This window comes from Micromonospora sp. NPDC051196, assembly GCF_040682415.1.
Lineage (GTDB): Bacteria > Actinomycetota > Actinomycetes > Mycobacteriales > Micromonosporaceae > Micromonospora.
Genome location: NZ_JBFBAY010000010.1, coordinates 196,195 through 281,474 on the forward strand (window position 1 = coordinate 196,195; position 85,280 = coordinate 281,474).

The 85,280-nt window shown below is 71.2% G+C and carries 79 protein-coding genes and 2 pseudogenes; 25 read left to right on the top strand and 56 right to left on the bottom strand.

Going from position 1 to position 85,280, the window contains the following annotated elements:
- Positions 1 to 232: 232 nt before the first annotated feature.
- Genes AB0M35_RS20335 through AB0M35_RS20345 form a run of 3 tightly spaced genes read right to left on the bottom strand, consistent with a single transcriptional unit; the run spans position 233 to position 3,044 of the window.
- Positions 233 to 895 carry a hypothetical protein gene (locus AB0M35_RS20335; protein WP_363747106.1) on the bottom strand — a complete coding sequence of 221 codons (663 nt, stop codon included), beginning with the start codon at positions 893 to 895 and terminating at the stop codon, positions 233 to 235.
- A 5-nt stretch (positions 896 to 900) separates the two neighbouring features.
- Positions 901 to 1,428, bottom strand: coding sequence for a phage tail protein (locus AB0M35_RS20340; protein ID WP_363747107.1), 528 nt, complete (start codon positions 1,426 to 1,428; stop codon positions 901 to 903).
- Positions 1,429 to 1,436: 8 nt separating this feature from the next.
- Positions 1,437 to 3,044: a phage tail sheath C-terminal domain-containing protein gene (locus tag AB0M35_RS20345; protein ID WP_363747108.1), complete on the bottom strand. Its 1,608-nt coding sequence runs from the start codon at positions 3,042 to 3,044 to the stop codon at positions 1,437 to 1,439.
- A gap of 325 nt (positions 3,045 to 3,369) precedes the next feature.
- Here AB0M35_RS20345 and AB0M35_RS20350 point away from each other — a divergent pair, with 325 nt between their 5' ends.
- Positions 3,370 to 6,000, top strand: coding sequence for a DUF4157 domain-containing protein (locus AB0M35_RS20350; RefSeq protein WP_363747109.1), 2,631 nt, complete (start codon positions 3,370 to 3,372; stop codon positions 5,998 to 6,000).
- Positions 6,001 to 6,099: 99 nt separating this feature from the next.
- Here AB0M35_RS20350 and AB0M35_RS20355 read toward each other — a convergent pair whose 3' ends face one another.
- Complete coding sequence (locus tag AB0M35_RS20355; RefSeq protein WP_363747110.1) at positions 6,100 to 7,002, bottom strand: SDR family oxidoreductase; 903 nt, start codon at positions 7,000 to 7,002, stop codon at positions 6,100 to 6,102.
- A gap of 141 nt (positions 7,003 to 7,143) precedes the next feature.
- Entirely contained in the window at positions 7,144 to 8,289 is a 1,146-nt protein-coding gene (locus tag AB0M35_RS20360; protein WP_363747111.1) for a geranylgeranyl reductase family protein, read from the bottom strand.
- Positions 8,290 to 8,427: 138 nt separating this feature from the next.
- Here AB0M35_RS20360 and AB0M35_RS20365 point away from each other — a divergent pair, with 138 nt between their 5' ends.
- Positions 8,428 to 8,664, top strand: coding sequence for a hypothetical protein (locus AB0M35_RS20365; RefSeq protein ID WP_363747112.1), 237 nt, complete (start codon positions 8,428 to 8,430; stop codon positions 8,662 to 8,664).
- Positions 8,665 to 8,728: 64 nt separating this feature from the next.
- Entirely contained in the window at positions 8,729 to 10,150 is a 1,422-nt protein-coding gene (locus tag AB0M35_RS20370; protein ID WP_363747113.1) for an MFS transporter, read from the top strand.
- Positions 10,151 to 10,237: 87 nt separating this feature from the next.
- On the opposite strand, the gene AB0M35_RS20375 is transcribed toward AB0M35_RS20370, so the two are convergent.
- From AB0M35_RS20375 to AB0M35_RS20425, 11 genes are all read right to left on the bottom strand, one after another.
- Positions 10,238 to 10,936: a hypothetical protein gene (locus AB0M35_RS20375; RefSeq protein WP_363747114.1), complete on the bottom strand. Its 699-nt coding sequence runs from the start codon at positions 10,934 to 10,936 to the stop codon at positions 10,238 to 10,240.
- Positions 10,937 to 11,182: 246 nt separating this feature from the next.
- Positions 11,183 to 12,226 (bottom strand): DUF3626 domain-containing protein, encoded by a 1,044-nt coding sequence (locus AB0M35_RS20380; RefSeq protein ID WP_363747193.1) that lies wholly within the window; start codon positions 12,224 to 12,226, stop codon positions 11,183 to 11,185.
- Positions 12,227 to 12,412: 186 nt separating this feature from the next.
- The gene (locus AB0M35_RS20385; protein WP_363747115.1) at positions 12,413 to 13,042 is read right to left on the bottom strand and encodes an MBL fold metallo-hydrolase; all 630 of its coding nucleotides are present in this window, start codon (positions 13,040 to 13,042) and stop codon (positions 12,413 to 12,415) included.
- Positions 13,042 to 14,127: an S-(hydroxymethyl)mycothiol dehydrogenase gene (locus tag AB0M35_RS20390; protein ID WP_363747116.1), complete on the bottom strand. Its 1,086-nt coding sequence runs from the start codon at positions 14,125 to 14,127 to the stop codon at positions 13,042 to 13,044. Before AB0M35_RS20390 ends, AB0M35_RS20385 begins: the two co-directional genes overlap by 1 nt.
- On the bottom strand, positions 14,124 to 15,530 hold the full coding sequence (locus tag AB0M35_RS20395) for an MFS transporter (protein ID WP_363747117.1): 1,407 nt from the start codon (positions 15,528 to 15,530) through the stop codon (positions 14,124 to 14,126). Before AB0M35_RS20395 ends, AB0M35_RS20390 begins: the two co-directional genes overlap by 4 nt.
- A complete protein-coding gene (locus AB0M35_RS20400) occupies positions 15,527 to 16,189 on the bottom strand; it encodes a GntR family transcriptional regulator (protein ID WP_363747118.1) in 663 nt (220 codons plus the stop codon). The genes AB0M35_RS20395 and AB0M35_RS20400 overlap by 4 nt, the downstream gene beginning before the upstream one ends.
- Before the next feature lie 63 nt (positions 16,190 to 16,252).
- Positions 16,253 to 17,131 (bottom strand): alpha/beta fold hydrolase, encoded by an 879-nt coding sequence (locus tag AB0M35_RS20405; RefSeq protein WP_363747119.1) that lies wholly within the window; start codon positions 17,129 to 17,131, stop codon positions 16,253 to 16,255.
- A 6-nt stretch (positions 17,132 to 17,137) separates the two neighbouring features.
- Positions 17,138 to 18,001, bottom strand: coding sequence for an SDR family oxidoreductase (locus AB0M35_RS20410; RefSeq protein WP_363747120.1), 864 nt, complete (start codon positions 17,999 to 18,001; stop codon positions 17,138 to 17,140).
- Positions 17,994 to 19,478: an NAD(P)/FAD-dependent oxidoreductase gene (locus AB0M35_RS20415; RefSeq protein WP_363747121.1), complete on the bottom strand. Its 1,485-nt coding sequence runs from the start codon at positions 19,476 to 19,478 to the stop codon at positions 17,994 to 17,996. The genes AB0M35_RS20410 and AB0M35_RS20415 overlap by 8 nt, the downstream gene beginning before the upstream one ends.
- 100 nt (positions 19,479 to 19,578) lie before the next feature.
- Positions 19,579 to 20,445: a 4,5-DOPA dioxygenase extradiol gene (ygiD, locus tag AB0M35_RS20420; RefSeq protein ID WP_363747122.1), complete on the bottom strand. Its 867-nt coding sequence runs from the start codon at positions 20,443 to 20,445 to the stop codon at positions 19,579 to 19,581.
- Positions 20,446 to 20,607: 162 nt separating this feature from the next.
- Positions 20,608 to 21,189, bottom strand: coding sequence for a MarR family transcriptional regulator (locus AB0M35_RS20425; protein WP_363747123.1), 582 nt, complete (start codon positions 21,187 to 21,189; stop codon positions 20,608 to 20,610).
- A 110-nt stretch (positions 21,190 to 21,299) separates the two neighbouring features.
- On the opposite strand from AB0M35_RS20425, the gene AB0M35_RS20430 reads away from it, so the two are divergent.
- Both AB0M35_RS20430 and AB0M35_RS20435 read left to right on the top strand, forming a co-directional pair.
- Positions 21,300 to 22,193 carry an LLM class flavin-dependent oxidoreductase gene (locus tag AB0M35_RS20430; RefSeq protein WP_363747124.1) on the top strand — a complete coding sequence of 298 codons (894 nt, stop codon included), beginning with the start codon at positions 21,300 to 21,302 and terminating at the stop codon, positions 22,191 to 22,193.
- Positions 22,194 to 22,256: 63 nt separating this feature from the next.
- Positions 22,257 to 22,679, top strand: a complete 423-nt coding sequence (locus AB0M35_RS20435; RefSeq protein WP_363747125.1) for an archease — start codon at positions 22,257 to 22,259, stop codon at positions 22,677 to 22,679.
- 16 nt (positions 22,680 to 22,695) lie between these two features.
- Here AB0M35_RS20435 and AB0M35_RS20440 read toward each other — a convergent pair whose 3' ends face one another.
- Positions 22,696 to 24,114 (bottom strand): RtcB family protein, encoded by a 1,419-nt coding sequence (locus AB0M35_RS20440; protein ID WP_363747126.1) that lies wholly within the window; start codon positions 24,112 to 24,114, stop codon positions 22,696 to 22,698.
- A 214-nt stretch (positions 24,115 to 24,328) separates the two neighbouring features.
- Here AB0M35_RS20440 and AB0M35_RS20445 point away from each other — a divergent pair, with 214 nt between their 5' ends.
- Complete coding sequence (locus tag AB0M35_RS20445) at positions 24,329 to 25,315, top strand: pentapeptide repeat-containing protein (protein ID WP_363747127.1); 987 nt, start codon at positions 24,329 to 24,331, stop codon at positions 25,313 to 25,315.
- A gap of 138 nt (positions 25,316 to 25,453) precedes the next feature.
- On the opposite strand, the gene rnhA is transcribed toward AB0M35_RS20445, so the two are convergent.
- The 3 genes from rnhA to AB0M35_RS20460 all read right to left on the bottom strand — a co-directional run bounded on the left by rnhA (position 25,454) and on the right by AB0M35_RS20460 (position 28,062).
- Positions 25,454 to 25,921: a ribonuclease HI gene (gene rnhA, locus AB0M35_RS20450; RefSeq protein ID WP_363747128.1), complete on the bottom strand. Its 468-nt coding sequence runs from the start codon at positions 25,919 to 25,921 to the stop codon at positions 25,454 to 25,456.
- Between the two features lie 46 nt (positions 25,922 to 25,967).
- Entirely contained in the window at positions 25,968 to 27,284 is a 1,317-nt protein-coding gene (locus AB0M35_RS20455) for a lycopene cyclase family protein (protein WP_363747129.1), read from the bottom strand.
- A 190-nt stretch (positions 27,285 to 27,474) separates the two neighbouring features.
- Positions 27,475 to 28,062 carry a hypothetical protein gene (locus AB0M35_RS20460; RefSeq protein ID WP_363747130.1) on the bottom strand — a complete coding sequence of 196 codons (588 nt, stop codon included), beginning with the start codon at positions 28,060 to 28,062 and terminating at the stop codon, positions 27,475 to 27,477.
- Positions 28,063 to 28,868: 806 nt separating this feature from the next.
- Here AB0M35_RS20460 and AB0M35_RS20465 point away from each other — a divergent pair.
- The 4 genes from AB0M35_RS20465 (at position 28,869) to AB0M35_RS20480 (ending at position 31,175) form a co-directional block, all read left to right on the top strand.
- The gene (locus AB0M35_RS20465) at positions 28,869 to 29,357 is read left to right on the top strand and encodes a hypothetical protein (protein WP_363747131.1); all 489 of its coding nucleotides are present in this window, start codon (positions 28,869 to 28,871) and stop codon (positions 29,355 to 29,357) included.
- A gap of 62 nt (positions 29,358 to 29,419) precedes the next feature.
- On the top strand, positions 29,420 to 30,034 hold the full coding sequence (locus AB0M35_RS20470) for a class F sortase (RefSeq protein ID WP_363747132.1): 615 nt from the start codon (positions 29,420 to 29,422) through the stop codon (positions 30,032 to 30,034).
- An 82-nt stretch (positions 30,035 to 30,116) separates the two neighbouring features.
- Positions 30,117 to 30,656 (top strand): histone, encoded by a 540-nt coding sequence (locus AB0M35_RS20475; protein ID WP_363747133.1) that lies wholly within the window; start codon positions 30,117 to 30,119, stop codon positions 30,654 to 30,656.
- A gap of 99 nt (positions 30,657 to 30,755) precedes the next feature.
- Positions 30,756 to 31,175, top strand: coding sequence for a YchJ family protein (locus AB0M35_RS20480; RefSeq protein ID WP_363747134.1), 420 nt, complete (start codon positions 30,756 to 30,758; stop codon positions 31,173 to 31,175).
- Here AB0M35_RS20480 and AB0M35_RS20485 read toward each other — a convergent pair.
- From AB0M35_RS20485 to AB0M35_RS20500, 4 genes and pseudogenes are all read right to left on the bottom strand, one after another.
- The gene (locus tag AB0M35_RS20485; RefSeq protein WP_363747135.1) at positions 31,151 to 32,386 is read right to left on the bottom strand and encodes an MFS transporter; all 1,236 of its coding nucleotides are present in this window, start codon (positions 32,384 to 32,386) and stop codon (positions 31,151 to 31,153) included. The genes AB0M35_RS20480 and AB0M35_RS20485 overlap by 25 nt on opposite strands.
- Positions 32,387 to 32,884: 498 nt before the next feature.
- Positions 32,885 to 33,616 (bottom strand): annotated as a pseudogene (locus tag AB0M35_RS20490) (hypothetical protein); the annotation flags it as partial.
- A gap of 84 nt (positions 33,617 to 33,700) precedes the next feature.
- Positions 33,701 to 34,672: a hypothetical protein gene (locus AB0M35_RS20495; protein WP_363747136.1), complete on the bottom strand. Its 972-nt coding sequence runs from the start codon at positions 34,670 to 34,672 to the stop codon at positions 33,701 to 33,703.
- A gap of 48 nt (positions 34,673 to 34,720) precedes the next feature.
- Positions 34,721 to 36,409 (bottom strand): protein kinase, encoded by a 1,689-nt coding sequence (locus AB0M35_RS20500; RefSeq protein WP_363747137.1) that lies wholly within the window; start codon positions 36,407 to 36,409, stop codon positions 34,721 to 34,723.
- A gap of 293 nt (positions 36,410 to 36,702) precedes the next feature.
- Between AB0M35_RS20500 and AB0M35_RS20505 the strand changes: the two genes are divergently transcribed.
- From AB0M35_RS20505 to dinB, 3 genes and pseudogenes are all read left to right on the top strand, one after another.
- Complete coding sequence (locus AB0M35_RS20505) at positions 36,703 to 38,277, top strand: FMN-binding glutamate synthase family protein (RefSeq protein ID WP_363747138.1); 1,575 nt, start codon at positions 36,703 to 36,705, stop codon at positions 38,275 to 38,277.
- Between the two features lie 16 nt (positions 38,278 to 38,293).
- A pseudogene (locus tag AB0M35_RS20510) lies at positions 38,294 to 38,431 on the top strand (phosphatase); the annotation flags it as partial.
- A 23-nt stretch (positions 38,432 to 38,454) separates the two neighbouring features.
- A complete protein-coding gene (dinB, locus tag AB0M35_RS20515; RefSeq protein ID WP_363747139.1) occupies positions 38,455 to 39,642 on the top strand; it encodes a DNA polymerase IV in 1,188 nt (395 codons plus the stop codon).
- Positions 39,643 to 39,997: 355 nt separating this feature from the next.
- Here dinB and AB0M35_RS20520 read toward each other — a convergent pair whose 3' ends face one another.
- From AB0M35_RS20520 to AB0M35_RS20575, 12 genes are all read right to left on the bottom strand, one after another.
- On the bottom strand, positions 39,998 to 40,663 hold the full coding sequence (locus AB0M35_RS20520; RefSeq protein ID WP_363747140.1) for a hypothetical protein: 666 nt from the start codon (positions 40,661 to 40,663) through the stop codon (positions 39,998 to 40,000).
- Positions 40,664 to 40,837: 174 nt separating this feature from the next.
- A complete protein-coding gene (locus AB0M35_RS20525; protein WP_363747141.1) occupies positions 40,838 to 41,731 on the bottom strand; it encodes a hypothetical protein in 894 nt (297 codons plus the stop codon).
- Positions 41,732 to 41,975: 244 nt separating this feature from the next.
- The gene (locus AB0M35_RS20530) at positions 41,976 to 43,820 is read right to left on the bottom strand and encodes an AMP-dependent synthetase/ligase (protein ID WP_363747142.1); all 1,845 of its coding nucleotides are present in this window, start codon (positions 43,818 to 43,820) and stop codon (positions 41,976 to 41,978) included.
- A 217-nt stretch (positions 43,821 to 44,037) separates the two neighbouring features.
- A complete protein-coding gene (locus AB0M35_RS20535; RefSeq protein ID WP_363747143.1) occupies positions 44,038 to 45,261 on the bottom strand; it encodes a hypothetical protein in 1,224 nt (407 codons plus the stop codon).
- Positions 45,258 to 46,307 (bottom strand): thiopeptide-type bacteriocin biosynthesis protein, encoded by a 1,050-nt coding sequence (locus AB0M35_RS20540; RefSeq protein ID WP_363747144.1) that lies wholly within the window; start codon positions 46,305 to 46,307, stop codon positions 45,258 to 45,260. The genes AB0M35_RS20535 and AB0M35_RS20540 overlap by 4 nt, the downstream gene beginning before the upstream one ends.
- Entirely contained in the window at positions 46,300 to 49,107 is a 2,808-nt protein-coding gene (locus AB0M35_RS20545; protein ID WP_363747145.1) for a lantibiotic dehydratase, read from the bottom strand. Before AB0M35_RS20545 ends, AB0M35_RS20540 begins: the two co-directional genes overlap by 8 nt.
- A 26-nt stretch (positions 49,108 to 49,133) precedes the next feature.
- A complete protein-coding gene (locus AB0M35_RS20550; protein WP_363747146.1) occupies positions 49,134 to 50,765 on the bottom strand; it encodes a SagB family peptide dehydrogenase in 1,632 nt (543 codons plus the stop codon).
- Positions 50,766 to 50,775: 10 nt separating this feature from the next.
- Positions 50,776 to 52,734, bottom strand: coding sequence for a TOMM precursor leader peptide-binding protein (locus AB0M35_RS20555; RefSeq protein ID WP_363747147.1), 1,959 nt, complete (start codon positions 52,732 to 52,734; stop codon positions 50,776 to 50,778).
- A gap of 89 nt (positions 52,735 to 52,823) precedes the next feature.
- Positions 52,824 to 53,009, bottom strand: coding sequence for a thiazolylpeptide-type bacteriocin (locus tag AB0M35_RS20560; RefSeq protein WP_046564718.1), 186 nt, complete (start codon positions 53,007 to 53,009; stop codon positions 52,824 to 52,826).
- A gap of 74 nt (positions 53,010 to 53,083) precedes the next feature.
- On the bottom strand, positions 53,084 to 53,302 hold the full coding sequence (locus tag AB0M35_RS20565) for a thiazolylpeptide-type bacteriocin (protein WP_081476133.1): 219 nt from the start codon (positions 53,300 to 53,302) through the stop codon (positions 53,084 to 53,086).
- 179 nt (positions 53,303 to 53,481) lie between these two features.
- On the bottom strand, positions 53,482 to 53,664 hold the full coding sequence (locus AB0M35_RS20570; protein ID WP_363747148.1) for a hypothetical protein: 183 nt from the start codon (positions 53,662 to 53,664) through the stop codon (positions 53,482 to 53,484).
- Between the two features lie 55 nt (positions 53,665 to 53,719).
- Positions 53,720 to 55,873 (bottom strand): TOMM precursor leader peptide-binding protein, encoded by a 2,154-nt coding sequence (locus tag AB0M35_RS20575; protein ID WP_363747149.1) that lies wholly within the window; start codon positions 55,871 to 55,873, stop codon positions 53,720 to 53,722.
- A gap of 439 nt (positions 55,874 to 56,312) precedes the next feature.
- Between AB0M35_RS20575 and AB0M35_RS20580 the strand changes: the two genes are divergently transcribed.
- From AB0M35_RS20580 to AB0M35_RS20590, 3 genes are read left to right on the top strand one after another with little or no spacing between them, the layout of a single operon-like run.
- Positions 56,313 to 57,269, top strand: a complete 957-nt coding sequence (locus AB0M35_RS20580) for an ABC transporter ATP-binding protein (protein ID WP_363747194.1) — start codon at positions 56,313 to 56,315, stop codon at positions 57,267 to 57,269.
- A complete protein-coding gene (locus AB0M35_RS20585) occupies positions 57,266 to 58,108 on the top strand; it encodes an ABC transporter permease (RefSeq protein ID WP_363747150.1) in 843 nt (280 codons plus the stop codon). The genes AB0M35_RS20580 and AB0M35_RS20585 overlap by 4 nt, the downstream gene beginning before the upstream one ends.
- 22 nt (positions 58,109 to 58,130) lie before the next feature.
- Positions 58,131 to 58,352: a hypothetical protein gene (locus AB0M35_RS20590; RefSeq protein WP_363747151.1), complete on the top strand. Its 222-nt coding sequence runs from the start codon at positions 58,131 to 58,133 to the stop codon at positions 58,350 to 58,352.
- A 36-nt stretch (positions 58,353 to 58,388) separates the two neighbouring features.
- Here the strand turns inward: AB0M35_RS20590 and AB0M35_RS20595 are convergent, their stop codons facing one another.
- The 8 genes from AB0M35_RS20595 to AB0M35_RS20630 all read right to left on the bottom strand — a co-directional run bounded on the left by AB0M35_RS20595 (position 58,389) and on the right by AB0M35_RS20630 (position 66,102).
- Positions 58,389 to 59,027 carry a gluconokinase gene (locus tag AB0M35_RS20595; RefSeq protein ID WP_363747152.1) on the bottom strand — a complete coding sequence of 213 codons (639 nt, stop codon included), beginning with the start codon at positions 59,025 to 59,027 and terminating at the stop codon, positions 58,389 to 58,391.
- Complete coding sequence (manD, locus tag AB0M35_RS20600; RefSeq protein ID WP_203221015.1) at positions 59,017 to 60,246, bottom strand: D-mannonate dehydratase ManD; 1,230 nt, start codon at positions 60,244 to 60,246, stop codon at positions 59,017 to 59,019. The genes AB0M35_RS20595 and manD overlap by 11 nt, the downstream gene beginning before the upstream one ends.
- 23 nt (positions 60,247 to 60,269) lie before the next feature.
- Entirely contained in the window at positions 60,270 to 61,229 is a 960-nt protein-coding gene (locus AB0M35_RS20605) for a sugar kinase (RefSeq protein WP_363747153.1), read from the bottom strand.
- Complete coding sequence (locus AB0M35_RS20610; protein WP_363747154.1) at positions 61,226 to 61,864, bottom strand: bifunctional 4-hydroxy-2-oxoglutarate aldolase/2-dehydro-3-deoxy-phosphogluconate aldolase; 639 nt, start codon at positions 61,862 to 61,864, stop codon at positions 61,226 to 61,228. Before AB0M35_RS20610 ends, AB0M35_RS20605 begins: the two co-directional genes overlap by 4 nt.
- A gap of 2 nt (positions 61,865 to 61,866) precedes the next feature.
- A complete protein-coding gene (dgoD, locus tag AB0M35_RS20615) occupies positions 61,867 to 63,015 on the bottom strand; it encodes a galactonate dehydratase (protein ID WP_363747155.1) in 1,149 nt (382 codons plus the stop codon).
- Positions 63,016 to 63,019: 4 nt separating this feature from the next.
- Positions 63,020 to 63,835: a carbohydrate ABC transporter permease gene (locus AB0M35_RS20620; RefSeq protein WP_363747156.1), complete on the bottom strand. Its 816-nt coding sequence runs from the start codon at positions 63,833 to 63,835 to the stop codon at positions 63,020 to 63,022.
- Positions 63,832 to 64,782 (bottom strand): sugar ABC transporter permease, encoded by a 951-nt coding sequence (locus tag AB0M35_RS20625; RefSeq protein ID WP_363747157.1) that lies wholly within the window; start codon positions 64,780 to 64,782, stop codon positions 63,832 to 63,834. The genes AB0M35_RS20620 and AB0M35_RS20625 overlap by 4 nt, the downstream gene beginning before the upstream one ends.
- A gap of 69 nt (positions 64,783 to 64,851) precedes the next feature.
- A complete protein-coding gene (locus AB0M35_RS20630; RefSeq protein WP_363747158.1) occupies positions 64,852 to 66,102 on the bottom strand; it encodes a sugar ABC transporter substrate-binding protein in 1,251 nt (416 codons plus the stop codon).
- Between the two features lie 176 nt (positions 66,103 to 66,278).
- Between AB0M35_RS20630 and AB0M35_RS20635 the strand changes: the two genes are divergently transcribed.
- On the top strand, positions 66,279 to 67,046 hold the full coding sequence (locus AB0M35_RS20635; protein WP_363747159.1) for a FadR/GntR family transcriptional regulator: 768 nt from the start codon (positions 66,279 to 66,281) through the stop codon (positions 67,044 to 67,046).
- Positions 67,047 to 67,057: 11 nt separating this feature from the next.
- On the opposite strand, the gene AB0M35_RS20640 is transcribed toward AB0M35_RS20635, so the two are convergent.
- Together AB0M35_RS20640 and AB0M35_RS20645 are read right to left on the bottom strand one after the other, a co-directional pair.
- Entirely contained in the window at positions 67,058 to 67,405 is a 348-nt protein-coding gene (locus AB0M35_RS20640; protein WP_363747160.1) for a hypothetical protein, read from the bottom strand.
- Positions 67,406 to 67,416: 11 nt separating this feature from the next.
- Entirely contained in the window at positions 67,417 to 67,992 is a 576-nt protein-coding gene (locus AB0M35_RS20645; protein ID WP_363747161.1) for a DNA starvation/stationary phase protection protein, read from the bottom strand.
- Between the two features lie 143 nt (positions 67,993 to 68,135).
- Here AB0M35_RS20645 and AB0M35_RS20650 point away from each other — a divergent pair, with 143 nt between their 5' ends.
- On the top strand, positions 68,136 to 68,777 hold the full coding sequence (locus AB0M35_RS20650; RefSeq protein ID WP_363747162.1) for a hypothetical protein: 642 nt from the start codon (positions 68,136 to 68,138) through the stop codon (positions 68,775 to 68,777).
- Between the two features lie 73 nt (positions 68,778 to 68,850).
- Positions 68,851 to 69,477 carry a DUF6518 family protein gene (locus AB0M35_RS20655; RefSeq protein ID WP_363747163.1) on the top strand — a complete coding sequence of 209 codons (627 nt, stop codon included), beginning with the start codon at positions 68,851 to 68,853 and terminating at the stop codon, positions 69,475 to 69,477.
- A 3-nt stretch (positions 69,478 to 69,480) separates the two neighbouring features.
- Here the strand turns inward: AB0M35_RS20655 and sigJ are convergent, their stop codons facing one another.
- Positions 69,481 to 70,365, bottom strand: a complete 885-nt coding sequence (gene sigJ, locus AB0M35_RS20660; protein ID WP_363747164.1) for an RNA polymerase sigma factor SigJ — start codon at positions 70,363 to 70,365, stop codon at positions 69,481 to 69,483.
- Positions 70,366 to 70,542: 177 nt separating this feature from the next.
- On the opposite strand from sigJ, the gene AB0M35_RS20665 reads away from it, so the two are divergent.
- On the top strand, positions 70,543 to 71,313 hold the full coding sequence (locus AB0M35_RS20665) for an NAD(P)H-binding protein (RefSeq protein ID WP_363747165.1): 771 nt from the start codon (positions 70,543 to 70,545) through the stop codon (positions 71,311 to 71,313).
- Positions 71,314 to 71,380: 67 nt separating this feature from the next.
- On the opposite strand, the gene AB0M35_RS20670 is transcribed toward AB0M35_RS20665, so the two are convergent.
- Positions 71,381 to 72,085 carry a CBS domain-containing protein gene (locus AB0M35_RS20670; protein WP_363747166.1) on the bottom strand — a complete coding sequence of 235 codons (705 nt, stop codon included), beginning with the start codon at positions 72,083 to 72,085 and terminating at the stop codon, positions 71,381 to 71,383.
- A gap of 266 nt (positions 72,086 to 72,351) precedes the next feature.
- On the opposite strand from AB0M35_RS20670, the gene AB0M35_RS20675 reads away from it, so the two are divergent.
- Genes AB0M35_RS20675 through AB0M35_RS20695 form a run of 5 tightly spaced genes read left to right on the top strand, consistent with a single transcriptional unit; the run spans position 72,352 to position 74,674 of the window.
- A complete protein-coding gene (locus AB0M35_RS20675) occupies positions 72,352 to 72,804 on the top strand; it encodes a YbaB/EbfC family DNA-binding protein (protein ID WP_363747167.1) in 453 nt (150 codons plus the stop codon).
- Between the two features lie 24 nt (positions 72,805 to 72,828).
- Positions 72,829 to 73,149: a type VII secretion target gene (locus AB0M35_RS20680; protein ID WP_363747168.1), complete on the top strand. Its 321-nt coding sequence runs from the start codon at positions 72,829 to 72,831 to the stop codon at positions 73,147 to 73,149.
- Complete coding sequence (locus AB0M35_RS20685) at positions 73,146 to 73,781, top strand: WXG100 family type VII secretion target (RefSeq protein ID WP_363747169.1); 636 nt, start codon at positions 73,146 to 73,148, stop codon at positions 73,779 to 73,781. The genes AB0M35_RS20680 and AB0M35_RS20685 overlap by 4 nt, the downstream gene beginning before the upstream one ends.
- Positions 73,782 to 73,835: 54 nt before the next feature.
- Positions 73,836 to 74,339: a hypothetical protein gene (locus tag AB0M35_RS20690; protein ID WP_363747170.1), complete on the top strand. Its 504-nt coding sequence runs from the start codon at positions 73,836 to 73,838 to the stop codon at positions 74,337 to 74,339.
- A gap of 29 nt (positions 74,340 to 74,368) precedes the next feature.
- Positions 74,369 to 74,674 carry a hypothetical protein gene (locus tag AB0M35_RS20695; protein WP_363747171.1) on the top strand — a complete coding sequence of 102 codons (306 nt, stop codon included), beginning with the start codon at positions 74,369 to 74,371 and terminating at the stop codon, positions 74,672 to 74,674.
- Positions 74,675 to 74,687: 13 nt separating this feature from the next.
- Here AB0M35_RS20695 and AB0M35_RS20700 read toward each other — a convergent pair whose 3' ends face one another.
- The 8 genes from AB0M35_RS20700 to AB0M35_RS20735 form a co-directional block, all read right to left on the bottom strand.
- A complete protein-coding gene (locus tag AB0M35_RS20700) occupies positions 74,688 to 75,899 on the bottom strand; it encodes a TIGR02679 family protein (RefSeq protein ID WP_363747172.1) in 1,212 nt (403 codons plus the stop codon).
- A complete protein-coding gene (locus tag AB0M35_RS20705) occupies positions 75,896 to 79,936 on the bottom strand; it encodes a TIGR02680 family protein (RefSeq protein ID WP_363747173.1) in 4,041 nt (1,346 codons plus the stop codon). Before AB0M35_RS20705 ends, AB0M35_RS20700 begins: the two co-directional genes overlap by 4 nt.
- Complete coding sequence (locus tag AB0M35_RS20710; RefSeq protein WP_363747174.1) at positions 79,933 to 81,156, bottom strand: TIGR02678 family protein; 1,224 nt, start codon at positions 81,154 to 81,156, stop codon at positions 79,933 to 79,935. Before AB0M35_RS20710 ends, AB0M35_RS20705 begins: the two co-directional genes overlap by 4 nt.
- Positions 81,153 to 82,799, bottom strand: a complete 1,647-nt coding sequence (locus AB0M35_RS20715; RefSeq protein WP_363747175.1) for a TIGR02677 family protein — start codon at positions 82,797 to 82,799, stop codon at positions 81,153 to 81,155. The genes AB0M35_RS20710 and AB0M35_RS20715 overlap by 4 nt, the downstream gene beginning before the upstream one ends.
- 40 nt (positions 82,800 to 82,839) lie before the next feature.
- Positions 82,840 to 83,175, bottom strand: coding sequence for a hypothetical protein (locus AB0M35_RS20720; protein ID WP_363747176.1), 336 nt, complete (start codon positions 83,173 to 83,175; stop codon positions 82,840 to 82,842).
- A complete protein-coding gene (locus AB0M35_RS20725) occupies positions 83,148 to 83,393 on the bottom strand; it encodes a hypothetical protein (RefSeq protein ID WP_363747177.1) in 246 nt (81 codons plus the stop codon). The genes AB0M35_RS20720 and AB0M35_RS20725 overlap by 28 nt, the downstream gene beginning before the upstream one ends.
- Positions 83,394 to 83,451: 58 nt before the next feature.
- Entirely contained in the window at positions 83,452 to 84,114 is a 663-nt protein-coding gene (locus tag AB0M35_RS20730) for a hypothetical protein (RefSeq protein ID WP_363747178.1), read from the bottom strand.
- 28 nt (positions 84,115 to 84,142) lie between these two features.
- Positions 84,143 to 85,280: hypothetical protein (locus AB0M35_RS20735; protein WP_363747179.1), on the bottom strand; the 1,138-nt coding region annotated here is incomplete at its 5' end.

The following is an 85,280-nucleotide window of genomic DNA, read 5'->3' on the forward strand; positions in this document are numbered from 1 at the left end:
GGCGCAACCCGGCGGGGCGGGCCGGGGGGTTAAGGGGGGGGGGGGGGGGGGGGCGCCCGGCCGCGCCGGGGGGGGGGCCGACGCCGGGCCGAGGCGCGCCACGATCGTCTGCTCGTGGGCGTCGGCGTTCTCCTGCGGATCGGCCGGCGCGGTGTCGCTTGCGAACAGCGCCTGCACGCGCGGGGTGATCGCGCCGGGCACGCTGCCCGCTGCGGTGAGCCTGGTGAACAGATCAGCCACCGCGCACCAGCTCCAGGTAGGAATCACGGCGCTGCTGGGACAGGGCGAAGATCTGCTGCTCAGACCAGCCGTACGCGCGGGCCAGCTCGTCGACCTCACGCAGCAGCCGCTGAGCGTGGGCGCGCAGTTGCGCCCAGACGAACTCGGCGGCGGCCAGCGCGGCCTCCCACGCGCAGGCACACTGGGGGCAGACCAGCTCGAAGGTGATGTCGGCGTACGGGTCCGCCGCAGCGATACGCGCGGCCAACTCGGCGCGCAGCGACGGCGGGCAGGACGGCGCGCACCGCTGCAGCAGCAGCGTCGCCCCGTCCGGGGCACCGACACACGCCGCCAGGTCGTCGTCGTGCGGCAGCCGCCAGTCGACACTCACCTCGCCGGAGACCAACGGCTCGACAGGCGCCGCCGGCGGCATGGCGGAGGTGAGTTCGACGACGGGAACGCTGAGCTCCACGTCGGTCGCGCAGCGGGGACAGCGGGCGAGCCCGTCCAACCGGACGCCGAAGTGCTCGACGTAGACCGCCAGCAGGGCCGCTTCCCGCCGGCCCACCGATGGTTGCGGCGGCTGACCGAAGGCGCGCAGGAGCGCCGCGGGCCTGGCCGCAGCCGGCACGGACCGCACGCTCTCCCACGCGGCGACGACCGCTGCGGGGACCATCACCGTCAACCGACAGGCTCGGTGAAGCTCGGCTCGGCCGGCTCGCCGACCTCGTAATCACGCTCCCAGCCCTCGTGCTCCAGCCGGAGGGTCTGGATGGCCACAGCGTTGGCGTTGGCGTCCAGATCCGGCAGCGCCTGGTACTCCGACACCCACGCCCGGAACACCTTGTACGCCAGCACCAACTGGCCGGCCTCGTTGTAGACCTCGATGATGAGGTCCTTACGGAAGTTCTTCAGCGAGGTCTCCGAGCCCAGGCCGGAGCCGTAGTTCCAGACGCGGTTGGCCCACCGCTCGAACTCCGTGTCATGCGTGACGCCGCGCTCCAGCGTGATCGCCTCGTACTTGGTGCGGCCGGGCGACTTGCGGGAGGTCGACGGGTCGCCGCCCTCGCGGTGCTCGACCACCTCCGTGGTGCGCTTGAGCGCGCCGACCTTGCTGACCCCGGCCACGTAACGGCCGTCCCAGCGGACCCGGAACTTGAAATTCTTGTACGGGTCGAATCGCTGCGGGTTCACCGTAAACCTGGCCATCGTTCCTCCTACGCAGCTACCTGGCCGGCCAATTGCTGAAGCTTGATGACGACGAACTCGGCGGGCTTCAGCGGCGCGAAGCCGACGACGATGTTGACGATCCCGCTGTTGACATCGCTCTGCGTCGTGGTCTCCCGATCGCACTTGACCAGGTACGCCTCCCTGGGCGTCTGCCCCTGGAACGCGCCCCGCCGGAACAGGTCGTGCATGAACGCGCCGACGTTGAGCCGGATCTGCGCCCAGAGCGGCTCGTCGTTGGGCTCGAACACGACCCACTGCGTACCCCGGTAGAGGCTTTCCTCGATGAACAGCGCCGTCCGGCGGACCGGCAGGTACTTCCACTCCGAGGCGAGCCGATCGTTACCCTGCATGGTGCGTGCGCCCCAGACCACCTGACCGGCGGCGGGCAGCGTCCGCAGGCAGTTCACCCCCAGCGGGTTGAGCTGGCCGTTCTCGGCGTCGGTCAACGGCACCTCGAACGCGGGCACACCGACCAGCGCGGCGTCCAGGCCGGCCGGAGCCTTCCACACACCGCGCTGGGCGTCGGTGCGGGCGATCGCGCCGGCCACCGCGCCGCACGGGGCGAACGACTCCAACTGGTTGTCCCGCAGGGGGTTGGGCTGCTTCAGGCGCGGAAAGAAGACTGCGGCGTTCTTCGAGTTCGTGCCGACACTGCCGGTGAGGTCGCCGGCACCGGTGACGGCGTCGTCCTTCTTCGTCCAGACCGGATCCACGATGAGCATCGCCCGGCGCTGCTGACAGTACTCGGCGGCGGCGCTGATCACGCCGGACTCCACCGCACCGGCCACCCCGCCGTCGGGGTCCAGCTCGTACGGCGGCACGCACAGCAGGTTGAACAGGTCCGCGTGGTCCAGCGCCCGGATCCCGCGTTTGCCCGCCATCGTGTACTCGGCGAGCTTGGGGATCGCACCGTCGTGCGGCACCTCGTCGGCGGCGGCGACCTTGGTGTTGGTCGCGATCGCGTTGTCCTGCCAGGTGTCCTCGCCGGGCTTGGGCGCGGGATGACCGTCGGGCCGCTCGGTGGCCGCGTCGACCGAGGCACCCTTGACCAGTGCGGACTCGTTCTTCAGCACCAGGTCCACGCGACGCGGGCTGTCCAACGCGACCGAGACGTTGCGGAACTCCTCCACGAGCCCGGTCAGGCCGTCGCGGACGTACAGGTTGAACAGCTTGGTGTCGGTGGTGTCCCGGGTGTCCCAGTCCACCCGGGCCCGCAACCGGTTGCCCCACCGGCCGGGGTGACGCGCGGTCAACGCGTACTCCGTACCGCCGCCGCCCGCCGGGGCGAGCTTGACCACGGCGTGCGTGGCGTCCGTGCCCTTCTGCTTGAACAGCCGCACGATGATCGCCTGCGAACCTCCGTTGAGGAAGAAGTCACGCACCGCGTAGGTCATCGGACTGAGCACCCACAGCCCGCCGAAGATCCGCTCGAAGTCGGCGAAGCTGTTCACGACCACCGGCCCGTCCTCGTCGGTCGGGCCCCGCAGGGCGCGCCCGACGAACGCGGTGACGGAGGTGGCGACGCCGGTGATCGTGCGTACGCCGCTGGCAACCTCTTCGACGTACACGCCCGGATAGCTCAATGAGACCGGCATGACGACCTCCCTGAGGGGCGGCTGGATGAGTTCGAGTTACGCCTCGTGATGCATTCGGTTCTCACCCGCTCGGTACGGGACACATCCTCGGGCGGCAGGCCGTAGCGTAGACAGCCGGATACAGAGAAATACACCACATCGAAAGTCGGCTACCCGACCGAACGGCCCGGCCGCCGGTGTTCCCCGACCCGCTGCCCGCTACGGCCGGCAGGCCCAGCTCAGCGCGCGTCGCGTCGAGCCCGTCGGGAAGTGGACACTCACCGCCGGCACCGGCCGCCGGTAGTGTCTCGGACACGTCGAGGTGTTTCCGGAGAGGCGGGTTGACGTGCGCGAATCGGCCGCAGCCAACCCCCGGCAGAACGCGGCGGCGACCTCGCCGGTCGTCACCCCGCCCGCCGGTGCGACGGTTCCGTCACACGAGCACGAGCACGAGGACGCCACCGCCTTCGACTTGGCGCGCGTGCTCACTGCCCGCACCCCGCGCCCGCCGTTCGCCTTCGGCCTGAACCACGGCGTCCCCACCGGCCGGACCGTCGCGAGCACCACCGATGCTCTGGAGCACGAGGGGCATGCGGTGGCCGACCGGATCGCGGGCACACGCCCGGCCATGCCGGGCGGTCACGAGCCGGCGCTGCCGGACGCCGACACGAGCGGGCTCGGCACCGGCCGACCGCTGGACGCCCCGACCCGGCGACGGTTCGAGCACGAACTCGGCGCGGACCTCAGCTCGGTACGTATCCACACCGACGCCGCCGCGGCGCGCTCGGCGCACCGGATGGGCGCCGCCGCGTACGCGGTGGACAACCATGTCGTGTTCGGCGACGACGGTTTCGCGCCGTCCACGGAGCGGGGCACCTGGCTACTCGCGCACGAGCTGACCCACGTGGTGCAGCATGCGGTTCACGACCAGCACGACATCGTGCACCGCGCGCCCGAGGACGTGCCGATGCTCGAACAGCAGCTGTTCGACGGGGTCGCGGCCGGCAGCGGCGAGGGCTACCTCAGCGCCGCCCGAGCCCTGAACCGGTTCGCCGACTACGACATCGCCCGGCTGTTGTCGGACAACCCCGGCAAGGGCCGCAAGGCACTCACGCTGAGCCAGATCGCCGCGATCCACCTGGCCGCGCGCGACGCTCCCGGCCTCGGACCGAACTCCAACGCGGCGACCTTCACCAGGCCCGCGTACCTGGACCGGAACATCAGGAACCTGATGGAGAAGGACGACTGGCAGGGCGTCGCCGAGTACCTCAACGGGTTCAACGAGGCCGACATCATGACTCGGTTGCGCAAGATGACGATCGAGAAGATCGACAAGGTTAGGCTCGGCGCGCTGGACAACAAGGCGGTCGGCAAGGACAGCGCGGTCTTCAAAGTCGCCGAGCAGGCACGCCGGGTGGCCAGTCAGGCCCTGGTGGACCAGGCGGCCGGTCCCGGCGCGAAGAGCGTGACCGTCACCCTCGGCGGCGGGAGCACCGGTGTGCCGGTCGCCGACCAGCAGCCGCTGGACCCTGGAACCGACGGCAAGGCCGACCCGCAGTACATAGACAACAGCATCGTCAATGTCAGCTACGACGTCCTCACCGGCCTGTTCCAGGTGCAGTATCAGGACGGCGATTACCTCGACCTGGACTTCGACAGAGTGCTGAAGGGGGCGAAAGCGAAGTCCGGCATGATCGGCGTCTACTTCAAACACAAGAAGAACGGGCGCGTCTACCCCGCCACCTTCAACAGCAAGGACCTGCCGAACATCAGCGCGTGCGCACTGGCGATCGAGGCGAAGATCCCCGAGGCGCAGGCCAGAGCCATCGGCGCGATGATCGAAGTAGCCGTGTCGGCGGCCGGCGTCGCCGGTGCGGTGATCCGGTTCGGCCAGTCGATCACGCGCCCGCTGGCGAAAACGGCCAAGCCTTCGTCCACGACCGACCAGAAGGCCCCGCCCAGCCAGGCCGGCAGACCCGGCACGACCACGGGTTCCGGCGGCTCGGGCGGGAGCGGTTCGGGCGGTGCCCAGAAATCGCCGCAGGGCATGAGCGCATCCGGCTCCGGCAAGGCCGGCACCCCCGCCCCGAAAGCGGGCAGCAGATCCGGCAGCGGCCAGTTGCAGGAGGTGACCCAGGGCGGCGGCAGGGCCGGCGGCCCCGTGCAGGACCTACCCAGCGAGATCGCGTGGCCCAGGATCTCCGGGGAGACACCGCTGACAGGCGCTGGTTTCGTGCTGCGCACGGCGTACGGGGCGGCCAAGGTCTCCGGACGGGCGCTCGGCCAGGGCGCCCTGGTGAAAGCGGCACCGGGCGCACGGGTCCTGGGCGCCACGAAGACCGTCGCCTCGGGTCCCCTGGAGGTGGCCGGCACCTCCATCGCCAAGGCCGTCCTGGTGACCGGCGGCAAATTCGTGCCGCAGGCGGCCGCCAACGCCGGACGCACGGTGCTGTACGCGCTGGTCCTGCGGGACAACACCTACCTGGTGGTGGAACCGGCCGAAGCCCCGGGCGCCGACAGCACTCCCGCGCAGGCTCCCGGCCAGAGCAGTGGGACGGCCAGCGCTCCCGGCCGCGACACGGCTCCGATGACAGACCCGGTCGACAAGACGCCCGCCCAGGCACCTGGGCAGCTCGTCGACGACCCGGCCGAGTGCAAGAAGCTGATCGGGGCCAAGGTCACCCACGACCATCACATCTTCCCGCAGAAGTTCCGGCAGCGGTTCAAGGAGATCGACATCGACATAGACGACTGGACGGTGACGATGGGGTGGCAGGACCACGTGGGCAAGGACGGCCTGCACGCCGGCTTCGGCTGGAACGACGAGTGGGAAGTGTTCTTCGACGACATGCCCGACGTCGGCACGATGACCCCCGAGCAGGCACGCGGCTGGAAGCTACGGGCCCAGAACTTCGGCTACCGCCTGATGATCGAAGCCGGCATCGACCGCCGCAAGCTCCACCCGTACCGCAAGTAGCGGTCGGCGCCGCTGCTGCCGAGCACGTGCAGGGTGCCACGCGTTAACAAGGGGCCCCTCCTCTACTGCAGGCGTTAACAAGGGGGCCCTCCTTACCGCTCACTTGGTGAAGCGGCCGCCGGTGACGCCGAGCACCTCGCCGGTGATGAAGCTCGACTCCTGCGAGGCGAAGAAGACGTACGCGGGCGCCAGTTCGGCGGGCTGACCCGGCCGACCGACCGGAGTGTCCGTACCGAACTGCTCGACCTTCTTCTTCGGCATGGTCGCCGGGATCAGCGGGGTCCAGATCGGGCCCGGTGCGACCGCGTTCACCCGGACGCCCTTGTCGACAAGGTCGGCGGCGAGTGCCTTGGTGAAGTTCGCGATGCCCGCCTTGGTGGTGGCGTAGTCGATCAGTTGCGGCGACGGGTCGAACGCCTGGATCGACGACGTGTTGATGATCGCCGAGCCTTCGTCCAGGTGCGGTAGCGCCGCCTTGCACAGCCAGAACATCGCGTACAGGTTGGTCTTGAGCACCCGGTCGAACTGTTCGGTGCTGATCCCGGCGATGCCCTTGTCCTGCGCCATCTGATAGGCGGCATTGTTCACCAGGATGTCGATGCCGCCCAGGTCGGACAGCGCGCGGTCGATCAACGCCTGGCAGGTGCCCTCGTCGGTGATGTCGCCGCGTACCGCGACGCCCTTGCGCCCGGCGGCCTCGATTAGCCGTACGGTGTCCTGCGCGTCGGCGTCCTCCTCCTCGCCCAGGTAGGAGATCAGCACGTCGGCGCCCTCCCGCGCGAAGGCGATCGCCACCGCCCGACCGATGCCGGAGTCACCGCCGGTGATCACTGCCTTCTTGCCGTCGAGTTTGCCGGTGCCCTGGTACGTCTGCTCGCCGTGGTCGGGCTTCGGGTTCATCTCCCCCGTACGCCCCGGCGGCGTCTGCTGCTGGGCCGGCTGGCCCGACTGCTGGCCGTACTGCTCGGTGGGGTCCTGCTGGGTGTGCTGGTCCTGGCTCACGGGGGTCTCCTCGCGTGGGTCGATCGGATCGGGTCCCGAATGGCCCTACCCCCGTCTGGTGCGTGAAAACAGCGATTTGTTCCGGGTCACCACCGCTAAAGCATCCTAGGATCCTGGGTGACAACTGCGAACGACGATAGCTCAGGGCTGCCGGGCGCGGGGGTTCGGCAGTCGGGCGGCCAGGGCAAGGGCGGTGCGTACGGGCAGCCCTTCGACCAGTTGCCCGAAGTCGGACCGGCCCCGGCAGAACCGGGTGAACGCCCGCCAGCCGGGCGGCGTGGCCACCGCCGCGTGGAAGAACTCCGGCCATCGGGAGAAGACGTCGAGCAGCCGGTATCCGGCCCGTATGGAGGGCACGAGCCGCTGCTCGACCGCCCGTTCGTAGCCGGTCAGATCCGCGTCGGCGACCGCCTCCCCGGCCAGTTCGCCGGAACGCAGCGCGTAGCTGATTCCCTCCCGGGTCCAGGGTTCCAGCAGGCCGGCGGCGTCCCCGGCGACCAGGACCCGGCCCCGGCGCAGCGGTGAATCCTCGGCGCGGCAGCGGGTCAGGTGCCCCGTGTCGTGCACCGGTGCTGTCCCGGCCAGGCCGAGACGGTCGACGAAGCAGCGCAGATACTCCCGGGTCCGATCCCCCTCGCCCCGGCCGGCGATCACCCCGACAGTCAGCCGGTCCCCTTTGGGGAACACCCAGGCGTACGAGCCGGGCAGCGGGCCCCAGTCCAGCAGCATCCGGTGCCGCCACTGGGCCTGCTGGTGCGGCGGCACCGGCAACTCCAGTTCCAGCCCCAGATCCACCTGCCGGTAACGCACCCCGACATAGCGCGCGCTGACACCCGACGAGCCGTCCGCGCCGACGACCGTACGCGCGAGGAACGTGGTGTCGTCGGCCAACCGCAGGCGTACGCCGTCGGGGGTCTGGTCCAGGGCACGGACCGTGGCCCGCTCGCGGACCTCGGCTCCGGCGGCCACTGCGGCGGCGCGCAGCCGGTCGTCGAACTCCTCCCGGCGCACCATGCTCACCAGGCGCCCGGGCCGGTGCCGCCGGGTGAGCGGGCGGCGCCCGTCCAGTGTGAAGGTGACCTGGTCGACCGCGTCGTGCACGGGTACCTCGATCCGGCTGGCGACGGCCGCCAACGAGGTGCCGGTCAACCCGCCACCGCAGGTCTTGTAGCGCGGGTGCGCGGCCCGCTCCACCACCAGCGTGCGAACGCCGCGCCGGGCGGCGGCATAGGCGGCTGACAGTCCGGCGGGGCCACCGCCGATCACTGCGAGTTCCCAGACGGTCACCGGTGCAGCGTAGGTCAATGCGGACCACCGTGCGGGGACGCGAACCACGCGCCGGAGCTGGGGCATCTTCGGCGCCGCAGGGGGTAACCGCGCGGCGCAGACCGCCTGCCGCAGGCGGGTTGGCGTGAGGAGGACATCATGCAGCAGGTGCAGCTGTCGGACGTCGAGGCTCGGGTTTACGACGCGGTGGCGGCCCTGGAGGCGCGCGGACAGGTCCCGTACCCGGACATGATCGCCCAGGAGTGCGGCCTGACTGAGGAGCAGTTGCAGAGCCCTCTGCACCTGCTCACCGAGAAGAATCTGCTGCACCGGGAGGACTCGCCGATGGCCGGATTGGACTTCGGTCCCCGGTTCTGCGCGCAGCAACTCACGTGACGGTCGCCGCCGGACGGCACGTTCCCCGGGTAGACGGGACGACGCTCGTTCGACGGGAAACCCGATGAGGTCGGCGGACCCCGAGTCGTACGACGGGCGTCGGCGTTGGCAGGCCCTCGGCGTCGGGCTCGTCGCGGCGTTCATGACGCTGCTGGACATCAGCATCGTCAACGTGGCCCTGCCATCGCTGGACCGGGCGTTGAACGCCAGCCCGGCCGACCTGCAATGGGTGCTGTCCGGGTACGCGTTGACCTTCGGTCTGGTGCTGGTGCCGGCGGGTCGCTTCGGTGACGCGCACGGGCGGCGCAACACCTTCGTGTTCGGCGTCGCGCTGTTCACAGTGACCAGCACGATGGCCGGCCTGGCCCAGTCCCCCACCTGGCTGGTCGCCGCCCGGCTGCTTCAGGGCGCCGCCGCCGGTCTGGTGAACCCACAGGTGACCGGGATGATCCAGCAGCTCTTCCAGGGTCCCGAACGGGCCCGACCGTTCGGCCTGCTGGGCGCCACCATCGGCATCTCCACCGCGATCGGTCCACTGCTCGGCGGCATCTTGATCGCCGCCGGCGGGCCGGAGCACGGCTGGCGGTGGGTCTTCTTCGTCAACGTGCCCGTCGGGGTCATCGCGGTGATCCTCGGTTGGCGGCTGATCCCGCACCGGCCGGTGGGCCAGACCGTCCGCCGCCGGGCAGACCCGGTCGGCGTACTGCTGCTGGGCGTCGGCGTGACGCTGGTGCTGCTGCCGCTGGTGCAGCGGGAGCAGTGGCACGGCCCGGTCAAGTGGCTGCTGCTGCCCGCCGGCCTGATCACGCTGGTCGGTTTCACGCTCTGGGAGCGGCGGTACGCCCGCCAGGGCCCCCCGCTGTTCGACGTGGGCCTGTTCCGCGTCCAGTCGTACGCCCTCGGCGCGCTGATCGCTCTGACCTACTTCGGCGGTTTCACCGCGATCTTCTTCACCTTCACCCTGTACCTGCAGACCGGGCTCGGCTACAGCGCACTCGTCGCGGGTCTGGCCATCACCCCGTTCGCGCTCGGCTCGGCCGTCGCATCGGCGGTCGGTGGGCGGATCGTCAACCGGTTCGGCCGGCCACTGGTCGCCACCGGGCTGCTCGCCGTGGTGGTCGGTCTCGGTCTGGTGGCGCTGGCCATCGAGGTGGCGCCGCACCCCCCGGTGCCCTGGGTGACCGCCGCTCCCCTGCTGCTCGCCGGGATCGGCAGCGGCCTGGTGATCGCCCCGAACCAGACGTTGACCCTGTCCGAGGTGCCGGTGCCGCAGGCGGGCAGCGGTGCGGGGATGCTACAGACCGGCCAGCGCATCGGATCGGCGGCCGGTATCGCCGCCGTCGGCGCGGTCTTCTTCTCGATCGTGGGCAGCGGTGACGACTGGTCGAAGGCGTTCGAGCGGTCACTGATGGTCTCTGCCGGGATCATCGTGCTGGCTCTGCTGACCGCTCTCGTCGACATCGTCCGTCATCGTCGGCACGCCTGAGGGCCCAGCCCGGGCCGATCCGCGGTGCGGGAGACGCGGATCGGCCGGCCCCGCGAGAGGGCCGGCCGATCCGTCAGGTGGGAACACTCACCAGAGCTGGGAGACGACGTCCGCCGCCTGCTCCTCCCACTGCGCGTAGTGGAACGGGTAGGCCGAAACCTGCACCGTCTGCGCCGCGGCGGTCAACGGCATGTCACGCCAGCCGTTGACGTTCTTCAGCGCCTGGAAGAAGGCGTTCGAGGAGTACTCCGGATCGGTGATCTGCGATTCGGTGCCCCAGCCGCTGGACGGCCGCTGCTGGAACAGCCCCTGCGAGTCGTGGTCGTTGTAGGCGCCCAGGTGACCGAGGTTGTACAGCTTCGACTCCTGCAACGCGGTGGCGATGCCGATCACCGCGCCCCGCTCGCCGACGCCGGTCTCCTTGGCCACCTCGATGATGGTCTTGGCGTTCTGCCGCTGGGCGTCGTCCAGCGGGACACGCGACTGCGCGCCCTGTACGCCGTGCGGGATCAACTCGCCACGGGTCGGCTTACCGGAGGCCGGCTTGTCGGTGTGTCCGCCGGTGGTCAGCGCGGATTCGACCGTGGTGCCGGTGGTTTCCCGGCCGGTGGCCTTGTCGATCGCCGCCACGGCGCCCTCGTGCGGGCCGGTGGTGATCGGTGCGGCGACTGCCGTCGGGCCGAATGCCAGCCCGGCGAGGGCGGTTACGCCCACCACGCTCAGCGTGGTCCGGTGGTTCGGGTTCGTCGCGATGGCCGGGAGCCATCGAGTGAAGTCGAACTTCACGATGGTTGCCCTTTCGATCGTTACGAGCCGCTCGGGGTTGAGCCGCTCTCGGGGGACTGCGATGGCCGGCGCGAGGTTTGGCTGCCGGCGTCTTTGGGGACACAACCCGGCTGACCTATCGGGCATTTCCGGAAATGGGGTGAACGCGGAGGGTGAGACCCTGCTCACGCCTCGGGTCGGGTGGGCGGTCCGAACCCGGCACGAACCGGATACCGGTCAAGAGCGGGCGACGATCCGGACGCTCGGTCAGTCGGCAGGCGCGCCGAAGTGCACCAGCACGTGCCAGAGCTGCTTGAGGTGTTGCAGCGTGTCACTGATCGGGCCCCGGTCGGCCCAGCGGGCCGGGTGGGTGACCACCGAGGCGGCGGCCCGACCGATCAGGGCGGCGGTGAGCGGTTCACCGGGTCGGGCGAACTCGGCGTGCACCCGGGCGGCCAGCGGTGGCATGGCTGGCCCTCGGAAATCGGCGTCGACCTGATCCACGGGCAGGGTGAAGCCGGCGTGCCACCGCAGCCGGAAACCGTGGCGGCGGGCAGCCACGACGAGGGCCGCACCGACAGCGGTGCCCCGGAACGAGGGATCGGCGACCAGCTCCAGCACGTCCCGCCCGAGGTTAACCGCGCCGTGCACCTGCGCCTCGATGTAGTCGTCCAGAGCCCGGCCGGCGGCCCGGGGTGTCGCGGCGACCTCCTCGCGGCTACGGAGCAGCTGCGCGGTGAAGTCGACCAGATCCATGCCGGGGCGGCCCAGGCAGGCGCCGGTGTGCACGGTCGCCGTGAGCAGCGCGACCAACACCGGTTCCAACACGTCGACGGTGCCGAGGTCACGTGGACCCAGATGGCTGTCGCCGAAGCAGAACGTGGTGCGGTGCAGCACCTCGGGCCGCAACCGCAGATGGCAGGAGCCGAAGCGCGGAGCTGCGCCGTCCGGATGGTCGAGCAGGTTCAGGCCGCCGTACTTGGGCCGGTCCCTCGGGGACACCCCCGGCTGTTGGTACGCGCCACCGAACAACTGCTGCTCCCACCGGTCCCGGTCACCGCCCGGGTACGCCGTCAACCCGCCGTTGGAGATCCCCGTCTCGAACTGACTGCGGTAGACGCCCTCGGTGGCGAGCGCCTGCGCTACCGATCGACCGTCGGCGAGCAGCCGGTCGGGATGGAAGTTGAGGGTGACCCGACCCTCGCGGCCGAGCGCCGCGACAAGCTGCTCCGGGTCGTCGCGTACGCCGGTGCCGGCGAGCAGCCGTCCGATGATGGCCAACGCGTCGGGCCGGTCACGCAACGCCCACATCCGCACGTGCCGCAGCGCGTGGCGCTGAGCCGGGGTAAGCGTCGACGGTGGACCGGGCTGGCGTGGGACGCCACCGGCGGCGGGCGGACCCGCCGCCGGTACGCGCTCAGGATCGGATACGGACGACACGGCGACAGGATCGCCCGACTCGACGTACCGACGCATCCGGATTGTCGGCGGCGTCGGTCAGTGTCCCCGGGCCAGCCACTGCGGCAGCTGCGGCGCCTCGGCGCCGATGGTGCTGCTGTCACCGTGGCCGGGGTGCACCACGGTCTGCGGCGGCAGGGTGAGCAGCCGGTCGCGGATCGAGTCGATGATGGTGCCGAAGTCGCTGAAGGAGCGGCCGGTGGCACCCGGACCGCCGGCGAACAGGGTGTCGCCGGTGAAGACGACGTCGAGCGCGGCGTCGTGCAGGCAACACGCGCCGGGGCTGTGCCCGGGAGTGTGCAGCACGGTCAGGGTGGTGCCGCCGACCTCGATCGTCTGGCCGTCGCGCAGCTGGCCGCCCGGCGGCTCGTCGGGGTGCACCATGTCCCACAGCACCCGGTCGGCGGGGTGCAGCAGCACCGGCGCGCCGGTGACCTCAGACAGCTGCGGCGCGACCCGGACGTGGTCGTCGTGGGCGTGGGTGGCGACGATCGCGGTGACCCGACGGCCGGCCACCACCTTCAGGATGGCGTCCACGTCGTGCGGGGCGTCGATGACGACGCACTCGGTGTCGTCGCCGACCACCCAGACGTTGTTGTCGACGTCGAAGGTCTGCCCGTCGAGGGAGAAGGTGCCGGAGGTGACGGCGTGGTCGATGCGGGCGGTCATCAGAAGACCACCACCGAGCGCAGCACGTCGCCGCGGTGCATCCGGGCGAACGCCTCCTCGACGCCGTCCAGGCCGATCTCCTCGGTGACGAAGGCGTCCAGGTCGAGGCGGCCCTGCAGGTAGAGCTCGGTGAGCATGGGGAAGTCGCGGCTGGGCAGGCAGTCGCCGTACCAGCTCGACTTGAGTGCGCCGCCACGGCCGAAGACGTCCAGCAGCGGCAACTCGACCTGCATGTCGGGGGTGGGTACGCCGACCAGCACGACGGTGCCGGCCAGGTCGCGGGCGTAGAAAGCCTGCTTCCAGGTCTCCGGCCGACCGACGGCGTCGATCACCACGTCGGCGCCGAACCCGCCGGTGGCCGCCTGGATCTCGGCCACCGGGTCGGTCTCCGAGGCGTTCACGGTGTGGGTGGCGCCGAACTTGCGGGCCCAGTCGAGCTTGCGGGAGTCGGTGTCCACCGCGACGATCGTCGTCGCGCCGGCCAGCACCGCACCGGCGATCGCCGCGTCCCCGACGCCGCCGCAGCCGATCACCGCCACCGAGTCACCCCGGGTCACCCCGCCGGTGTTCATCGCCGCGCCGAGGCCGGCCATCACGCCGCAGCCGAGCAGCCCCACGGCGGCGGGCCGGGCGGCCGGATCCACCTTGGTGCACTGGCCGGCGTGCACCAGCGTCTTCTCGGCGAACGCGCCGATGCCCAGGGCCGGGGCCAGTTCGGTGCCGTCGGTCAGGGTCATCTTCTGGGCGGCGTTGTGGGTGGCGAAGCAGTACCACGGCCGACCCCGCCGGCAGGCCCGGCACACGCCGCAGACGGCCCGCCAGTTGAGCACCACGAAGTCGCCCGGGGCGATCGCGTCGACTCCCGCACCGACCTGCTCGACGATGCCGGCGGCCTCGTGCCCGAGCAGGAACGGGTAGTCGTCGTTGATGCCGCCCTCGCGGTAGTGCAGGTCGGTGTGGCAGACCCCGCAGGACTGCACCCGCACCACCGCCTCGCCGGGCCCCGGGTCCGGCACCACGATGTCGGTGACCTCGACGGGCGCGCCCTTGCTGCGCGAGATGACTCCCTTGACCTGCTGGCTCACGCTTTCCTCCTCATCCGCGCCGGCGCGGCGCGCCGCCGTACTGCGGCTTCGCCGGAGAACCGACGGCGCCGACGATCATTCCCGGAGGCGAACCTACCGCCGCGACCACCGATCAGCACAGTGTCCGAGCGACCGGCCGGCAGGTCCGGCCCGTCGTGCTGGCGTCGGACGGCGTTACGCCACCGCAGCACCTGCACCACGCCCACCGCCCACAGTACGTACTGCACGGCGAAAGCCCAGCGGTATGCGTCGAGACCGGGCACGGTCTGCCCGGCTGGGGTGGCCACGTCGAGCACGACGCCGATGGCGAGCACCAGGGCGATCGCCGCGACGAAGCCACCGACGTTGACGATCCCGGTGGCGCTGCCGATGCGGTTGACCGGGTTGAAGGTGCGCACGAAGTCGAACCCGATCAGCGAACCGGGGCCGTTGAAGGCCAGCACCAGCACCAGGGCGACGAGCAACCAGCCGGGCGCACGTCCGGGCCAGGCCAGCACCACCGTCCAGGTCACCGCAGTCGCCGCGACGATGCTGAAGACCACCACCGAACGCCGTCGCGGGAACCGGGCGCACAGGTGCGCCACCGTCGGCCCGGTCACCAGCATGCCCATCGTCAGTACGGTGAGCAGCGTGGCCGCCGCGGTGGGCGTGAGCCCCTGCCCCTGCACCAGGAACGGGAAGCCCCACAGCAACGCGAACACGCTGCCGGAGAACCCGTTGACGAAGTGGGTCCACAGCCCGAGACGGGTACCCGGCGCGGCCCAGGCCGCGGCGAGCCGGCCACGCGGCGGCGGCGCGGCGGCCACGCTCACCCGGTGCGGGCTGTCCCGGATCGCGGCGACGACCACCAGCAGGATCGCCGCGGAGATTCCGGCGGCGGTCAGGAAGGCGGTGGTCCAGCCGGTGTGTTCCAGCAGCAGCACGAGCGGGACGGCGCCGAACACCGCGCCGAGTTGCCCGAGCGTTCCGGTCAACTGCACCAGCATCGGGTTGCGGCGGCCCGGGAACCAGTACGCGACGATCCGCAGGACGCTGATGAAGGTCATCGCGTCGCCGAGACCGACCAGGATGCGAGCCGCCACGGCCAGGCGTACGTCGGTGGCGAGGGCGAAGCAGAGTTGACCGGCGACCATCAGGGCGCCGCCGGTGATCAGGAGACGGCGGGAGCCGTACCGGTCGATCAGCATGCCGACGGGCACCTGCATCACTGCGTACACGGCGAGTTGGGCGACGGTGAAGGCGGCCAGCGTCGCGGCGCTGATCTCGAAGCGGTGGGACGCCTCCACCCCGGTGACACCGAGCGAACTGCGGTGGAACACCGACGCGGCGTACGCGCTCAGGGCCACGCCCCAGACCAGCAACGCCTGCCGGCGTGGTACGGATGCGGGGTCGGCCAGGCTCACCGCAGGCCCCGCAGCGCGCGGGCGGCGTTGTCGATGTGGGTGGCCACGGTGGCCAGCCACGGTCCGGAATCGTCGGCGTCGAGGGCGGCCAACTGCGCGGCGTGGTCGGTCAGCGCCATCTCGGCCCAGCGGGGTGAGAGCCGGAAGGTCGTCTCGCCCATTCGCAGTTGCCGGTCACGCAGCCGCTGGTACAACTCGGCGAGGATCTCGTTGCCGGCGGCGTCCACGACGGTGGCGTGGAACGCCCGGTCGGCGGCCATCAGGGCGGTCAGGTCACCGGCGGCGTGCGCGGCGCGCATCTCGGCCAGCCGGGCGGCCAGGTCGGCGCGGATCTCGGCGCGCCGCGGCCAGATCTGCTCGGCGGCGTGCACCTCGACCAGCCGGCGGGCCTCGATGACGTCGGTGATCTCGCGGGCCGAGACCGGCAGGATCAGCGCCCCGCGCTTGGGGTAGAGCCGGACCAGCCCTTCGGTCTCCAGCCGCAGCAACGCCTCCCGCACCGGGGTACGCGACACCCCGGTCGCCTCGGCGATCTCGCCCTCGCTGACCAACGACCCACCGGGGTGGACCTGTTCCAGGATGGCCCGCTTCAGGTGGCGGTAGGCGCGTTCGGCGGCCGAGGGTGCGGCGGTACGACCGGCCGGCGAGGGATGCGTCATGTATCTATCATGCGCCTCAAGGGTGGTGGCGGATCCGGCAGGGTCCCCGCGAGACGCCGCCGCTCACCCCGCTGACGTGGGCGGACCCGTTGGCGGTGCGGCTGCCGTGGCCCAGAAGTCCCGCACCTGCTCGCTGAACTCCTCGGCGCACTCCACCTGCGGCAGGTGACCGCAGCCGACGAACAGGTGGGTGCGTGCGTGCGGCAGCAGCGTGCGCGCAACGTCCAGATGCGAGGGCGGCAGGATCAGGTCGTGGTCACCCCAGACCACCAGGGTGGGCAGGTCGAGTCCGGTCAGCCGGGCCAGCAACTCGTCGCGCCAGGGCTGCCGGATGCCGCGCACCGTGCCGAGACCACGTGCCGTCTCCAGCACCACCCGGGCGGCGTACGGCCGGCGGGCCACCGCCAGAGCGTGCCCGACCCGCTCGGTGGTGACCAGCGCCGGATCGTGGAACAGCGCCCGCTCGGCGCGATCGGCCGTGTAGCGGCTGGGCCACAGCAGCAGCCGACCCAGGCCGGGCAGGGCCAGCAGTCGCAGCGCCAGGGTCACCTCGCGGCCGAAACCCGCACTGGCGACCAGGGTGAGGGAGGCGACCCGGGTCGACTGGGTGACGGCGAGCCCCATGGCGACGGCACCGCCGAGCGAGTTGCCCACCAGGTGCACCGGCTCGTCGACCCCGGCCGCGTCCAGGTAGGCACCGACGAACCGGGCCAGCGCCGGCAGGGTGTACGGCTGGGTCATCGGCAACGACCCGCCGTAGCCGGGCAGGTCGACGCTGTGCACCCGATACCGGTCGGCCAGCAGGTCATGCTGTTCGGTGAAGTCCCGCAGCGTACGCCCGATGCCGTGCAGCAACAGCACCGGCGGCCCGGCACCGTCCACGCGGTGATGGACCCGCCGCCCGTCGACCGTCAGGTGCCGGAACCGCACAGGCGTGCTCACTCGCGCTCACGCGGGGGTGCGGGGACGGGTGGTCGGCGCGGCGCGGCGGGTCTCGGCGCGGCCGATGGCGGCCAGCAGGTGACCGTGACCGGCCGGCGCGATCCGGGCGAGCAGGTCGGGTAGCCGGGCCGACCAGCCGATCAGGACCCGACCCCGGCGCCGGGCGACGCCCCGCAGGATGGCCTCGGCGGCGGTCGCCGGGTCGATGGTGAGCAACCGCTCGAAGCGTCGACGGCCGTCCTCGAACTGCGCCCGGTCCACACCGCTGCCCACCCGTGCGTCGCGGGCGATGCGGGTACGCACCCCGCCCGGGTGTACGCAGGTGACGCCGATGCCGTCGGCGGCGAGTTCGTGCCGCAGCGCCTCGGTGAAGCCGCGCACCGCGAACTTGCTGGCCGAGTAGGCGACCTGACCCGCCGGGGCGATAAGACCGAACAGGCTGCTGACGCTGACCAGGTGCGCGCCGGGCTCGGCCTTGAGCGCCGGCAACAACGCGTGGGTCAGTTGCGCCACCGCCCGGAAATTCACCTCGATCACCCAGCTGAATTCGTCGAAGCTCACCTCGTCGAAGCGGCCACCGAGGGCCACCCCGGCGTTGTTGATCAGCAGCCGGATCACCGGGTGTCGGTCCCGGATCTCAGCAGCGACGGCCGCGGTGGCCTGCGCGTCGGCCAGGTCCACCTGGTACGTCTGCACCGTCCGTCCGACCGCGCGCAACTCGCCCGCCACCGTGTCGAGGCCGTCGGCGTCCCGATCCAGCAGCACCAGGTCACTGCCCCGGCGGGCCAGTCCGTGGGCGAGGGCGGCGCCGATACCGCCGGCCGCCCCGGTGACCACGGCGGTGCCCCCGGTGAAGTCGAACCTACGCATCGACAGACCTCCGTTGTGCCGAGTCGGCCCGGGTGAATCGGACCCCGGGATCGGTGAGCCGCCCGAAGCGCAGCAGCAGCAGATCGCGCAGATAGTTCTGGTGCAGCCGCCACGGCGACCGGTGCCCCTGGCGGGGCAGACGCTCCACACCACGGCGCACGTACCCGGAGGTCAGTCCGATCAGCGGCGCACGCCGATCGTCGGGCGGGGCCAGCGGGGTGGCCACCTGCGTACCGGTGCGGTCGAGGTGACGCAGCAGCCGGCACACGTACTCGGCGACCAGGTCGGCCTTGAGCGTCCAGGAGGCGTTGGTGTAGCCGAGGGTCATGGCGAAGTTCGGCACGCCGGAGAGCATCGTTCCCTTGTACGCCACCGTCTGCGCCAGGTCGACGTCGACCCCGTCCACCCGCAGCGTCATCCCGCCCAACGCGAGCAGGTCGAGCCCGGTGGCGGTGACCACCACGTCGGCCGGCAGTTCCGCACCGGAGGCGAGCCGGATACCCCGCGCGGTGAAGCTGTCGATGGTGTCGGTGACCACCTTGGCCCGGCCGTCGGCCAGCGCGGCGAACAGGTCCCCGTCGGGGTCCACGCACAATCGCTGGTCCCAGGGGTCGTACCGGGGGCTGAAGTGTCGGTCGACGTCGTAGCCGGCCGGCAGGCGCCGGGCCACGCCCCGGCGCAGCAGCCGGCGCAGCAGCCCGGGAGCCCGGCGGCTGAGCTGGTAGTTGACGGTGACGAGCAGGACGTTCTTCCACCGAATCAGCGGGTACGCCAGCTTCGCCGGCATCCGACGGCGCAGCGCGTCGGCGAGCGCGTCGCGGGCGGGCAGCGCCAGCAGGTAGGTGGGTGAGCGTTGCAGCATGGTCACCTCGGCGGCCTGCCGGGCCAACGCCGGCACCAGGGTGACGGCGGTGGCGCCACTGCCGATCACCACCACTCGACGATCGCGGTGGTCGAGGTCGGCGGGCCAGTGCTGCGGATGCACGATCCGTCCGGCGAACCGTTCCTGGCCGGCAAAGTGCGGCGTGTGCCCGGCGTCGTAGCGGTAGTAGCCGGTGCAGGAGTACAGGAAACCGCAGGTGAGGGTGATCGTCTCGGCGGTGTCGTCGCGACGGACCAGCACCGTCCAGCGGGCCTGCCGGCTGTCCCAGTCGGCCCGCACCACCCGGTGCCGCAACCGGATGTGCCGGGTGACGTCGTGCTCGTCGGCGGTACGACGCAGGTAGTCGAGGATCGTCGCACCGTCGGCGATCGCCTTCGGGGCCCGCCACGGGGCGAAGGAGTAGCCGAGGGTGAACATGTCGGAGTCGGAGCGTACGCCCGGATAGCGGAACAGGTCCCAGGTGCCGCCAACCGAGTCGCGGGCCTCCAGCACCGCGTACGTCTTGTCCGGGCAGCGGCGACGCAGGTGGCAGGCGGCTCCGATGCCGGACAGCCCAGCGCCCACGATGAGCACGTCGACGTGGTCCGGCGCCATCTCATCCTCCTGGTACGCGAGGTGCTGCCTCGGGACCCTATCCCGCGTGCCGGACCGACGCGGCCTGGCGGGCGGCGGTGACCAGGGCTTGAGCGCCGGCTCAGATGTTGGCGGAGTCCGCCGGCACCGCGTCGGGCAGGGTCGGCGCGCCGGCCAGCGGCTCGGTGGCGCGGCCGGGCAGGCCCAAGGTGTACGCGGTCATCGACAACGACCCGTAGGCGTACCCGTCCACCAGCACGTCGGCCCCCTGTCCGGCCGCCCCGGCCAGGCCGGCCAGGTAGAGCAACGGAATGAAGTGATCCGGTGTCGGCACGGCGAGCCCGAAGTCGCGGTGCGCGTCGAGGCGGCCGGCCTCCGTCGGCTCGTCCAGCATGGTCGCCTTGGCCGCCTCGTCGAAGCGTTGCGCCCAGTCGAATCCCTCGTCGAGCAGCCGACGGTCGACGCCGCCGAGGTTGTGCACCACGTTGCCGCTGGCCACCACCAGCACGCCCCGCTCGCGTAGCGGTGCTAGCTTCGCGCCCAGCTCAAGGTGGTAGTCGAGGCTCTTGAAGGCGTTGATGCTCAGTTGCACGACGGGGATGTCCGCCTCGGGGAAGGCATGCACCAGCACCGACCAGGTGCCGTGGTCGATGCCCCAGGAGTCCACGTCGGCACCGACCCAGGTCGGGTGCACCACGTCACTGACCTCCTCGGCCAACTCGGGCAGGCCCGGCGCCGGATAGCGGACGTCGAACAGCTCCTGCGGAAAGCCGTAGAAGTCGTGGATCGTCTTCGGGCGGGGCATCGCGGTGACCGCGGTCGCACCGATGTACCAGTGGGCGGACACCACCAGGATCGCCCGGGGTCGGGGTACCGACCGCCCGAAGGCCCGCCACGCGGCGGTGTACCGGTTTACCTCCAACGCGTTCATCGGGCTGCCGTGGCCGAAGAACACGGCCGGCATCGTGGACATCGTCTCGTCGTTCATCGCGCGCCTCCTGACCCGGCGGTCGCCCGAGCGTATCCGGCCCGCCCGGCGGTCGGCAGAACTGCGCCCATCCGGTACGCGACAGTGGTGACGCGGCGCCGACCGTGGTGGCGAAGTCGGACGCAGAAGTCGGTGTACGTGGTTATCCGGACGGCACGCAGGCTACGGCTGGGCGGTGCGGCGGGTGGTCCCGGTGCGCGGCGTGGGCCGGGTCACCGGGCGTCGACGCGGTGCTGGGCGGTCCGTCGCCGCCTCGGCCACCGCGCACAGGTCGGTCATCGGGTCGACCGCCTGGGCCGCGCACGCCGCCCGGCGCAGCAGGGCCCGCAGGGTTGCGGCCTCCTCGCCGGTCAGCGCCGACATCAGGCGGGTCTCGACGTGACGTAACGCCTCCCGCCGCTGCCGGGCCGCCGCCCGCCCCGCCTCGGTGAGCACGACCAGTCGGCTGCGCCGGTCGGCCGGGTCGGGGCGGCGTGCCACCAGCCCGTCGCGTTCCAGGTCGTCGATCAGGTACGTCAGCACGGTGCGGTCGATGCCCAACTCCTCGGCGATCGCGCCCTGGTTACGGGTCGGCTCGCGATCAGCGGCGACGAGCACCTGATAGCCGCGTGGCCCACCGGGCAGGTCACCGACGGTGTGCTCGGCGCCTCGGAGGTGGGCCCGGAAGAGGACGCCGAGCATCCACCCGAGGTCGTCGTTGATCGGGTCGGCGTGGGGGTCGTCGTCGCTGCGGGCACCGCTCATGCCCCAAGATTAGCGCAGATCACAGACTTTATTCGGCGAATATGTTCTGCTCAACATAACATTGGAAGGGCGTGGTGACGGCCGCCGCGCCACCAGGAAGGAAAGCCGCGATGAGCGATTACGGACACGATCTGATCTTCGGATCGTTCCTGACCCCCGGCAGCACCGACCCGGCACGGCCGGTCAGCCTCGCCGTGCTCGCCGAGCAGGTCGGGCTCGACCTGGTCACTTTCCAGGATCATCCCTATCAGCCCGCGTACCTGGACACCTGGACGCTGATCAGCTACGTCGCCGCCCGGACCACCCGGGTACGCCTCGCCGCGAACGTGACCAACCTGCCGCTGCGTCCACCGGCCGTGCTGGCCCGCAGCGTCGCCAGCCTCGATCTGCTCAGCGGCGGCCGGACCGGACTCGGCCTGGGCGCCGGCGGGTTCTGGGACGCCATCGAAGCCATGGGTGGGCGACGCCTCTCCCCCGGCCAGGCGGTGCGGGCGTTGGAGGAGGCAATCGACGTCATCCGCCAGATCTGGGACACCGAGGCCCGCGGCGGCGTACGGTTCGACGGCGACTTCTACCGCGTGGTCGGCGCCAAACGCGGCCCGGCCCCCGCCCACGACGTGCCCGTCTGGCTCGGCGCCTACAAGCCACGGATGCTGGCGCTGACCGGACGCCGGGCCGACGGATGGCTGCCGTCGCTGCCCTATCTGCAACCCGGCGATCTGGCCAGGGGCAACGCCATCATCGACGAGGCCGCCACTGCGGCGGGCCGCTCCCCCGCCGAGGTGCGCCGGCTGCTCAACATCACCGGACGGTTCGCGGCTACCGGTCGTGGCCCGCTGCACGGTCCGGCGGAGCAGTGGGCCGAGGAGTTGGCCGACCTGACTTTGACCGAGGGCGTCAGCACCTTCATCCTGAGCAGCGACGACCCCGAGGACCTGCGGCGGTTCGCCGCCGAGGTGGCGCCGGCCACCCGGGAACTGGTCGCCGCCGAACGCGCCGGGTGATCGGTACGACCCGTCGGTGAGAGCAGTCACCGCGCGGGCCCGCCGGGCGGCATCATTCGCAGCATGAGGCCAGCACGTGGGCATCGGTTGGTGCCGCACACCGCCGACGTACGCATCGAGGCGTGGGCGCCGGACCGGGCGGGGTGCCTGACCGAGGCGGTCCGCGCGATGGTCGAGTCGTTCACCGACCTCACCGGTGCCCGACCCCACGCCGAGCGGGAGTTCCGCCCACCACCGGCCGCCGACGAGGACCTGCTGGTCGCCGTCCTGGATGAGGTGATCTACCGGATGGAGACGGCGGACGAGTTGCCGCTGGTCACCGAGGTCACCGAGGACGGCATCGATGGTCTGCGGGTGCGCTGGGGCGTCACCGGCACCGGTGAGGTGGAGCTGACCGGCGCGGTACCGAAGGCGGTCTCCCTGCACGAACTGCGCTTCGGCGGCGACGAGGAGGGCTGGTCCTGTGCGGTGACCCTGGACGTGTGAGCACCAGCGCCGCGACTCAACCCTTGACCACACCGAGCGGCACCAGCCGGGCCACCTTCCGGCACAGTCCGGCGCCCTCGGCCGCCTCGATGACGGCCGAGATGTCCTTGTACGCCGCCGGCATCTCCTCGGCCAGCCCGCGCCGCGACGCGCCCCGTACCGCGATGTCGCGGGCCGCAAGCTCGGCGCGCGGATCCACGCCCGCACCGGCCGCGACGGCCTGCTTGCGGCTGCGCACCCGTCCCGCGCCGTGGCAGGTGGAGGCGAACGCGGGCGAGTCGGCCACCCCGGTCAGCACGTACGAACCGGTGCCCATCGAGCCGGGGATGAGCACCGGCTGCCCGACGCCCCGCAACTCCTCGGGCAGGTCGGGATGGCCGGGCGGCAGGGCCCGGGTGGCTCCTTTGCGGTGTACGCACAACCGCCGCACACCACCGTCCACCGCATGCTCCTCGATCTTGGCGAGGTTGTGCGAGATGTCGTAGACCAGGTCGAGCCGCCGGCCCGTCTCCCGCTCGAAGATCCGACCGACCGCGTGGGCGAGCAGCTGCCGGTTGGCCCGCGCGTAGTTCGCTGCGGCGGCCATCGCGCCCAGGTACGCCCGACCGGCCGCCGAGTCGACCGGAGCGCAGGCGAGTTGCCGGTCCGGCACCTGGATGCCGTGGCGGCCCATCACCTTCTCCATGGCGCGTACGTGATCGGTGCAGATCTGGTGGCCGAGCCCCCGCGAACCGCAGTGGATCATCACGCAGACCTGGTCGGTACGCAGCCCGAACGCCTCCGCCACCGGCTCGTCGTACACCTGCTCGACGGTCTGGACCTCCAGGAAGTGGTTGCCGGAGCCGAGGCTGCCGACCTGGTGGGCGCCGCGCTCGATCGCCCGGTCGCTGACCTGTGCCGGGTCCGCGTCGTCGACCGCGCCGTAGTCCTCGCACCGGTGCAGGTCCCGTTCGACCCCGAAGCCGCGTTGCACGGCGTACCGGGAGCCACCGCGCAGCACCGCGTCCAGCTCGTCGCGGCTGGTCAGCTGCCACACCGCGCCGCTGCCCATGCCGCGCGGGGTGGCCGCGCTCAGCGCGTCCATCACCGTCTCCAGACGCGGGCGCAGCTCGTCGCGGTCCAGGTCGGCGGCGAGCAGCCGGACCCCGCAGGAGATGTCGAAACCGACCCCGCCGGGCGAGACCACCCCGCCGGTCGCGATGTCGGTGGCGGCCACCCCGCCGATCGGGAAGCCGTAGCCCCAGTGCACGTCGGGCATGGCGTACGAGGCGCCGACGATGCCGGGCAGGGTGGCGACGTTGGCCACCTGCTCCAGCGACCGGTCGGTCGACGGATCGGGCAGCAGCGTCCGGGACACGAACACCACCCCCGGCACCCGCATCGGATCACGCCGGTCGATCCGGAAACGGTACGGCGACTCCTCGACCAGCTCCACCCGCGGCGGCTACCCGCCCTCGCCGGGCCTACACCTACCCGCCGCCCGGGCACGGGTACGTGCGCAATGGACCGCCCTGCTCCGCCGGCCCGTACCGGCCATCGGGAAGCGCCCTGAGGCACGGCGACTTCGGCCGGGTGGGCAGCCCCGCTCGCCGGTGGGGACAATGAGTGCCGGCGGCGGATCAGCGGAAGGGACCGGCAGCGTGGCGGAGATGACCGGACTGCCCACGGCGAACCCGGCCGGGGACGGACCGGGCCGGGCCGCAGCGGCGGCCGGACCGGGACCCGGTCTCGCCGAAGCCTGGCTCGCCGAGTTGGAGGCCCCGGTCCCCGTCGAATCCGGCGGGGCGGCACAGCGCAGGCTGCGCGCCGACTGTGCCCGCTGCTTCGGCCTCTGCTGCGTCGCCCCCGCGTTCGCCGCGTCGGCCGACTTCGCGCTCGACAAACCCGCCGGACAGCCGTGCCGCAACCTGCGCCCCGACTTCGGCTGCGGCATCCACACCGAGCTACGCCAGCGCGGCTTCGCCGGATGCACCGTCTTCGACTGCTTCGGCGCCGGCCAGCGGGTGGCCCAGGAAACCTTCGGTGGACGTCACTGGCGTTCCGCGCCGGAGTACGCCGACCAGATGTTCGACGTCTTCGCGGTGATGCGTTCGCTGCACGAACTGCTCTGGTATCTGACCGAGGCACTCCGGTTGCACCCGCCCGCCGAGCTCGCCGGGCAGTTGTCCGCCGCGCTGGCCGAGACCGACACGTTGGCCTCGGGCACCCCTCAGGAGCTGCTCACCCTCGACGTCGACGGGCACCGCGCGAAGCTCAACGCGCTGTTGTCGCGTACCGCCGAACTGGCCCGCACGCGCGGCGGTGCCGCCGGGGCCGACCATCGGGGTGCCGTGCTCGTCGGCCGCGACCTGCGCCGCACCAACCTGCGACGGGCGAACCTGCGGGGCGCGACGCTCATCGGAGCGGACCTGCGCGGTGCCGATCTGGCCCGAGCCGACCTGACCGGCGCCGATCTACGCGGGGCGGACCTGCGGGGCGCCGATCTGTCCGACGCCCTGTTCCTGCACCAGGCTCAGGTCGACGCGGCCCGCGGTGATCGGCAGACCCGCCTACCGGCCGGGCTCGGCCGACCCGCCCACTGGTCGGCGCTGCCGCTGACCCCCCGCCCCGCCAGCCGCCGCGGCAAGCGGCGCTGACCGTCGTGCGGCGCCGCCGCTGACCCGGCACCCCGGACCGGCACGCCGTGTCGAGCGACGCTGCGGGCTGGCCGGCGCTTCAGCGCGTGCTGCCGAGGCCGTCGGACGGCCCGGCGAGGGCGGCCGATGGTCCGGGCGTCACACCCTGGCGGCCCGCGCCTCGTTCATACCCTGGTTGGCCAGGGCGTCAGCCCGCTCGTTCTCCGGATGCCCGTTGTGGCCCTTGACCCACAACCAGGTGACCCGGTGGCGGGAACAGGCCGCCTCCAACTGCTGCCACAGGTCGGCATTCTTCACCGGCTGCCGGGCCGAGGTCAGCCAGCCGTTGCGTTTCCAGGACGCCAGCCAACCGGTGATGCCGTTACGCACGTACGTGCTGTCGGTGTGCAGCTCGACCGTGACCGGACGGGTCAGGCTCTCCAGGGCCTTGATGGCGGCGGTCAATTCCATCCGGTTGTTGGTGGTCGGGGTGGCCTCACCGCCGCAGATCTCCCGCTCGTGGGTGCCGTAGCGCAACACCGCACCCCAGCCACCCGGGCCGGGATTTCCACTGCACGCCCCGTCGGTCCAGATCCGCACGACCCGGCCGGTCACCTCGTCCGCCATGCCGCCAAACCTACCGAAGCCGCCGCCGTCGACAGACGATCGGCCGTCAACCAGCTGTCGGGCCCGGTGCACGCCGGTCGTCACCGGCAGCGTCTCCTCCCGGCCGGCCACTCGGACGATCAGACCCCACGACTGGCGGCGGCACCGTCCAGGCCGGTCGACGCGACGGTACGACCCGGTCGCGCAGCCGGCCGACGGCATCGCCCACGACGGCGGTGACCATCGGTGGCAGTCGGGTCGAGCGCATCACGGCCACGTCCTCCGGCACCGTGGTGGCGCCGTCGAGGAAACGCAGCACCCGCGGCGCCGGATTACGATCGAACAGTCGACCGAAGAACTCCGGACCGTCGACCAGGTCGCGGTCCAGTGCCCGCAGCGCGACCGCGTCCATCCAGCGGTGCCGCCGAGGGTACGCGGGCGCCGGCACCGGTGGCCCTCCGGCGGCCAGTGCCCGGGCCACCTGGTCGGCCTGGCGGTACATGGCCGCGAAGGTGAATCCGGTGGACGGGCGGGTCGCCCCACCGGCGGTGCCGAGGCGTACCACCCGGGGCGACGGGCGGGCGACGAACGGTCCGTCGGTCATCGGGATGACACCGTTCTCGACCTCACCGACGGTGAACCGGGCCGGATCCAGGCCGAGCAGTTCGCAGTAGCCGGCCAGGGCACGGTCGTAGGCCGCCCCGGTCAGCAGGTGCGGTGAGAACTCGGTGTACTCGACCAACGCGTAGCGGCTGCTGACCGGCAGCACGTACCCGAAGGACACCCCTCGGGTCGGCTGCGGCGTACGGAAGTCCATCAACACGGCGCGGGTCGGGTCGAACATCGGCCGGTCCGCCGCCAGCCACCAGCCACGGAAGTGCTGCAACCAGTTCGTCCGCCCGGGCCGATCCGGTGGCCGGGGTCGGGAGTCCAACACCCAACCGGCCCGCAGGACCGACCGGTCGGCGCCGGTGCTCACCAGCACAGCGTCGCCGTGGTCGGACAGGCTGTCGGCGTCGGCGACGACGCGGGTCACGCCCAGGCGCCGCTCGGCCTCGGCGGCCCGGTCGTAGATCGGGGCCGACCGCAGCATCGCGTACCGCAGCGGAGCGACGTCGAGGGTGCGCGGTGCCTCGGCGGTGACCACCTCGACCCGCGACCAGCTCGCACTGAGCAACTCGTCCAGATCGTTGCCGGGCCGATCCCAGAACGCCCAGGTCCGGTCCTGGCCGCGCCGGTGTACCGGATCGACGACAGCGATGCGCAGGTCGTGCACGCCGTGCCGGGCCAGGGCGGCCAGCACGAGCGAAGCGGCCCCACCCCCGCCGACCAGGGCGAGGTCGACGTCCAATGGCGTACAACCCACCCGGCCACGCTGCCACACCCACCAGATGGCGCTGAAGGAAGGGCCCCTTGTTAACGCCTGCGGTAGAGGAAGGGCCCCTTGTTAACGCCCGTCGCCGTTGCGGTCTGTTCTGCGGGTGCGGACGGCTGTTGGCCGGCACCCGGGTTGCGGGTGCCGGCCAACAGCCTTCTTGCTCCCCCTGTGGAGGAATGTCCGTGCGTCGTGGGGGTCAGCTGTTCCAGTACTTGGTGACCAGATCGGCGGCCTGCTGCTCCCACTGGGCGTAATGATCGGGGTAGGCCGACACCTGCACGGTCTGGGCGGCCTTGGTCAGCGGCATGTCCTGCCAACCATCAACCTGCTTCAAACCCTTCAGGAACGCGGTCGTCGAGTACTCGGGGTCGGTGATCTGCTCCACCGTGCCCCAACCACTGGACGGACGCTGCTGGAACAGACCCTGCGAATCATGATCGTTACGGTCGCCGAGGTGACCCAGGTTCTCCAACTTCGACTCCTGCAACGCCGTCGCGATCGACACCACCGCGGCACGCTCGTCCATACCGGCCTTCTTCGTCGCCGCGATGATCGCCTTCGTGTTCGCCACCTGCTCATCGTTCAGATCGATGCGCGACTGCGCACCCTGCACACCATGCGGGATCAACTTGCTCGTGTCCGGCTTGCCAGCCTGCACGGCCACAGGGCCCGCCTTCACCGCGGCGGCGTCGGCGTGAGCGGCCACCGGACCGGCGAACACACCACCGGCGAAGGCCACACCAGCAATACCCAGAACACTCTTACGCAGCAGCTTCGAGTTCATGACCAAGCTCCATTCGGGGGTAGACACACACCTCGGGGGACGGGTGCGTGCGACGCCGTCAGGCGCTGAAGAACAAGGGGGAAAAGGATCTCCGGCTCACTCGCGGGGCGAGGGCCCTTCGCGGCGCCGGGACCATGTACAACGACCGACCACCCACCATCATTCCCGGATGCCGAAGCCGACGACTGAGGCCGGGGCCTGATCGGCTCGGAACCCTGGCCCTAGGGGCCGGGGCGTCTGGTCGGGCTCGGGACCATGGGGGCCACACCTCAAGGGATAGGCCGCCCTGCTCGGTCCGTCAGTCGATACAACGCCCCGACCCCCTCACGGATTCCGCCGCCGGCTGACCGACCGAACCCCAGAACCGGACACCGTTGCCGACACGCCCCAGAGCGCACTCCGCCGCCGGCTGACCGGCCCGGCCCCAGAACCGATTATCCGTCCATCAGCTCGACCGGCCGGCGAGGACGGAGGCGGACATCTGGGCGATCAGTCGACGGTCGGGGCGGGAGTCGCTGGGTGGCGTGGTTCGGGCGGCCCGGTTCCGCCGTAACGGCGGGATGCGCAGTGGTCGGAAACCGCCATTCCGGCGCAACGGAGTCGATCACCGCGACGACCGCTCGGGCCGGACCATGGATGTCGCCGGCGCCTCCGACGGAGGACACGGGACGGCAACGAGGATTTCTCATTTTCACCGGATCGGGACCAAGCGCCCCTAGTGTTGGGCACACCGGTGCTCGTCGCGGAGTTGGCCACCCGAACAGCGTCCTACGCAGTCAGCGGACGAAAAGTGAGGGAAGACGCGTATGAAGGCAACCAAAGTTCTCGTACCAGTGGCGGGCGGTATCGCTCTCGGGGCGCTGCTGCTGCCGGGCACCTCGTTGGCCGACACCACCGTGTCACCGTCGACCACCCCGGTCGGGGGCACCGTCGTACTCACCGCGACCAACTGCAATCCGAACTCCGGCGATGCGATCTTCCACGTCACCGGGCCCGACCGTGATCAGAATGTCCGGTCCACCACCGCTGCGGCCAGTGGCGGGTTGAGTGCCGAGCTGTTCACCGCCGGATTCACCCTGGGTACGTACACCGTGGCTGCCACCTGCGGCGACGGTACGCCCGACGGCAGCGCGACCTTCACGGTCACCCCGATCGGCGGTGCGCAGGCCGGTGGTCGGGACGTCGGCGGCGGCGGAACGCTGGCCGCTGGTGCGACCCTGCTCGTCACCTCGCTCGGCGGCGCGGTCATCCTGGCCCGCCGCCGGCGCCACGCGGCCGAGGCCGCGACGCTCTGACCGATTCGGCTGCGGGGAAACGCTGGCCGCGGCCCGGCATCGGCGACTACAGGAGGCACAACATGCGGGGGTACCACCTCGGTCGCCTTCTGGTCACGCTGCTGGCGGTGGCCGGGCTGGTACTGGTCGGCGTCGGCGTCGCGCAGTTGCCGTCTCGGCCGCCGCAGCCCGACAGCGCCGGGCTGCCACCACAGGCGGTGACCGCGCCGAGCCTGCCGCCGCTGCCACGCGCCGACCCCGTCGAGGTCCGGATTCCCCGCATCGGTGTACGCGCACCGCTGCTCCCGGTCGCCGCCGACCCTTCGGGGGCGCTGGAGGTGCCACCGCTGGACCGGCCCAGGGTGGCCGGTTGGTACTCGCCCGGGGTCAGCCCGGGTGAGCTGGGCAACGCGGTGGTCGTCGGCCATGTCGACTCCCCGGGCGGGCCAGCCGTCTTCTTCGACCTGGGGCGGTTGCGTACCGGCGACACCGTCCACATCGCCCGGGCCGACGCCACCGTGGTCCGCTTCGCCGTCGACGGTGTCGAGGCGTACCCGAAGAACGGGTTTCCCACCGACCTGGTGTACGGCCCTGGGGCCGTCGCCGGGCTGCGCCTGATCACCTGCGGCGGCCGGTTCGACCAGGACAGCGGCGAGTATGTCGACAACGTGATCGTGTTCGCGACCCGCACGCGGTGAGGCGCTACGTCCGGTGGCGGGCGTTTGGCCGTCCCGGTGTCGGGAAGACCGTGCGTCCACGGCAGATCCCGAGGAGCGACGAATGGCGGACGCAGGACGAGCCAGGAAGCACACCGGAGCACGTAAGGCTCCGCCGCCGGGCAAGGTGGCGGCGAAGAAGGTGGCGACGGCGACGAGGCGGGCCACCGGGGCCACGGCCGCGAAGTCGCCGGGCGGGAAGACCGCGGCGACGTCCCCGCGCACCGCCCGCAAGAAGGCGGTCTCCGCCACGGCCACGCCGACCCGTCGACCCACCGCGAAGGCGACGGCGGCGAAGAAGACCACCACCCCGAAGACGGGCAACGCCGCGAAGACGGCACCGGCGGTCAAGAAGGCAGCAGCGGCGACCCGGAAGGCGTCGGGAGCCACCCGGGCGACGGCGAAGAAGGCGCCGGCCGGCAAGGCCACCGGCGCAACGGCGCCCGCGCAGAAGACGACCACGAAGAAGGCGGCGACGCGTAAGACGACGGCTTCCCAGGCGGCTGCGGCACGGTCCCGCGCGGCCAGTACGACACCGGCGAAGAAGGCGACGACGATGGAGTCGTTCGGTAGTCGGCGTGGCGCGCGTACCGGGTCGCGCTGACCGGCGCCCCACCCGCCCGACAGGTGACAACCTCCGATGGCCTGCGGGCTGGCGCACCCCGGCGTGGCCGGCTCGGGTCAGCGCGGCGAGGATGGTGGGATGGCCAGACGAGACAGCAGGCGGTCGGAACGGGTTGATCCGGTCGGAGTGTGCCCGTGCGGGCAGGGTCTGCCCTACCGAGACTGTTGCGGTCGGCTGCATCGAGGTGAGGCGCAGGCACCGACGGCCGAGGCGCTGATGCGTTCCCGCTACGCCGCCTTCGCCGTCGGCGAGCCGGACTACCTGCTGGGCAGTTGGCACAGCAGCACCCGACCGGCACGGCTGCAGATCGATCCCGGCCAGCGGTGGACCGGCCTCGAGGTGGTCGCCACCGAGCAGGGTGGGCTGTTCGACAGCACGGGCATCGTCGAGTTCCGGGCCCACTACCGCGACGGCGTCGGCCCCGGCGCGATGACCGAACGCAGCCGCTTCGTCCGCGAGGACGGACGCTGGGTCTATCTGGACGTCGACCAGCCCTGACGGCCGCCGCCCACCATCAGCACCGCGATCAACAGGTACGGCAGGGCGGCGAGCGCGAAGGCCACACCGTTGCCGCTCGTGGTGGCGACCAGCCCGAACCCGATGTACACGGCAATGGTGATCACTTCGGTGGCCATCCCGGCCAGCGAGGTGACGGTGGCCCGTTGCGCACCGGTGATCCGGGCCTGCAACCTTGCGTCGGCCAGCACCGAGGCGAGTTGGAATCCGCAGAACGCCCCCGCCAGCAGCACGAAGCCGGTCGGGTGTCGCAGCAACGCCCCGGCGGCCAGGGCCAGTGCCGACCCGGCCAACAGGAGGGCGTACCCACGGGTGCGTAGCCGCTCGCCGGCCGGTGCGAGCAGGCCGCCGGCCACCTGCCCGACCGCGAGGAGCAGAAGCAGCAGCGGCACCGTGGTCAGGGCGACACCGGTGTCCCGGGCCAGCAGCGGGGTGTACTCCTCCAGGGCACCCCAGGTCGCGGTCACCACCGCGACCAGCAGCACCCCGGCGCGTACCCGGCGATCCCGTCGGGCCTCGGCGATCCCGTGGCGCAGGCCCGGCCACCAGCCGGGCTCGTCGGCGGTCCCGGCCTGTGCTGTCGCGTCCGACGAGCCGGCGGTGACAGGATCCCCCGTGGCTGCCCGGTGCTCGGGGAAGCGGGTGGCGACGGCGGCGGCGAGCAGGCAGGCCGTGACGCTGGCCAGGCCGACGGCGGGATAGCCGCCGAACCCCAGCACCGGCCCGGCCAGCACGATCGACGCGAGTACGCCGACGGTGCCGGCGGTACGGGCCCGGCCGATGGTGCGGGCGTAGCGGTGGGCAAGGCCGAGGTGGTCGAGTTCGTCGAAGACCAACGCTTCGAGCGCACCAGAGGCGAGGGCGGCGCCCGCTCCCCAGAGCACGAACCCGAGGGCGAACGTCGGATAGGACGGCATGAACGTCCACAGGGCGAAACCGGCGGCGGTGCACAGTGGCGCGAGGCAGAGCATCAGACGCCGGGAGGTGGCGTCAGCCCACGCGCCGGAGGGTACTTCCAGGGCGATGCTGGCCACCGACCAGATCACGAACAGCGAGGAGATCTGCCCGACCGACAGGCCGCTGTCGGCGAACAGCAGGGCGTACACCGGGTAGAGCAGCACCAGGTCGGTGAGGAACGCGTACGCGTAGAGGGTGGACGCCAGACGGCGGCCACCTGTGGTGGTGAGAGTCATGAAGCCTTCCGGGCGGGGCGGGATGACGGACGCCGGTGCTACGGCGACCGCAGGCGGCCCACGGCCTCGGACAAGGCATCAATGTCGCCACTTCATAGCGGCGATGGTAGCGGGCGGCAAGGCGCGGCGCTGCCCGCAAAGGCGCGGGACGGAACCGCTCGGTCCCGTCCCGCGCGAGCCTCAACGGCGGGGCTCGTCGGGCCTGGGCAGGATGATGGTCGACTCACTGTCGTCGGAGGTGCGCTGTGCCGGCACCTCGGGCGCCGGTGAGGTGACCTGGGTGGCCTCCGGGTCGTCCTGGCGCGGCAGCGGCGTCGTCGGGTCACTGTCGATGCCCGGGGCGCTGACCACCTGGGTGGCCTCCGGGTCGTCGTACGCGGGGACGTCGTCGGTCCGGTCACCGAACGACGCGGCCGGGGTGGGCGCGGACGGTGCGCTGAAGGTCGGCTCGGTGGGAACGCTCGCGGCCGGGGTGACTGGCTCCGGGTGGACGGGGGTGGTCGGCTCGGCCGGGCGCTGCTCGGCGTCGCGGCGACTTGCCGAGTAGGCGCGGGCATGCTCGGTGATGGTCCGCGACTCCTGCTCGGCGCGGGACAGCCAGGACTCCCATCGGCTCTGCATCGGTCGGACCAGTCCGCCACCGACGCCGACGACCAGGATGCCGCCGACGGTGGCGAGCACCGCGATCAGCACCGGAGTGGTCACGGCGGTGGCGACCCCGATCTGGTTGAGGGCGGCGATGATGCCCAGACCGAGAATGAACGCCGAGGCGATGGTGGCCAGCAGCCGGCCGTACGACAGACCGCCGAGCGCCCCCGAGATGATGTCCTTCACCGCGCTGGCGATCGCAGCGGCGACGACCACGATGACGATCGCGACGAAGGCACGCGGCAGCCAGGCAATGACCCCGGCGATCAGGTCGGAGATCGGGTTTGGTCCCCAGATGCCGAAGGCCAGGTAGAGGGTGAGCAGCAGGACGCCGTAGTAGGCCAGTCGGGCCACGATGTCGCTGGCGTCGTACCGGGAACGGGCCAGCGCCCGACGGATCCCGCCACGCTCGACGGCGCGGTCGAAGCCGACGCGTTCGAGCAGCCGGTCCACCAGCTTCAGGACCGCCTTGGCGATCAGCCAACCGGCCACCAGGATCGCCACGAAGGCGACGGCGCGGGGCAGGAAGAGCAGTATCGAGCGGAGGGTCTCCCCCACCGCGTCACCGAAGTTGTCTCGCATCGGATGGTCCTCCACAGGGGCGGGTGATACGTCCGGCCCGACCTACCCGGGTGGCCTGCGCGAGAAACGTCGGTAGTGTCCGGCTCAGCCCGGACAGGCGTACGCGACCTCGGTGACCGCCTGCGCGGATGACGGCGAAACGATGTTCACGGTGGCCGTCTCGGTGGTGCTGCCGACTCCGCTGAACGACCACCGTAGGGTCAACTCGACCGTCCGCTGCCCCGGACCGACCCGCTCGCGCAGCAGTGCACCCGGCGCGCTCCCGGAGCGCAGCCACTGGTACTCGATGGTGCCCGCACGGCCGTTCGTGTGCACCGTCGCGACCACGTCCACCGTGACGTCGCACCGCGCGCCGGCCGGCCGGGGCACGACGACGCTCACCTCACCGATCTCCAGCGGGTCGAGCCGCTGCCAGATCCAGAGCCCGACCGCGGCGATCAGGGCGAGGGTGAGCAGGGTGGACAGCACCGACACCAGCCGGCGCCAGGCGGACCGGGGACGCGGCGCAGGCACCGGGGTCGGCCAGGCGGGTGCCGGCGGCGGACCGACCGGCACACCAGGCCCGAACCGCAGCTCACCGCCGGGACCGGTGGTCGGAGCCACGAACGCGCCGCCCCCAGTCTGCGCACCGGTCGTGCGCACCGTGTCGAATGCGACCTGGGCCGCCGTGGCCTCACCCGGATGGGTCACGGCGTACGCGCCGGTGGCGGTCGGGGCATGCGTTGTCATGCCGGCCGGGCCGAGGGACACGGTGAGGTCCCCGTCGGTGACGCCGAGGTTCGGGGCCACCTGGCGCACAGTCTGGTCCAGTGACACCGTCGGCTCGCCGCCATGCAGCGATACGGTCGGCTCGCCGCCACCCAGCGACACGGTCGGCTCGCCGCCATGCAGCGATACCGTCGGTTCGCCGCCATGCAGCGATACCGTCGGCTCGCCGCCACCCAGCAACACCGTCGGTTCGTCCGTCGATGCCGGCGGGGTGCGGGGGTGCGCGGGCGGGGCCGGCGGCATCTGCTGGGTCGGTAGGGCCTGGGTCACGTCGTCGGGCTGGGTCACGGCTGGGTCTCCCACGTCGTCGTCGGCCTGGTAGGTGGGTACGCCCGGTCAGCCCGGCGTGCAGAAGGGATAGAGGGTGACGTACACCGTCTGGCTGGTGGCGGTGTTGCCGGCGGCGTCCGTCGCGACGACCGTCACCGGGATCCGGGTGGTGGCCCTGGGCTGGGGCAGATCGCCCAGCACGCCCCGGAACTGGCCGTTTTTCAGCAGGCTCAGGCTCCGCTCGTGCGACTGCTGCCCGATCGCGTAGCGGAAGTGGACCCGCAGGTCGACCGAGGCCGAGTGGTCGTCATCGACGATGGCGATGACGGTGCTCGCGGTGGGTCCGTAGGGACAGCCGACCGGATCCAGTTCGGTGGGGCTCACCGAGACCCGGCCGATCCTGGGCGCGGCGTCCGATGGTGGCGCGGGGCTGGTGCTGGCCGGAGTCGAGGCCACGGTGGACGGTGCGGGGCTGTCGCTGGGCGTCGGCGAGGTGCTGGGGCCGGCCGGGGCGGTGGGGCCGCCGGTCGTCGGGGCGGCAGGCACGACAGGTGTGAGGGTGGGGGTGCCAGACACGTCGGGCGTGGACGTGGGTGTCGGAGCAGATGTGAGCACAGCGCCGACTGTCGCGGCCGGGTCGTCGGTCAGGTCTGTCCTCGCCTCGGCCGCCGCACCGGTCGGTACCGGCGGCTCGTCCTGCGCCGCGTAGCCGAGCCCGACGCCGCCGACCAGCAGCGCCGCCACCAACCCGCCACCGACCAGCGTTGCCCGGGCCCGCCCGGTGCGGCGCGGCGCCGGCCGCTCGCCGGCGCCGTCCCCGCCCGGCGGTGCGCCGGACGCGCCGAGCGCGGTGCTGGCCACGCTGACGGTGCCGCCGCTGCCGTCCGGGAACGGGAAGAGGGCGGCCAGCAGCGCGGCCCGCCGGCCCAGTTCCCGCAGGCCGCGTTCCTCCCAGTCCGCTCCGTACGCCCCGACGGCCGCCTGTTCGAGCTCGGCGAGGAAGACCTGCGCGGGCTGCGGCCGGTCAGCGGGACGCTTGGCCATACCGTGCCGCAGCAGCCCGTGCATCGGGCGCGGGGCCGGATCGGTCGGGATCGACCCTCGAACGTGCTGCTGTCGCAGGGTGGCCAGGTCCCGTCCGTCGTACGGGGGGTGGCCGGTGAGGCACTCGAAGAAGGTGGCGGTCGCGGCGTAGATGTCGCACGCCGGGCTGGCGGGGGCGCCGGTCCACTGTTCGGGGGCCATGTAACGGGGTGTGCCGGTTACGCTGCCGCCGGAGTCGGCGCCGACCGGCATGGCGATACCGAAGTCCGCGAGTTTGCTCGCGCCCTCGGCGGAGATCAGCACGTTCTCCGGCTTGTAGTCGCGGTGCACCACCCCACGGGAGTGGGCGGCGGCCAGCCCGGCCAGCGAGCCCTTGAGTACGCAGAGCGCAGACTCCGGTGTGGTCGGCCCCTGGGCACGCAGCATCTGGCGCAGCGACACCCCGTTCACCAGTTCCATCACGATCGCCGCCCCATCGGGCGCCTCGACATACTCGTAGAGGCGACAGACGTACGGGTCGTCGATGTCGGACAGCAGCTGGGCCTCGGCCCGGAAGGCAGCCCGGAACAAGTCGTCGTGGAGCCGACCGGTCAGGTACTTGATCGCCACTGGGGTGCCGGTGGCGTCGTGGACGGCGAGATCGACACTGCCGGACGCACCGGCACCGAGCCGGCGGACCGGGGTGTAACCGGAAACCTGCCATCCGATCATGTCGCCGCTCCCCGTGCTCCGCGCAGCTGGACGGTGTTCCTGAGTACGATGATCATTATCGTCACCACGTTCGTCGGGGCCATCCGTCCCTCAGGTGCCGTCCGTCGCCGGCCGGTTGGTGTTTCGTCCGACGGGGACGGTAGACGGCGGGCGGCGCCGCCGGGCACCGAGCCCGGTGCGTGATGGTCGGTCACGGACACACCGCCACAGGTAGCACCCTCGGTCAATGCGTCGTCGTCGTTGACCGGCCGGCGAGACGTTTGACCTGGTACGGCGACGGAAAGAGTGGCGAGATGAGATGGGCCCGCCACGCCGTACCGGCAGCCGTCGCCGCGCTCGCCGCCGTCGCCACCCGTGACCTGCTGCAACGCGAACACGCGCTGCGACGCAACTTCCCGCTGCTCGGCCGAGCCCGCTACCTGCTCGAAGCGATCGGGCCGGAGCTGCGGCAGTACATCGTGGCCGGCAACAACGAGGAACGCCCCTTCACCCGCGACCAGCGACGCTGGGTGTACGCCTCGGCCAAGCAGCAGAACAACTACTTCGGTTTCGGCACCGACAACGACATCGAGTTCACGCCCGGCTATCCGATCATCAAGCACCGTACGTTCGGTCGGGTGGTGCCGCCGTCCGCGCCGACCGTCGGGCACGAGGTGCGGCTGCCGTGTGCGAAGGTGCTCGGCGCGGCCCGGGGACGCGCCCGCGCGTTCCGGCCGGAGTCGGTGGTGAACCTCTCCGGGATGAGCTTCGGCTCGCTGTCCGGGCCGGCGGTGGAGGCGTTGAACCGGGGCGCGGCGATCGCCGGTTGCCTGCACAACACCGGCGAGGGCGGACTGTCGCCGTACCACCGGCACGGCGGCGAACTGATCTTCCAGCTCGGCACCGCGTACTTCGGCTGCCGTGACGACCGGGGCCGATTCGACCTGGCCCGGCTGAAGGACCTGGTGGCCGGCGCGCCGGTGCGGGCGTTGGAGGTCAAGCTCAGCCAGGGCGCCAAGCCCAGCCTGGGCGGGCTGCTGCCGGCGGCGAAGGTGTCGGCGGAGATCGCCGCGACCCGGGGTATCCCGGTCGGCCGGGACTGCGTGAGTCCGTCCCGGCACGCCGAGTTCTCTGACTGCGACAGCCTGCTCGACTGGGTGGAACTGCTGGCCGCCGAGACCGGTCTGCCGGTCGGCATCAAGTCCGCCGTCGGTGATCTCGACTTCTGGACCGAACTGACCGACCTGATGCGCGACACCGGCCGAGGGGTCGACTTCGTCACCGTCGACGGTGGCGAGGGCGGCACCGGCGCCGCACCACTGATCTTCACCGACTCCGTGTCGCTGCCGTTCCAGCAGGGCTTCACCCGGGTCTACGCCACGTTCGCCGAACGTGACCTGCACGAACAGGTGGTCTTCGTCGGCTCCGGCAAGCTGGGCCTGCCCGACAACGCGACGGTCGCCTTCGCGCTCGGCTGCGACATGGTGGCCGTCGGCCGGGAGGCGATGCTGGCGATCGGCTGCATCCAGGCCCAGAAGTGCCACACCGACACCTGCCCGACCGGGGTGGCCACCCAGAACGCCTGGCTGGCCCGGGGCGTGGACCCGGCCTCCAAGGCGGTCCGCGCCGCGCACTACGTCAAGACCCTGCGGCGGGACCTGATGAAGGTCGCCGAGGCGTGCGGCGTCGAACATCCCGCTCTGATCGACACCGACGCCGTGGAGATCCTCGGCGGCCGGACCACCTCCACCCCACTACGCGAGGTGTACGGGTATCGCCCGGAATGGGGACTGCCCTCGGCGGCCGACCGCGCCGCCATCGCGGACCTGATGTCGCACGAGGCGCCCCAGGGCGGCAGCGCCACCCCGTCACCGGCCGCCCAACACTGACCCACATCCTGTCTGCTGCGTGGTCACCGGTCTGGCCGGTCAACCGCCCGGCGCCGGCGTGGGTGGCCTGCTGGTGGCGGCCGACGAGGAGACCCACGAGGCGCTGTCAGGTCTCGTCGTGAGGCAATTCGCGGCAGGTCACACCCGCTTTTAGAACACCTGTGCGATGATGGCGGGGTGTCGGGCGAGGCCACCATCCTGCATGCCGACCTGGACGCGTTCTACGCCTCGGTCGAGCAGCGCGACGATCCACAGCTACGCGACCGGGCGGTGATCGTGGGCGGCGGTGTGGTGCTGGCCGCCAGCTACCAGGCCAAGGCCCGGGGCGTACGCAGCGGCATGGGCGGCACGCAGGCCCGTCGGCTGTGCCCGGACGCGGTCGTCGTACCACCCAGGATGGCCGCCTACAGCGCGGCCAGCCGGGCGGTGTTCGAGATCTTCCGGCAGACCACGCCGCTGGTCGAAGGGCTCTCCATCGACGAAGCCTTCCTCAACGTCGGCGGCCTGCGTCGCCTGGTCGGGCCGCCGGCCGAGATCGCGGCCGGGCTGCGTCAGGCGGTACGCGACGGCGTCGGCCTGCCGATCACGGTGGGCGTGGCCCGGACGAAATTCCTGGCCAAGGTCGCCAGCGGGGTGGCCAAGCCGGACGGCCTGCTGGTGGTTGCGCCGGCCGGGGAGCTGGCTTTCCTGCATCCGTTGCCGGTCGAGCGGCTGTGGGGAGTCGGGCCGGTGACCGCCGACAAGCTACGCCAGCACCGCATCCGTACCGTCGGTGACGTGGCCCGCCTGGGCGAGGCGACGCTGGTCTCGTTGCTCGGCGGCGGCGCCGGGCGACACCTGCACGCGCTGGCGCACAACCGTGACCCCCGGCCCGTGCAGGTGGGCCGACGCCGCGGCTCGATGGGTGCGCAACACGCACTGGGCCGATCGGGGCGACACCCGACCGAACTGGAGGCGATCCTCGCCGGTCTGGTCGACCGGGTCACCCGGCGGCTACGCTCGGCCGCTCGCACCGGGCGGACCATAACCCTGCGGCTGCGCTTCGCCGACTACACCCGGGCCACCCGCTCCCGCACGCTGGCCAAGGCGACCGCTGACACCGGCACCGTGCTCGGTGCCGCCCGCGCGCTGCTGCGGGCGGCACAGCCCGAGATCGAGCGGCGGGGCGTCACGCTGATCGGGGTCGCGGTCGGCAACCTGGGCGACGGGCACATCCAGCTCACCCTGCCCTGGGATCATGACCCGTCGGCCGAGTTGGACGCGGCGGTCGACGCGGTCCGCGAACGTTTCGGCAGCACGGCCCTGACCCGTGCGGTGCTCCTCGGTCACGACGCCGGGCCGGAGATGCCGCTGCTGCCCGATTGAGCCGTACGCGAACCGTCACCGGTGACAGCACCTCGCTGACGGGCAAGCGTGCCGGTCCGGCTACCACCGGCGTTTGAGAACCGCACCCGCCCTCCTGACCGCCCTGGGCGGCCCGGACAACGGCGAGTCAGCCGTCCTGTCCGGCTGGTCGGGTGCGGCACGCACCGGTTGCCGGACGCCGATCGCCGCACACGCCGCGGAGAGCACCCCGGTCACCGCACAAAGGATCCAGACACCGGCCCCGATCCGGTTCCAGGCGAGCACGCCCATTGCGGGCCGAGGGCGAACCCGAGGCCGTACATCGTCTGCGCGATGCCGATGTAGCGGCCGACCGTGCCTCGTCGACTGGCGGACGTCACGGTGGCGTCGCGGCATGTTCGGGCAACTGCTGGTCGCGGCGGGGCCCGGCGTGCGTCGTGGCGCGGACCCGCATCGCTGGCGCGGGTCGCCAGAGGAGGTCGACGAGGGCCCCGTCCGGCCGCGCCATCTGGTGACGTTCCCGGTAGCCGAGCCGTTGGTACAGACGTCGGTCGACGTTGTGGTACAGGTCGGCGTAGATCGGCAGGCCGAGGGTGTCCATCAGTTGGTGACTGCCGGCGAGCACCGCCGCGGCCTGGCCCGCCCGGTCGGCGTCCGGCGGCGCCGCGAGAATCGCCAGGTGGTTGTGGGGCTCCTGCGGACGACGCGCGGCGAGGACCTGGTCCAGCCGGCGGAAGTGTGCGGCGCGCTCGCCGCAGGCGTCCTCAATGCGCTCGGCGTAGCGCGACGGTGATGGTATCGGACGGTAGCGGTGGAACCAGACGGTGGCCGCCGCGCCGTCCTTGAGCAGGAACGCGTCGCCGAACAGCAACGCGTGTTCGACCCAGATGCGGGCCGCGGCGGCCAGCACGGCGGGACGGCGCCGCTCGTCGGGCACGAGCCACGCGCCGAGCGTGGTGGGGGTGACGGTGGCGGTCACGAGGTCGACGATCCAGTCGATGTCACACCATCGGGCGCGTTTGACCAGCGGGGCAAGGTGCATGGGAACTCCTGGTAAGACGAAAGTCCGAGTGCATGGGGGTTGGTCCAGGCACGCGTCTCAGGCGCGGACGTGGCCGGACCGCTGGGGGCAGGGTCGCGTTTCGCGGCCGTCAGAAGGCGTGTCGACCGATCGGCACGGACGCGGCTGGACGGCGGGTTGCCTCGACTTCGCCGGTCAGGCTGGCCGGCTTCTCGGCCGAGGAGACCGGGACTGCCGCCGCTTGGTCCGTGTCGGACGGGTCAGCTGGCTGCGCACCGGTGGCGGAGCCCACGCAGCCGGTCCCGCGTCGGCGGTGTTGCTGTGCAAGCACGGCGTGGAGTCGACTCCGCTGGAGGCGGGCCCGGGAGACAGCGGCGCCTGGCCTGGGAAGTACCCGGTCGGATCGGCGTGGGCGGCGATCTGCTCGCTCGCCAACCAGTGCGCCACCACCCGGTACACGGACCGATCCCTGCCGAGGTCGTTCGTCAACTGCGCGGCAACCTTGGCGACGTCGGGCTCGTCGTCGGGCACCGAGGGCGGTCCGTCGGAGCGGGGTACGGCCGGTTCACGCGGCAGGTCGACGTGACCAGGCCCGGCCTCAGGCGGCGCAACGGGATGCCCGACGACCGGCGGCGCAACGGGATGCCCGTCGCCGTCGCGCGACGGTGTTGCGTGGTCTGGTTTCTGCGGCGGCACCGGCTGCTCAGGTCTGTCCGCCGGCTGGTGCGGCTCGGGCCTGTCCGGTGGTGTCCGCTTCGGCTGCTCTGATGGCTTCCGCGCCGGCGGCTCCGGGGCCGGCGGGGCGTGCGATGGCCGGCGGGGCGGGGCGATGGTCACCGGAGGACGATGGGTGTCGCCCTTCCGATCTCCGGGTGCGACCGCGCCGACCCGGAGGGCGGGGAGATCCCGAGCCAGCCCGGTCAACTGGTCGATCGGGGTTTCCGACCTGGTCACCGGCGACGATTCGGCGGCGTGGGCGACGCCGACCGTCGCGACCTCGTGGACACCCCAGGCGCAGGCGGCCAGGACGGTCAGGAATCCGAGCCGCAGCAGGGCACGCCTCAGCCACCCTCGCCGTCGATCCGTCACCCGACTTCTCCATGCCGCCAGCCAACAGATGCGAACGAACCCTAACCTGCCGCGACCATGCGATCACATAGCGTCCGGCGTGTCGTGTGCGGAAAGGTCGGGCATGGCGGCGGGTAGACGGGCGCACCAGCCTCGGCCGGGTCGAACGCCGACGCTGTGGTGCGCCGTTGGCAGGCCGCCGCCGCGCCACGAGGCGGCCCGGCGGAGACTCAGGAGCGAGCGAGAAGTCACGGCCGCAGCAGGCTCAGGATCGACGGAACAGTGCGGCGACCTCCTCGGCGAAGTGATCCTGCACCGCCTCCCGCTTGACCTTGAGGGTGGGGGTGAGTTCGCCGTCGACCTCGGTGAGATCGCGGGGCAGGATCCGGAAGGTCTTCACCTGCTCGGCACGCGACACCGTCCGGTTGGCCCGGTCGACCGCATGCTGGATCTCGGCCCGCAGTCGGGGGTCGTCGCGGAGTTTCGCCAGCGAGGCGCCGGGCTGCCCGTGCTCGTCCCGCCACCGCTGCCACGCCTGCGGGTCGACGGTGACCAGCGCGGCGACGTACGGCCGACCGTCGGCCACCAGCATCACCTGACTGACCAGGGGATGTGCCCGGATACGTTCCTCGATCGGCGCCGGTGCCAGGTTCTTGCCCGACGCGGTGACCATGATCTCCTTGGTCCGGCCGGTGATCCACAGGTAACCGTCGTCGTCGAGCCGACCGAGATCGCCGGTGCGCAGCCATCCATCGTCGGTCATCGCCTCCCGGGTGGCATCCGGATTGTTCCAGTAGCCGGGGAACACCACCTCACCGCGAGCGAGGACCTCGCCGTTGTCGGCGATACGGATCCGCACCCCGGGCAGGGGACGACCGACCGTACCGATCCGCATCGCCGACGGTAGGTTCACCGCCAACGCCGGGGAGGTCTCGGTCAAGCCGTACCCCTCCAGGACGGTGATGCCCACGCCCCGGAAGAAGTGCGCGAGCCGCTCCCCCAGCGGCGCCCCACCCACGATGGCCATCCGGCACCGTCCGCCGAGCGCGGCGCGCATCCGGCGGTACGCGACCAGGTCGAACACCTGGTGCGCCAGGCGCACCAGCAGGCGCGGTCCGCCCGGTCGGTCGAGGGCCCGGCTGTAACGCAGGGCCGTCTGCTCGCCGAGGTTGAACAGCAGGCCCCGGTGGGCGTCCTCGGCGGTACGCCGCGCCTGGTCGTGCAGCTTCTCGAACATGCGCGGTACGGCGAGGATGAACGTGGGCCGGAACCGGCGCAGTTGGTCGAGCACCCCGGAGATGTCGGCGCTGTGCACCATCGTGGCCCGGGTGCACACCATGCCGACCTGGATCAGCCGGGCGAAGGCGTGCGCCAGCGGCAGGAACAACACCGTCGACGCCCCCGGATGCAGCAACTGCGGCAGCACGGCAGTGGCGTTGCCGATGTCGGCGGAGATGTTGCGATGGGTCAGCATGCAGCCTTTCGGTAGACCCGTGGTGCCGCTGGTGTAGACGATCGTGGCCAAATGGTCGCCGGTCACCGCGTGGCGACGGGCGTCCACCGCTGCGACGTCGACGGCACGTCCCCGGGCCACCAGCTCGATGAGGTCGCCGTTGTCGACACGCCAGATCTGCCGCAACGCCGACAGCTCCGGCCGCAGCCCGTCGACCGTGGCGGCATGGTCTGCCGTCTCCACCACACAACCGACCGCACCGGAGTCAGCGAGGATCCAGCGGATCTGGTCGGCGCTGGAGGTGTCGTAGATCGGTACGCTCACCGCACCGACCGACCAGAGCGCGTAGTCGACCAGCGTCCACTCGTAGCGGGTACGGCAGAGCAGGCCGACGCGGTCGCCGCCGACCAGCCCGGCGGCGATGAAGCCACGGGCCAACGCCAGCACGTCGTCGCGGAACTGCCGGCAGGTCACCGGCAGTGCGCCGCCGTGTCCGGACCGCCGTACCGGCCAGGACCGTGGGTCCGGGTCCGGGCGGATGAACTGCACCGCGTCCGGATCCTCCGCTGCGTTGCGCCACACCTGTTCGGCCAGGCTGCCGTCCTCACCGCTGACGATCGGCTCAACCGCTGTCTCCCGCACGCCCGCCACCGCCATCACGTCCCCCGTAACGCCGCCCCCATGTTCCCCCACCCCACCCCACCCCACCCCTAAAACCCCAAAACCCACCCCACCCACCGCGCACCCGCGCACCCGCGCACTCGGCGTCGATCTTGCACTTCTGGTCGCTGGTTCACGGCTTTCGCCGGTTTTATCCCGACGGAAAGTGCAAGATCGACGCGCCAAGGGGGGCGGGAGGGGGATGGGGGGTGGGTTAGGGGGTGGGGCGGCGGCGGGTTAGGTGGGTGACGAGGGCGGCCAGGAGGGCGGCTTCGGCGGTGAGGATGACTACGGCCCAGGTGGGGCTGAGCCATTGGGCGAGGGTGGTGTACCAGTAGCGGATCAGGAGGGTGAGCACGGTGCCGGCGAACAGGACGGAGGTCAGCCCGTACAGGGTGAACGCCACGCGGTCGCGGACCCGGTGGCCGCTGACCGCGCGTGGGCCCTGGCGCAGCAGCTTGCCGTAGAAGCGGTACGTGTCGGTTCGCAGGTCGGCGAGGTTCAACGCGTGGCTGAGCATGTGGTAGCCGTCGAGACGCAGGAACGGCACCAGGTTGAGGGCGGCGGTGGCGGTGCCGAAGATCAGCATCGTGCCGGCCAGGTCGTACAGCACCCCGGGTGGGCCCCAGAGGCGCAGCGCCGCGAACGGCACCAGCGCCAGCATGCTGACGAAGACACCAGCGAACGCGGTGGCGACCCGCCGACGCGGGGTGAACAGCACCACGTCGTCGACCTTGCAGTAAGGGGCGAGCAGCGGGAAACGCCACATCACCCCGATCTCGGTGACCCGACCGCCGAAGTGCCGGCAGGCGAGGCCGTGGGCACACTCGTGCAGGAAGACGATCAGCCAGGTGACCACCACCGCGAGCAGGATCGCCGGCAGCGGTCGGCCACCGCCGATCCCGTCGGCCAACTCCGGCAGGTACCGTGCCACGTACCCGACCACGGCCAGCACCAGCGCCAGCGCCGGCACCACGAACCACCAGGTGAAAACCGGCGCCAGCCAGGGCAGCACCCGGTCGAACAGCCGCTGCGGGTCGAACAGGGGCAGTCGGGCCGACAACGGGCCACGTTTGGCCTTCGCCGCGCCTGCGGCGGCCGAGGCGGTGAGCGCGGCGAGAGCGTCCGGGTCTGTCGCGCCGTGCAGCAGTTGCCGCTTGTGCAGCATGCCGAACAGTTGCTGCCAGTTCTCCGGCCCGAGCCGACGCTGGTAGGCGTCGGCGTACTCGCCGGCCAGGTCGTCCAGGCTCCGGGTACCGTCCATCCGGGACATCAGGAAGTGCTCGCGCGACCCCACCCGGTAGAACCAGCCGGTCTGCGGGTCCTTGACGTGGTGCACGATCTTGCCATCGCGCCACACCCCGGGGCCGAGTACGACCTCGGGCCGCAGCCGGGGCCGGGCCCAGGTGGTGCTCTGGCCGGCCTCGACGGTGGTCATCGGGATCCGGCCGGCGCCGGCTCGTCGAGCAGCGCCGTACGCATCAGGTACGACAGGTAGATCTCGTCGAGGATGCTCACGCCCAGCCGGTTGTTGGTCATGTGCACGTACGAGCTGAGCAGGATCGGCACGACCGCGTCGAGGTCCTCGACCACCCGGGGCTCGGCATCGCCGCGCTGAAAGACCAGTTTGCCCTGCCCGGCCAATGCGACCACCCGGTCACGCAGTTCACGGCAGTGCGCCGCCCAGCGGCCCTCGACGCCGGTGGCCTGGGCCGACGCCTGGCTTCGTGCCGCCGCACGGATGGCGGCCAACCGGTCGCGCAGCGCGCCGTCCATCCGCTGGTAGCTGGTGTCGAAGCTGGAGTGGTAGTCGTCGCTCGGTTCGGAGTACGAGACCTCCCAGAAACGGCGGTACTCGTCGAGGAACTCGGCGATGCGCCGGTCGTCGTCGAGGAACACCGCGCACATCATCATGCCCAGTTGCGCCGACAGGCCCAGCAGCACCGGCCGTACGTGCACGTTCGTGGTGGCCAACAGGTCCGACACCACGTCGCTGGAGTGCTCGAAGTGCCACTCGGCCAACTCGATGCCCGCCGGGCCGCCGTAACGGCCGTACTCCCGCTCGTACGGGATGTGGTGGTAGCTGTTGTTCGCCCGCATCGGCATCGTGCCGTCCGGGCCGTACTCGGCGTCCCAGCGCTGCTGGCCGTACTCGGCCAGGAACATCTGCTTGTACAGGTCGCCGAGCCCCTCGCTGTCGACCTCGTACAGCGCCGGCCGGCGACGCAGGAAGGCGGCGAGCGCCTCGTCCACCCGGGTGCGTACCAGCTGCGGGTCGACGCCCGGGGCGGGCAGCACCCGCAACCGTACGTGTGGGCCCTCCATCCAGTACTTGATGAAGAAGTATCGGCTGATCAGCCCTTCGTCACGCAACTCGTCGACAAGCGGGCGCACGCCCTCCACCAGCATCGGGTTGGCGTTGCTGGCGTAGAACGCGTGGACGCTGAGCCAGCCATGGTCCACCGGCGACGGATAGTCAGTCACGGTCGAGTCCCCCTCGGACACCGTTGAGTTCGACGGTCAGTTCGGTCACGTACGTCCCGGACGCCGCGCGCACCATCTGCTCGTCACGGTCCGGCAGCATCTCGACGAGCACCAACCGGCTGCCCGCCGACCGGCCCATCGCGTCCAGCAGTTGCAGGCACAAGTAGCTGTCGAAGTCGACGTAGAGCGGCTTGTGCTCCGGCCGACCACCGCCGGCCGCACCACCAGCGGCCGCGCCACCACCGGCGGGCGCCTCACCATCGGCTGCGGCGGGGGCGAGGCGGGTGCCTTCCGGAGTGGCGAACACCCGACGCGGCAGGCCGTTCTCGCGCCGCCACCGCTGCCAGGCGAGGAACCAGTCGGCGTCGTCGACCTGCAGGGTACGCGCGGGCGGCAGGTGATCGGGATGCAGCTTCCACATCCGCCGTTGCAGCACCAGATCGCCGTGCACGATGCGGGGGTAGCCGATCATGCCCCGGTCGGGCAACGGCACGTTGGTACCGGCCCACAGATCCGGCTGGGCCATCCCGAGGTGCGCGAAGTTGAGCAGCACCTGCTGCACCTCGGGCAGCGCCATCGGCAACAGGAAGCCCAGGTAGACCGGGATGACCTCGGCGTCGAGCCGGCGGGAACGCAGCAGCAGCCGATCGGTCAGCGGATCGTGTTCGACGCTGAGGTCGTCCATGTGGATCTGTTCGGCCTCCGGCCGGAAGCTGATCTCCCCGGGGCAGACCAGTTCGTAGGGGGTGACCGCCGGGTGCAGGTTGAGGTTCGTGGCGTCGTACCCGCCGCGTAGTTCGGCGAGCACCGCACCGGCCGGCTGGAGCCGGGCCAACTCGGCACGCAGCGCCCCGGCCAGATCCTCGGCGGCGAACAGGTGGGCGAAGCGGGAGAAGAGCAGCGTCATGCCGGAGTAGACCCGGTTGACCACCACCCGCTGCCGCTCGCCCTGGTCGGCGAGTTGGAGGAAGAAGGACCGCGGGTCGAGGGTGCCGAGCGTGTCCGGCACCATCGCGGCCACCTCGGTCATGAACGCCTCGTCGAGCACCATCTCCTCGGCGTCGGCCGGCAGGTCGGCGTACGCCTCGTTGACCCGCCGGGCCACCTCGATGCGCGCGTCGTCCAGGGTGGTGATCTCCTCCTGCCGGAACCAGTTCTCCTGCCGGACGTAGGTGTTGTCCGCGTCGAACGCCCGGCGGCGCATCGCCCGCCCGGTGTAGTGCTCGTAGAAGTCCTGCTGGAACTCGTGAGCGAAGCTGAGCAGGTCGTCGCAGCGCCCCCCGACACCGTAGCGGGCCTTGAAGAAGCCCTTGGTGACCACTCGACGGGGCATATTGACGTCGAAGACCGGCATGATCCGCGCGAGCGCCCGCAACCCGGGCAGCACCGTACGCTCCCACTGGTCCCGGTCAGCGGTGACCGGCACGTCGGTGCGCAGCGTGGCGTCCTCGTACACCAGGGTCCGGGGAGCGGGCACGTCGGCGCGGCCGAGGTCGGTGTGGGCGGCGAGCAACTCCTGGCGGATCTGGGCCAGCGCGGCACGCCGGCCGTCGGTGTCGGCGGCCGGGTACTCGGTGGCCAGGCGGTTGACGGTGGCGACCCGGTCGGCGAGCCGGTCGGCCCACGGGCGGTCGATGGCGCGCAGCGCCAGCCGGTAGCCCTCCGCCGGGTCGTCGGCGTGGATGTCCAGTTGCAGGTTCGGCACCACCAGCAGGCCGACCCGCAGCAGGTGGTGCAGGTACTGCCCGACCTCGTCGGCGGGACGACCGTCGGTGACCAGGTCGGCGGCCAGGTCGGAGAGCCGACGCACCCGACCGCCGTCGAGCACGGCCAGGATGTCGTGCAGGACCTGCCCCGTGGGCAGCACGAACAACGACTCGTGGATCGACTCCAGGGTGATCGCCGCGTCGCCGTCCTCCGAACTGGTCCGGCGACGCCGCAGGTAGCGCAGCCGGCCCCGCTCGATGCGCCAGCCGGTGGTGACGGTGACCGGCAGGTCCGCACGCAGCGTCTCGTCGGCCAGCACGATCGCCGACAGCCGACCCAGTACGGCGAGGTTGAGTCGGGCCACCGCTGCCTTGCCCGCGTCCGGGGCGGGGCGTACGTCGAGCAGCCGACCACCGCCGGGGCGGAACGTTCCGACGTTCACCGTGGTCAGCCGGCTGAACGGGCTGGTCTTGCAGGCGGTCCGCAGCGCGTACTCCAGCAGCGACCGCTCCACCCGGCGGGTCCGTTTGCCGGGCCGGGCCGAGTTGGCGAGGTATCCGGGCAGGTACTGGTCCAGCGACGGGGAGGCGAGCAGGATCCCGCCGCGCAGGTCGGGGTCGTCGGCGAGTTCCCGCAGCACGGCGCGGCGCTCGGTCAACTCCTCGGCCAGCACCGACGCGCCGTCGCTGCGGCGGCGTTGGTACGCGGCGAACGTCTCCAGCCAGTCGGTCAGCGCCCGGTGGTCCGCACCGCCGAGCACGTCGGCCCAGGCCGCCGGGTCGGCCGGGCGCGGCCGGCGCAGGTTGTACACGTCGCGGCGCAACCGGATCAGCCGCTGCCGCAGCCCGTCGTCGTCCAGGTGGCGGGCCACCACCGCCTGCAGCGCGTCGGCCAACTCCCGACCGGTCTCCCGCAGCCGCGTCTCCAGGTCGACGACCTGTTGGGCCCAGGCGGCGCTGCGATCGAAGGCGAGCCGGTCGGCGACCTCCAGCGGCAGGCCGCCGGTGCGCAGCATGAACACCTCGGGCATCCGCCAGGACATCTCGGCGGCCGGTGGGGCGGGCAGGGCCACCGTCACGGTTGTCTCCTTCATGGGCAGGTCGGTGCGGGTCGGGGGCGTCACAGCCGGTACTCCAGGTTGGCGACGGCGTCCGAGTTGCGGCCGATCAGCAGGAACAGCACGGTCCGTTCGTCGGTGCCGGACAGACCCAACGCGTCGTCCATGGAGACGTTGTCGAAGCCCAGCACCGCACCGCAGCCGACCTGCTGGGCGGTCGTGGCGCAGTAGACCCGCTGCGCCACCGCGCCGATCTCGGCGTTGAGGATCCGGTAACCCCGGGGACCGTACGCGTCGAGCACGGCGTCGAGCCGGCCGGAGATGGCCAGCACCGCGCCGACCTGCGCCATCGTGTAGTTGGTGAGGAAGTACTGCTGTTGCAGGAACGCCGACATCCCGACGTCGGGTTCGGGCGCGGCGGGCAGCAGCGCGTGTCGCTGGGCGCAGTAGGCGTAGCCCCCGGCGGGCAGACCGTCGAGGTGGTTCGCGAAGACCCAGAGCCGGGTCAGTGCCGGCGCGTCCGCAGGTAGACCGGCGTCGGCCGGCTGGGGCCGCCCGGCGGTCGCGAAGGCGAGCGTGGTGCCGAGGTCGGCGACGGTCAGCTCGGGTGGCCGCCGGAACCGGCCGAAGCTGCTGGACCGGGTGGCCAGCACCGTCGACAGGGGACGGTCGAGCAGGTCGAGTCGGGGTTCGGGCAGCGCGACCGGTTCGCCGGGCAGTGGCCGGGGTGCGGCGTCGACGACGGCGGTGGGATCAACAGTGGCCGGAGTGTCGGCCGCCGCGCGGTGGACCGCGGTCACGGCCGGGAACTGTTGCACCCGCTTCGAGCGCTCGTGGGCGGCGTAGTGGACCTGGACGGGCGGCGTGACCCCGCCGTCCCCGACCCGGGTGGGCACGGCGGGGTCACGGGTTCCGGCCGGGTCGGCGCTCCACTGCAGCGGCACGACCGCGAACACGCTCTGCTGGTCGCTGTCGAAACCGAGCAGCCGATCCATCGGCTCCGGGTCGAAGCAGAGCAGCCGGCGCAGCGGCACACCCAGCGCCGAGGCCAGCAGTTCCCAGGAGCCGAGCAGCGCGCCGAGGTCCTGGGTGACCACGTGGTAGCAGAAGCTGTTGTACTTGAAGGAGTTCTTCCAGAACCGCAGGCTCGCCACCAGGAAGCTGTCGGCGCCCTCAGGGGCGGCCAGGCCGGCCTGGATGCTGTCGCTGACGTCTCCGACCAACAGCCGCTGGAGCACGTGCCGGCCGGTGTCGTAGTGGTAGACGCCGGGCAGCACCGGCGCGGACGCCCCGGCCACCAGGTACACCTCCACCGGGTACATGCCGCCGCCGGAGGCGGTGCCCCGCCCCCACACGGCGTTCTCGAAGTGCGACCGGGCGGTGATGTCCTGGTTCCAGTTGACGGTCATCCGCCGCTCCAGCACCCCGTACGACAGCCGGAGCAGGGTCGACAGTCGGGCCATCGACCAGCCGCCCACCGGTGCCGGCGAGTTGCCGGTCAGCAGGTCACGCAGGCTGGCCAGCTCGGGCAGCCGCGTCGGCAGCGGCAACCGGGAGGCACCCGGGTAGGCGGTGTGACGGGAGGGCTGGTCGGACCAGTTGACCTCGTAGTTGAGGGGTTCCATCGGGACCCGGGCCCGGCGGAAGACCGACTCGGTGTAGTCCCGCACGATGTCGCGGGCCGAAAGCTGCATGCCGGTGCTCCTACGGGAAGGGGTGCGGGTTCAGGTTGCGGCCGGTGGCGCCGAGCCGGTCCGGTCCGTGCTGGCCCCGGGCGAGATGGCGATCCAGCCGTTCGCTGTAGAGCACCCGCTGCCGATGCCAGCCGAAGTCGATGGGTACCAGGGCGGGGGCGACCACCGCCGCGGTGTGCACCCCGACGATCTCCTGCTCCGGGCAGGTCTGGTCGACCGCCACCACGTCCCCGCCCAGGCCGGCGATCAGCCCGCTCAGGTATTCCGTGTCGGCCCGCAGGTCGTCGTGGGTCGGCCGGGTCGCCAACCAGTCGCCGTACAGGTCGCTCATGGACCGCAGCGGCGGGTCGTCGAAGAGGAACCGGGCGTGGTCGGTCATCTCCGGCAGGCCGTACAGCAGGGCGTGGTGACTGAGTTCGGTGACCTTGGTGTAGTCGCGGGTCATCTCCCGCAGCTCTGCTTCGCTGGCGGCCACCCGCTCGTCGAACCCGGGCACGTACGACGCGGTCTCGCAGACCGCGGCGCGGACCGCGTCATCGGGGTCGAGGCTGGCGCCGGCGGCGAAGCAGAGCTGACCGAGCCCGTCGCCGCGCTTGACGGCGACCGCGGTGACCACCGGGACGGGCAGGTCGGCGCGGGTGTCGAACAGGCGCAGGTCGTACCCGAGCAGGTTCACCCGATCGATCATGAAGTGCACCCGCTCGTCGCGGCAGGTGGTCGGGTCGATCTCGGCCAGCCGCGCGGAGCCGTACCAGGCGAGCAGGAAGGCGTCCCGCTCGACCAGTTCGAGCATGCCGTGCAGCAGCGCCTCCTCCAGGCAACTGCCACTGGCGCAGCCGTTGGAGCACTCCTGGACGAACTTGCGCTGGTCGGCGCGTCGGTCGAGGTAGTAGACCAACTGCTCGGGAACCAGCCGGGGTGTCTGGTCGCGCAGTGAGTAGCCCCAGACCCAGTGCATGGGTTCGGTCGGCGAGTAGGGGGCGTAGTAGAGCCCGTGGCCTTCGTAGAACGCCGGGTGGTAGCCGAGGCCGGCCGGGTCGAGGGCGTGCGGGGCGAGGTTGGCGTAACTGTCGAAGACCGTGGTCGTCCTGGCCCGGGGGAACTGGCCGGCGTACCGTTCCAGCCCTTCCAGCAACGCGTACGTCTCGCTGCTGCCGTAGCTGTTGGCGTGCCCGCTCCACCACATCTCGTGCAGGTCGTAGCGGCTGCGTACCCGGAAGTAGCCGGTCACCGGCGCGGTCGCGGTGGCGTTGTAGGCGCGCAGCGCGTTGCCGCCCAACGCACCGACGAGCGGGTTGGCCAGCGCCGTCACCGGCAGGTCAAGCTCTCCGGCCGACCGCAGCCGGTACGACTCCGGATCCGGCTTGGGGCGGCTGGTCAGCGGCATAACCGCAGCTTCGGCGGTGTCCGGTACGGGACGGGCGCAGGCCGGGCACTCGGAGTCGACCAGCACCGCCACGGTCGTCGTCTCCAGGGTGTCCATGCGCAGCTGCCAGAGGCGGCCCACTCCCGGCCGGTCGGGCGGCGAGTCGGCGGCGGTGAGGAGGAGTTGCCACAGGGCGTCGACGGCGAACGGGGTCAGGTGCGGCAGCGCGCCGACCGTGCCGACTCGGGCGCCGTGCTCCAGGGCGTGACGCTCCTCGCGTACCCGGATGGCCTGCCAGCGGCGCTGCACGCAGAGCGGGCAGGGTCCGACGTGCTCCCCCTGGGTCGGCGGCGACCAGCGTGGGCCGACCATCGCGGTGGCGCTGGACAACCAGACCGGCAGGACGTCGCCGCCGGACACCGTTTCGGCGCTGTCGCGGTTGGCGTCGATCAGCCCCAGCGCGGCGATGCGGACGGTTAGGCTGTCCAGCGGCGTCGGACCCGGCGCGGGCGGCCGCTCCTGGCGGCGTTCGTGGAGCACCTCACCGAGCTGCTTGAGGCTGCTGTCCCATCCGGTGGAGGTCGTCCGGACGTCGACGATCATGCGTTCACCTGTCTGCGGTCGTGCGGCGGGGGCGGGGTACCGGGTGCCCCGCCGACGTGGACCGCCGGCGGGGACGGTGGCGGCGGCGGTTATCCGCCGCCGCATCCGGTGCTGGTGCTGCTGCTACAGCAGCTGGACGTGCTGCAACTGCAACAGCTCGAGCAGGAACAGCTGGAGCTGGACCAGTCCATGACCATGGCGTCGATCGCGTCGACGTCCTCGATCTCGAACGTCTCCGTCTCGAGCGCGCGTAGTTCCTCAGTGAGCTCCGGCATCTGGGTACACCTCCCCTCGGGGTGTGCGGGTCACGTCGACCGCCGGGCGTGCGGAACGTCCGGCGGCAGGTGACCTAGCTGGTGCTGCTGCAACTCGACGAGGTGCAGCTGCAACAACTGGACGTACTGCAACTGGAGCAGCTCGACGTGCTGGTGCTGCTGCTGCAGATGTCCATCAGGTCGGCGGACAGATCCGCGATGTCCTCGACCTCGAACGTCTCGGTCTGCAGGTCGCGCAGTTCGCTACGGACCGAGTCGGCGAGCGAACCGGATGTCGGGGGTTGTGTCGGCACGGACGTCTCCTTGAGCCGCGATCGGCGCCAGTGGTCCTGGTAGGGGCCGCACCACCACGATGGTTCCAGCGGAGGCACGCAGGGCTGCTCGCCGGCTCGCACCGGCGGCGGTTGGACGTCGTGTTGCGATCCCACCAGGACGTAGGGTCATCGGCGTCGGGTTGAACCCGTTCACCCGGTCAGCCGCAGCTGGAAGTGCTGGTGCTGGTGCTGCAGCAGCTGGACGTGCTGCAACTGCAACAGCTGGAGCAGGAGCAGCTGGAGCTGCTCGCCGCGAGAATCTCCGAGCCGTCGGCGACCTCCTCGATCTCGAAGGTCTCAGTCTCCAGTTCACGCAGCTCGTCGTTCAGGGTGATCGGCATGTTTCCACCTCCTTTCACGATGTGTGCCTCGTCGGGACCACGTGTCGTGGTGGTTTCAGTCGGCCGTACGGCCGTGGTGGCGCAGCAGGACCACGCCGCTGCGGAACGCCCCGCCGGCATGGATGTCGCGGGTGGTGGTCTCCACCAGCAGCGCGCTGATCGACCGCTGGGCCAGCGCGGCCAGCACGGCGGCCCGGTCGGTCGCGGCTGGGGTGTCGGCAGGGTCGGTGGTGGAGCCGACCGGGGCGAGGTCGGCGAGGAGCGTCGCCGGCTCGAAGTCCCGCAGCACCGGGTCGCCGAGGTCGGCGTCGGTCCGCTCGAAGTGCCGCACCTGGACGTGGCCGACCGCGTCCCGCACGGCGGCCAGCCGGGTGGTGACCGGGTCGAAGCCACCGGCCAGCGCCCAGTACCGGCGGTCGGTGCCGGGCAGTTCGGTGACGGCGAGCACCGCGTGGGCCGGCGCGGCGGCCGGCAGCGCGACGACCGTCAGCCGGCAGCCGAGCCGGTGCGCCGCCTTGACCACAAACGCGGTGTCGTCGTCGCCGATCAACTCCTCGTCACAGACCAGGCGTGGGCCCGAACGACCGCGCATCGCGTTGATCAGCGCGTGGTAGGCCAGCGCGTCGGCCAGCCCACGGTCGATCACCTCATCGAGGGTGGCCCCGACGGCGGCCCCGGCCACCGTCGGCTCGGCCCAGCCCTCGGTGTCGTGGCCGCCGGTCGGCAGTGCCAGCGCGGCCGGAACCCAGACCTCGTCGGCCCCGCCGAGTACCCGGGCGGGCAGCCACCGCCGCCGCGGGTCGTCCGGCGGTGCGCCGGCCGCCGTGTCCAGTTCCGTCCAGGACACCGGATCGGCGCCACGTTCCCGCAGTTCGGCGGCGCTCGTGGTGAGCGTGCCGGACGGGTCGGCGTACCGGCCGGCGTGGTCGCGGATCGCCGTGCGGTAGGCGGCCAGCCGGGCACCCATCACGGTGTGCACGTCGAAGGCGGTCACCTCGCGGGGCCCACTGCGGCCGGGCAGCCGCAGCCGGGCCGTCTTCAGCGGCGCCTGTTCCAGCGGGTCGTCGACGAACCGGGTGAAGACGCCGGCGTTCGGCGCCACCAGCACCTCGGCCCGCTGGTACGTCGTCTCGTCGTCGCTGTCGGCGGGCGCCGGGGGAATGGGCACCTCGACGTGCCGGCAGACCGGGCATGCCGGGTGCGGCAGCACTCGCTCCCGGGTGGACTCCAACGTGGTCGTGTCCAGCAGCAGCACCCCGGTGGCAGTGTCCGCCGGGAGGGCGCCGGTGAGCACCCGGAACAGTTCGAACGCGGCGGCGTTGCCGACCATCCGGCCGGTCACCTCGGGCAGCACCGCCGGTGCGCCGACCGAGACGGCGAGTTGGCGCCAGAACCGCGCCGACGTCGCCGGATCGGCCGCGGCGGTGAGGCGCAGCTGGGCGCAGAGCCAGCACGGGGTCTGGCCGGTGGCCACGGTCGGCCCGATCACGGTGCGTTGCTCGTCCCAGTGCACCGGCACCAGCAGTGGACCGTCGCGGTGGCAGGTGCGGGCGAGGTCGGCGAGGCGGGACAGGCCCTCCGGGCCGGTGCAGTAGACGACCGCGTCGGCGCCGGCAACCGTCAGCGCCGCTGCGTGCACGTTAACCTCGGCCGCGATCTGGTCGGCGCTCAGCTCGTCGAGGTCGGCGCGGAGGGCTTCGACGTACCAGCCCGGTTCGTCCTCGGGGTACAGGTCCAGAGTGACGCATCCGTTGCGCAGCAGACCGCGGGCTGCCGCCAGTAGTGGTGCCCCGCTGCCACCCAGCGCCACCCGGGCCTGGTGGAAGCGCAGGAACCGGCCGGTGGGGTCGTCGGCGAAGTGATCGACGAACTCGACCTGCGCGGCGAATCGACGGGCCAACGGTTGCGGCAGCTCGGTGCGCTCCCCCGCGTCCTTGGCGAAGCCGCGGGCGATCAGCGCCCGGACCAGGGTGAGCACGGTCCTGCGCTGCCCGTCGTCGAGGGTCGCGGTGAGCTGCGCGAGGGTGTGTTCACCGGTGAGGTACGGGCTCAGCGAGGTCAACCAGCGGAAGGCCGTCCTGCCCTTGATCAGGAAGGCGGTGTCCGGGCCGCGCAGGTACGCCCCGGCCGGAGCGTCGAGGAAGACCACGTCGTGCCGCAGCTTCGGCCGCATTGCCAGCGTCTTCCCGGCGTCCGGCGACTCGCTCATCCACCGCTCCCATGCATCGACATCGGCCATCTCGAAAGCGACTACATGCTGCCCATGATCTACTCGCCCCGTCAACAAACTCTTTCAAAAAAAGCAATGTAGTCGGCGAATGCCCCGGTCGTGAGCCGCAGCTGCGACAAAACGTCCGTTCAAGGGGTCAGAGGTTCTTCCGTGCGTCGATCACCTCCGCTACCCTGTGGTGCATCCGAGGCTCCAGCGCAGGTCACAGCGTCGAATGGCGTCCAACCTGGATCACAGCCACGCGGCCATACGACGCCTGCCCACCGGGCACCCCGCCGAACTCACCGAAGGAATTAATTGGCGATGTGCAAGCAACCCTGCGTGGCGGCACAGGAAACGAGGCACCAGACATGAACATTCGTGGAAATCGACGTGACCGGTCCCCATTGCCCGATTTTCCGGTTACGGTGTGCCGTTGATGGGTGCGAGTTTCGCCGCCGAACTGCACGAGGTCAGCAAGCGCTATCCCGGTGGGGTCACCGCGGTCGACGGGCTCAGCCTGCGGGTTCGTGAGGGTGAGGTGCTCGGCTTCCTGGGGCCCAACGGCGCTGGTAAGACGACCACGATGCGAATGCTGGTGGGGCTCGTCCGCCCGAGTGCCGGTCGCATCCAGGTCCTGGGCCAGGCCCCCGGACGACAACTGGCCCGCATCGGGGCCCTGATCGAATCGCCCACCTTCTACCCGCACCTGACCGGCCGGGACAACCTGCGGCTGGCCGCCCGGTACGCGGGCGTGGCGGACGCCGCCACCGACCGCGTGCTCGATCAGGTGGGCCTGACCGCCCGGGCCCGCTCACCGTTTCGCACCTACTCGCTGGGCATGAAGCAGCGACTCGGGGTGGCCGCCGCGCTGCTCAAGGATCCGAGCCTGTTGATCCTCGACGAGCCGACCAACGGCCTCGACCCGGCCGGCGTTGCGGAAATGCGGGAGTTGCTGCGCTCACTCGGCCAAGGCGGGCAGACGGTCCTGCTCTCCAGCCACGTGCTCGCCGAGGTGGAGCAGGTCTGCGACCGGATCGCGGTCATCGACCGGGGCCGGCTAGTCGCCGAGGGTACGCCGGACGAGCTACGGGGCGCGTTGGGCACCGGCGTCCTGCTGATCGACGCCGACCCGATCGACACCGCGATCGCCTGCCTGCGCGCCGACGACCGGGTCCGGGCGGTGGAACACGTCGACGGGATGTTGCGGGTCAGCACCGACCCGGCCCTGGCCGCCGCGCTCAACCGACGACTCGTCACCGCCGGTGTCGACGTACGCGAACTGCGGGCGCTGCGCCACTCGCTGGAGGAGGCGTTCCTGGAACTGACCGCGCCGGCCGCAGCCGCGCCCGAGCAAGCCGATCAGGCAGCAGTGACGACGGGAGCCAGCCGATGATCGCCTCGGTACGCGCCGCCTGGTTCGCCGACCGCCGCCGCCCGGCGGTGTGGACGGTCACCGGGACCTGGACCCTGCTCGCCCTCGCGTTCGGCATCGGCATCCCGTACCTGGTGCACCTGACGCTGGCCGGCGACCCGGAGCAGGCCGACGCCGCCGAGACCCTGCTGGCTGCCGTCCTGCCCGGCCAACTGGTCACCACCGGCATCGGGCTGTTCCCACTCTTCGGCGGGGCCATCGTGGTCATCCTCGGCGCCCTGGCCGTCGGCAACGAGTACCGCTGGGGCACGTTCAACCTGATCTTCACGCAGCGTCCCCGGCGTGAGCAGGTGCTGGCCGGTCACGCCGTCGTCCTCTGTGGCCTGACCCTGCTGGTCGCCGTGGTCACCTTCGCCGCGTTGGCGCTGGTCACCGGAGTGCTGTCGATCGTGGAGGGGCGCAGCGCGGACTGGCCGCCGGTCACGGACCTGGCCGGTGCGGTGGCCGGCGCCTGGCTGATCTGCACCGCGCACGCCAGCGTCGGCTGGTTCCTCGCGATCGTCTTCCGCAGCACCGCCACCGCGATCGCGATCGGTCTGGTGTGGACCCTGGTCCTGGAGAACGCGATCAGCGGCCTGGCCCTCGTGCTGAGCCCGCTGGAGGTGCTGCAGAAGCTGCTGCTGGCACCGAGTTCCGGCGCGCTCGCCGGCGCCCTGGGTGCCCGGTCGCAGTTCGACGGCGGCACCCCCGGCGTGCTGGAATCGTCCAGTGCGGTGCTGCCGGCCGCGGTCCTGCTCGGGTACACCGTGCTGATGTTCGGGCTCGGCAGTTGGCTGGCGGCGCGTCGCGACGTCGGCTGACCCGCCGGAAACGGAGGAACAGATGGAGTTCCTACTCGCGTTCGCGTTGACCGGCCTGGTCGCCACCGGCGGCTGGATCGCCTACGCCGGGGTGCGCGGCTGGTCCCGGTTCCGGGACCGTCGGCACGAGGTACGGCTGGCCCGTGCTCAGGCGGCGGCGGAGATCCGCCAGGCCGAACTGCGTCAGGCCGAACTGGCCAACGAGACCTACCAGGACTTCGTCCGCCGCCACCCGCAGCGGTGAACGGTGGCGACCCCGGCCGGGGTCGCCACCGTCATGTCACGCGCGTCCGGACAGGTCCGGTCGCTCCTCGGCCACAGCCACCACCTCGGTCGCGGCCAGCGCCTCAGCGTCGGCCAGAGGTTCGGTCGCGGTGAGCGCCTCCGGCGACTCGTCGCGCACCGGCAGGCCGAGCCGCCGTACCGCCTCTTCGATCAGCGCCTCGCTGGTCGACCGCAGGTCGATGACGATGCCCGGCTCGTCCGGCCAGAGCGGTTCGAGTGTCGCGGTCTGCGAATCGAGCAAACTGGACGGCATGTACTCGTGGGTACGCACCGACATCCGTTCCCGGATGACCTCGGTCGGGCCGTCCAGATGCACGAAGAACACCCCCGGCGGCCCCTGCCGCAGCAGGTCCCGGTAGGAGCGCTTGAGCGCCGAGCAGGTCAGCACGGTCGAGGTGCCTTCCCGGTGCCGGGCGGTCATCCAGTCGGCCAGGGCCTGCAACCACGGCCAGCGGGCCTCGTCGTCCAGCGGTATCCCGGCCCGCATCCGGGTCACGTTGGCCTCGGAGTGGAACTCGTCGGCCTCGGCGAAGGTCAGTCCGGTCCGCGTGGCGATCCCCCGGGCCACCGTGGTCTTGCCCGCGCCGGACACCCCCATCACCACGATGTGCCGGGTCGACGGCTCACCAGTCATGGACCGTGCCGTCCTTGAGCCGGTTGAACGGCAGGTACGCGGGCTGGTACGGGAATCGCGCGGCGGCCTCCTCGTCCAACTCCACCCCGATACCGGGCTGCTCCCCCGGATGCAGGTAGCCGTCGGTGAAGGTGAACGACTGGCGGAACACCTCGTTGGTCAGCGGGCCGTGGCGCATGTACTCCTGGATGCCGAAGTTGTGGATGGCCAGGTCCAGGTGCAGCGCCGCGGCCATACCGACCGGAGAGATGTCGGTCGGGCCGTGGATGCCGGACTTGATCTGGTACTGGGCGGCGAAGTCGAGCAGCTTGCGCATGGCGGTGATGCCACCGGTGTGGGTGACCGCGGAACGCACGTAGTCGATCAGCTGTTCCCGGATCAGGGTCTGGTAGTCCCACACCGTGTTGAACACCTCGCCGATGGCCAGCGGCGTGGTGGTGTGCTGACGGACCAGCCGCAGCGCCTCCTGGTTCTCCGCCGGGGTGCAGTCCTCCAGCCAGAACAGGTCGTACGGCTCCAGGGCCTTGCCGAGCTTGGCGGCCTGGATCGGGGTCATCCGGTGGTGTCCGTCGTGCAGCAGCGGCAGTTCCGGACCGAACTCGGCCCGCACCGCCTCGAAGACACCGGGCAGGTGCCGCAGGTAGGCGCGGGTGTCCCAGTCCTCCTCGGCGGGCAGCGGGGTGCGCTGGGCCGGCTCGTAGTCGTAGCGCTTGCCGCCGGTGCTGGGCTGCGCGGCGACCCCGTACACGGCGTTGATGCCGGGCACCGAGGTCTGCACCCGGATCGAGCGGTACCCCTGTTCCAGGTGCGCACGGATCGAGTCGAACAGCTCCGGCACGTCGCGGCCGGAGGCGTGGCCGTACGCCATGATGCCGTTGCGCGACGCACCGCCCAGCAGCTGGTAGAGCGGCATGCCGGCGGCCTTGGCCTTGATGTCCCAGAGGGCCACGTCCACCGCGGCGATGGCGGCCATGGTGACCGGGCCGCGCCGCCAGTACGCCGAACGGTAGAGGAACTGCCAGGCGTCCTCGATGCGGTGCGCGTCCCGCCCGATCAGCAGTGGCACCACGTGGTCACGCAGGTACGAGGCGACGGAGAGTTCACGGCCGTTGAGCGTGCCGTCACCCAGACCGGTGATGCCGTCCGCTGTTGTGATCTTCAATGTGACGAAGTTGCGGTCAGGGCTGGAAACGATGACGTCGGCAGCGACGATCTTCACGAGGGGGTGCCTTTCTCGCAGTGTCAGCGGAGGGTGGTGCCGGCGGCGTTGCCGGTCAGCAGAGAAAGCTCGGCACGGCGGGGCAGACCCTCCCAGTCACCGTGGGCAGTGACCGCGAAGGCGCCGAGCGCCACCGCGCGCCGCAGCCGGTCGATGAGGTCCAGCCCGTCGAGGTGACCGGAGAGGTAGCCGGCGGTGAACGCGTCGCCGGCACCGACGGTGTCCACGGCGGTGACCGGCACCGCCGCGAGCTGCTGCACACCGTCGCGGGTGTGCACGCGGGCGCCGTCGGAGCCGAGCTTGACCAGCACGGTCTGCACGCCCCGGCGCAGCAGTGCGGCGACGACGTCGGCCTCGTCGGCACCGGGTTCGGCGACCAGGTCCAGTTCGTCGGCGGAGGCGATGACGATCGACGCGTACCCGGCCAGTGGGGTCAACACGGCGCGGGCGGCTTCCCGGGACCAGAGCCGGCCCCGGTAGTTGACGTCCAGCGACACGGTCATGCCCGCGGCAGCCGCCTGTCGGGCGGCGAACACCGTCGCCTCCCGTGCGCTGTCGGACAACGCCGGGGTGATGCCGCTCAGATGCAGCACCCGGGCACCGGCGGCGAGCGGCCCGGTGACGTCGTCGCAGGTCAGCGCGGAGCCGGCCGAGCCGGTGCGGTGGTACTGCACCCGGGTGACGTCGGCGGTCCGCCGTTCCAGGAACATCAGCCCGGCGGGCCGGTCGGGGTCGCGGCGTACGCCGTCGGTGTCGACGCCCTCGGCCCGCAGTTGACGCAGCACGAACTCGCCGAGTTCGTCGTCGCTGACCCGACCCACCCAGGCGGTCCGGTGACCGAGTCGGGCCAGTCCGATCGCCACGTTCGTCTCCGCGCCGGCCAGGTGCATGGTCAGTGGGCCGCCGACGGCCAGCGGGCCGGACGAGCGCAGCGACACCAACGCCTCGCCGAGGGTGAGCAGTTCCACGCCGGGTGCGGTCACCGTGGCCCCGCTTCGCGGACCGCCGCCCGGTAGGCGCGGGCCCGTTCCCGCAGCGCGTCGAGGTCGCCGCCGGAGGCGGCGTCGCCCACCAGCGGGCCGCCGACGCCGACCGCGATCGCGCCGACCGCCAGGTAGCCGGGCAGCTCGGCCAGGCCCACCCCGCCGACGGCGACGAACGGGATGTCCGGGAACGGATCGCGGACCGCCTTCAGGTACGACGCACCGCCCACCGACGCCGGGAACAGCTTGACCACGCCGGCACCCGCCCGTACGGCGGTGTACGCCTCGGTCGGGGTGAGCGCGCCCGCGGCGACCGGCAGGCCCCGGCGGGCCGCCTCGGGGATCGAGTCGACCACGGCCGGGGTGACCACGAACTGGGCGCCGGCCGCCGCCACGTCGGCGACGTCCGCCGGGGTGAGCACCGTGCCGGCGCCGACCAGGGTGCCGGCCGGCGCGTCCGCCCGGATCGCGGCGATGGCGTCCAGCGCGCCCGGGGTGGTCAGCGCCACCTCGACGATCGACACCCCCTCGGCCAGCAGTGCGGTGCCGGTGGCGATCGCGGCGGCGGTGTCGGTGCCCCGGATGATCGCCAGCAGCCGGTTCGCGCTGAGTTCGGTGGTGAGCAGGTCGGTCATGGTCACCATTCCGCGTACGAGCCGTCGACGTGCCGGAACATGGGGCTGCGCCAGGCGTGGCCCCGCTTGTCTGCCGCGCGTACCGCCTGCTCGTCGATCTCGATGCCCAGCCCCGGAGCGGTGAGACGTTGCACGTACCCGTCGACGAAGGTCAGCGGCTGCTGGTCGACACAGTAGTCGAGCACCTCGGTACCGAGGTTGTAGTGGATGCCGATGCTCTGCTCCTGGATCAGGTAGTTCGGCGTGGCGAAGCCGACCTGCAGGCAGGCGGCCAGGGCGATCGGCCCGAGGGGGCAGTGCGGGGCCAGTTGCACGTCGAACGTCTCGGCCAGCGCGGCGATCTTGCGTACCTCGGTGATGCCGCCGGCGTGCGACAGGTCCGGCTGGGCCACCGCGATGCCGGCCTGGAGCACCGGCAGGAACTCCTGCCGGTTGTAGAGCCGTTCCCCGGTGGAGACCGGGGTGGTGGTGGAGCGGACGAACTCCCCGATCAGGTGGGAGTTCTCCGGCACCACCGGCTCTTCCAGGAAGAACGGCCGGTACGGCTCCAGCAGCGGCGCGACCCGGCGAGCGTTGGCGAGGGTGAACCGGCCGTGGAAGTCTACGGCCACGTCCCGGTGCTCGCCGAGCACCTCGCGGGCGGCCGCGACCCGCTGGACCACCTCGTCGAGTTCGGCGACGGTGGCCAGCGGGCTCATCCGCCCGGAGGCGTTCATCTTCACGGCGGTCAGTCCCGCCTCCACCCGCGCGGCGATCTGGTCGCGCACCTCGCTGGGCTCGTCACCGCCGACCCAGCCGTAGACCCGGATCCGGTCCCGGACGGGTCCGCCGAGCAGTTGGTGCACGGGGGCGCCGTACCGCTTGCCGGCGATGTCCCACAGCGCCTGGTCCAGTCCGGCGACGGCGCTGGCCAGGATCGGGCCGCCCCGGTAGAAGGAGCCCTTGGTCATCACCTGCCAGTGGTCTTCGATGCGCAGCGCGTCCTGGCCGATCAGCAGCTCGCTGAGCTGCTCCACGGCGGTGCGTACGGTTTCCGAGCGGCCCTCGCAGGTCGCCTCGCCCCAGCCGACGATGCCGTCGGTGGTCTCCACCCGGACGAACAGCCAGCGGGGTGCGACGAGGAACGTCTCGACGCGGGAGATGGTGGTCATGTGTTCAGCCCTTCGTCGCGCCTGCGGTGAGTCCGGAGACGATGTACTTCTGCACGAACAGCGCGATGAGCATGATGGGCAGGGTGACCACAGTGGTCGCCGCCATCAGGCCGCCCCAGTCGATGCTGGCGTAACCGACGAAGTCGAAGATCGCCACGGGCAGGGTCTTGGTGTTCGCGCCGGAGAGCACCAGGGCGAACATGAAATTGTTCCAGGAGAAGATGAAGGACAGGATGCCGGCGGTCGCGATACCCGGCACCGACAGCGGCAGGGTGACCCGACGGAAGGCCCCGATCGGGGTCAGACCGTCGACCTGGGCGGCCTCCTCCAGCTCGTCCGGCAGGCCGTCGAAGTAGCCCATCATGATGTAGACGATCAACGGCAGCGACACGAACATGTGGCTGAGGATCAGCACGGTGAAGCCGCCGACCATGCGCATGTTCGAGAAGACGTAGTACCAGGGCACCAGCAGCGAGACACCGGGGATGACCCGGGCCATCAGCACCACCAGCGCCGACTTGCGCATGTTGAACCGGCTCATCGCGTACGCGGCCGGCACCCCGAGCAGCAACGACAGCACGGTGGCGGCGAAGGCCACCCAGAGGCTGTTGCCGATGAACTGGACGTAGTTGGCCTGTTGCAGGACGGTGCCGTAGTTGTCCAGCGTCGGCGAGAAGATCAGGGCCTTGCTGGAGTCGTAGATGTCGACGTTGGTCTTGAAGGAGGCGGCGACCATCCAGACCAGCGGCGCCACCAGGGAGAGCACGACGACCACCAGGGCCACCGCGCGGAAGGCCCGGAACCCGGCGCTTGCCTTCATCGTCCGGCCTCCTTCTTCTTGCGGGAGGTGAGCACCCACATCACGCCGATGATGATCAGGAAGAACAGGATCAGCACCGTCGAGGACAGGCCGTACTCGTTGTAGTCGAAGCTCAGTCCGTAGGCGTACACGTTGAGCGTCTCCACCTCGTGGAACGAACCGCCACCGCGGCCCTTGGTCGCGTAGAGGATGTCGAAGGTCTTCAGCGCGTCGATGCCGCGCAGCAGCACCGCGACGATCACGGTGGGCATCAGCAGCGGCAGGGTGACGTGCCGGAACCGCTGCCAGGTGCTCGCGCCGTCGATCATCGCCGCTTCCTGCGGCTCGTCGGAGAGCGAGGTCAGACCGGCCAGCAGGATCAGCACCACCATCGGGGTCCACTGCCAGATGTCGATGAAGATCGTGGTGGCCAGCGCGCTGTTCTGCCCGGCCAGCCACGGCTGCGGGCCAATGCCGACCCAGCCGAGGATCTGGTTGGCCATACCGATGTTGGGGTCGAAGATGAGCCGCCACATCATGCCGACGGCCACCGGGGTGGCGACCAGCGGCAGCAGGATCGCGACCCGGACCCACTTCTCGCCCTTGAACGGACGCCACAGCAGCAGGGCGATCGCCATGCCGAGCACTACCTCGAAGAAGAGTGCGGCACCGGTGAAGGCGGCGGTCCGGCCCACGGCCGGCCAGAACCGGTCGGTGTCGCTGAGCACGTCCAGGTAGTTGCGCAGCCCGATGAACTCCGACTCGGCCCGCACGGACCCCGAGGAGTCGGTGAGGCTGAGGTAGAGGGTCCAGGCGAGCGGGAAGATGATCAGCGCGGCGACGAAGGCCATGGCCGGGGCCGCGAAGAGCCACTTGCGATGGTCGTTGGCCCAACGGGCCCAGCCGGGCGTGTCGGGCATGACTCCGGCGCCGCGTGGCGTCCGGCTGGGTGCGGTTACAGCTGGCATCAGATCTCCGTGAGGGGGAGGCCGGACGGGGGTGGCGGGGCGACGCCCCCACCACCCCCGTGCCCGGACTTAGCGGGCCTCGTCGTCCAGGAACTTCTGGAAGGCCTGGTTGGCGGCCTCGGCGGAGGCGGCAGCGTCCTTGCCGGTGATGGCGTCGACGATCGGCTGACCGACGATCTCGCGGGCCTGGGCGACCCGCTCGACCACCGGACGGTCGTGACCGACACCGTTGGCCAGGCTCACGGTGATCGCCTCGGCCATGTCCTGCGGGTAGGTGGCGATGCCCTCAGGGTTCTCCCACACCGAGGTACGGGCACCCGGCACGCCGGCCTTCTGCTGCTCCAGGGTCTGCGCCTTACCGGCCGCCCACTGGATGAACTTCCAGGCGTTGTCCTGGTTCTTCGAGGCGTCGTTGACGGCCAGGCCCCAGGAGGGCACGTTGTACGGCTTCGAGCCGGCCGGGCCGGCCGGGAACGGCGCGAACCCGACGGTCTCGGAGACCTTCGACTTGGCCGGGTCGGTGGCGTTCTTGTAGAGCGAGTTCGCCTCCGGGTAGAAGGCGGCCTGGCCCTGGGTGAAGATGGCCATCGCCTCGGACCAGCTCATGTCGGTGCTGATGTTGGCCGGGCCGTGCTCCCGCAGCAGACCGCCGTAGAAGGCGTACGCCTGCTTGGCGGCGTCGGTGCTGACCGCGGACTTGCCGGACTCGTCGACGAAGTCGCCGCCGAAGCTGAACAGGAAGCTGGAGAACTGGGTGACCGCGGCTGCCTTGCCGGTACGCGCGACGAAGCCGGCCACACCCGGGTTGTCGGCCTGGATCTTCGCAGCCTGGGTCTTCAGCTCGTCCAGGGTCGCCGGCGGGGCGCTGAAGCCGGACTTTTCCAGCAGGTCCTTGCGGTAGTAGAGCACCTGCTGCTCGGTGATGATCGGCACGCCGACCACCTTGTCCTCGTAGGTGGTGGCGCTCAGCGGCGCGGCCTGGAAGTCGGCGAGGTCGAAGTCGCTGCTGCCCTTGGCCTTGTCGGTCAGATCGGCGAGGTACTTGTTCTTGGCGAACAGCCGGCCTTCCTGCAGCGGGCGGTACATCATCACATCGATGTCGCTGGAGCCGGCGTTGAGCTTGACGTTGTACTGGTCGGACAGCTGGTCCTCACCGAGCTGGGTGACCTCGACCTTGAGGCCGGTCTCCCGCTCGAACTCCGGCAACGCCTTCCGGATGTTCTCGGTCCACACATGGTTGACCAGGGTGACCCGCACGGTGTCCGAGGAGCCGCTGTCGTCACCGCTGCTGCAGGCGGACAGCGTCAGGGCGGACACCATCGCCAGAGATATACCGATTTTCGACCGACGTCCCACGTCCGTCTCTCCTTCTGTGTTGGTCGCGACCGTGGGGGAACGGACACGACAACGGGTTTTTACATCCGCTTAACGTCCGGATGCTAGGCCGAAAAAGCAGACTTATACAAGAGGTACTCCTAACTGATATGATCCGAGACGTGATTGTGCCCTCATCTGGGGTTGCACCCGCACAGGCCGCCCCGGCTGAGGCTGGGCTGCACGGACGGGTCCTCGACCACCTCGGCACCGCCATCTGCGGCGGGGAGCTGACCGCCGGCGCGGTGCTCAACATCGATGAGCTCGTCGACCGCTACGCGGTCTCCCGATCGGTGATCCGCGAAGTGTTGCGGGTGCTGGCGTCGATGGGGTTCATCGAGACCCGTCGCCGGGTCGGCGTCATGATCCGGTCAGCCGATCATTGGAACGTCTTCGATCCCCAGGTGATCCGGTGGCGGCTGGCCTCCGCCGGCCGCATCGCCCAGATCCGCTCGATCACCGAGCTGCGTACCGCCGTGGAGCCGCACGCCGCCTGGCTGGCCGCCCAGCGCGTCGACCATGACGACGCGAGCGAGCTGGTCGGGCTCGCCGCGAAGATGTGGGCCGCCGGCAAGGCCGGTGACGAGGAGCGCTTCCTGCGCCTGGACATCGAGTTCCATCAGCGGGTGCTGCGCGCCTCCGGCAACGAGATGTTCGTCAAGCTCCAGAACCTGGTCGCCGAGGTGCTCATCGGTCGGCATCACTACCACCTGATGCCGCACTACCCGCACGAGCAGGCCCTCCAACTGCACGCCGAGGTCGCTCAGGGGATCCAGCGACACGACGGCGACAGCGCCCGCCGGGCGATGGTGCAGATCATGGAGCACGCGTTCGAGGAGATGTCGTCGATCTGGGAGCAGACGCTCCACACCGAGCCCCACTCGGCCTGAAACACCCGCGGTCAACGCGGCCGGATCAGCCACTCCCAGGCCCGCCGCAGACCCAGCCGTACCGGGTCGTCGGACTCCTCGACCTGTTCGGCCGGCATGTCCGTGCCCGGCTCGTGCAACTGCCCGGCCGGCACCGACAGCACCACGCCCCGCTCGTAGAGCTCGGCGATCTGCTCCCGGTGGGCGAATCGGTGCGCGTGGTGGTCCTGGGACGGTTTGATGATCACGCCATGGAAGATGTCCTGCGGTTCGTCGGCGACGACGTGTTCGACCACCCCGACGAACGCCGAGTCGGGGGCGTAGACCGGGATGCCGTCGGCGAGTGCGAGGTACGAGACCTTCGCGCCGAGATCCGTCACGGCCACCTCACCTACGCCACGACGACCGGCGTGTCGACCAGGTGCTCGGCGACGAACCAGGTCTGCAACTCATTGGTACGGATGATGTTCGACACCAGCAGGTCGTTGCTGCCGTCGTCGCCACCCTCGGCGACCCTCGCCGCCGCGTCGTGCGCGTCGATGAGGATCGTCTCGTGCGCCTCCAGCAGGCGGGACAGCATCGCCGGCACCTCCTCGGCACCGTCCGGCGGGCGCGGGATCCGGGTCAGTTCGGCCACGTGCCGGGGATCTCCCACGGCGATCCCGCCCAGCGTCTGGATCCGCTCGGCGACCATGTCCACCAGCGCCACCTGCTCGTCGGCGTGCTTGTCCAGCAACAGATGCAGCTGGTAGAAGGTCGGCCCGCGCATCAGCCAGTGGTGCTTCTTGTAGAGCGAGTACAGGATCCGGGTGTCGGCCAGCACCCGGTTGAGCCGCTCACAGGAGTACATCCGCGCGTCGTACGACAGCGCGACCGGCAACTGCCGTACGGTGCCGTACGCCTGGATCTCGCGACCGTGCTGGTGCAGTCGGGGCTGGCTGTCCGAGCGCGCCTTCTGCTGGGTCATGCTCTCCTCCTCGACAGTGCTCCGGCGGCAGCCCGACACCACCCGCCCGCCTTGTGACAGAGCCGGCGCATACCCACTGACGCCGTGGCTAACCCCGGCCTGCGGGGCCCCCCGCCCGGGGCGACGGGCATACGATGCGGCGCATGGCGTTACTGCACCGGGCGGAGGTCCGCCCCACCAAGCTCGAACTGTTGACCGCCTGGCTGCCCAGCCGCGGCTGGTATCAGGGCGACGCCGCCGCCGAGCTGGTGCGGGTGGCCGCGTACCGGTTCGACGATCCGGCCGGTGAGGTCGGCATCGAGACGCTGCTGGTGCGCGCCGGGGCCGGCCCAGTCCACCAGGTGCCGCTGACCTACCGTGGCGCGCCGCTGCCGGCCGCCGACGCCTGGCTGATCGGCACCATGGAGCACTCCGTGCTGGGTACCCGCTGGATCTACGACGCCTGCGCCGACCCGGTGTACGCGGCCGCGCTGGCCGACGCCGTCCTCGCCGGCACCGGGCAGGCCCAGGAGTACTTCGAGGTCGACGGCCACCGCGAGGTGCGTGCGCCGAACATGGACATCACCAGTGAGCCGGGCGACGCCGACGTGCCGACCGTCGGCGCGGTGCGCCGGGTCGTGGACGGCACACTGACCGTGATCGTCACCGACACCGTGGAGCTGACCCTGGTCCGTCGTTCCGACGCGGCCACCGGCAGTACGGCCGGCACGGCCGGCACGGCCGGCACGCTGACCGGCGTCTGGGACGGCGTCAGCATGCCCCTGGCGTACGCCTCGGCGCGCTGACGCCCGATTGCCACCGGCGCAGCGGGCAGGGCAGCCATCCCGCATCGATGCATACCCGGTATGCTCCCGCCTCATGCGATCTCACCCCGACCGCCGCACCATCGCGCTCACCGCCGTGCTCGGCGGGCTGCTGCTCGGCATCCTCGACTTCATCTGGATCAAGTTCGTGCCCTACCCGTTCGCCGAACTGGGCAACTCCAGCGCGGTCTGGGCGGTCGCCGCCTTCGCCTTCGGCTTCTGGGTCCGCACCGGCTGGGCGCGCGCGGCCCTCGGCGCCGCCGTCGCGCTCGTCGTCGCGGTACCCGGCTACTACATCGCGGCAGCGCTCATCCAGGGCGACGACTGGGCGGTGCTCTGGGCACCGACCTCGCTGCTCTGGATGAGCTTCGGCGTCCTCGCCGGAGTGGTCTTCGGCATCGGCGGCGTCTGGGCACGCGGTCGAGGATGGCAACAGGTGGTGGGCGTCGCCCTGCCCGGCGCGGTGCTCTTCGCCGAGGCGCTGATCGACGCCCGCCGCATCAACCACCCGAACTACGGCATCGATTCGCTCTGGGACGCCCTGATCAGGCTCACGCTCGGCGTCCTCGTCGTGGTCATCGCCGGACGTGGCGCCCGGTCACGGCTGCTCGCGCTGGCCGTGGCACTACCCATGTCCCTGGTCGGCTTCGCGGCCTTCCGACTGGCCGGCTTCGACTCCTGACCGTCAGTCGGTGAAGGGCGCGAGGTCCAGCTTGGCGAGGCGGTCCGGATCGGCGATCACGTCGATCTCGGCGACCAGTCCACCCGAGACGGTGAAGGCCAGCACCGACAACGGCCGACCTGCCGCGGTCACCACCACACCCGCACCGCCGTTGATGACGGCGGGCCGGGCGAACGGGGAGAACCGGCCGAAGGTGACCGCCTGGGCGGCGACGTCCCGGGCACCGGTGAGCACGGTGGTGTGACGGGTGCGCGCCACACCACCGTCGGAGCGCAGCACCACGTCCGGGTGCAGCACGCCGACCAGCGCCTCGATGTCCCCGTCGCGGGCGGCGGCGAGGAACGCGTCGACCACCTGCCGCTGCCGGGCCAGATCACCGTCGGTCGGCGGGGCGTGGCCGCGTACCCGGCGGCGGGCCCGGCTGGCCAGTTGCCGGGCCGCTGCCGGTGACCGGCCGATCATCGGCGCGATCTCGTCGAACGGCACGCCGAACATGTCGTGCAGCACGAAGGCGAGCCGTTCAGCCGGGGTGAGGGTGTCCAGGACCACCAGCAACGCCAGCCCCACCGAGTCGGCCAGCACGGCGGCGTACTCGGGATCGTCCGCGCCGGCCGGTGCGACCACCGGGTCCGGTACCCGGACGTCCAGCGGCTCCTCGCGGCGCCGCTGACGGCCACGCAGCGTGTTCAGGCTGATCCGGGCGACCACCGTGGTCAGCCAGGCGGCGAGATTGTCGAGGTCGTCGACGTCGGTGCGGGAAAGCCGCAGCCAGGTCTCCTGCACGGCGTCGTCGGCCTCGCCGAGGGAGCCGAGCATCCGGTAGGCCACCGCGCGCAGGTGCGGACGGTGCTCCTCGAACCGCTCGGCCAACCAGCTACGCCCGTCCATGTCGATCCCCTCCCCCGGCTACACCGACTCGACCCCGACGGACAGCCCGACGTGACACGCGGGTGACCCGGATCACTCGCCGGTCACACCGACCAGGTGGGCGGGGTCGAGCCGGTGAAGCCCCGAACGGTAACCGACCGCGAGCGCACCGCCCGGTCCCGACGAAGGGAGAACGTCGTGCATCCACCGATCCTCGTCACCGGCGGCACCGGCACCCTCGGCCGCCTGGTCGTCCCGCTGCTGCACGAGGCCGGCCACTGGGTACGGGTCCTCAGCCGCCAGGGCGGCGAGCCCTCCCCCGGCGTCACCCACGTCACCGCCGACCTGGCCACCGGAGAGGGCGTCGACGCGGCGGTCCGCGACGTGCAGATCGTGCTGCACCTGGCCGGCGGGCAGAAGGGCGACGACCGACTGGCCCGTACCCTGGCGCGGGCCGCGCGGCAGGCCGGCGTACGCCATCTGGTTTTCGTCTCGGTCATCGGAGCCGACCGGATTCCGCTGGCCTGGCTGCGGACGAAGCTGGCTGCCGAGCACGCCATCGCCGACTCCGGCGTGCCGTGGACGACGCTGCGCGCCGCCCAGTTCCACGAGCTGACCCTCACCCTGGTACGCAAGATGTCGGCCCTGCCGGTGATCCCGGTCCCCGGCGGGATGCGGCTGGAACCGGTGGACGGCCGTGAGGTCGCCGCCCGGCTCGCCGAGCTGACGCTGGCCGCGCCCGCCGGCCTGGTGCCCGACCTGGCCGGCCCACAGGTGTACGGGCTCGGCGAGCTGATCCGCAGCTACCTGCGGGCCGTCGGCCGACGTCGGCCGTTGATGCCGGTACGGATGCCAGGCAAGGCGGGTCGCGCCTACCGGGAGGGGGCGAACCTGGCCCTGCCCGGCGCGACGAGAGGCACCCTGGCCTGGGGGCAGTTCCTCGCCGACCAGGTCGGACAACCCTGGTAGGCGCGTCGGGCCCGGTCGGGACACCACGGGGGCGTCCCGGCCGGGCCGGGCCGAATGCTACCGACGGTCAGGAGACGCGGGTCGGCTGCACGGGGAACGACGGGAAGCGGGGCAGGTCGGTGTCGTCGAAGTCGAAGTCCAACTCGTTGACCACCTCGACCACACCGCTCACCCGGGCGGCGAGCCGTCCCGCGATGTCGACCGCCGAGCGCCGGTCCAGCCTTCCGGTCATGGTCACCACGCCGTCGCGTACCTCGACCCGGACGGATCCTTCGCGCACCGCCAGGACCCGGCGCAGCACCTCCTGCACGACGTCGTGGCGGATGTCCGCGTCCGGTCGCAGGTGCACCCGCAACAGGTCGGAGCGGGTGACGATGCCGACGACCCGGCCCAGGTCGTCCACCACCGGCAGGCGTTTGACCTGCTCGCGGTCCATCAGCTTGGCGGCGGCCACCAGGGAGGTGTGCGGGGAGACGGTCACCGCCGGGGCGGTCATCAGCTCCCGGGCGTTGCCCGCCTCACCCTTGCGCCGTGTCCTGCGCTGCCGGGCGCCCTCGAAGATGCGCCGCTCGTGCGGCTCCCCCATCCATTCCACCTTGTGCAGCAGGTCCGCCTCGGACACCACACCACGTACGTGCCCGAAATCGTCCACCACCGGCACGGCGCTGACCCGCCGGTCGGCAAGCAGATCGACGATCTGCCGGTACGGCGTCTGCTCCACCACCGTGGCGACGTCCCTGGTCATCACGTCTTCCACCTGCCAGGCCCGCATCACGACCTCCTCTGTAAGGCTTGCGAATCCACGCTATGCCGGACCCGACCGGGCAGGTCAGTGCTGCCCGACCCGCCTCGACGGGACCTCCGGCCCGGCCTGACCAGGCACATCGGCGCGCGCCGGGCAGGCGATGGCGGCACGGCCGCGTGCCCGGCAGGCGTTTGGCGACGCGGCGGGCACGGTGGTGCGTCGGGCAGCGTTGGCGGCGCGTGGAGCAGGCACGGTGACGCACGGGGCAGCACGCAGCGCGACCGGTTGGTAGCGTGACGGCGACCTCACCGGTGGTCGGCGGCGAGGTCGCCGGGGAGGGTCGCATGTGGGCGGACGAGGCTGCGTTGGACGCGACGCAACGCCGGCTCGACGAGTGGGAGGCGTCGTTCGCCGACCGGGCGCAGCGGGCCAGCGCCCTGGCCGCACGGGTCGGCGCGCTGACCGGCACCGCCCACAACGCCGACGGCAGCGTCGAGGTCACCGTCGACTCGGCGGGGCTCCTGGTCGACCTGCGGTTGGACGAACGGGTCCGGCAACAGTCTGCGGCACACACCGCGCGGCAGGTACTGGCCACCACCCGCGCCGCGCAGGCCGACCTGCTGCGCCGGATCACGGCGGCGACCACCGAGACGCTCGGCGAGGACAACCCGGCCGCGACGGCGCTGCTCGACTCCTACCGACGCCGGCTCGCCGCTGAGCAGGGCACCCCGGATATCGGCCGGTGACCGCATGGCGAACAGGTCCCTCGAATGCCGGCCGGTGACCGCATCCAGGTCGACCCGGACGGCCTGACCACCCACGCGACGCACCTCGACCAGCACGCCGACACCCTCGACACCACCCGCCGAGCCGGCCAGCACGTCCGGCTCAGCGCCGACGCGTACGGTCAACTCTGCGCGATCATGCCCGCGCTGCTCGACGGACTGCAACACGTCCTCATCGACGGCATCGGCACCGCCGCCACCTCGGTCCGCGACACCGCCGGCCGGTTACGCACCAGCGCCGAGGCTTACCGGGCCGCCGACCTACGCACCCAACACCGCCTGGACCAGGTACGGAACCAGCGGTGACCGGCAACCCGCTCGTCGCCGCCCCGGTGCACACCGGGCCGAGCGCCTGGGCGGGTGTGTGGATCCTCGAAGACATCGAACTGATCCACCAGGGGGTCACCACCGGCAGTTGGATCGACGGCAGCCTCGGCGTGGTCAGCGCCGGCCTCGACGCCCTCGCCTTCGTCTCCGACCCGGTGGGCGCCCTGCTCCAGTACGGCATCGCCTGGCTCATCGAACACGTAAAACCGCTCAGCGAAGCCCTAGACTGGCTCGCCGGTGACCCGGCGCAGATCACCGCCCACGCCCAGACCTGGCGCAACGTGGCAGCCTCGCTGCGCGACGAGGCCGTAACGCTGGCCCGCGACGTCAACACCGACATCGCGGCCTGGCACGGCGAGGCCGCTCGCGCCTATCGTGCCTGGTCCACCGAACAACGCCAGGCCCTCACCGGGCTCGCCCGAGGCGCCGACGCGATGGCCGCCATCACCGAAGGCACCGCCGGCCTGGTCGCCGCCGTCCGCCTGCTGATCCGCGACGCCATCGCCACCTGCGTCTCCCGCCTCATCGTGTACGCCACCGAACTCATCGCCACCGCCGGCCTGGCCACTCCCCTGGTCATCGAGCAGGTCACCACGCTGGTCGCCGCCTAGGCGGCCCGTATCGCCCGGTTGCTTCGCGGGCTGCTCAACAGCCTCCGTCAACTCATGCCCACCATCCGCCGCCTCGGCACCCTCATCGACCAGCTCAAACAAGCCCTCGCTCGACTCCATAGCGGACCACCCAGCCCGAGCAAGGAACCTGCGCGCCCCGAGGAACCTCGTGGGTCTCCGGCTCTTCGCGAGGTGGAAGAAGAACGCGTTCATGATCTCGGCATGGATCCCGCGACGGGCCGGTTCCGGCCCGGCGAGGCAGAGACGGCCCTTCGGCTGGAAGCCGTACTTGGCGTCAGGCTGACCCGCGCGCCGGCAGAATCTTCGGCCGACTGGGTGGACGAAGCAGGCCGCACCTATGATGCAGTCGGCAACTTCCCCGGTGATTTCTTTGACCGGCAGTGGCCGCAGCTCCAGTATCAGATCGAGCGACACCTGGACAAGGCCGACTTTGTCCCGGTGGACGTATCAAGGTTTTCAGCAGAGCAAATCTCGCAGGTCGAGCGCTTCATCGCCGACCGTGGTCTTGCTCCGCGTGTCTTCATCGTGGGGACGTGATGGCTAGACTCATCGTGCTCCGGCCCGGGGTGGACTGGACCGCCACCGGAGGCCTGTTCGACTGGACACTGGAGTTCTTGATCTCCCGTCTCTCCAACCGAGCCATTGCAGGGCAGCTACAGGAGATCGTGGACAACAACCTGGGATCGTTGTGGCTGCATGAGCTTCCTGGCTCGGCGCAACAGGAGATCATCGGGCATCTGCGCAACGGCCTGATCTCGGCGGGCGAGGAACAGCTTCCCGACACCGAGCAGAAGAGAGTCGTCCTCGGACACCTTCAAGAGCTGGTGGACGCCACGCATGCCGCCGGCTTTCCAGAGCGATCCGGACCGTGACCACTGCCTCCTGTCATCGGCCAGTCGCCAGGTCGACGAGCAGCGCGTCCACCACGACTTCCTCAAGCACTGCGATGCCCTGCGCGCGTACGGCCTCCGCCAGTGCCGGGTCCCACGGAGTGTCGTCGACTCGGCCAACTGGCGGGCCGGACCGCGGTACGGCACGCAGGTAGTCCTCCGCATGAAACAACCACGGTCGCGCGGTGGTCTTGCTCATCACATGCGCGGCGATCCGTAGCCCTTCGCCGTCGAAGTCGCCGTGGTAACGCAGTGACGCGCCGGAGGCAGCGAGCCTGCGCAGCAGCAGGATTGCCGCTGTGCTCGGCCATCCGGAGATACAGACCAGTGGTGGGCACGCGGCACCGAATCGACGTAGGGCGACCGCCACGACGGCCGGGTTCTCCACGACGTAGACCGTTTCCCCGACCTGTCCGACGGGATGGCGGTTGAGCTGGGCCAGGGTAACCACTGAACCTTCAGCGGCATCGGCCCAAGCGGACAGCGCTCGGGCGAGTGGACTGCTGCCATCGGGCCGTATCCCGGCGACGAGGACGGTGGTGGACATCTCGTCGCAGGCGACACCGAAGTGTTCCCACAGTCGTCGACGCCCTTCGGAGTCGGCCGGAGGCTCCTCGTCGCGCAACACCGCGAGGGCCCGTAGCACCATCTTGCCGAGTCGGCTGTCGTCGTCGAGCGCGTGGGAGTCGCCCGTGAGTCGGGCGGCCAGCACCGCGAGCGGCTCGCCGGTCGCGGGCAGTGCCCTGAGGACGTCGAATGCGCGCCCGAGCAGGTTACGGGTGGCCACCGTGTCATCGGCGACGAGGCCACCGGCGCGAACGCGGTCGAGCCAGGTGGTCAGGGCCGGCTCGGCGGTGACGGTGGGATGCTGCCGGGCCCACCGCCACAGCTCGGCACGCTCGGCGGCGCGGTGGTGACGCTCCTGCGCCCGGTTGTTCAGCGGGCCGCCGATCGCTGCGACCACACCTCGGGTGTCCAGCCCGCCGGTGGCCGCGAGCAGGATGGCGTCCAGCGTCCGTAGGGACACGGTCAGCTCCGGGTCGGGGGTGTACGCGAGCCCGAGAAGGTCGGCCAGCGCGACGCGTTCGGCCGGTGCCAGATTACGCAGGCGCAGTCGGCTCACCGGCCCGGTGGTGCTCTCGAACCGCCGTCGGGCCTCGGCCCACAGCGGCGCGAGTTCCGGTCGGTCGAACCGGGCGGCCGTCATGCCTCGTCGTCGGTCACGACGTCGTGACCCGTCCAGACGAAACGGGCCGTGGTGACCGCGTCGTCGCCGTCCGCACCCCCGGCGACGAGCTGGTGGATGGCGATGCCGTCGACCTCCGCGTAGGTGCACCACTCCTGGTCGGACGTGAGCAGCAGGTCGAGGTCCAGCGCACCCAGCACGGCCATCAGCTGCCCCCGGTTGGTCTGGTCGACGCCGACGAAGACCTCATCGAGAAGGATCAGTCGGGGCGCCGTGGGAGCACCGCGGTAATGCGCACCCGCCGCCGCGAACAGCGGCAGATGCAGGACGATGGCCTTCTCTCCGCCCGACTTGGCACCATGCTGCCGCCGGGTGACCGGCGACCAGTCGCCCGCGCCGGAACGGATCTGCACCACGAACCGATGCCACCGCCGATAGTCGAGGGCTTCACTGAGCTGTTGTTCCCAGCCGTCGGTCGAACCCGCGTCACGGATGTCATCGATGCGGGAGCGGAAGAAATCGTGCAGGATGGCCCGCTGCGCGTCGGTGAGTCGCGCCGGATCCTGCAGCAGCAGTTCCCGGGCCTGCCGCAGCCGGGCGTCGAGATCGCTGTTGACCTCCCAGCTCAGCCGAACGCCCAGACCCGACACCGTCCGTACCCGTTCGAGCTGGGCGCTGACCTCGCGGACCAGATCGGCGGCATGCCGGATGCGCTGCGCGACGTGTCGCCGGGTGTCACCGGTGAGCGTACGGTCGAAGAGCTGGCGTTCCTCCTCGGTGAGGTGTACCCGCATCTCGTCGCGCTCAGCGGTGAGCCGGTGCACGAGTGCGGTGGGCGTGGTCCGCAAACCGTCGACTGTGGCGGTGACGACCTGCACGTCACACTGCTCGTCGGGGATCATCGCAAGGTCGGCGTACCCGGCCAGCGAGGCGCTGATGACGTGTAGCACGTTGCCCAGCTCGCCCTCGTCCTGGCGAAGGTGCCGAGGACCGTGTGGCAGGTTGCCGGTCTCCTCGGCGATCAACCGGGCCGCCTGCAAAGTCGCCGTCACCCCGCCCACGCCGGACAGGTCGACGGTGAGGGCGGCGTCGGCACCGAGCAGGTCGGCGAGTCGGGCCAACCCGGCCACCGCCCTGTCGCGTACTGCAGCGGCGTCGTCGCGGTCCTGCTCGGCGCGTTCGGCTCGGGCGTTGAACTCGTGCAGATCCCCGATGAGCGTTTCGTGACGCGGGCGCAGCTGTCGGATGCCCTGTCTGAGCGTCTCCACATGGTTGCGTAGCCGCTGCACCTCGTCGAGCACCGTCCGGTATTCCACGCCGACGGTGCGTTCCACCGCGTCGAGGCGGGCGGCCAGACCCGCAGCGCTTTCCTCGGCGACCTCGGCACGGGCCGCTTCCTCCTCGGCCAGCCGCAGCGCCTGATCGGCGCTCTCGCGGGCGTCACCGAGCCGGGCTGCGGCATGTTCTTCCCGGCCGCGGTCGGTCAACCACCCGTCCGCTGTCTGCCGAAGAGTGCGCAGCGCGTCGACCAGCCGGTTGAGGTCCGCCGCCGTGGTGGGCAGGCCGTGACGGGAGCCGGTGAGGGTCAGCTCCCGCAGCCCGGCACGGACATCCTCGTCGGCGGTGACCGCCTCCCGTGCAGCCTCGTCGAGCAGGTCCTGCGTGGCGGCGAGTTTGAGCTCGGTCCGGGCGAGGCGTTCGGCGGCCCGTACCACGGGTTGGTGGTCCGGCCGGGCGGCCAGCTCCGCTTTGAGCGCCTCGCGCCGCTCGGTAAGCTGCCGGATCGCCTCGGCCACTTCGGCGCGCTCGACGTCGATCTCGGCGATGTGGGCGGTCAGTTCGGCAACATGGCGCTGCCGCGCCCGCTCACGGCCTGCCGCGCCCAGGAACTCGACATCCGGCTTGCCGGAGGTGCCGTGCAGTGGGCCGAGCCGCCAACTTCCATCGGCACCGACCGCCGCCACATGATGCGGGGCACCCGACCCGAACGCCACGCCCGCGAGCACAGTGGCGACCAACGGCGCTGGCACGGGCGTGCGCTCGTCAGGCGCGAGCACCGCGAGCAGGGACTCGTTCGCCGCGGGCAGCGCGGTGGCTGCCGCGAGATACGTGTCGTGACCACGGCGGTCCGTGGTCACCGACCCGTCGGGCCAGACCCACGCGTCGAGCAGCCCGGACGTCTCAAGCGCGGCCTCCACGGCGACCTGCACCGCGGCCGAGACGCCGGGCCGCCAGTCGACCAGGCGCCACAGCGGACCGCCGGGGCGGTCAGCGCGGGGTGCCGTCCGTTGCCGCGGTGCCGCCGGCTCGTGGATCGCCTCGGTCGACAACTTGGTCAGCCTCGCGGCCAGCTGTTCTCGCTGCCGACCCAACTCCGTCTCGCGCCGCCGGGCATCGGCCTGCACCGCGGCGAACTGCTCACGGACGGCGGCGGACAGCTCGGCGAGCAACGTGCTGAGAGACACCTCGTCGCCGGCCAATTCGGCCAGTTCCGCTGCGCGGCTGTCGACTGGCAGCACCACGCAGGCCGAGGCCCAGCGGGCGATGCCGGCACGCAGACCGGTCAGTTCATCGGCGTACGCTTGCCTGGCCTGCACCAACGCGGTGGCGGCAGCCTCGTGCTCGGTGCTTCGTCGCTCCCGCCGGGTCTGCGCCTGATTCCGCGCGGCCACTGCGCGTTCGTGGGCGGTCACCGCAGCCCGCACCGCGGCGATCTCGTCCTCACGGCCCCGGATGATCCCGGTGAGCAGTTGACGAGCCTGTTGGGTGGACTCGGCGGCGAGCGGTTCCACCAGGGTGGCCAACCCGGCGGCCAGCGCCATGGTGGTGGTTTCCCGCCACGATCGGCCGGTCTGGGCGGCCGCCATGTCCCACTCGCCGGCCAGGGTTGCCGCCCGTTCGCCAGCCCCCGCCGCCTCCGCCCGCCGCTTCTGCGCCGCGGTGGCGGCCTCCTTCGCGGTACGCAGTGCGGCTGTCGCCTCCCGTCGTAGCTGGTCCAGTTGCTGACCCTCGCGGTAGGCGTCGCTGTCACGCAGCCCGCCGATTCGCTCCTCGGTGACGATCAGCTCGCGCTCGTTGTCATTGATGGCCGCACTCACCTGCGTCAGTTCGGCGGCGGCTGCCGCGTGCTCCTGACGGCGCTGCCGGGCGTCCCGGGTGACGTTATCCAGTTTGGTGGTCGCCGCGACCACCTCACCGGAAGCGCGCCGCAGCGCCCGGCGCGCGTATCGTTGCTGACGCTCGGCCAGCCGGCGGGCCGCCGCCACCTCCTCGTCGAGCCGGGCCAGGCGTTCCCGCCGCCGGTCCAGCTGCTCGAATCCTTCCGCGATCTCCGCCAGGTCGGCCGCGTCCAGCGGCGGTAGTGCCTTGGACAGCACCTCCGACAGGGCGTCGGGATTCAGATGTTCGGACAACTTCGGGGTACGCAGTTGCAACAGTGTCGCGATCAGGGCTTCGTACTGCGTCTCGCTGAGCCCACGGAACAGGGTCTCCCGCACCACACGCCGGTAGGACTCCGCGCTGGTATGCACGACGCCCCGATCCCCGAGGGCCCGGCTGAGTTCCTGCCGGGTCATCGGCACGTTGCCGTCCTTGACCAGCGACAGGCCGCCGGCCATGCCCACCCGCAGCTCTGTGGTGAAGTAGGTGGCGTCGACCGTGCGGGTGTTCGTCGACGCGGCGAGCCGGGCGCCGCAGACGAACCAATCCGCCCCGTCGTCACCGCCGCACCCGAACTCCAGCCACACGTAGCCCACTCGGGTGGTGTGTGGGTAACCGTCGCCCATGAGGTTCCAGTGCATGGTGCGTTCAGAACCACCGAACGTGGACAGTCTCGTGGGGCGCAGGTTGGCGTCGAGCAGGTACGGCAGCAACAGCTCCAACGCCTTGGACTTGCCGGTGCCGTTGGCGCCGCGCAGCAGCAGCCGGCCGCGGTGGAACGTGAAGACCTCGTCGTAGTAGCGCCATACGTTGAGCACGCCGGCCCGGGTGGGTTGCCAGCGGTCGGCGCGAAGCGTGCCGGCGTCCAGGCCGGCGCCGGGCAGGGTCACAACGGTCACCGGCGGCTCCTGCCTATGCGGGGACTGACGACGGTAGCCTCGCCGATGGCATACCGGGCGGCGGCGGCAAGTGCCCTGACCCCTCCACCGGACCGCTGCACCAGCCCGAATCGCGCGAGCAGCGCCAACGCCTCGTCGGCCAGCCGCTGCGGCCCGCCGTCGGAGCGGTAGGTACGCGCCCACTGCGGCACGACCGCGAACCGATCGGCGAGCTGCCGAACGAGCTGCTCCTTGGCGACGGCGACGGGGCGCGCCGCGACGACGCTGTCCAGCAGCAACAGCGCCGCCTGCCCGGCAACGCTGCCCCCGGCGGGAAACCTCTCGTCCGTGGCCAGGGCATCCGGATCGACCGCGAGTAGGCCTTCGGCGCGCTCCTCCAACAGCATCCCGGCCTCCGTGACGGCCGTTCGCAACATGCGTCGGCCGGTGATACTGGCCGCGTAGGCACGTTGCGCCTCGGTCAGGTCGTCGAGATAGACGACCGGGTCGTCGAGGAGCCGACGCACGATCGAGTGCCGTAGCCAGCGGTTGCGCTGCTCGTCGGAGACCTCGGCGGCGGGGTCCTGGGCATCGCCGTAGCGCGGTTCGTGCGTCAGCGCAACCAGATCACCGTCGGGCAGCCGGGACGGTGCCTGTCGCGTGGCGAGCAGTCGAACCAGCCCGGCACTGTCGACCCGGTAGAGCACCTTGGCGTCGGCATGTTGCAGGTAGGCGTCGGTGTTGCCGTCCACGGCAGTGAGCACGCCCAGCTCCTCCAAGACCAGCAGGGCATCGACGTACGCCCGGCGGTCGTCGTGTCGGGAGCTGTCGAACGCGGCGATGTCCGGTTCGACGGCCGACGCCTGGGTCAGCCGCTCGGCGACGATGCCGATCGTGGTCACCGGCCCGGCGAGCAGCTCGGCGGCCACCAGGCAGAGCAGGGTGTAGCGGCGCCGGTCGAGCGGATTCCGCGCACCGCGTGGGCGGCGGGCCGGGCGGTCGACCGGGGGCCGCTGTGACGTCTTCATCAGCCGGGCGTAGCCGGCGCGGGGTTCGACGACCAACCGCCAGCCGGTGTTCGTGTCGAACCAGGCCACCAGCTCCGTGCGGTGCCGCACGATCAGGGCGAAGTCGGGCGCCGACGTGTCACGGGTGAGCATCGGACGGGCCAGCAGGGCCCGGATCGCCTGGGCGCGTTCGGCTGCCCGTTCCCGGTCAAGTTCGCTGCGCAGGTCACTCATGCCGGCCTACCCTCGATCAGCATGGGCGTGGCGGTGTTTCCCTCGCCTGGCCGGTTGCCGGGTGTCAGCGCATGCGGCGCTGCCGCTGGCACCTCTCTCGGACGGGGGATGGTGCGGGTCTCGCTGATCGAGACGAGGAGATCGGGGGCGCTGAGCACTCCCTGCGGCGTACGTAGCAGGGTACGGCCGGTGCTGTCGGTGTCGGTCAGCGTCACCACCAACCGACCGTCGGCAGTGGTGGCGCGCCGCACGCCGTCGCGTTCGGGCGCCGACAGGGCCCGGGACAGTAGCTCCAGCAGCCGCCCGAAGCTGCCGGAATCGAGCTGCCCGAACGCCGACAGCCGCACCGGCCCGGGTGTGGCGAGCCTGCGCCAGGCCCGCTCCAATTCGAGCCGCTCGTGCACCATCCGTTCCCGGCGCAGCCGGCGGATTTCGGCGGTGTCGCGTACCCGCGCGGTACGGGCAACCTTGTCCACCTGCCCGGAGGTACGCAGCAACGGGGACACGGGCGCTGCCGGGGCCTGCCACCACGATGTGGTGGCCGTCACCGCAGTCGGGTCGTCGAGGGCGAGATGGGTGTGCCGGGCGGGCCACAGCCCGAACGCGGCGGACCACAACTCGTGTGCAGCCTCGTCGGATTCACAGGCGGCGAACCAGCGGGCCAACGCCCGGAAGTCGGCGGCGGTGCTGGTGCCGCGTCGGCGACTGTCCGACAGACGTTCCAACGCCCGCATCAGAGCCACGATGGCCCGCCGGGCCACATCGGCGAGCTGGTCGATGCGCGGCGCAGTGCCGTCGTCGGGCCGAAACCACGAACACAGGCCGTGCCAACGGGCAACCCGCTGCTCAAGCCAACGAGGGGCGGGGTCGGCGCCACCGGGCAGGGTCGGCAGGTCGGCGCCACGCAACGCCCGACGGTGCAGGACGGTGACGCCACGGGCCTGCACCCGGGCAACCGCCTCGGCGATCGCCTGCCGCCGCCCGTCCAGGTTCGTCACGAACTCGGACAGGTAGGCGATGGTGGCCTGCTTCACCTCGCCGAAGGTGACCGGGTCGGCGCCCTCCTCACGCAGCAGCCGCTGCAACTGGCCGTTGAACTGCTTGGTGCTGGCCCGCAGACCGGCGAGGTGCCCCTCAAGCTCTATCAGGGCGGCGTAGACCCGCCGGTCGGGAGCGCCGTCGTCGGCGAGCAGGTCGTGCAGCTCGCCGAGCCGGTCGAGAATGGCGTCGAGCACCGCTGTCTGCAGGGCCCCGGTCGACGACAGGTGCGCCACCGCGTGCAGCACGCCCTCGTAAGCGGCCTCACCCTTGCGACTGAGCGAATAGTGCAGGTTACGTCGCTCGTACTCCGCCGCAGAGGCGTAGTGGGCGGTGTGGTTCTGCGTACGTTCGATGAGGCCGTACTTGTGCAGCGCCCCGAGCGTGTAGTCGAGAGAGCTGTCGGTGACCGGCTCGTACCACCCTACGCCGGGTAACGCCGCGAAAATCTCGTCGAAGGTCAGCGCGGCGACCAGCCGCTCGTGGGCGTCACCGAAAACCTGCATGACGGCGGTGTGCAACTCGGCCCGGTCGGTGGTGGTGAAGGTGAACATGTCTGCCGGGACCTGACGGAACACCGGTCGGGGGCGGGGCTCCTCGCCCATGTCACCTCCCCCGGTCGTCGTGCGCGGACACCTCCGGAGGTTACCGGGCCACCCCGACAGACCGCCGCGAGCGCGCATTGTTGTCGGCAAGCGCGATGATCGACTCCGTTCCGCCGTAGTGGCGGCTTCCCGCTGATGCGTACCCCGCCGTTTCGGCGATACGAGGGGCCAGGGCCGCCTCGTTGTCGGCGTTCCACGGTAGGTCAGAGGCCCAGCAGCCGTTCCACACCTCGACCACGTCGAACCAGTCGTACGGGTACATCAGCGTTCCCGACGGATACGGGGCGTGCGGATGCGCCGCCACACACAGTCCACCGGATCGGCGTACCTGATCCAGGTGCCGGCCGATCACGTCGTCCCGGACGCCGTACCCCATTCGATCGCCTGCTCGGGGGCAAGCCCCAGGGCGAGCCAGTGGCCGGTCCGGGTGGTGACCTCCTGGCCCAGGATCACCAGCAGGTCGTCACCGGCGTACGGTCCCCACTCGCCGTGCCCGGCGGCCGTGTTGTGCTCGGTGGTGGCGATGAAGTCGAGCCCGAGCGTACGGGCGGCGGCGGCAAGGTGGGCAGGGGTCAGGTCGGCGCCTTGCGGCAACAGCGAGTGGACGTGGAGTATCTCCCAGCCGCGAACGTGTTGCGAGGTTGAGCCGCCGTCACGATCCTCCGAGGCTGTCTGCCGGGGGCGGCTGCCTCGGGTCCGTTCGACGCAGTTCGGTCTGCCAACCGATCATCGCGTCGTCCCAGCGGATCCGGCCGCTGGCACGCAGCGAGTAGACGGCGTAAAGCAGGCTCTGCAACGACACTGCGGAACCGAGCTGTTCGTAGGCAGCCTGCAACGCCAGCACCCCGCCAGCTTCATCGACCAGATCGTCGAGCACCTGACGCAGATTGCCGTCGCGTTGACGCTCGCCCCAGGTGCCAGCCCGGGTGGAATCGGCCGATGCCGGTTGCTCTACCGACACGGGCCCGACGACGGGGGCCGACGGGCTCATCGCGCGGGTCGTCAACTCCACCAGGTTGATCTCGAAAGCGAGTTGGGCAGCCCGCATCTCCGCGAGGGCACTGTTGATGCCCCCGACGGCGTGCTTAATTTCCTCGAGCGCGACGCTCGTCCTCGCGTTAAGGTCCCGGCTCTGACGGGAGGCTAGTAGGGAGAACGCCGACTGGGTCAGCAGGCCGGCGACAGCCGCGGCGAGAAACGGAGCGTCGAGCCAACCCGGTGCGTGGCCACGCAGCGCGGCCCACCACCGGCCCACCGCCAGCCCGGCGTCGAACGCGACCCAGAGCACGAGGCCCGTTCCGGTCGGGGTCATCATCGCCTACGTCACCTCCCGGATCAGGTCTCTATGACAACCGTCCGGGCGATTCGCCGGGCAGGCCGGAGAGGATCTCGTAGAGCAGGCCACCCATCCAGCGGGTGTCCGGCTCACCGTCGGGAATGCCAATCGTCCGGGAGACCCTCGGCGACACGAATACGCGAATGCTCTTGGCCAGCTTCTGGAAGTCCTCGACCGCCGCTCTCGCCGTGCTCGAGATCCGGTCGATCCGCTCCGGCTCCCCACGGTCCTCGCGCAGCGAGGCCACGAGTCGGCCATCCATGGGCCGGGCCGGAATGTCGATGAGGATCTCCGCCTCGTCGACCTCGCCGAGCCTCGGGTATCGCGATCTGAGCCCCTCCGCGAGAGCCTTGCGTACCCGCACCTCCCCGCCACGACCGCGACCTTCCGCCCGGGACAGCGCGGTCAGTCGATTGAAGACGAAGCCCTCCTGCCGGTCGTCGGCCACAGGGACCTTGTACAGCTCCTCGAAAAGGCCAGCACCGCGCAGCGGAATGAACATGGCCATCGGTGAGCGCCGGCCGGTGTGCTCCTCGTACAGCTCATTCATCCTGCGCACCACGTTCGCTTCGGAGGATACGAGGAACTCACGTCGCAGCTCCGACTCGTCCAGCCTTCCGTAGTCGATGTTGTCGGCGACGTGCAGGAACATCGCCATCAGCGCCCGGTTGCGCTGATGCCAATAGATGGCTCGGAAGTTGGCCAGCCGAGCGTGAATCACAGACTCGACGGCCGGCAGGGCCCGCATGTCGAAGGCCAAGGACTCCATGTTCAACCGGTCCGGCACCATGATCGCCGACCGCATAAGCCGAGCGTGGTCAATGCCCTGCCCGGCCGGCACTCCGGTGTAAAGCGCGTCGAGCGACAGGTAGGACAGCTTGTCGACGTCGATTCCCGAGTCGAGCATCGAGTTGACGAACTGCTCGACGGGGCCGTGCTGTCGAACTTGATGCCGCTCGCCGAAGATCACCCGCCACAGCGCCTCCGGATCAATGCAGGCCTCGTCAAGCAACTGCGCGAGGGGCGTGTGCGGTTGGCCGGTGAAGTGACTGAGCCATTCCGCGCAAGCGGGAGGTAGCAGAAAGTAGCCGGCCGGTATGCCCGGAAGGTGCGGGACGCGCCAGTTCTGGGTGGGGTACGTAGAA

Excerpts from the sequence above, each read along its gene's own strand:
- AB0M35_RS20335 (WP_363747106.1), bottom strand. The coding sequence starts at position 895 with ATGGTCCCCGCAGCGGTCGTCGCCGCGTGGGAGAGCGTGCGGTCCGTG.
- AB0M35_RS20340 (WP_363747107.1), bottom strand. The coding sequence starts at position 1,428 with ATGGCCAGGTTTACGGTGAACCCGCAGCGATTCGACCCGTACAAGAAT.
- AB0M35_RS20345 (WP_363747108.1), bottom strand. The coding sequence starts at position 3,044 with ATGCCGGTCTCATTGAGCTATCCGGGCGTGTACGTCGAAGAGGTTGCC.
- AB0M35_RS20365 (WP_363747112.1), top strand. The coding sequence starts at position 8,428 with ATGCAGCAGGTGCAGCTGTCGGACGTCGAGGCTCGGGTTTACGACGCG.
- AB0M35_RS20370 (WP_363747113.1), top strand. The coding sequence starts at position 8,729 with ATGAGGTCGGCGGACCCCGAGTCGTACGACGGGCGTCGGCGTTGGCAG.
- AB0M35_RS20380 (WP_363747193.1), bottom strand. The coding sequence starts at position 12,226 with ATGTGGGCGTTGCGTGACCGGCCCGACGCGTTGGCCATCATCGGACGG.
- AB0M35_RS20385 (WP_363747115.1), bottom strand. The coding sequence starts at position 13,042 with ATGACCGCCCGCATCGACCACGCCGTCACCTCCGGCACCTTCTCCCTC.
- AB0M35_RS20400 (WP_363747118.1), bottom strand. The coding sequence starts at position 16,189 with ATGACGCATCCCTCGCCGGCCGGTCGTACCGCCGCACCCTCGGCCGCC.
- AB0M35_RS20410 (WP_363747120.1), bottom strand. The coding sequence starts at position 18,001 with ATGCGTAGGTTCGACTTCACCGGGGGCACCGCCGTGGTCACCGGGGCG.
- AB0M35_RS20415 (WP_363747121.1), bottom strand. The coding sequence starts at position 19,478 with ATGGCGCCGGACCACGTCGACGTGCTCATCGTGGGCGCTGGGCTGTCC.
- ygiD (WP_363747122.1), bottom strand. The coding sequence starts at position 20,445 with ATGAACGACGAGACGATGTCCACGATGCCGGCCGTGTTCTTCGGCCAC.
- AB0M35_RS20425 (WP_363747123.1), bottom strand. The coding sequence starts at position 21,189 with ATGAGCGGTGCCCGCAGCGACGACGACCCCCACGCCGACCCGATCAAC.
- AB0M35_RS20430 (WP_363747124.1), top strand. The coding sequence starts at position 21,300 with ATGAGCGATTACGGACACGATCTGATCTTCGGATCGTTCCTGACCCCC.
- AB0M35_RS20435 (WP_363747125.1), top strand. The coding sequence starts at position 22,257 with ATGAGGCCAGCACGTGGGCATCGGTTGGTGCCGCACACCGCCGACGTA.
- AB0M35_RS20445 (WP_363747127.1), top strand. The coding sequence starts at position 24,329 with ATGACCGGACTGCCCACGGCGAACCCGGCCGGGGACGGACCGGGCCGG.
- rnhA (WP_363747128.1), bottom strand. The coding sequence starts at position 25,921 with ATGGCGGACGAGGTGACCGGCCGGGTCGTGCGGATCTGGACCGACGGG.
- AB0M35_RS20460 (WP_363747130.1), bottom strand. The coding sequence starts at position 28,062 with ATGAACTCGAAGCTGCTGCGTAAGAGTGTTCTGGGTATTGCTGGTGTG.
- AB0M35_RS20465 (WP_363747131.1), top strand. The coding sequence starts at position 28,869 with ATGAAGGCAACCAAAGTTCTCGTACCAGTGGCGGGCGGTATCGCTCTC.
- AB0M35_RS20470 (WP_363747132.1), top strand. The coding sequence starts at position 29,420 with ATGCGGGGGTACCACCTCGGTCGCCTTCTGGTCACGCTGCTGGCGGTG.
- AB0M35_RS20475 (WP_363747133.1), top strand. The coding sequence starts at position 30,117 with ATGGCGGACGCAGGACGAGCCAGGAAGCACACCGGAGCACGTAAGGCT.
- AB0M35_RS20480 (WP_363747134.1), top strand. The coding sequence starts at position 30,756 with ATGGCCAGACGAGACAGCAGGCGGTCGGAACGGGTTGATCCGGTCGGA.
- AB0M35_RS20485 (WP_363747135.1), bottom strand. The coding sequence starts at position 32,386 with ATGACTCTCACCACCACAGGTGGCCGCCGTCTGGCGTCCACCCTCTAC.
- AB0M35_RS20500 (WP_363747137.1), bottom strand. The coding sequence starts at position 36,409 with ATGATCGGATGGCAGGTTTCCGGTTACACCCCGGTCCGCCGGCTCGGT.
- AB0M35_RS20505 (WP_363747138.1), top strand. The coding sequence starts at position 36,703 with ATGAGATGGGCCCGCCACGCCGTACCGGCAGCCGTCGCCGCGCTCGCC.
- AB0M35_RS20520 (WP_363747140.1), bottom strand. The coding sequence starts at position 40,663 with ATGCACCTTGCCCCGCTGGTCAAACGCGCCCGATGGTGTGACATCGAC.
- AB0M35_RS20530 (WP_363747142.1), bottom strand. The coding sequence starts at position 43,820 with ATGGCGGTGGCGGGCGTGCGGGAGACAGCGGTTGAGCCGATCGTCAGC.
- AB0M35_RS20535 (WP_363747143.1), bottom strand. The coding sequence starts at position 45,261 with ATGACCACCGTCGAGGCCGGCCAGAGCACCACCTGGGCCCGGCCCCGG.
- AB0M35_RS20545 (WP_363747145.1), bottom strand. The coding sequence starts at position 49,107 with ATGAAGGAGACAACCGTGACGGTGGCCCTGCCCGCCCCACCGGCCGCC.
- AB0M35_RS20550 (WP_363747146.1), bottom strand. The coding sequence starts at position 50,765 with ATGCAGCTTTCGGCCCGCGACATCGTGCGGGACTACACCGAGTCGGTC.
- AB0M35_RS20555 (WP_363747147.1), bottom strand. The coding sequence starts at position 52,734 with ATGATCGTCGACGTCCGGACGACCTCCACCGGATGGGACAGCAGCCTC.
- AB0M35_RS20560 (WP_046564718.1), bottom strand. The coding sequence starts at position 53,009 with ATGCCGGAGCTCACTGAGGAACTACGCGCGCTCGAGACGGAGACGTTC.
- AB0M35_RS20570 (WP_363747148.1), bottom strand. The coding sequence starts at position 53,664 with ATGCCGATCACCCTGAACGACGAGCTGCGTGAACTGGAGACTGAGACC.
- AB0M35_RS20575 (WP_363747149.1), bottom strand. The coding sequence starts at position 55,873 with ATGAGCGAGTCGCCGGACGCCGGGAAGACGCTGGCAATGCGGCCGAAG.
- AB0M35_RS20580 (WP_363747194.1), top strand. The coding sequence starts at position 56,313 with ATGGGTGCGAGTTTCGCCGCCGAACTGCACGAGGTCAGCAAGCGCTAT.
- AB0M35_RS20585 (WP_363747150.1), top strand. The coding sequence starts at position 57,266 with ATGATCGCCTCGGTACGCGCCGCCTGGTTCGCCGACCGCCGCCGCCCG.
- AB0M35_RS20590 (WP_363747151.1), top strand. The coding sequence starts at position 58,131 with ATGGAGTTCCTACTCGCGTTCGCGTTGACCGGCCTGGTCGCCACCGGC.
- AB0M35_RS20595 (WP_363747152.1), bottom strand. The coding sequence starts at position 59,027 with ATGACTGGTGAGCCGTCGACCCGGCACATCGTGGTGATGGGGGTGTCC.
- AB0M35_RS20610 (WP_363747154.1), bottom strand. The coding sequence starts at position 61,864 with ATGACCGACCTGCTCACCACCGAACTCAGCGCGAACCGGCTGCTGGCG.
- dgoD (WP_363747155.1), bottom strand. The coding sequence starts at position 63,015 with ATGACCACCATCTCCCGCGTCGAGACGTTCCTCGTCGCACCCCGCTGG.
- AB0M35_RS20620 (WP_363747156.1), bottom strand. The coding sequence starts at position 63,835 with ATGAAGGCAAGCGCCGGGTTCCGGGCCTTCCGCGCGGTGGCCCTGGTG.
- AB0M35_RS20625 (WP_363747157.1), bottom strand. The coding sequence starts at position 64,782 with ATGCCAGCTGTAACCGCACCCAGCCGGACGCCACGCGGCGCCGGAGTC.
- AB0M35_RS20630 (WP_363747158.1), bottom strand. The coding sequence starts at position 66,102 with ATGGTGTCCGCCCTGACGCTGTCCGCCTGCAGCAGCGGTGACGACAGC.
- AB0M35_RS20645 (WP_363747161.1), bottom strand. The coding sequence starts at position 67,992 with ATGACCCAGCAGAAGGCGCGCTCGGACAGCCAGCCCCGACTGCACCAG.
- AB0M35_RS20650 (WP_363747162.1), top strand. The coding sequence starts at position 68,136 with ATGGCGTTACTGCACCGGGCGGAGGTCCGCCCCACCAAGCTCGAACTG.
- AB0M35_RS20655 (WP_363747163.1), top strand. The coding sequence starts at position 68,851 with ATGCGATCTCACCCCGACCGCCGCACCATCGCGCTCACCGCCGTGCTC.
- sigJ (WP_363747164.1), bottom strand. The coding sequence starts at position 70,365 with ATGGACGGGCGTAGCTGGTTGGCCGAGCGGTTCGAGGAGCACCGTCCG.
- AB0M35_RS20670 (WP_363747166.1), bottom strand. The coding sequence starts at position 72,085 with ATGCGGGCCTGGCAGGTGGAAGACGTGATGACCAGGGACGTCGCCACG.
- AB0M35_RS20680 (WP_363747168.1), top strand. The coding sequence starts at position 72,829 with ATGCCGGCCGGTGACCGCATCCAGGTCGACCCGGACGGCCTGACCACC.
- AB0M35_RS20690 (WP_363747170.1), top strand. The coding sequence starts at position 73,836 with ATGCCCACCATCCGCCGCCTCGGCACCCTCATCGACCAGCTCAAACAA.
- AB0M35_RS20700 (WP_363747172.1), bottom strand. The coding sequence starts at position 75,899 with ATGACGGCCGCCCGGTTCGACCGACCGGAACTCGCGCCGCTGTGGGCC.
- AB0M35_RS20710 (WP_363747174.1), bottom strand. The coding sequence starts at position 81,156 with ATGAGTGACCTGCGCAGCGAACTTGACCGGGAACGGGCAGCCGAACGC.
- AB0M35_RS20715 (WP_363747175.1), bottom strand. The coding sequence starts at position 82,799 with ATGGGCGAGGAGCCCCGCCCCCGACCGGTGTTCCGTCAGGTCCCGGCA.
- AB0M35_RS20720 (WP_363747176.1), bottom strand. The coding sequence starts at position 83,175 with ATGGGGTACGGCGTCCGGGACGACGTGATCGGCCGGCACCTGGATCAG.
- AB0M35_RS20730 (WP_363747178.1), bottom strand. The coding sequence starts at position 84,114 with ATGATGACCCCGACCGGAACGGGCCTCGTGCTCTGGGTCGCGTTCGAC.